This window comes from Cylindrospermopsis curvispora GIHE-G1 (assembly GCF_014489415.1).
Taxonomy (GTDB): Bacteria; Cyanobacteriota; Cyanobacteriia; order Cyanobacteriales; family Nostocaceae; genus Raphidiopsis; species Raphidiopsis curvispora_A.
The window spans coordinates 1,326,447-1,441,789 of sequence record NZ_CP060822.1; the positions used below are offsets into that span (position 1 = coordinate 1,326,447).

Genomic DNA, 115,343 nt, shown 5'->3' on the forward strand with positions numbered 1-115,343 from the left:
TGGTCGCAATTACTTTATCATTCATGCACCGCGACAAGTAGGCAAAACCACCGCTATGATAGCCCTCGCTCAAGAATTGACTGATAGTGGTCAATACACCGCCGTCATGCTATCCGTGGAAGTAGGATCAGGGTTTTCCCATAATCCCCAGCAAGCGGAGCAGGTTATTTTGGAAGAATGGAAACAGGCGATCAAATTTTACTTACCCAAAGAACTGCAACCGTCCTATTGGCCAGAGCGTGGAGCAGACTCAGGAATAGGCAAAACTTTAAGTGAGTGGTCTGGCCAATCTCCAAGACCTCTTGTAATCTTTTTAGATGAAATAGATTCCCTAACAGATGAAGCTTTAATCTTTATTTTAAGACAATTACGTTCGGGTTTTCCCCGTCGTCCCCAGGGGTTTCCCCATTCGGTGGGGTTAATTGGTATGCGGGATGTGCGGGACTATAAGGTTAAATCTGGTGGAAGTGAAAGACTTAATACCTCCAGTCCTTTCAATATCAAGGCTGAGTCTTTAACCCTCAGTAATTTTACTTTATCAGAAGTAGAAGAACTTTACTTACAACATACGCAGGCTACGGGACAGGTGTTTACCATAGAAGCGATCCACCAGGCATTTTATTTGACCGATGGACAACCGTGGTTAGTCAACGCCCTAGCTCGTCAAGCTACCCAGGTTTTGGTGAAAGACATTACCCAACCCATTACTGCTGAAGTCATTAACCGAGCCAAAGAAATTCTCATTCAGCGCCAGGATACCCATTTAGATAGCTTAGCAGAAAGATTACGGGAAGAGCGGGTCAAAACCATTATTGAACCAATTTTAGCAGGTGAAGATTTACCTGATGTACCCCAGGATGATATTCGTTATGTCCTGGATTTAGGACTGTGTCGAGACCGGGGACAGGGTTTGGAAATTGCCAATCCAATTTATCGGGAAGTTCTACCCTTGGTGTTAAGTTACACAACCAGAGCTTCCATTGGAGTTATTGAACCTCGTTGGTTAAATGAACAGGGGGAGCTATTACCCGATGAATTATTGGAAGCATTTCTGGAGTTTTGGCGACAACATGGGGAACCACTACTCAAAAGTGCGCCCTACCATGAGATTGCTCCCCATTTGGTATTAATGGCATTTTTACATCGAGTAGTAAATGGTGGGGGTACGTTAGAACGGGAATATGCCATTGGTTCTGGAAGAATGGATATTTGTTTACGCTACGGCAAGGTAGTGATGGGCATAGAGTTAAAGGTGCGGAGAGAAAAGTTGGATCCCTTAACCAAGGGTTTGACCCAACTGGATAAATACTTGGGTGGGCTAGGATTGGATACAGGTTGGTTAGTGATTTTTGATCGCCGTGCGGGATTACCACCCATGGGCGAGAGAATTAGTACGGAAGAGGTCATTAGTCCGGGGGGACGCACTATTACCGTTATTCGCAGTTAGTCGCGAAGCACTGGGTATGCGTCGCCATTGTTATTTAAATCATTAATTTTGGGTTTCATACTTCAACCCAACCTACGTTCATCTTATATTTAATTCCACCCACCTACTTAGGTTCTAGAATAAAGTTGTTAAGGTTATTTTTTCAAAACCTCCACCATGGCTAAACACTTTAACACTGCTGGACCATGTAAAGCTAACATCCACTATATGCTCTCCCCCACCGCTCGCCTACCGGAGTTAAAAGCGCTAATTGATGGAGAAAATTACTTTATCATTCATGCGCCGCGACAAGTAGGCAAGACCACCGCTATGATAGCTCTAGCTCAAGAATTGACTGATAGTGGTCAATACACCGCCGTCATGCTCTCTGTGGAAGTAGGATCAGGGTTTTCCCATAATCCCCAGCAAGCGGAGCAGGTTATTTTGGAAGAATGGAAACAGGCGATCAAATTTTACTTACCCAAAGAACTGCAACCGTCCTATTGGCCAGAGCGTGGAGCAGACTCAGGAATAGGCAAAATTTTAGGTGAGTGGTCTGGCCAATCTCCAAGACCTCTTGTAATCTTTTTAGATGAAATAGATTCCCTAACAGATGAAGCTTTAATCTTTATTTTAAGACAATTACGTTCAGGTTTTCCCCGTCGTCCCCAGGGGTTTCCCCATTCGGTAGGGTTGATTGGTATGCGGGATGTGCGGGACTATAAGGTTAAATCCGGTGGAAGTGAAAGACTTAATACTTCCAGTCCTTTCAATATCAAGGCTGAGTCTTTAACCCTCAGTAATTTTACTTTATCAGAAGTAGAAGAACTTTACTTACAACATACGCAAGCTACAGGACAGGTGTTTACCCCGGAAGCGATCCACCAGGCATTTTATTTGACCGATGGACAACCGTGGTTAGTCAACGCCCTAGCTCGTCAAGCTACTCAGGTTTTAGTGAAAGATATCACCCAACCCATTACTGGTGAAGTGATTAACCAGGCTAAGGAAATTCTGATTCGACGCCAGGATACCCATTTAGATAGCTTGGCAGAAAGATTACGGGAAGATAGGGTCAGGGACATTATTCAACCTATGTTAGCTGGTGAAGACTTAGCTGATACGCCAGAAGATAACTTACGATACGTGTTAGATCTGGGTTTATGCCGTCGCGATCGCGGGGGTGGACTGGAAATTGCTAACCCTATTTATCGAGAGATTTTACCTAAAGCTTTAGCCTCCGTGGCGATCGCCTCTTTAACTTCGGTGGAACCCAACTGGTTAAACCCTGATGGCACACTCAACCCTCAAATCCTATTAGACTCTTTTTTGGAATTTTGGCGACAACATGGGGAACCACTGCTCAAAAGTGCGCCCTACCATGAGATTGCTCCCCATTTGGTATTAATGGCATTTTTGCATCGGGTAGTGAATGGTGGTGGTACGTTAGAACGAGAATATGCCATTGGTTCTGGAAGGATGGATATTTGTTTACGCTATGGCAAAGTAGTGATGGGCATAGAGTTAAAGGTGCGGAAGGAAAAGTTAGATCCGTTAACCAAGGGTTTAACCCAACTGGATAAATACCTGGATGGGTTAGGATTAGATACAGGTTGGTTAGTGATTTTTGATCGCCGTGCGGGGTTACCACCCATGGGAGAGAGAATTAGTACGGAGGAAGCTACTAGTCCGGGGGGACGAACCATTACCGTCATTCGCAGTTAGGGCGATTGCCATTGTTGTTTAAATAATTAATGTTGGATCTTCCCCCCATATCTAGGGACAGGGGCTAGATCGCCCCATTTATGCTTATCTACCAAAAACAGTGCTGAGAGAACGAGCTATATTTTGTGGTTGCATAGCATCTATTGCTGCAGTTGGTTCATAACCACAATGCACCATACAATCGGCACATTTAGGATTACCACTGGCGTGCCCATACTTACTCCAGTCGGTCTGGTCTAGCAACTCTTGGAAAGTTTGATAATAACCCTCGTTTAATAGGTAACAGGGTTTTTGCCATCCCAAAACACTATAACTGGGACTACCCCAAGGAGTACATTCATAATCCTTCTCACCAATGAGAAAATCCAAAAACAGGGGGTTGTGATTGAAGTTCCAATTTTTCTTTCCTGATTGATAGGGGGCGAGAATTTCTCGGAATAATGCTCTAGTTTGTTCCCTTTGTAAAAAGTGATCTTGGTCTGGAGCCCATTCATAACTGTAACCAGGTGAAATCATCATCCCATCAACTTTCAAAGTTTCCAGAAAATCAAAAAACCCTTGCATTTCCTCCACATTACAACCAGTGAAAATGGTGGTGTTGGTTGTGACACGAAAACCCTGGGATTTAGCAGCACGAATTGCCGCTACAGCAACATCAAACACTCCTTTTCTATCCACACAGTGATCATGCCACTCTTTCATTCCATCTAGATGAACACTAAAGGTAAGATAGGGAGATGGTTTAAACTTATGCAGACTCTTTTCTAAAAGCAGTCCGTTTGTACATAAGTAAACGTATTTTTTACGATCTACTAAACCCTGGACAATTTGATCAATTTGTGGGTGTAATAGGGGTTCTCCTCCCGGAATGGAAACTACTGGTGCACCACATTCTTCCACTGCTGCAAAACACTGGTCTGGTGACAAGTTTTGTTTAAGAACTTCCGTGGGATGCTGGATTTTTCCACACCCTGAGCAGGCTAAGTTACAACGAAACAGTGGTTCTAACATCAAAACTAAAGGGAAGCGTTTTTTTCCTGATAGACGTTGTTTGAATAGGTACTTCCCAATATCCATCGCTTGTTGCAGATTAATTGCCATACGAAACCCCTCTAGTATTTTACATAACCATTAGACACAAACCAACGGACAGCATCTTGGAGCGCTACCTGAACAGAAGACTGGGGTAGTCCCAAGATGCGCATGGACTTGGAAGCATTATAATACATTGGTTGCTGTGCCATGCGAACTCCGTCTATAGGAACTGTGGGGGTTTTTCCCAAAGGTGCCAAAACCCTCTCTTCTATCCAAGCTACACTTAATGGGATAAAAGATGGTAGGGACAATTGTGGTGCTTTGATTCCTGTAATTTCTGATAGTATGTCTAGCAGTTCTTTTAAACTCAGATTTTCATTCCCTAAAATATAGCGATCGCCTGTTTTTCCCTTTTCTAGAGCTAGTAAATGTCCTTGAGCTACATCTCGCACATCAATAAAGTTTAAACCCGTATTTACGTAGGCTGGCATTTGCTGGCGCAAAAATCTGAGAATAATATCTCCTGTGGGTGTGGGTTTAATATCTAAAGGACCTATAGGACTGCTAGGATTGACTATTACTATGTCTTGACCTTCTTGAACAGCTGTTTTTGCCACCTGCTCTGCTAGAAATTTGGACTTTTTATAATCTCCTACTAGTTTGTTTAAGGGACTTTGGTGGGTCTCATCTACAATTTGTCCTGACTTTCCCACTCCTATAGCTGCTACAGAGCTGGTATAAACTGTCCGTTCAATTCCCGCTTTTTGAGCTGATCTTAAAATATTGCGTGTCCCTTCCACATTATGATGATATAATAGCTGGCGGTCTTTTTGCCACAGGGAATAATGAGCTGCTAGGTGAAACAGGTAATCACAACCCCGCATTTGCTCCCAGATTCCTGGGTCATTCAGATCCCCTGTCACTACCTCTATTTCTAAACCCTTTACGTTTGCTAGATTGCTATTTTTACGCACTAGTGCTGTTACTTTATATCCCGATTGCAGTAAACATCTAACTACGTGAGCACCTACAAAACCCGTACCACCAGTGACAAAAGCCCGCATATTATCCCCCCGTCGTAAATTTTGTATCTCTAGTTTAGATGTTAAATCTTAGGGATCCTCAGGAAAAACCCATTTGGGTGGTTCCATCATCTTTTTCCGCAGTCTCTCCTCAGCTATTTCTAACATTTTCTCGAGGGGAGTATCCTCAATGAATTTTGTTGTTGCTGCTCTATACTCAGTATGGGGACATTTGTCTCCTAGTATACAGCCATTAACACAGGCTTCGGCGCAATTAATTGTTGGTTCCATAGTTAGTTTTTATGACAAATTTATTATCTCATGCTGAGACGATCGCCGCTATAGCTACTGCTGTTGTTCCCCAACAGGGTAGTGTGGGTATTGTACGGGTTTCTGGTGACCGAGCAATGGCGATCGCCCACACTCTATTTTACACTCCAGGGAAACAGATTTGGGAAAGTCACCGGATTTTGTATGGGTTTGTCCGTCAACCTCAAACCAAACAGGTTGTAGATGAAGCTTTATTACTGATTATGAAAGCACCTCGGTCTTTCACCAGGGAAGACGTGGTGGAATTTCATTGTCATGGGGGAATCATACCAGTACAACAGGTATTACAGCTGTGTTTAGAACATGGTGCAAGATTAGCCCAACCGGGAGAATTTAGCTTAAGAGCTTTTTTAAATGGTAGATTGGATTTAACCCAAGCTGAAAGCATAGCTGATTTGGTGGGTGCTAAATCTCCCCAAGCAGCACAAACAGCACTAGCGGGTTTGCAGGGGAAATTGGCTCAACCGATTAGATCCCTACGGAATCAGTGCTTAGACATTTTAGCAGAGATAGAAGCCAGAATTGACTTTGAGGAGGACTTACCTCCCCTAGACCAGGAAAGAATAATTACTCAAATTAATCAAATTAGTGTGGAAATTGTTAGATTATTGAGCACTAAAGAGAAAGGTGAATTATTAAGAAGCGGTTTAAAAGTTGCTATTGTTGGTCGTCCCAATGTGGGAAAATCTAGTTTGTTAAATGCTTGGAGTCAATGCGATCGCGCTATAGTGACTGATTTACCGGGTACCACCCGGGATATAGTAGAGTCCCAGTTAGTGGTGGGGGGAATACCCATTCAAGTTTTGGATACTGCGGGAATTAGGGAAACAGTAGATCAGGTGGAAAAAATTGGGGTTGAGCGTTCCCGTCAAGCTGCTAACAGTGCGGATTTAGTATTATTGACCATTGATGCTACAGCAGGTTGGCAAAGTGGAGATGAAGAAATTTATCAACAAGTAAAACACCGTCCATTGATCCTAGTTATCAACAAAATTGATCTAGTGGAAGATTTAGGGGGTATATGTAGTCCAAACATAGAGAAAGCGGTGAAAACTGCTGCTGCTCAAAACCGAGGAATTGAAGATTTAGAGCAAGCGATTCTAGAAGTAGTACAAACTCAAAAGATTGTAGCTGGGGATCTAGACCTAGCTATTAATCAAAGACAAGCAGCAGCTCTAATACAAGCCCAAATGGATCTAGCACAAGTGCAAAAGACAATTGTAGACCAATTACCCCTGGATTTTTGGACCATTGATTTAAGAGGAGCAATTCACGCACTGGGAGAAATTACCGGAGAAGAAGTAACCGAATCATTATTGGACCGCATCTTTAGTAGGTTCTGTATTGGGAAATAGAGGATAAGGAGAGTTTTTATCCCAATCAGCATTATCTAACTTAGCACCCTGTAAATTAGCTTGGCGTAAATTTGTATAAAATAGCATAGTGCCCCGCAGATCTGCACCTTCTAAGTTCGCATCACTTAGGTCAGCATAGCTTAAATCGCATCCGCGCAAATTAGCCCTACTTAGATTGGCACTGCTCAAATCGGCATAACTTAAATCAGAACCCTTTAAATCCAGATTATGCAAATCAGCTTCCCTTAGTTGTGCATTTTGGAAATATCTGATTCCCCCCGTGTAACTTTTCACCAGTTCGTCAGGACTATTGATTGGACGTGGAGTACTTACTTCGGACATATAAAAGCCTCACATTTATAACTTTATGAAGATTTTGGTTTAATTTATTAATTTTTGCGGATGTTTCCTCACAAGTTCCTCAAATTTTCCCAGTAGTCTTAAGGTAAATCAAAAATCAATCAGGAGAATTTAGAATTTCTGATTGTTGACTACCTTATAATCGCAATTTTATCACATTCAGGAAAACTTAGGGGGTGCAAAATGTATCAACACTTAGAAATACCGGTAGGCGATTCAAATCTCTCTATGTCCTGCATACGGAATCACTCATGTACACCATCAGATGTTAAAACATTTAATTCAGTTGACTTTGGATCAAAAATAGTCACCGGTAATTGTTTTCCCACAGATAAAACACAAACAACTGCTAATATATAATTTTCCCTCCTTAGGATGAAACAAAATGGATCTTTTAATTTACCAATACATCTAATTGCATTATATATTCCATGAATGCCAGAACTTCTCAAATATTGGGTCACATTCACTCACTAGAAACCTGTGGTACAGTGGATGGGCCAGGTATAAGATTTGTCATTTTCACCCAAGGCTGCCTATTAAGATGTTTGTATTGTCACAATCCTGACACCCGTGACATGAAAACAGGAAAAGAAATAACTGTAGGAGAACTAGTCACAGAAATAGAAAAATATAGGTCCTACATGAAATTTACTGGTGGGGGAGTTACCATTAGTGGTGGTGAACCCTTATTACAACCGGAATTTGTCCGAGAGGTTTTTCGTCAGTGTCAAAAATTAAACATTCATACTGCCTTAGATACTTCTGGATTTCCCGATTTAACCACCTCCAAGTCCGTACTAGAATTTGTAGACCTAGTTTTATTAGACATCAAGTCTTTTGATCCTAACACCTATCTTCATGTTACGGGAGTTTCCATCGAACCAACCTTGAGATTTGCGGAATATTTACAAGAGATTAATAAGCCAACATGGATAAGATTTGTTCTAGTTCCCCATGTGACAGATGGTCATGAAAACGTCCGTCAACTAGCAAAGTATGTATCCCAACTAACCAATGTGGAAAAAGTAGAAATTTTACCTTTTCACAAATTAGGTGAATACAAATGGCATGAACTAGGATATCACTATGAACTGGGGAATACTATTCCTCCTAGTCTGGAAGAAATAGAGAAAGTCAAAGATATTTTCAAGCACTATGGAGTTAAAGTGGAATGAATCGGATTTTTAAAAACAAATCAAGGAACTGACACCCATTTTTCCATACCTAAGTTGACAACCTATATAGCTCATAAATTTACTAAAGTTACCACCATGTATACAACTCAAAAAACTACAAACCCAGTCAAAACTTCAGAAGATCTACAAATTCTCATTCAAGAGGTTAAAACAGCTCAAGCCAAATATGCCGAATATAGCCAAGAACAGGTAGATCACATTTTTAAACAAGCTGCTCGTGCTGCTAATGCGGGGAGAATACCCCTGGCCAAAATGGCAGTAGAAGAGACAGGAATGGGGGTTGTAGAAGATAAAGTAATTAAGAACCACTTTGCCTCCGAATATATCTACAACAAATACAAAAATGAAAAAACCTGTGGCATTATCGAAGATGATAAACAGTTTGGAATTCAGCGAATTGCCGAACCTGTGGGCATATTAGCAGGGATTGTACCCACTACCAACCCCACCTCAACTGCTATTTTTAAAGCCTTACTGGCTCTTAAAACCCGTAATGGGATAATCTTTTCACCCCATCCTCGTGCCAAAAAATGCACAATTGAAGCGGCCAAAATAGTTCTGGATGCTGCAGTAGCAGCTGGAGCTCCTGCAGGAATTATTGGATGGATTGATGAACCAACAGTAGCATTATCACAACAGTTAATGCAGCATCCCCAGATAAATTTAATTCTGGCCACTGGTGGACCTGCAATGGTGCGTGCAGCTTATTCTTCAGGTCATGCTTCCTTGGGTGTGGGTTCCGGTAATACCCCAGCGGTAATTGATGAAACTGCCCATATTAAAATGGCGGTCTCTTCAATTTTGATTAGCAAGACTTTTGACAATGGCATGATTTGTGCTAGCGAGCAATCCGTAATAGTTTTAGATGATGTTTACGAAGATGTGCGACAAGAATTTTTCAGCCGTGGTGCTTACTTCTTAAATGACCTAGAAAAGCAAAAAATTAGAGATTTAATTTTCATTAACGGTCGGTTAAATCCAGAAATAGTTGGTCAATCTGTAGCCAAATTGGCTCAAATGTCTGGACTAGATATAGCTAAAGAAGCTAAGGTTCTAATTACAGAAGTAGATGAAGTGGGCACCCAGGAACCATTATCTTATGAGAAACTTTCCCCCATTTTAGCTATGTACCGAGCCAAAAATTTTCTGGAAGCTGTAACTATAGCTGAAAAATTAATTGAGTTCGCTGGACTGGGACACACCTCTGTCCTTTATACAGCACCAGAAAGACGAGATAGAATTACAGAATTTGAAAATACCCTGCGCACTAGTCGAGTGTTAGTTAATACACCTTCATCCCAGGGTGCAATTGGTGACTTATATAACTTTCGTCTTGATCCCTCCCTTACTTTGGGTTGTGGTAGTTGGGGAAACAATTCCGTTAGTGATAATGTGGGTCCCCGTCACCTGATCAACATCAAAACTGTAACGGAAAGACGGGAGAATATGTTATGGTTTCGGGTTCCTCCAAAAGTATATTTCAAATATGGCTGTTTACCAGTTGCACTAGGGGACTTAAGAGGGAAAAGTCGGGCTTTGATTATTACAGATCAACCATTATTTGAATTGGGCATCGCAACTAAAGTCACCAGTGTACTGGAAGAAATTGGCATTAAAACCCAGGTGTTTTATGATGTGGAACCTGATCCATCTTTAACTACGATTCATAAAGGACTAGGTCAAACTAATGGTTTTCAACCAGATGTAATTATTGCAGTTGGTGGTGGTTCCCCAATGGATGCAGCTAAGGTGATCTGGTTAATGTATGAACATCCAGAAACGGAATTTGATGGTTTAGCGATGCGGTTTATGGATATTCGCAAACGAGTCTATGAACTACCCAGTTTGGGACAAAAAGCCATATTTGTCGCCATTCCGACCACATCAGGAACCGGTTCAGAAGTGACACCGTTTGCAGTGGTGACGGATGATCGGACGGGAATCAAATATCCTTTAGCTGATTATGCGCTAACACCTAATATGGCAATTGTGGATCCGGAATTAGTGCTCAATATGCCTAAATCACTAACAGCTTATGGTGGAATTGACGCGCTGACCCATGCCCTTGAATCCTATGTTTCTATCTGCGCTTCTGAATACACTAAGGGATTGGCTTTAGAAGCAATTCGACTACTGTTTAAATACTTACCATTTGCTTATAAAAATGGAGGTAAAGATACTAAAGCTAGAGAAAAAGTTCATTATGCAGCTACAATAGCTGGCATGTCGTTTGCAAATGCTTTTTTGGGCATATGTCATTCCCTTGCCCATCAACTAGGTGCCCGGTTCCATGTTCCCCATGGGTTGGCTAATGCTTTGATGATTTCCCATGTGATTCGCTACAATGCAACCGATGCACCTTTTAAACAGGCTATTTTTCCCCAATATGAATATCCAAATGCCAAGTGGCGCTATGCCAAAATTGCAGACCACTTACATTTGGGAGGTGCTACGGAAGATGAGAAGGTAGATCTATTAATTGCTGCTGTGGAAAAACTGAAACAGGATGTGGAGATTCCAGCAACTATTAAGGATGTGATTAAAACCGATGAAAAAACTTTCTACGAGAAATTAGAAATAATGGCTGAGCAAGCATTTGATGATCAATGTACAGGTGCTAATCCCCGTTATCCACTGATTAGTGATTTACAGGATTTGTATATCAAGGCCTATTGGGGAAATTTGGGTCAATAAATAAAGAAGGGAAATGGGGAATATGTGAGAATTGAATTAGATGACATTGGAGGTAATTATGATAGCAAATGTAGAACATTCAACGCAAAATATATCCGACAGTAATTTACATCCACAGTGGCAAGATTTTTGTGGTGGTAACTGGAATGAACAAATTAATGTTCGGGATTTTATTCAATGTAATTATCAACCCTATACGGGAGATGATAGCTTTTTAACTGCTCCAACTGAACGCACTCAGAAATTATGGACTATGGTCTGTGATTTGATGAAATTAGAGCGAGAAAAAGGAATCTTAGATGCTGATACTAAAGTGCCATCAAATATTGTTTCTCATGCTCCCGGTTATATTGATTCTCATCTAGAGCAGATTGTGGGGTTACAAACGGAAAAACCCCTAAAACGAGCTATTATGCCTTTTGGTGGTATTCGGGTGGTAAAAAACTCCTTAGAATCCTACGGTTATCACCTTGATGCTCAAACGGAAGAAACATTCACAAAATATCGTAAAACCCATAATGATGGTGTTTTTGACGGTTACACCCAAGAAATGAAATTGGCTAGACATTCTGGGATTATTACTGGATTACCAGATGCTTATGGGAGAGGAAGAATTATTGGTGATTATCGTCGGGTAGCATTGTATGGAGTTGATCGGTTAATTCTGGATAAAAAAGAACAGTTAGCCTCATTAGAATCAGATGATATGCTAGAGTCTACAATTAGACTACATGAGGAACTTGTTGAGCAAATTCGAGCCTTAACAGAATTGAAAGTTATGGCTAATAGCCACGGATTTGATATTAGTTTACCTGCTGCTAGTGCTAAGGAAGCTGTACAGTGGACATACTTTGCTTATTTGGGTGCTGTTAAAGAACAAAATGGTGCAGCTATGTCCTTGGGTAGGGTTTCTACATTCCTAGATATCTACTTTCAGCGCGATTTAAAAAATGGGATTCTGACAGAATCTGAAGCTCAGGAAATCATCGATCATTTTGTAATTAAACTGCGGATGGTAAGGTTTTTAAGAACGCCTGAATATAATCAATTATTCTCCGGTGATCCCACCTGGGTGACAGAATGTATTGGTGGAATGGGTGAAGATGGTAGGACTCTGGTGACAAAAACTAGTTTCCGATTTCTCCACACCTTATCTAATTTAGGCACTGCACCAGAACCAAATTTAACTATCTTGTGGTCACAGGATTTGCCGATTAACTTTAAACATTTTTGCACCAAAGTATCTATCAATAGTAGTTCCATTCAGTACGAAAATGATGATCTCATGCGCCCAGAATATGGGGATGATTATGGCATTGCTTGTTGTGTTTCTGCCATGAGAATTGGTAAACAAATGCAATTTTTTGGAGCCCGTGCCAACTTAGCAAAGGCTTTATTATATGCTATCAATGGTGGTAAAGATGAAAAAACTGGGCAGTTAATTGTTGCAGGTTTTGATGCTATTACTTCAGAATATTTAGATTACTCAGAAGTAGTAGCTAAGTTTGACAAAATCATGGACTGGTTAGCTAGGTTATATGTAAATACCCTCAATGTCATTCACTATATGCACGATAAATACTGTTATGAACGTTTGGAAATGGCGTTACATGATCGTGATGTTTATCGAACCTTGGCTTGTGGAATTGCTGGCTTATCCGTAGTAGTAGATTCCCTTTCAGCAATTAAATATGCCAAAGTCAAGGTAATTCGAGATGAAAAAGGCTTGGCAATAGATTATGCTATTGAGGGGAATTATCCTCAGTTTGGTAATAATGACCATCAAGTTGACGAAATAGCTGTCAATCTTGTTCGCAGTTTTATGGATAAACTGCGTCAACAAAAAACCTATCGTCAAGCAGTACCAACCCAATCAATTTTGACCATTACCTCCAATGTGGTTTATGGCAAAATAACTGGTAACACCCCTGATGGGAGAAAAGCTGGCGAACCTTTTGCTCCCGGAGCAAATCCCCTACATGGTAGAGATACAAAAGGAGCGATCGCATCTTTAGAATCGGTAGCCAAACTTCCTTATCAACATGCTCAAGATGGAATTTCTTACACATTTTCCATTGTTCCTGATGCTTTAGGCAAAAATTCCCAAGACAAAATTAATAATCTTTGTGGAATGTTGGATGCTTATTTCTACAATGGTGGTCATCACATCAATGTCAACGTTCTTGACCAAGACATACTTGTTGATGCTATGGAACATCCAGAAAAATATCCTCAACTGACAATTCGCGTTTCTGGATATGCTGTAAATTTCATTAAGTTAACTCGGGAACAGCAATTAGATGTGATTAAACGGACATTCCACAAAAGCATTTAACATCCAACAATTCTGATAAAAAAGGTAAAAACTATGGGAACCGCAATAGTCATTGGTTATGGTAACGAATTATTTGGTGATGACGGAATAGGACCACTAATAGCCAAAGTGATACAAAGGTGGCGTTTACCATGCGTCCAATCACTTGCGGTTCACCAGTTAACACCTGAACTAGCTGAACCCATAGCTAATTCTCGATTAGCAATTTTTGTAGACACTTGTATTAATTCCCTGTATAATCAGGTTCAGGTACAATCACTATTGCCATCACCGCTGAATTCCACTCACACCCATAGCAGTGATCCACAATCTCTACTAACTTTATCTCAATTTCTCTATGGTAATTGTCCTTCCGCGTGGTTAGTCATAGTCCCAGGGGAAAAATTTCAATTGGGTGACCCTATTTCACCCCTGGGAAAAAAGGCCATAGGGATCGCCCTCAATAAAATCACTCAAAAACTAGACAAATTGGTTCATTGATTGAGGTGAATACATGTTAAAAAACAAGGAGCAGTCATGGAAGCATCTATCCCCTTGAGATTAGATAAAGCATCTGATATATTGCGCACAGAGAAAACCAGTGCACTAGATGGGATCTTTGCACCCCAAACCGTAGCAGTTATTGGTGCAAGTGAAAAACCTGGGAGCGTGGGTAGAACCTTGTTATGGAATTTAATTACCAATCCCTTCAATGGTACAGTTTTCCCCATTAATCCCCATCGTCATAGTGTACTGGGTATAAAAGCCTATCCAACAATTTCTGATATTTCCGAAAAAATTGACCTAGCTGTAATTGCTACTCCTGCACCCACAGTGCCAAAAATTATTGCCGACTGTGTGCAAGCAGGAATCAAAGGAGCAATTATTATTTCTGCTGGTTTTAAGGAAGCAGGTGAAAAAGGAATTGCTTTAGAGAAAGAAATATTATCTGTAGCACAGGGAGGAAAGATCAGAATTATTGGACCAAACTGTTTAGGAATGATGAATCCCATTTCTGGTTTAAACGCTACCTTTGCTAGTAAAATGGCCCAACCAGGGAGTGTGGGTTTTCTGAGTCAAAGTGGTGCATTATGTACATCAATTTTGGACTGGAGTTTACAGGAAAATGTAGGTTTTAGCGCCTTTGTTTCCCTAGGTTCAATGTTAGATATTAGTTGGGGAGACTTAATTTATTATCTAGGAGACGATCCCCACACTAAAAGTATAGTTATTTATATGGAATCAATTGGTAATGCTCGTTCTTTTTTATCAGCAGCACGGGAAGTAGCATTAACCAAACCAATTATAGTAATTAAAGCAGGTCGTACAGCAGCAGCAGCAAAAGCAGCAGCTTCCCATACGGGGTCATTAGCAGGAAGTGATGCGGTTTTAGATGCAGCATTCAAAAGATGTGGAGTATTAAGGGTTAATAGTATTTCTGATTTATTTGATATGTCAGAAGTATTAGCAAAACAACCTTATCCTCAAGGTCCTAGATTAACCATTCTCACCAATGCGGGTGGACCGGGAGTATTAGCGACGGACTCATTGATAGAAAGTGGGGGAGAACTAGCAGCAATTTCTCCCCAAACTATGGAAAATTTAAATCATATATTACCTCCCCAATGGAGTCATAATAACCCCATAGATATTTTGGGAGATGCGGATCCACAACGTTATACAAAAGCCTTAGAAATTGCCAGTAAGGATACCAATAGTGATGGTTTATTAGTAATTTTGACTCCTCAAGCTATGACTGATCCCACCAAGATTGCTGAGGAATTAAAGCCCTATTCTCAAATGCAGGACAAACCTATTTTAGCCAGTTGGATGGGTGGAGAGGATATTGCAGAAGGGCAAAAAATTCTCAACCTTGAGGGTATTCCCACATATTCCTATCCTGATACTGCTGCTAGGATATTTAGTTATATGTGGCGCTATAGTTATAACTTAAAGGGGATTTATGAAACTCCCGTATTACCCGCATTGGAATGTGATAGTAATACTCGCAACTGTGGTTTAGTGACAACTATTATTACAGAAGCTAGAAAGGCGGGAAGAACAATTTTAACTGAATTTGAATCCAAGGAAATTTTAGCAGCTTATGGCATTCCAGTAGTGGGAGGAACCATTGCCAAAAGTGCACAAGAAGCGATAGAATGGGCGGAAAAAATTGGCTATCCTGTAGTATTAAAATTGTATTCCCATACAATTACCCATAAAACGGATGTGGGGGGAGTTCAGTTAAATTTAAGAAATGCTGAATCAGTAAAAAAAGCCTATCATTTTATAGAAACCTCAGTTTTAGAAAAAGCTAGACCAGAGGATTTTTTAGGTGTAACCGTACAACCCATGGTCAAAACTAATGGGTATGAATTAATTATTGGTAGTAGTCTGGATCCCCAATTTGGTCCAGTATTATTATTTGGCACCGGAGGACAATTGGTAGAAGTCTTTCAAGATAGTTCTATTGCTCTACCACCCCTAAATACCACCCTAGCACGTCGGATGATGGAGCAGACTAAAATTTATCAAGCTTTAAGGGGGGTCAGGGGTAGACAAAGTATTGATATGCAAGCTTTAGAGGAACTGTTAGTAGTCTTTAGTCATTTGGTAGTAGAACAACCGTGGATTAAAGAAATAGATATTAATCCTTTATTAGCAATTCCCCCCACACCCGATCATCCAGGTGGTTTAATCGCATTAGATGGCAGAATAGTATTACATCCAGCTGAGATGGAAGAGCAGCAATTACCTAAATTAGCAATCCGTCCCTATCCCCATCAATATGTGTCTAATTGGAGATTGAAAAATGGTAGGGAGGTGATTATTCGTCCTATTCGTCCTGAGGATGAACCATTGATGGTCAAATTTCATCACACATTATCGGAAGAAACTATTTATTTTCGTTATTTTCATCTAATCAAATTAAGTCAAAGAGTTACCCATGAAAGACTGACCAGGATCTGTTTTATTGATTATGACCGGGAAATGGCCTTAATTGCTGAACAGGAAGACCCACATACTCAACAGAAGGAAATTTTAGCAGTAGGAAGATTAAGTAAATTACATGGTAGTAATAGTGCGGAATTTGCCATGCTGGTCACTGATGGTTACCAGCGCAACGGGTTAGGTACAGAAATTCTCACAAGGTTAATGGAAATAGCCAAGAATGAGAAAATATCTGTGATTTTTGCTGAGATCCTAGCAGAAAATATAGCCATGCAGAAGGTATGTCAAAACTTGGGTTTTGAGATTTTTCCAACTGAGGATGGAACCATCTTGAAAGCAGAAATCTATCTATAACTGGGTGGGTGGAATTAAATATAAGATGAACGTAGGTTGGGTTGAAGTATGAAACCCAACACCCGCATGGGTCTCGTTCCTCCACCCATCCTACAAATAATTGTGCCTCCCTAATTACTAAGATCTGACATCGAGGTTGGAAATTGAGGAGCTCGCTTTTGGGATTTATTTTGATTTACGGAACTAATCCCAGATTTAATAAAGTTCACAAATACTTGTTTAACTTTTTCATATTCCTCCAATTTTATTGGTTTAAATCCATGAGCAAATAATGAGTTATTCCTCACTTCTAGAGCATCGATAATTCTATTTGAATGTTCCATATATATTTTACCCATAGGATCGTTAAGTTCACTTAGAAGTTCATAACTACTCCGTAAACCTATCTGGATTTTCCCCTTGGTTAGAGAACGTTTTTCCGAATATTTGTCCCGTAAATTTTCCGGTATTTTCTCAATATTAACCTCTTCTGTTTTTAGATCATATTCTTTTAATAAACGAATTTGAGCCAATAATTCCAAAGCACGATAAAGCCTACCTACAGCATCATCATAACGTTCTTGTTTGGCACGCCTTTCTGCATTTAATATTAAATCTTCAACTATTTCATAACCGTGTCCCTCAGTGGTATTAGTAGCATCATATTTATCATCTATTTGTTTTCTGCTCCTAATTACTCGCTTGAGAAATATAACTAGATCTTTGATTACAGGATTTTTCATTTGAGGTTCTAGTAAATTTAATGCTTCTCTATGTTCAAATTTATCCCATTTATCTAAACCTAAGCAACTAGTATGTAAAAGTCTAATTTCGTACTTCTTGTCAGTTGGTAACTCCCAGGATATTAGTAGTCGGTTTACTTCAGCAATAATAGCTGGGTAGTTATATTGATCCAATAAAATTGGTAAAAATTTCTTAATAGTCTGATCTGCAACTATAGGTCCTATACTAGTTTTTTGTGTACCTTCACCTCGTTCAACTCTATTAATGTTTGTGCGAAGAGCTGTGGTTACGTACAGTTCAAGTTCATAGTAAATAGATGCTATTGCTAGACCTATGGACATAGATTTAGTACCACCTGTATAATCGGCTTTTATTACAGTATTTGAGATATTCTTCTTCAAATTCTGAACATATAATGCCACCTCACGATAGCATTCTTGTAGGTTATCAGGATCTTTTATGACAATTAGATCCCTATCCGGTTGAAATTTGTCACCTAATTCTAGTTGCGTCGGAATATTTGGTAGTCTTTGCGAATTTTCTAGAATTTTTACCTGGCTACCTACTACTTGAGATTTACTATCTTCAGAACAAATAAAAACTACTCTGTCAGGTTTCAGCATCTTAATAGCCGTAACAATAGGTTGATGAGATCCACCGACTGTAACTAATAAAATTTCTGTCTGCATTGCATTTTCACCTTAAGTATCGAAAGTTAAATCTCTAATAAATCCCGCAATTATTCGGATTTATAAGTCTTCATAGTATATCTTATATTACAAATGTGTTTCTAATGTCAAGTTTATTTTACACCGAATAAGTACCAGAAAAGGCTTTGATTAAAACATCATAAATATAGTTTAGCTACCAAGGGATAGCACAAGGTAAATAGTCAACCCCCATGGGGAAAAAAATCGGTGCGCGGGTACATAACCTGAAGACTGTCCGTGGGGGAGACCGGGAATCAATTCCCTTACCCGACAGCTCAAGTCGGTTAAAACCGACTAGTTTTGTCATGTTGTAGATTGGGTTGAGAAAATCCAATCTACAAAACTGAAAAAAATTTCTACCCAAATCTAAACTTGGGTAGGTTTAGGTAAGTTTATAACAGCAGTCTGTCACTATGGACTTACACTTGCAAATCAGGTTTAGATAGTTGTTTGATTTTTGTTAAATAATGATGAATTTGAGGATGGGTTGGGTCAATACCCAAATCAATAGCTTTTGCTACGATCACTGCATCTTCCCAATTTTCTTGATCAGCCAAAGCAATTAAAGCTGTAACAGAAGCACGTCCACCTGCGCCACAGTGAAAATATATTGGAGTTGGCAGATCAACTATCTCTGTCAGTAAGTGATCTATCTTCTCTCCATTAGACGAATTAGATTCTAAAGGTAAGTTGACATACTCCAGACTGTTGCTTTTCGATAGTTCTTGTTCATTGCTTAGAGACCCTGTTTCATCAGGCGATCGCAAATTTACAATAGATTTAACTCCCTGACGAGCAAGCTGGGCTAAATCCTCTGGTGAAGGTTGTGCCCCCACCCAAAATTTTTCACTAATTTGCCGAAAATTACTCATTAAACCACTAAAAGTTGATAGAGTTTTCGATTTTTTATTGTAGCATCGCTGAACAATGGCCGATCCCCCGTCAATCTTCTATCCCATTGATCAAGCTAAAACGTATTGCTAATTACTACTTCCTCATATGGCAATTGACCACCACGGGATTGAGCTGGTTTGATCGTAATCATCATTGTAATAACTCGATTTACTTTTGTAAACTACAGTAAGTTGTGAAAGGATTTGACTAATCTTGTCTCAAGGGGTGCAACTATTCCCGTTTATGGCAATATTTAAGGGGAGCGATCGCATGGTTACATTGACATATTGGGGATAAAATGTCAATATATAGAAAGTCGGTTAAACCCGCCCTGGGATGCTTCATCTCTCGCTTATAAAGATAATAATTTTGCAATTTCCTACTTCTCCGTAAGTTAACTACTATTCTATGAATTATCAAACAGTTAAAGAACAATTACAAGCGTTAATTGAATCACTACGTGAGTCACTGACTAAACAGAACGGTGGTCAGCCCATGGGTGCCCCAATTACTAATATAAAGATAGAGGAGAATCAAGCATTCCGAATGGAGGAGTTGACGGTTGAACTAGAAAGACTGAATCCCAATCCTCAACCCCTGCGCAATGCTATTAATCTACTTAATGGAGCTTGGAAGTTAGAATACTCCACAGCTAGGGAAATTAGGGTTTTAGATTCTCTCCCCCTGGGACTACAGGTAGGTCAGGTATTTCAGGTGATTAACGTAGCACAAGCAGAATTTTTCAATCTTGCTAAGGTGAAACACCCATGGAAAATTGTCTCTGGTGGTGTTAAGGTAACAGCTAGATTTGAAGCAGATTTGGATAACTCTGGTTTACCTAATCAACGTATCAATGTCTATTTTGATAAACGTTATTTAGCCATTGATGAAATTTTGGGTATTAGCACTCCCATGCTCAACCCATTGAACGTTGCACCCGCTAATAATCCTAAAGGAAGAGTTCCCAGTCTGGATATTACTTACCTGGATGAAAATTTCCGAATTGGTAGGGGAGGTGATCAAGGTCTATTTATTTTACAAAAGACCAATGATATCCAGAATATCAATTTTTGACCTGTTGTCAAGCAAGATCTTGTAATTTCCTTTGCAGTTTTTCCCAGGTCATACCCACCAAATTGGGTACTACAATGTGGGCACTCCCTACCCTTTCCGGTGATCCTATTCCTACTACCCACATACCCGCAGCTAGGGCTGCGTCTATACCTAATGCTGCATCTTCAAATACTACACATTGTCGCGGAATAACTCCTAATTGTTGAGCTGCAAATAGAAACAAATCAGGTGCTGGTTTTGGTTTGCTTACATTATAACCATCTGTAATAGAATCGATTTCTTCCCCAATTCCTAGTTTCTCTACAAGTAATCGAGCATTTTTGCTAGAGGAACCTAAAGCTATTTTTAAACCCACCCGACGTAGATCATCTATTAGGTATTTGACTCCCGGGAGTAAGTTGTCAGGGGTAATATTTTGTATGAGTTGAATATAATATCTATTTCTGCGATCCATCATCTCCCTTAATTGTAATTCTGAATATTGGCGATCGCCTATTATGGAAATTAAAAAATCCCAATCGGAGATTCCTAGCAGACTTTCATGAATTTCCCGGTTAAAAGGTATTTTTTCCCCATTGGCTAATTTTTGCCAAGACTGGTAGTGATATTCATAGGTGTCTATCAACACTCCATCCAAATCAAAAATAATCCCCCCTATGGGACGAGATTTTTTTTGAGTAACTATTCCTGAGTGTAAATCAAAACTATGCCATTTACCATGCCAGTATAATTTAAACTGTAATCTTGTCCAACCTGGGGGTAAATGGGGATAAGCGACGGGTTGATCATCGATAAATTGAATACCTCCAAAACCAAAAACTACAGCTTGCCAAACAGCACCTGCGCTAGCGCCATGAATACCATCTATGGTATTTCCCATAACTTCTTCTAAACCTAACATTGCTGTTTGCATAAACCTTTGATATACTTGATTGGGTTTAGCCAAGTCCTCTGCTAAAACATGGTAGCGATAATTTAGTAGATTACGAGCTATGATTGGTTGGGTAAAGATCAGAAATGGCAAGATAAAAATTTCTGTGTCCCAAAAAACATGACTGTGATGGAAAAAAGTGGAAATGGTTTTAGCTGGTATGCTGACTTTATCATCGTAACGAGAAACAGCAATTAGCATTTGAAAAAGATTATAACGGACAGCAAAAGCTGCTTTACTATCCCCCTCAATCAAAATATCACTTTGTTGCCAAATTTGATTCCATTCTTGTTGATTAGCATTACGTAGGGTAACGTAGTCTGGAAGATAATAGAGTTTAGACTTTGCAGCTAATAGTGGATCTGGAACATCTCTTGAGGTAAATAGGGTGATAATCTTCTCAATGGTGATGGTCTGATTTGGTGAGCACCTAAAAGTTGCACTAATACTGGGATAACTAGGAGCACCATTGACTTGCGAATGGCCCTCTACTCCCAAAAGACTAATTTTTCCCGCTATTCCTATATCAAGTCGACTTTGACGATTACGACTGTGTAACCAGAATCCCTGGTCTAGCTTTCCTTGCTCTAGTCCTTCCCAATGATTAAATCCCCTGTTTTCTGGATACCCATTAATCCCACTTTGCAATTCAATTCTACCATAAAAGTCTAAGAAAGTTAAAATGCAACGTTGACACAGTACATGCTGATCTGCCATGCTAGCAAATCTTTCAAAATAGATATCTATAGTCTTACCACTGGGACTGCGCCATTGCAAAGAACGACTCAGAATTCCGTGACGCAAATCAAGTTCCCGATTGTACTGTAGTATTTTACCTTGATCTAGACCAAAGCGATCGCCCTCAATTGTAATTACTAATGGTAGACAATCTGGACAGTTAGCCATTTCTGTGTGAACCGGATCATAAAACTCATGAATAAAGGTAGCAGGTGAAGCACGGGGATAACCTTCTTCAAAACTACCTCGTGTCCCTAAGTACCCATTACCAATAGTGAAAATAGTTTCTCTAGTATGTAGTTGTTCTGGTCTAAAATTAGTTTCAATTAAAATCCAATCTGTGTAGATAAAATCTTGATTTTTTTCCATTTTTTAGTCAAAAACTGCTTTTTTAGGATCATTATATTCAGGAGCAATAAAATTCAAATAGTGAACGTTTTTGCCAACAAAATCACTGATATGCTGAATATATAGAAGCTTTCTATTTAAGTGGGGAGGCACAATTATTTGTAGGATGGGTTAGCGGTAGGTAACCCATGCGGGTGTTGGGTTTCATACTTCAACCCAACCTACGTTGATCTTATATTTAATTCCGCTCACCCACTTACATTGAGTCAATGTAAATAAATTATTAAAGTAATTGCATCTGACTCAAGTATGAAAATATTACTTCCTCAAATAATTCTTGAAGTATAAGCTTGAGGATTGTGACTTTTGATATAATTTGCCAGAGTGGCTAAAAAAAACCAAAAAACATAGTATTCTACATATCATCACAATTGTTTTCCTATTAAATCAAGACTTCTCTTGGATGGCTAAATCTTTCAGGTAAAAATTTAGATCCCATATCCGACCAAAATAATATCAGGGCTATTATGAACTACTCAACTTCCTCCACTAGTAATTTCGAAATTCCGATTACCCCAGAAGAACTCAATCACATACTTACTGCTATTTCCAATGGTAGATATTCTTGGGCTTGTGTCCTTATTTTAAGATCTATGGGTTACAATCCGCTTCACTATATACCTCAGCGTACCTATAGTCGAATCGCTAAAGAAAACAACCCAGTGGTCAGCACAGCTATTCCCACCCCACAAGAAGCATTGGAGACAATCAATAGTCATTCTTAACAATCTCCGGTAAAAACCTATGAAATCTTTTGGTGCGAAACCCGTATAGAATCCATTTAGGCTATCGCACTGATTTTACATTAAATTACTCTCTATCCTCACAAGTTCCTCAACTTTTTCCCATATCCTAAAAGGGAGTCTGGGAATATTAATGCCTGCACAGTATTATCTATATCTATTAATCACGTATGTTTACTAGTGTTTACTAAAGTCAATAATCAATTAGGTTAGGGAATTATGCCCAAAAATAAAGGTAAAAATCAAATCCACGCCATAATAGATGGTAACGAAGCAGTTGCTAGAGTTACTTATCCACTAAATGAGGTGATTGCCATCTATCCAATTACACCATCTTCACCCATGGCCGAATCCTCCGATGGATGGATGAGTGATAACCGACCAAATGTTTGGGGGGTTGTGCCCACGGTAGTACAGTTACAAAGTGAAGGTGGTGTTGCGGGTGCAGTACATGGAGCTTTACAAACCGGTTCCCTGACCACCACATTTACCGCTTCCCAGGGATTAATGTTAATGATCCCCAATATGTATAAAATTGCTGGTGAACTTACCTCCACAGTATTCCACGTCGCAGCGCGATCGCTCGCAGCGCAAGCACTATCAATTTTTGGAGATCATAGCGATGTCATGGCCACCAGAAGCACTGGTTTTGCCATGTTATGTGCAGCATCAGTGCAAGAAGCACAGGATTTGGCAGTGATTTCTACCCGCACTAGTTTAGAGTCTCGCATACCATTTCTACACTTTTTTGATGGTTTTCGTACTTCCCATGAGGTAAATAAAATAGAAATCCTCACCAATGAGGAGTTAAAAAGTTTCATTCCCATAGAGTTAGTTATAGCCCACCGTAAAAGAGCTTTAACACCTGATAATCCAGTATTAAGGGGAACTGCCCAAAATCCTGATGTTTACTTTCAAGCAAGGGAAACAGTGAATCCATTTTACTTAGCTTGTCCCGACATTACCCAAAGAGTAATGGATGAGTTTGGTCAAATGACAGGTCGTCAATATCAACTGTTTGAATACCATGGAGATCCACAAGCTGAGAGAATAATTGTCCTTATGGGTTCAGGTTGTGAAACAGTCCATGAAACAGTGGACTATCTCAATCAACAGGGAGAAAAAGTGGGTGTGGTTAAAGTAAGACTATATAGACCTTTTGACACCCAGAGGTTTATTGATGCTCTACCAGAAACCACCCTAAGTATGGCAGTTTTAGATAGAACTAAGGAACCGGGAGCAATTGGTGAACCTCTATATATAGATGTTATTACAGCATTAAGGGAAGCTAAACTCCATAAAATTCAGGTGGTAGGTGGTAGATATGGGTTATCATCAAAAGAATTTACACCTGCTATGGTAAAAGCTGTTTTTGACCATTTACTTCCTACAGTCAATGATTCAAGTCAGAATATATCCACTAATACATATCCTAAGAACCATTTTACAGTTGGTATCAGGGATGATGTGACCCATAGTAGTTTAGGATATGATCCTGAATTTAACATTGAAGCGGATAGTATTGTGAGAGCCATATTCTATGGTTTGGGTGCTGATGGTACAGTTGGTGCTAACAAAAACTCAATTAAAATTATTGGCGAGGAAACTGACAATTATGCCCAGGGCTACTTCGTCTATGATTCTAAAAAATCTGGATCAGTTACCGTTTCTCATTTACGATTTGGTTCTCAACCAATTCGTGCCACTTATTTAATTACCAAAGCTAATTTCCTAGCCTGTCATCAATGGGAATTTGTGGAAAAATTCCCCCTATTGAAAGACCTGGTTCCCGGTGGGACATTTCTCCTCAATTCACCATATAACCCAGAAGAAGTATGGGATAAATTACCCACCTCTTTACAAGCAGAAATTATCAATAAACAAATCAAATTCTATGTAATTAATGCCTACAAAGTTGCCAGAGAATCAGGTATGGGTGGATATATTAACACCGTCATGCAGGTCTGTTTCTTTGGTGTTTCTGGTGTTTTACCTAGGGAAGAAGCCATAGAAAAGATTAAAAAATCTATTCGCAAAACCTACGGTAAAAAGGGTGAAGAAATTGTGGCCATGAATATCCAAGCGGTGGATAAAACCCTAGACAATTTACACCAAATTACCCCAAAAGCAAAAACAGCATTAACCACCTCCCCCTTACAATCACCCATACCCGAGCACGCACCCATATTCGTTAAAGATGTGCTAAGCAAAATGATAGCTCGAGAAGGGGATGATTTACCAGTTAGTTGTTTACCTGTAGATGGTACATATCCCACGGGAACATCAAAATGGGAAAAACGCAACATTGCCGAGGAAATACCAGTTTGGGATCCCCAAGTTTGTATTCAATGTGGTAAATGTGTCATGGTCTGTCCTCATGGCGTAATTCGGAGTAAGGTTTATCAACCCGAACAACTAGTAAATGCACCTCCTACTTTCAAAACCGCCAATGCTAAAGAACACCATTGGCATGAATTGAAATTTACCATTCAGGTTGCAGCAGAAGACTGTACAGGTTGTGCTTTGTGCGTTGATGTGTGTCCAGCCAAAAATAAAGCCCAACCTAAGAAAAAAGCCATTAATATGGCACAGCAAAGACCATTAAGAGAACAGGAACGGGAAAATTGGGATTTCTTCTTGAATTTACCCAATCCAGACCGTAGGGACTTGAATTTGCATCATATTAATCAACAACAAATGCAAGAACCCCTATTTGAGTTCTCAGGTGCTTGTGCAGGATGTGGTGAAACACCTTATATTAAATTAGTGAGTCAATTATTTGGCGATCGCATGGTTGTGGCTAATGCGACGGGTTGTTCATCTATCTATGGTGGTAATTTACCCACCACACCTTGGACAAAAAACTCCGAGGGAAGAGGTCCAGCTTGGTCGAATAGTCTATTTGAAGATAATGCGGAATTTGGTCTAGGTTTTCGGGTTTCCATAAATAAACAACAGGAAACAGCAGCTTATTTACTGCAACAATTAGCATCCCATATAGGGGAAAATTTAGTTAGTGAAATTCTCAACTGTGAACAAAAAACCGAAGCGGATATTTACGAACAAAGAGAACGGGTGTCAGTTCTCAAACAAAGACTGGAGGAACTAGGGGAATCTGAAATCAGCAACCAGATCAAAAATCTCCAATCCCTAGCTGACTACCTGGTGAAAAAGAGTGTGTGGATTATTGGAGGTGACGGTTGGGCCTATGATATTGGTTACGGTGGATTAGATCATGTTATTGCTAGTGGAACTAATGTAAATATTTTAGTATTAGACACAGAAGTTTATTCTAATACTGGTGGACAAATGTCCAAATCTACCCCCAAAGGTGCAGTAGCTAAATTTGCTGCGGGAGGTAAAGCAGCAGCTAAAAAAGATCTAGGTTTAATGGCCATGAACTATGGTAATGTTTACGTTGCTAGTGTGGCCATGGGAGCAAGAGATGAACACACATTAAGGGCATTTTTAGAAGCAGAAGCTTACGATGGACCGTCCCTAATTATTGCCTACAGTCATTGTATTGCTCATGGTATTAATATGAGTACAGCCATGCAAAATCAAAAAGTTGCTGTGGATTCAGGAAGATGGTTATTATATCGTTATCATCCTGACCGATTGCTACAGGGATTAAACCCCCTACAGCTGGATTCTCGCCACCCCAGAATACCTGTGGAAAATTCCATGTATATGGAAAATAGGTTCAAAATGCTCACCAAAATTAACCCTGGACGAGCTAAGGATTTACTCCAATCCGCTCAAGAGGATGTGAATACTCGCTGGCAAATGTATCAGTATTTAGCTGCTAGAAAATTCTCAGAACAACAAGAATAACACATACCCATTATGAACCTGACTACCAACTATCTAGGAATGGAATTAAAATCACCCCTTGTACCTTCTGCTTCTCCTCTTTCTCAAGAGGTGGATAACATCAAATTGATGGAAGATGCGGGTGCGGGTGCTGTGGTCATGCACTCACTGTTTGAAGAACAGTTGACTTTGGAAAAATATGAACTCCATCATCATCTTACCTATGGAACGGAAAGTTTTGCAGAAGCATTGACCTATTTTCCTGAACCAGCAGATTTTCGCGTTGGACCACAAGAATATTTAGAACATATTCGCACAGCTAAGGAGCAAGTCAATATTCCCATCATTGCCAGTTTAAACGGTTTCTCTCCTGGTGGGTGGACAGAATATGGCCAACTGATGGAGCAAGCAGGAGCATCTGCACTGGAATTAAATATCTACTATGTTCCTACCAATCCAGATTTAACCAGTGCGGAAGTAGAACAGAATTATATTGATATTCTCCAGTCAGTCAAAAAATCGGTGACAATTCCCGTTTCCGTCAAACTCAGTCCCTATTTTACTAATACTGCTAATATGGCAAAACGTTTAGACCGTGCTGGAGCTGATGGACTGGTCTTATTTAATCGGTTTTATCAACCCGACATTAATTTAGAAACCCTAGAGGTTGAACCCCAGGTTCTTTTAAGTACGCCCCAAGCCATGCGGTTACCCCTGCGCTGGATAGGGATCCTCTATGGTCATATTCACGGTAGTCTTGCTGCAACTAGTGGTATTCACAATGCTCAGGATATCATTAAAATGCTTATGGTTGGTGCAAGTACAACCATGCTCTGCTCTGTAATTTTGCGAAATGGAATTAATTATCTTAAATCATTACAGCAGGATGTAATTAAATGGATGGAAACCCACGAATACGAATCCGTTAGACAAATGCAAGGTACCATGAGTCAGCTCAACTGTCCCGATCCTACCGCTTTTGAAAGGGCTCAATATATGAAAGTTTTGCAAAGTTATCAACCGGAATCGGAAAAAAAAGATACAAATCTCAACGCAGATAGGTTAGTTGGTCACAGATAATAGGTCACTGGTATTAAGAAATTTAAGGTAGTTGGTAATATGAAACGCATTGGCATCCTCACAAGTGGTGGAGACTGTCCGGGGTTAAATTGTGTGATTCGCGCAGTCGTAAGTCATGCCATACTAACGTATAATTGGGAGGTGGTTGGCATTCCTTATGCTACCCAAGGGTTACAGCAAAGACAAACTATCCCCTTAAGTATACATGGTTGGAATTTACGGGGAATAGATCCTTTATTGAATATGGGGGGGACAATTTTAGGTAGTATCAACGAGGGAGATACCCTTGCTGCTGCTGGGGAAATTTTGTCCGGTTATGAAGCTTTGGGTTTGGATGCTCTAATTGCTGTAGGTGGAGATGGGAGTTTAAAAATCATCCATGAATTAGCTACTATGGGAAATTGGCATTTAGTTGGTATTCCTAAAACTATTGATAATGATGTGGCTTTGACCGAACGTTCTATAGGTTTTGACACAGCAGTTAATACTATTGTGGATGCCATTAACCGTCTCACATTTACTGCTGCTAGTCATGATAGGGTAATGATTGTAGAGGTTATGGGACGCACTGCTGGTCATTTAGCTCTCCATTCTGGGATTGCTGGTGGTGCGGATGTAATCTTAATTCCGGAAATACCATATACCATTCAGGGTATTTGTGACCATTTGAAGGAACTTCGAGATACTTGGAAAAGGAAATTTGCCATTGTGGTGGTTGCTGAAGGTGCTACACTCTGTTCAGAAGATTTAAATAATGGTCATAGGGTGACTGTGGAGAATATACCAGATGCTAACATTGGATCTGCCAAATGTGGTCGTGGTCAATATGTTGCAGCACAAATTTCCAATTTTGCCCATGGTTTCGATACCAGGGTTTCTGTACTAGGTCATATTCAAAGGGGTGGTATTCCCTCAGCTCTAGACCGTCTGGTTGCTACCGCTTTTGGTAAAACCGCAGTGGATTTAGTTGCTCAAGGGAAAAATCATCAAATGTTGGCCTGGCAAAATGGCAAAGTTACAAGTATTCCCATCGAAAGTTCTTTGAATCAAAGTCCTCAGCTTGTAGATCCAAAATCAGATTTGGTAGAGATTGCTCATGCTTTAGGTATATATGTAGGACTTACTGAAAAAATGACTAAGGTTTTAGTTTAGGAAATTCATGGGGGAGGAATCTCCCCTAATCACCATGCTCATACTACTTAACAAATCGCTGGCACTATAGGGTTTTAGCAAAACTCCTTGTATTTTCATGTTAGCAGATTTTGGAATTGCTTCTATAGTGGATATTCCACTGCAAGCAATTATCTTCACCAATGGATTAATTTTTTTCATGGCTTGAATAGTAGCGATGCCATCTATCTTGGGCATCATTATGTCCATTAAAACTACACTGATATCTTGTTTATATTGACCATAAATGGCGATCGCCTCCATACCATTACTAGCAGTGAGGGTGTCATAATTGTGGGTTTCTAAAATCATCCTAGTCACATCCCGAATTTGTGGTTCATCATCCACTATTAAAATCAATTCCCCTCTTCCTATTTCTGTGGGCAATTCTTGTGGAAGGGGGGGGTGTGGAGCTTCTATGGATGGTAGAAACACTTCAAATTTACTTCCTTGTCCCTGTTGGGTATAAAATTGCAGGTGACCATTATGCTTTTGAATAATTCTAGAGACTATGGATAAACCTATGCCAGATCCCACACCATTTTGTTTAGTGGTAAAAAATGGTTCAAAAATCTTATCTGCTACTGCTTGTGACATTCCTATTCCCGTATCAATGATGGTAATGAGAATATAGTGTCCCTCTTGTAATTTTTCATTTATCAAATTATCCCGATCAATAAAAGTATTTTCCGCTGCTATAGTTAGCACTCCTCCCGATGGCATAGCATTGAGAGCATTAACCACTAAATTTATCATTATCTGATACAATTCGGTACTATCTCCAAACACGGTGGCCAGATTATTAGCTATTTTAGTTTTCAACTTAATAGACTTAGGAAAAGTGTGTTTAGCAAGGTTAACAATTTCTAAAATTAGGTGTTTAATTTGCACAATTGTCCATTCATTACTTGCTCCCCTGGCAAAAGAGAAAACTTGTTTAACCAAGGAAGAAGCTCGTGTGGCATTGTCCTCAATCATGGTCAACAATTGGGGATGGGTAATATGGTCTTGCAGAGATTTACGTTTGAGCAGTTGAGCTGAGCCTAAAATAGGTGTCAATATATTATTTAAATCGTGGGCAATACCACAAGCTAAAGTGCCAATGCTTTCTAGTCTCTGGGTACGTAAAAATTGCTCTTCTAGTTGTTTTTTATCTGTGATGTCTGTATCCACAATCAAAATAGATTTTGGTTGCCCATCTCCATCAAACATGAGTGTCCAACGACTCTCAACTGTCACCTCTTCTCCGGATTTCTTGTATTTGTGTAATACTCCTTGCCAACTTCCCGATCTAACCACAGCTTTTAGAGCAATTACTTCTTGTTTCATCGCTGTTTTTTGAGAAAATAAATCCCTCAGATGTTTGCCTATGGCTTCCTCTTTAGTCCAACCATATATCCTGCGCGCTCCCTGATTCCAAAATAATATCTCAGTCTGAAAATCTCTCACAAAAATAGCATCAGTGGCAATATCTAGTAGAGCTGCTTGTTCATAGAGTTTTTGTTCTTTTTGTTTGTAGGCGGATATATCTTGCACTGTGCCAATCATGCGGGTAGCTTCCCCTTTTTCGTTACAGAAAACCTGTGCCGTGCTAGTTAACCAGTGTAAACTACCATCGGGCCAAATAGCACGAAATTCAATGGTAAATCCGCTTTTTTTATCCAGGGCTATCGTTAATTTATTACTTAAAACTTCTGCGTCTTCTGGATGAATTAACTTGAGTAAATCTTCATAACAGGATGGAGATATAGTACCTCTTGGCAGTCCGTACATTGGCCCAACACTTTCAGACCACATATAGTCCTTAGTGATTAAGTTACAATCCCATATACCCATTTTGGCAACTTCTAGGGCTAAGGTCAGTCTCGTTTCACTTTCTCGTAGTGCTATTTCTGTTTTTTGATGTTGTCTGATTTCTGCTTGCAAGGTTTGATTCAGTTGCACCAATTCTTCTGTACGTTTTGCTACTCTCTGTTCCAAATCCTCCGCTGCTCTGGTCAACACTTCCTCGGCTTTTTTGCGATCGCTAATATTGTTAATTAACCAGATCCAACTATGTTCTTTTTTATGGGGATCGTATATGCCAACTATTTTCACACTAGCTGGAAAAAGTTTTCCTTTTCTTGGTTGCAGGTAAATTTCTTGCTCTAGTGATTCTTGTTGTGGTTGAAAATCTGCTATTTGGCAAGTGAATTGCTGACGATATTTTGGAGCAATAAAGACTATGATTGGTTTACCTATTAGGTATTGTTTTTCTACGGAAAGTAAGGTTGATGCGGTTCGGTTGGCATTTTTAATTATGCCCACTTTGTCAGTTACCAAGTAACAATAGGGTGTAAGTTCAAATAATTGATGATAGCGGTTTCTTTCCAATTCAGCTAACTCATGGGCAATTACTAATTGTTGATTTTGTTGTCTGAGTTCTTCTTCTATAATTTGTAATTCTTCTATGGTTTGCTGGAATTCTTCTTGAATATTGACTTGCTCTGTTAATCTCTGGATACCATTGGCATCTTTTCCAGGATCCAGTTGTTTCCACAACACACGTTGTCTGATAATTCCTACAACTTTACCCTGATCATCTATTACTGGTAAATGATCTATTTCATTCCTGCTAAAGGTTGATACTAAAGTTCCAATATTTAGTACATTTGATATATTTGACAGTTTGAGTGTGGTGACTGGTTGGGTCATCACTTCTACAATTTTCGTTTCAGCAAGATTCCTACCACTAGCAACTACTCTGGCCAAATCTGTTAAAGTGAATATTCCTAACAACTTTTTGTCTGTTTCGATTAAAACGTAGCTAGTTACCTCCTGTTTCGTGTTACTCTCTGAATCCCAATTTCCAGACTGAGGAAATTGGGATCCAGGATGTCCATGGTTCCGTTTCTGGTTCATTAAAACAATTGCGTCTAATACGGAAGTGTCAGGACTGACCCATAAGGGCTGAGGATCGATAACCTGATACACATCTAAATCCGTATCCCTGGTAGAATCTAAACTTATCTGCTCAATTCGCTGGTCCTGGGAAAAATCGGGAGGTGGATACATTGGGAGATAAGAACAAAGGAAGGAGGATGTTTTTTTCCCAGATATCCCTAAATTCTGGAGAAATTTAGGGATCTGGATTCACCGATACTTTTTTGCTAAATAGTGCTAACAAATACATAAGTTGAGATTTTCTCCCAACCAACTGGACTCCTTAGAGGTCACTTAAAGTCGGGATTCTCACTTGATCATTCTGTTTCTATAGTGTAGCACAAGTTGGCAAGTTATTCACAAGCTAATTACCTTCTGCTGATGCAATCTCTAACATGGTTTTAATTACAGAATCAGGGTTAAGACTGATAGAATCAATGCCCAACTCCACCAAAAACCTGGCAAACTCTGGATAGTCGCTGGGAGCTTGACCACAAATACCAATTTTTCGATTACACTCCTTAGCAGTGGCGATCGCTTTTCTAATGGTACGTTTTACTGCTTCATTACGTTCATCAAACAAATGGGCAACCAACTCAGAATCCCTATCTAGTCCCAGAGTTAACTGAGTCAGGTCGTTAGACCCAATGGAAAAACCATCAAAAACTTGACTATATTCATCCGCGAGCATCACATTACTGGGTAGTTCGCACATCACATAGACTTCTAAACCATTCTCTCCACGAACCAAACCATGTTTTGCCATTTCTTCCAACACCCGTCTTCCCTCTTGGGGGGTGCGACAGAAGGGAACCATGAGTATTACATTGGTTAGACCCATATTATCTCGCACTCGCTTCATGGCCTCACATTCCAGTGCGAAACCTTCCCGGTAACGGGGATCGTAGTACCGGGAAGCACCACGCCACCCAATCATGGGGTTTTCTTCCTTGGGTTCAAATTGTCTACCACCTAAAAGATTAGCATACTCATTGCTCTTGAAGTCAGATAACCTAACTATTACCGGTTTAGGGTAGAATGCAGCAGCAATTGTGCCAATACCTGCGGCCAATTTGGTAATGAAAAATTCCGCTTTGTTCTCATATTGGGCAGTTAATTCCCCTATCTTATGTTTGGTCAGTTCATCTTCTAGTTCGTCAAAGTGTAACAGTGCTAATGGATGAGCTTTGATGTGGTTAGCAATAATAAATTCCATCCTAGCTAAACCCACCCCATCATTGGGAATAGCAGTTAAACCCAAAGCTTCCTCTGGGTTACCCACATTCATCATAATTTTGGTGCGGGTACGAGGTAAATTATCCAAAGGTAATTCTTGGATGGCAAAGTTTAATAATCCTGCGTAGACCTTACCTGTTTCACCTTCAGCACAACTGATGGTAATTTCCTGTCCAGTTTTCAAAACTGTTGTCGCATTTCCACAACCAACTATAGCTGGAATGCCCATTTCCCTGGCGATAATTGCCGCATGACAGGTTCTACCACCGGAATTGGTCACGATGGCACTGGCCTTCTTCATAATCGGTTCCCAATCCGGATCAGTACGATTAGTGACTAACACTTCTCCGGATTGAAACATTCCAATCTGATGAACGTCAAGAATTACTCTAGCTTGACCCTGACCAATCATTTCCCCCACACTACGTCCTGTTAATAAGACATCACCCCTTTCTTGTAATTGGTAACTTCTAAGAACAGTTTTAGATTTTTGTGATTGTACGGTTTCAGGTCTCGCTTGCACGATAAATAGTTCTCCCGTAATGCCATCTTTTGCCCATTCTATGTCCATGGGTGTTGTAGTACCACGCACCTGGGAATAATGGTCTTCAATAATGCAGGCCCAATTTCCTAATTGTAATATTTCATCGTCGTTCAAAGCAAATTTATTCCTCTGTGCTGCAGATACGGAAACGTTTTTGGTGAGTTTGGTTCCACCTAAATCGTAGACCATTTTAATTTCTTTGCTTCCCAAACGTTTTTGCAGAATGGGTTTATACCCCTGTTTTAAGGTGGGTTTAAATACTAAGTATTCATCTGGATTAACAGCACCTTGCACCACATTCTCACCTAGTCCATAAGCTGCAGTAATTAAAGCTGCGTCTTTGAAACCGGTCTCCGTATCAATGGAGAACATCACTCCAGAACTTGCTAGATCTGAACGTACCATTTTTTGCACCCCTACTGATAGAGCAACCTCAAAGTGGTCAAACCCCTTCAGTTGTCTATAAGAAACTGCTCGATCCGTAAAGATGGAGGCAAAACATCTATGGCAAGCATCCAAAACACCTTTAATTCCATGAACATTTAGGTAGGTTTCTTGTTGACCTGCAAAACTAGCATCAGGTAAATCCTCAGCGGTTGCGCTAGAACGTACTGCAACATCAAGATTAGCACCATATTCTTGACACAGGGTCTGATAGGAACGGGCGATCGCCTCTTGTAATTCTACGGGGAATGGGGTTTCTAGCATCAGGGATCTAGCTTGTTTACCACATTGGTGTAAATTTTCAACATCATCTACATCCAAATTAGCAAAAATGCTTCTGAGTTTAGTTTCGAGTCCTGCAGTCGCGATAAAATATCTGTAAGCATAAGCGGTAGTGGCAAATCCCGTGGGAACTTTCACCCCTTGTTTAGTTAACTGTTGGATCATTTCCCCTAGGGAAGCATTTTTACCCCCCACAAAAGGAATATCCGCAATGCCAACGGTATTAAATGGAAGAACTAATGCTCTTTCTTTATTCAGTTGAGTAGTTTCTTGATTGGTTTGGATTTGTTGCATCATGATCTTGATTCCCTAGAAAACTACGAATATGTCAATTTAGCAGTGTTGATTTAGTGCTTCTGCGTTTTTATCTTGACAATTTCTTTTATACAAAAAAAACTTGAGGAACTTTTAAGCTTCTCCGGTCTAAAGACATGGAGATTTCTGAAGAGTCCATAAACGAACTTTCTGAGGCTGGCTTAAACAGCCTCTACTGATTCCGCTAAGATCAATTCCTAGCATCACCGCTACTTTTTTCAAAATATTAGCAGCACCATTACAGTCCGCATTAATTTTGAACCCATCAGAAGTTTGATATACTCCGCGACTAACTCGTTTCCCGCTTGCTTCCCACCCTTCGGGTTTTTCACCGAATTTAGGTATATTGTCGCAATCAAAAAACGATGATTGAGAAGTGTATGATTCTTCTGTTTCAATAAAATCTATTCCGTATTGTTTACATAATTGAGCAATACGGTCTTTTAATCTTGCTGTGGGAATTTGGACAAACTTCTGATTGTTTTTAGACCCCAAATCAATACTATCTTTTTGTCCTTTATTCCATCCAAAAACAATAGCACCAATCTTATTTTCAATACAGTGGTTAACGACTATTCTTGCAGCTTTGTTAACTGCATCACGCATTTGTCGGTTTCTTTTTTCGGTAATAGCAGCTAATCTGTTAGACCAAAAACCCTGGGGTTTATCACTTTTAAGTTTAGCTACTGATTTGTTGTACCACTGATTTAAACTTTTTAAATGAAGTCCATCAACAATAAATGATGTTCCCAGATTAGAAACACAAGTTAACCAGTTATTTAACCCGTGGTCAATCCCTAAAACATTATTTCTATCAACATCAGATTTTATTTCATCTACCTGATAGACAAATTCTGCATAAAATTGTCTATTTCTAGGTAAAATACGTACTTCTCTGATTGATTTGAAGTCAAGGTTAGATGGCATTGGTAGACAAAAAGAATCTATCCCAAACCATGCCTTAACTTTTGTTCCCAAAGGAAACCTAATCATCCCATCAATTAACTTTAATGACCTGCCCGTAAAAGTAGCTACAGTCATAACACTTTTACAGTAATTAGGTAATTTTGGTTTTTGGGAAACTTCGCCCTTTTTTGCAGCTTTTACTAGCTCAATGTACGATTTAAAGGATTCAGCTACACTGGTTAGTATTTGTTGAGAAGTATCAGAATACAATGCCTGATAATGAACGTTTTTCTGATAAGTTCCTAGTTGTTTATGCAAATCTGCTCTACTAGGAATATAACCAGTTTTAAAGTACATCTGCCTAGAATAGTAAACGCCACAATTTGTCAGCTTTTTAGCTTCTGTGCAGAGGTACTCCAATATGGCTGTTATTGATTTATCGGACTTGATAAGAACTTGTTGGCATCCGTACATTGTTCGACCTTCAATGTTTGTTGATTTCAAAAGTATAGTTGAGATATGATTTACTTGTCAATAGCAGCCACAAAACAATATGAAGACAACACTGGAATACAGAATAGGAAATCACTCAAAAGGTAATGCAGTAGTGCATCTTGTGTAGATACCTAAACGCCTTCGACAGATAATTTACGAACTAGCCAAAGAAAAAGACTGGGATATCCTCGCTCTTGAGGTTGCTCCAGACCATGTTCATTTATTTGTAGAACATCAACCATGCTATAAATCAAGTGGTTAAAGCTTTTAAAGGACGGTCATCTTGCTTGTTAAGACGAAAATTTCCTGAATTACTTAAACTTCCTAGCCTATGGACTAATAGTTATTTTTATTCCACTGCTGGACAGGTTTCAGCAGATGTTATTAAAAGGTATATTGAAGATCCGCATCACGGTTCAATATCAAGGCGAATAAATTCGCTGTTGGCACTTCCTGTCTAAAGCCAAGTGGCTTCCGTGCCGGCGATTTTCTTGTGAGGAAAAAATTTATCTCAATTATCTCAACTTTGAGAACCGGTCATAATTAAAACCACTCCCTCTATTTTTTTATCAATCAGAGGGGTTAGACCTACATAACACTCAATAATTTTACCTCGACGATTGGTAGATTCTACGCGCACTTCTTGGAAATCTGTCTTCCCCGAGAGAATATCTAAAATGGGCGCTCGCAATTCCTCTACGGGTAAACTAATATCCAGACTAAATAGAGATTTATTGATTACCTCATCATAACGCAGTCCCCATAAGTCTTCTACCAATTCGTTCCAGTTTAAAATGCTAAAGTTTTTGTCAATAACTACTATGCCTTTTTGTAAACTCTTGAAAATGCAATTGATAAAAACATTGTTTCGGTTCAGTTCTAAAGTACGTTCGCTTAATTCTTGATTAATAGTTTGCAGCTCCTCATTGGCAGAATGCAATTCTTCATTCATAGTCTCTAGTTCTTGATTAGTGGACTGTAATTCCTCATTAGTAGTTTCCAGCTCTTCATTGGTAGATTGCAGTTCCTCATTGGTCGTTTCTAATTCTTCATTAGTAGATTGCAGTTCCTCATTGGTCGTTTCTAATTCTTGACGAGAACGTTGTAATGCTTCCTGTAGCTCCACATAACGGGTAACGTCATTAAAAGCAATGCTCACTCCTAATAGACTCAAATCATCCTCTTGTAAGGGTGTAATTAACACATCAAAATACTGTTGTTCCGAATTGGGAACATAGCGTTCTATACTGTTTAAAGTAATGGGACGACGCTCATTATATGCTCGCTCAATTAAAGAACGCAATTCTATGGGACGATAGGAAAGCTCCAACTCATAAAACTGACGCTCTAAATCCATTTTTGACAAGCCAAATAAATTGCGAGCTGCTTCATTAATAATGATTAATAAACCATTGATATCAATCACTATTTCTGCTACGGGTGCTGACTCAAAAGCTAAATCTCGCAGACGAATGTTTTGAGATAACTGACGACTGGATTCGTCATCTACCGAGTTGGCCATAACTAGCAGGCGATCGCGTATATTTGTTGATGATAACTTAGTAAATAATCTATTTTTTATGTCTACAGGCATAAATAAACTAGAATACATTAACAACATTTCTGCTTTTCCTAAAAACAGATAACCAGTATCATTCAAGGCGAAATGAAACCTAGCCATAATACGACCCTGAATCTCAGAGTTAAAATACATTAACGTATTACGACATACTAATAGGTCTAGGCGAGAAATAGGAGCATCAATAAATAAATTGTGCCTGCCAAAAATCACAGAACGGCGTAAATCCTGACGGAAAATATAATTACTTCCCGTTAAATCAAAATACTTATCACGGAATTTTCTAGGTACGGATTCAACACTTTTAACAGGGAATAATGCCTGTCGAGCCTGATTAAGAGCTTCTTCATCTATATCTGTAGCATAAATTTTTACTCGCTGACGAAAATCTTCTGCACCCAGATTTTCAGCCATCAGTATAGCTAGGGTATAAGCTTCTTCCCCGGAAGCACAACCAGCACACCATATACGAATTTGTTCATTCTTTTTTTTGCTTTTAATAATATTAGGGATCACTTGATTTCCCAAGTAATCCCAAGCTGAAACGTCCCGAAAAAAATCAGTTACATTGATTAAAATGGTATTAAACAGATTATTAAATTCTTCTGGATCAACTTCCAGATAGTCCATATAGTCTATAAAATTATCTATATTTAGTGCTTGAATGCGTTTAGTTACTCTCCGGACTAAGGTAGATCGTTTATAACCGGTAAAGTCAAAACCTCGGTTTTGTCTAATGTAAGTGAGCAACCTTTCAAAACAAGGATCTTTTTGTTCAAGATTCATTTCTCAAAAATCACTGAAGGTTCGTTACTAATGGATTTTAGCAGTTGTATGGCTGCAGAGGTACGAGATAAACCAAGAAGCCTACTCATCAACTTTATCCATAGTGCTTTGGCTAAAGCTATATTATGGCAAGAATTGTCTCAAATTTAAAGCCCTCCTGATAGGATGCTGACTTAATTGACAATTATTGGCATGCAAAATATCTGGAACATTGGTTTCATGGTAAAGATATTCAAAAAGCTATGCAACGCCAGAAATCCAAATACATTAGTCTAGACAATTTTTTTGATTGGGCGTTGAATTACCTTGATATTAATCCGTACCCGATTTGATTGAATTACGCAATAGAATTAGCTCTCTTTAACCAGTATTTTCCCTGTGGTTAATACTGGTTAAAAAACCGGTGTAACTAAAGCAACTTCATGGTTTTGGTAATTACCTGTAAACTTTCTTCAAACAAAGCTTCACGACCCCAACGTTGCACTTGTTGACTTAATAAGAACTCTGGTTTTTGTTCTGCAAGGGAATTAACCTGTTGAAACAATCCAGCACTTTGGGCTCCACCCTGAGTTTCCATTCTCATACATCCGCCAGTTTCCGTGCAAATCACTGTACCACAATTAGCTTCAGGATTAGAAGAACTCAATCGTAGAGCAATTAAATCACCTATGATTTCACCAATATCAGCAACTGGAACACCCGCCAACTCAGCTGCTATTTGTCTTTGATCCTTAGATACAAAAACAATATTGGTAATGTCATAGTCCCCCGATTCCTTCTGATAAGAAACCGGTTCCCATTCTAAACGACTGGCTAACCAACCCAAAAATAATAAGGCTTGAGCGGGATTGCCCTTTTCATAATCAATATTCACCCGATCAACTTGCCTTAAAGCTGCCCTACGTTGAGGCGCATCATAAGCTTCAGCGGTTAGTTCCTGCCATGCAGAAAGTCTCCGCCAATTTAAGTCAGCCAGTGGTACACCCGTATCTGCCAAATCCTGTAGAGTCAATAAATCCTTTTCGGGAGAATTAAAGTTACAGGAATCAACAATTACATTATTACAAACTGCTGCTAATCTCTTAAATAGGGGGTTTTGGGAGTCAGGAGTAGCTTTCCACCATAAAAATTTGGGCAATCCGCCAATTAATAAGGCTGGGATCATACCACCAATTCGTTCCAGCGCTGTGGTAGTTCCCGTGAGGGTGATATATTCACAACAAACCAGGGTGCTGGAACTTTGTTTTTGAATTGGACAATAAGCAGAAACCTGTGCTTTTACCCCTTCATCTTCCCCTGCGATGGGACATAAAGTAATAATTCGACAAGGGTTACGCAAGGCGATTTCATCAGCAATGGTGGGACTGGTAGGACTGTGAGTATAACCCATGGCCGCACCATGACTGTCTCCGTGTTCTCCACTATGCTGAAGTTTGAAATATTCTTCCCGTAATACAGTAATGGTTTCTGGTGTGGGAATACCAGTTTCCAACAGTCCGTGTTTTTTCTGAACCTCTCGAATAGAAGTTTTGGTGTGAGGTCCCAAAATACCATCAATCGGACCAGTATAAAAACCAGTTGCTGCCAATAGATATTGGGTTTCTTCTGGCTCATACACCACTAGAGTAAACGTGGTAGCACGGATAGCTGCTGGTAAAGTTCCATTTTCACCCTGAATACCGTAACTTTGCCAAATCTGAGCCAGTTCATTTTCAATATCCGTCACGGAAATGTCTTTAGGTGCTTGCAGGGAATAAATTGTAGAAGTTTCAGTTACCATATTTTTGCACTTGTCTGTTTGGATTTGCGATTCTATAGTCTGCGCCAACGACGACCATCTTGATTAATCAGTAATTCCGCTTCTGCTGGTTCCCAAGTACCTGCTTCGTATTGAGGCACAGTGTCAGGATCCGATGGTAAATCCCATACGGAAAGCGCAGGTGTTACTACACGCCAAGCTGCCTCCACTTCATCTGAACGAGTAAATAGGGTTTGATCCCCCATCATACAGTCTAAAAAGAGTCGGTCATAAGCATCTGATGTGGCTTCTATACCAAAAGAACCGTAAGTGAAATCCATATCCACAGAACGAGTGCGGAAATCTCCACCGGGCATTTTTACGTCAAAACGTAGGGAAATACCCTCATTGGGTTGGATCCGCATGGTTAAAATATTAGCATTTGCTTGTAAGGCCGCAGAAGGGAACATTCTGGAAGGAACTTCCCGAAAATGAATAGAAATTTCACTCACTTTTTTGGGCATCCTTTTACCAGTTCGCAGGTAAAAAGGTACTCCTTGCCATCTCCAGTTATCCACCACAAATTTCATGGCTACGTAAGTAGGTGTTGTTGACTTAGGATCCACCCCCGGTTCTTCCCGATAACCAGCAACTGGTTGTCCTTTCATCCACCCCCCACTATATTGTCCCCGAATAGCAGAACGGGATAAGTTATTCACATCAGCCAATCTAGTAGCTTGTAATACCTTTACTTTTTCCGTACGAATACTATCTGCATCCATGGAATTAGGCGCTTCCATAGCTGTCAAACAATAAAGCTGCATCAGGTGATTTTGCAGCATATCCCGTAAGGCTCCAGAGTTTTCGTAGTATCCTGCCCGATCTTCCACACCTACGGTTTCAGCAACGGTGATTTGCACATGATCCACAAATTGCCTATTCCACAGGGGTTCAAAGATAGCATTGGCAAATCGGAACACTAGCAAATTTTGAACGGTTTCTTTGCCCAAATAGTGGTCGATACGGTAGACCTGGTTCTCTTTACAAACCTTTTGTACTACTTGGTTCAGGCTTTGTGCTGATGCTAAATCTCTACCAAAGGGTTTTTCAATGACTAAACGGTGTTTGTATGGGTCTTCTAACATTCCCGCTCCCCCCAATTGCTTAATTGCTTCTGGGAAAAAATTGGGAGCAACCGAAAGGTAAAACATCCGATTCCCCCTTGTTCCCCGTTGGGGGTCAAGTTCGGCAAGGAAATTTTTCAGTTTTTGATAACTTTCTGGGTTGTCTATATCACCTGCACAGTAGAATAAACCTTGACAAAAGTCCTGCCAAAGCTCTCCTAATTCGACTTTAGGATGGGCTTCTCGCATACCTTTTTCCATCTGTTCCCGAAAATAGTTATGACTCCAGTCGCGACGGGCCACACCCACAATGGTGGTTTCTGGGGGAATGCGTCTTTCTCGACGGAGTTTGAACAGAGCAGGAACGAGTTTACGCCAGGTTAAATCACCGGAAGCACCAAAAATCACAATAATTTGGGGTTCTGCCATCCCCTGTTGTTGTAACCCAACGCGCAAGGGATTTTCTAACAAACTGACCATAGGGGTTTGAGGGTTGAGATTTTTAATTTGACATCAGGTAATGCTTAATGTAATGGTTACACCAACCAGATTTCCTGGCCGTACCCTTCCATTAACAATACCTATACTGGTGACAATATCTTGATTTTCTCTTTTAAAGAGTTCATGCGGGACTGGAATAGTTTTAGGTCCCTATCAACTTTCATAGTTTCTAGGTTAGGACTTGGCAACTTTCTCTGCTAAATCCTTGCCTAAAAATGACTCCACTTTGGCTACATCCTCTTTACTACCTATAATTAGCGGTGTTCGTTGGTGTAATTTGGTTGGCACTAAGTCTAAAATGTCTATTTTTCCATTACTAGCACGACCTCCCGCTTGTTCTATGAGAAATGCTAAGGGTGCATTTTCATATAATAATCTTAACTTACCTTCTGGTTTTTGTAATGTCCCAGGATACAGAAATACACCACCTTGTACTAGTATCCGATGAATATCACTAACCATAGCCCCACTATAACGTGCTGTGTAGCCTTCCGTGCGGTGAACGTAGCGAATATATTCCCTAAATGGTTCTTCCCACTGCCAAAAGTTTCCTTCGTTTACACTATATACCGGACCATGTTGGGGAATTTTTACTTTTTCTTCTGTGAGAATAAACTCTCCTAAACTGGGATCTAAAGTGAAAAAATGTACCCCTTTGCCTATGCTATATACCAACATAGTACTGGGTCCGTATAGTATATATCCAGCTGCTAGTTGTTTTCTACCATGGTTTAAGAGGTCTTTTGCTTCACCGTCTAAATCTGTTCCTTCTTGTTGTCGAATGGAAAAAATTGAACCTAAGCTCAAGTTGATGTCGGTGTTAGATGAACCATCAATGGGATCATACAATAGGGTATAACGTCCAATTGGACAGTTTTCTGGAATATAATAGGGTTTTTCCATTTCCTCGGAAGCAAGACGGCAAACTAGTCCACTTTGCTTGAAGACGGATATGAATACTTCGTTGGCATAAATATCCATCTTTTTGACGGTTTCACCCTGGATATTGGTTTCTCCCGTAAAACCCAAAACATCTTCCATTAGACCTGCACGGGTGAATCTACGGGCGATTAGTTTACCCGCTAAAGCAATGCGATTCATTAGGGCACTTAAGTCTTGGGCCTGGGAGTCAAAGCTTTCCATCTGTTGCAAAACATGACGAGACAGGGTTGTACAATCTCTGTCCAAGGTTTTATCTGTGGATGGTTCTGGGTTTGCTTTCATTTGTGTCATTTCCTATAGCCTGCTTGGGAGTATTGTTTGATCGCAATCTTCTTGTTTTGATGATCTCTCTTCCAATTCCATTCTTTTGGTTTTGATGCGCTACCTTTAACTCTCATTATAGTTTATGGCTCTGGCCACCTGCAAGGGGACCGTACCTAAAACCTCTGTCCACCACTCACTATTAGTTGGCTTGCAGGTTTCTCTAACCAGTCAATTGTATCTTACTTTAAAGTATAAAAAGTATAAAATATGCTTGTTATTTCAGAAGAATTTAATGCTGCTCCCTTTGTCCAAAATTGTCTACTTATGGACAATTTTGGACAACTTTTTAGAGGGGGAATTATCCGCTCTATAGGATCTACCCAAAGCTAGTCAGACCTTTATCTGGGTAGAAATTTCCTTTCAGCTTTTAGCCCCAGTTTTGATCCCAGTGCCATTTTTGCCTGCTACATCCTCCGGTAGTTCCACGCCAAAAACACGAGCAAAAGCCTTTTCTACTTTATAACCAGAATCAATAGACTCTAAAGGATCTTTACGTAGACGATGACGTAAGCACAACGTAATGACTCGACGAATATCTTCAACTGTAACTTCTGTCCGTATTTCAAATGCAGTTAAAGCCTTAGCTGCACGATTAGTTACAATGTCACCTCTTAATCCATCCACATCTAACTGTGAACAAACCTCGGAAATTTTGACTCGCAGGTCATAATCAATATTCACCCTTGGTAACAGTTCCTGTGCACTGACAATTTGCTTCTGTAATGACTCTTGCTGAAATTGATAATTGTCTAAAAACTGAGCCGGATTTTGATCAAATTCTGAGCGTTGTTCCACAATTTGCACCCGCAAAGCAGGTTCTTTGACAGTGTGAATTTCTGCGTGCATGCCAAACCGGTCAAGTAGCTGGGGACGCAGTTCCCCTTCTTCTGGGTTTCCCGAACCAACCAATACAAATCGTGCTGGATGACGAATGGAAATACCTTCCCGTTCCACCGTATTCCAACCACTAGCAGCAGAATCAAGCAATACATCAACCAAATGGTCATCTAGTAGGTTGACTTCATCCACATACAGAATACCTCTATTAGCTTTAGCTAATAAACCCGGTTCAAAAGCTTTCACACCTTCGGACAAGGCTTTTTCAATGTCAATGGTGCCACAAACCCGGTCTTCTGTTGCACCCAGTGGTAGATCCACCATTTGCACCTTTTTATGAGCAATGGCAATTTCTAAGCCTTGGGCTACTTGTTGACGCACTTCATCACTCATTAAATCTGGATCACTAGGATCACTGTTAAAGGGATCATTAGCCACTACAGGAATCTCTGGCAATAAATCCGCTAAAGCCCGAATTGTGGTAGATTTACCAGTACCGCGATCGCCCATAATCATTACGCCACCGATTTTAGGGTCAATTACATTTAGCAACAGGGCTAGTTTCATTTCTTCCTGACCAACAATGGCTGTGAATGGGAAGACTACGCGGCGTGTACTTGTCTTAGATTGAGCAGTTGAAGTCACTAAAAATTACCTTAACAATATTTTTTTCGATTACAACTCCCTATTTTGCCATGTTTAGAGGCGATTGAGATCTTTATTGACAACTCCCCTGTCTAAAGACGCAGGGGATTCACAACAAACCTAAGAAAGGTGCGATTCCGAGTATTAAATTTTTCTTAATTTATGGATCTGTAGTTTCCTATCTACGGTATTTTGACTATGTCAATTGACACTATCTGGGAGAACCCGTTATGAGGTACGCTGCTTTCTGGCCAAGATTTTTGGCCTGGCTTATTGATTCCATAATACTATCAATTATAGGATCGTTGTTGGGATTTGTTCTGGGCAAAAAAGCTGGTGCTATTGCGATTGTTGTTAGTATAGTAGCGAACTGGCTGTACTTTGCAATCTTCGAGAGTTCTGACAAGCAAGCAACTTTAGGAAAGCAGGCTTTAGGTATAGTTGTGACCGATATGAACGGCGAGCCAATTTCCTTTGCTAGAGCGACTGGCAGGTATTTTGCTAAATTTCTCTCAGGACTGGTTCTTCTGATAGGCTATATAATGGCAGCCTTCACGGAGAAAAAACAGGCCCTACATGATATGCTTGCTGGCACTTTGGTAATTAAACCATAATACCAGGATTAATGGGTAAAAATTCTAGCTCGCCTCCGCATTCTTATGGGTGCTAATCCCCTACCATAATATTGAGCCTCCCTGGTTTTGGAAACCGGGGAGGCGCCTTATTCGCTTTTACTCGTCTTCAGCAAAAATGAAGCGATATAACTCACTAGAGTCAGGTTCAGGACTCTCCTGGGCAAAACGGACTGCATCCTCAATTAAACTCTGTATTTTCTTCTCAATCTGTTTTAAATCTGATTCTACCGCTAAATTATGCTCCACTAAATAGGCACCTAACTTTTTAATGGGATCGCGAGAAAACCAAAATTCTTTTTCTTCTTTACTACGCAACTCATCAGGATCAGCTAGGGAGTGACCACGGAAACGATAGGTAAGGGCCTCAATTAAAGTTGGTCCCTCCCCTGCACGGGCTCTAGCTACTGCTTCTTGGGCAACTTGACGCACTGCTAAAACATCCATGCCATCTACTTCTACTCCTACCATGTTAAACACACTGGCTTTTTTGTAAATTTCTGGATCCGAAGTTGCCCGTTCGTGCGCCATACCAATTGCCCACTTGTTATTTTCTACCACAAACAGAATTGGCAGTTTCCACAGTGCTGCCATATTTAGGGTCTCGAAAAATTGACCGTTGTTTGCAGCTCCATCACCAAAGAAACAAGCGGTTACTTGATCCGCTTTTTGATCTCCTAACACTTCTCGACGGTATTTACTTTGAAAGGCTGCTCCTGATGCTACCGGAATACCTTCCGCCACAAAAGCATAACCACCCAGTAACCGATGCTCAGCAGAAAACATGTGCATGGAACCACCACGCCCTTTGCTACATCCTGTGGCCTTGCCAAACAATTCTGCCATTACTTCCCTAGCTGGCACACCTGCACTCAAAGCATGGACGTGATCACGATAGGTACTGGAAACAAAGTCCTCACCAGGACGCATTGCACCCCTGATTATACCACTGGAAACTGCTTCCTGTCCATTATATAAATGGACAAACCCAAACATTTTTCCCCGATAGTACATTTCTGCGCATTTATCTTCAAAATAGCGTCCTAGTACCATGTCCTCGTATAGTCCCAGCCCATCTTCTTTAGTGATTTGGACTGTAGCGGTGTCAAATTTGGGTAACGTGCGTTCTTGAACCATTATTGTAAATTGTTCCTATCGTAAAAGATAATCTGCTATAAAACAGATGGTTGGTGAATTTTCCACTGACTCCTATTATATTGGCTGTATTACAGGAAAACTAACTAATAAATCACAAGAACATCACTTATGCAATTACTAGCTGGAGATATAGGTGGTACTGGAACTCGACTCAGATTAGTGGAGTTTTCCCCATCCCTGGGTTTACGCACCTTATATGAGGACAATTATCGTAGTGGAGATTTTGATGATTTAGTACCAATTGTAATTCGCTTTTTAGAGGCGGGACAAACTGCTACAGGAACCATATTTGCCCCAGAAAGGGCCTGTTTTGCGATCGCAGGTCCTGTGGTAAACAATAAGGTGAAGTTAACTAATCTCTCCTGGTTTTTGGAGGGGGAAAGACTGGCACAGGAACTGAATATACCCACAGTGTCTCTGATTAATGATTTTGCAGCTGTGGGTTATGGCATTTTAGGTTTACAAAGCCAGGATTTAATTACGCTACAAGATGTCCCACCCCAACCCGGTGCACCAATAGGAGTAATTGGAGCGGGGACAGGTTTAGGAGAAGCATTTTTAATTCAACAAGGTGAAAATTATCAGGTTTTTGCCACAGAGGGTGGTCATGGAGACTTTGCTCCCAGGAATGAATTAGAATTTAGACTATTACAATATATTCTCAATAAGTATGGGATTGCTCGCTCCTCCATAGAAAGGGTGGTTTCCGGGTTAGGGATAATTTCCATTTACCAGTTCCTCAGAGATACAACCCAAGAAGCGGAAAACCCAGAAATCGCTCAAGTTGTCACAAACTGGGAAAACGGTCAGGGAGGATCTGATCCAGGAGCTGCTATTGGCACTGCAGCGCTCAATAACAGCGATCGCCTGTCCATAGAAACAATGAGAATATTTGTCAGTTGTTATGGTGCGGAAGCCCACAATTTTGCTTTAAAACTATTACCCTATGGAGGATTATATATTGCTGGTGGTATAGCTCCTAGGAATTTACCTCTGATGCAAAATGGCAACTTCCTGAAAAATTTTGTTGAGGGGGGTACTATGACCTCCCTACTCCAAAATATCCCAGTACACATAATTGTCAACGAACAGGTGGGACTAATAGGTGCTGCTTTGTTTGCATCCAGACTTTGAGGTTATGGTTTTTCGGGATGGAAGCCAAGGAACTACCGCTGAAGTAGATTCCTTCTCAACCAACCCTGTATGCAGGTTTTATTAATGTTGGGAACCAGTATGTACCGTCTTAACCCACTTGAGGTGTTTAGGACGCAGTGACACCCTAGCCGTAGTGCTACTCATAACCACTAACCAGTGCAACATATAAATGCTGCCACGAATAGTTTGTAAAAGTAGCGTAAAGTAATTAGAGTTTTTCTGATCTTGTCGAGTGCGCTTTAAACCAGAGAACATGCCAATAAAAGACATAGTTACAGATAAACCGGTAATGGGCGCTAATATAGGGGGACGATGGCGAATCAGAGACATAAGTAAATCCGGTACTGCTGCTGTGGGTATAATATACATAATCAGCATAAAAATCAGTAAATCAAGGGTTTTACCTGCTCTCATGCGACCCTTGAGGATGAGATCCCAGTAATCTAAATAACGCTGGTATCCACCCTCAGCCCAACGACTGCGTTGATGCCAAAGGGCCACTACATTGGTCACACCTTCTTCCAGTACAGGTGGATAGAACATACATTCTATATCCCAACCAGTTAGATTTAAGCGAATAGTTAAATCCAAATCATCAGTGATAGTTTCCTCATTCCACCCACCACAGCTATTGAGAGCTTCCCGACGCACAAACTGACCATTACCCCGCAATTCACCCAAGCCACCAATAGCAGTGCGTTGTTGTTGGAACCAGGTATCAACAGCCATTTCCGCCATTTGTCCCTTAGTCCAAAAATTTTCCTTAGCATTGGCGATCGCCTTTCTCACTTGTACAGCACCGACCTTTTCTCGTTGAAAAGTAGGTATAACCTGTACCAATAAGTCCGAATTAACTTGAGCATCAGCATCAAACACGGCAATAATTTCACCCTTAGTCATGGGTAAAACCTGATTTAACGCCCCAGATTTTCCACCGGTAGCATTAGCATCTCGGCGAAAGACATTGAGTTGTTTATAATCTTGCTGTAGTTGTGCTAGTATCTCAGAAGTTTTGTCTGTGCTATGGTCATCAATAATCCAGACCTCATATTCGCCATGGGGATATTCCAGACTACAAAGATTGTGCACCAATCTAGCAATAACTGACTGTTCGTTTTTAGCTGAGACTAAGACCGATACAGAGGGTAAATCTCCTTGTATGTGCTTATGGTGGTGGCGGGGTCTGACAAAAATAATTCTGAGAGCATGAACACCCAAGATGGTGGTGAGGCCCAGAATAAAAACAAAACCCCAGGAAACTAAATGTAAAGCAATAGTTCCCCCCCAAACCATAGTTAGGACCAAGATGGCCTTAGGTCTGCGTCCTTGAAAGCGGGATGAAGAGCAAATATCCTTAATCCCATTTTTGGATTTCCCCTGGGCTGAAAGGTCAGATAGCAGGGAGTCTAGACCATCAGAATTTGCTGTATATGAGTCCTGATCTGTCCAGGAATTCGCTGGCATAGTTATTTTGCTCGCAACACCGTTATTTATGTTAAGTTTACCAATTACTGGAAGAATTAGGGGAGTGGTTGAAATTTTCAGCAAAAATGTGTATAGTGTTAGTTTACACTGAAAAAATGTGGCACCCATCCAGAGTTTGCATCATGATCAACAAATTAGTCAACACCAACATTAAGAGTTCCCACGTTTTACCAACCCCCAGTCAAGTTAAAGAAAAACTACCTTTAACCAAATCCGCTGAGCACACGATTTTACAGTATAGAGAAGAACTAGAGAATATTTTAGATTTTCAAGACAGCAGAAAATTCATTGTAGTTGGCCCCTGTTCTATTCATGATCCACAAGCTGCTATAGAATATGCAGAAAAGTTAAAACTCCTAGCACATAAAGTCCATGATAAGTTGCTATTAATCATGCGGGTTTACTTTGAAAAGCCCAGAACTACTGTTGGATGGAAGGGACTAATTAACGACCCAGACATGGATGATTCCTTCAAAGTAGAAAAGGGAATTTTAATTGCCCGTAGTTTGCTATTAAAACTAGCAGAATTAGGACTACCCACAGCAACGGAAGCATTAGATCCAATTATTCCCCAATATATTAGCGAACTAGTGAGTTGGTCAGCAATTGGAGCAAGAACAACAGAATCACAGACCCACCGAGAAATGGCCAGTGGTCTTTCCATGCCAGTAGGTTTTAAAAATGGCACAGACGGCAATATTAATGTGGCCTTGAATGCTCTCAAATCTGCCCAGAGCACTCACCATTTTTTAGGCATTAATCAAAAAGGACAGGTCAGTGTATTTGAAACCCGAGGCAATTCCCATGGTCATGTAATTTTGCGAGGGGGCACTAAACCCAACTATGATCCACATAATGTGAGATTGGTAGAAGAGCAGTTGAAAACAGCAGGTTTACCATCAAGAATCGTTATTGATTGTAGTCATGGTAATACCAATAAAGACTATAGATTGCAATCTCGGGTCTTAGAAAGTGCTATTGGGCAAATAGTTGATGGTAATACCTCTATTGTGGGTATGATGCTGGAATCAAATTTATATGAAGGTAATCAGCCAATCAATGGTAACCGGGAGGGGTTAAAGTATGGTGTCTCTGTAACTGACCAATGTATTAGTTGGGAGGAAACGGAAAAAATTATTTTAGCTGCTCATGCTCAACTGGGGAGAGGTTAACAAATCCTACAGTCCTTAAAGCACTAAAAGTTTTTAATTACCAAAAATATCCCCAAGAATATGCGATTCTGCATAATAATATTGCGATCGCCTATCTTGCTATACCTATATCATCACAGGGAGGAAATAAACATGATAGACCTGTTCAACGATCCGGGAGTTAGAGTATTTATATCTAGCCTAAATACGGATATCAATTGGGCAACAATCTCTACTTGGTTAGTGATTGCTGTCATTTTATCTATGGTTGGTGGTGCCCTGGGGGGAATGATGATTGCAGGTAAAGATTTAGGTTTTAAATTCGCAGCCATAATTGGCAGTTTGTTCGCACCTGCTGGGGTAATTCCCACTTTGATATTAGGATTACTACTATTAAACTTTCTGGGTAATTATTAGGAGTAAATATGTTAGAATTAGGTTGGTTTTCGCTCAAACTATTGTGCAAAGGTAAATTATTTCGCGATCCCCTATATTTTACTCGTCAAACTATCATTGCTTCCAGTTTCGGTGTGGTATTATTAGTGCTATTAGCACAGACTTCAATTCCCCTATGTATTCCTATTACCATTAGCAGTTTAACTACTGGTATGATAATGCCTTTTCTGTTGAAAGATTTCCGGATGAAATGATTTCTGGGGGGATAATAATTCCCCCGGGTAACCCTAAGTTTCCATTTCGGTGTAGGTTTGAACGCTGCTTCTTTCTCTCCACAGGGTTAAAAGGGTACTGGCAATAAAAATGCTGGAATACACACCCGCCCCAAAACCAATAATCAAGGCTAGGGAAAAATACTTCAACGTTTCCCCACCAAATATAAAAATAGCCACCAATGATAACATGGTAGTTAGGGTGGTATTTATTGATCTAGTTAAGGTTTGATCTACTGCATCATCCACAATCTTATCAATGGGTATGTGGGGACTGTTTTTGAGGTTTTCCCTAATCCGGTCATAAATTACAACCGTATCGTTAACAGAAAATCCCGTAATTGTCAGCAATGCTACGATAAATAAACTATCTACTTCTATACCAAAAACTAAACCAAAAATGGAAAATATACCCACTGTAATCAAAATATCATGCAAGAGGGCAATTATGGCAAAAACTGCATAGTCCCATTGAAATCTCAAAGCTAGGTAAATTGTAATCCCAATAAAAGAAACTATTAAAGCAATAATTCCAGACCTGAACAGTTCTCCACCTAGGGTTGGACCCACATCGTCAATTTGGTTTTTTTGTGGGTCAAAAACACCAACTTTTTGGCTCAGGGCACTTTGTAATCTAAGGCGCTGATCCGTATCTAAGTTTTTTGTTCTAATGGTGATGCCATTTTGCTCACCATTGTCGGAAATCAGCTGTATGCTACTTTCCCCTAAATCCTGCTCTTTGGCAACTTCCCGCACCACGTTAATATCTATGGGTCGATCGCAGTTATTAGGTTGTTTACAATCCCTCACTAGTTGTAATCTGGTACCACCAATGAAATCTAATCCAGGACGTAAAGGAGCTTTAATAGTGGGTGTTTGCCAAGAAATCACCATGGATATAATTCCACTGATAATAATCACTAATGAAACAACCCACCAGATATTTCGCCACTTGTTAACATGTAATCTCATTTGACTATCTCGGTTCTATCTGCTAATTTAGGAACATACAACGCTAACTTCCGCCAAGCTGGAAAGGATATAGCTAAAAACATAAGAGTGCGACTACAGGTAATGGCGGTAAACATGCTAACCGCAACTCCTAATGCTAAAGTGAGGGCAAATCCTTTTACCAATCCAGAACCCAACCAAAATAGTGCTGCGCAGGCAATCCAGGTGGTAACATTACTATCTAAAATGCTGGAAAATGCCCGGTAAAAACCAGATTCCACAGACCTATATAGAGTTTTACCAGCTCTTAACTCCTCTCGGGTACGCTCAAAAATTAGTACATTAGCATCTACCGCCATACCAATACTCAGGATAAAACCTGCTATACCCGGTAGGGTAAGGGTGACTCCTAATAGACAAAATGTGGCCCAGGTTAAGATGGCGTAGATGATTAGGGAAATATCCGCAATCAATCCCGGTAATCTGTAGTATGAAACCATAAATACTAAAACCAGGGTTAAACCTCCAATACCAGCATAGATACTACTCTGAATACTATCTTGACCTAGGGTAGCACCTACTGTCCTTCTTTCGGCAATTTCCACCGGTACGGGTAAGGCTCCTCCCCTTAATTGTACACCTAGATTATTTGCTTCTTCCGCTTGAAACCTTCCCGTAATAATTGCTGATCCACCAGTGATACCAGTGGCTGCAAACTCTGCCCCTACAGTAGGAGAGCTAATTAACTCATTGTCTAAAAAAATACCAATTCCCCGTCCAGTCCCTGCCAATTGTTTGGTCAACTCGGCAAATAGGGCCCCACCTTCATTGTCAAAGCGCAGGGCCACGTTCCAATTGTTTCCTTGGGTAGGCTCTCCATAAGCATCTTTCAGGTATTTACCTGTTAGGGGTGGATCCGTGCTGGCAAATAACTCCGCGATCGCCTGATAGTTTTTCTTTAATTCCGCTTGATTTGCAGCAATGGCATTTTCATCTTTTCCCTTTCTTAAAGTCTCTTGTTTACTTTTTATATCCACTTGAGATACTCTTAAACTCTGTAATAAAGTTTCCGTATCTGGCTTTTGTAGACGAAACTCTAGTTGTGCTGTACCACCAAGTACCTTTTCCGCTTGTTGTGGGTCATTTACCCCGGGTAACTGGACCAGAATCTTATCTTTGCCCACGGTTTGAATGATCGGTTCAGAAACTCCTAAACCATTAATTCTCCCTTCTACAACCTTTTTAACTGCTTCCAGCTCCCTCTCTGTAATTTCTTTGATTTGCTCTGTTGGTTTCACCTGAATTGTTAACTGAGAACCCCCTTGCAGGTCTAATCCCAAGGGCACGGGAATTTTAACAATCACTACTATTGCTGCAATAAGTAAAATTACGATTAAGGCTAATACGGATTTGTATTTTTGCATAGGGATCTAAAATTAATTCACACTCATAAAAAAGGTAAGTAAGATTGAGTATCTTTGGTATTTACTGATACTCAATCTCAGCGGTTTATAACCGAAAGTTTAAGCTATTAAACCCGCAAAGCGACCATTTTTTCCACTGCTTCCACTACCTGTTCTGGTTGGACAATGGTTAACCTTTCTAGGTTACCGTTGTAAGGTGTGGGAATATCTTGGGAGGACAGACGCAATACAGGTGCATCTAGTTCATCAAACAATCTGTCATTGATAGAGGCGGTTAATTCTGCTCCAATTCCTCCTGTTCTCATACACTCTTCCACCACTATCACCCGGTGAGTTTTGCGAATTGATGCACCAATGGTGTCAAAGTCAAGAGGCTTCAAGGAAATTAAATCAATAACTTCTGGGTCATATCCCTGTTTTTCCAAAGTTTTCACTGCTTGCATTACATGATAACGCATCCGTGAATATGTGAGAATAGTTACATCTTTTCCTTTACGAACTATCTCCGCTTTATCTAGGGGGAGGATGTATTCTTCCCTAGGCAAATCTTCTTTTAAGTTGTAAAGCAAAACGTGTTCAAAAAATAACACTGGATTATCATCCCGGATTGCTGCTTTTAATAGACCCTTAGCGTTATAGGGTGTGGAGCAGGCAACAATTTTTAAGCCTGGAACTGCTTGGAAGTAGGCTTCCAGTCTTTGGGAGTGTTCTGCTCCTAGTTGTCTACCCACGCCACCTGGACCACGAATAACCATGGGGATTTTAAAGTTACCACCGGATGTATACCGTAACATTCCCGCATTGTTGGAAATTTGGTTGAATGCTAGGAGCAAAAAGCCCATGTTCATACCTTCGATTATAGGTCTTAATCCCGTCATGGCTGCACCTACAGCTAATCCGGTAAAGCTATTTTCAGCGATGGGGGTATCCAAGACTCGCAGATCACCATACTTTTTACACAGGTCTTTGGTAACTTTATAGGAACCGCCGTAGTGTCCCACGTCCTCGCCTAGTACAAACACGCTAGGATCGCGGGACATTTCTTCGTCAATTGCTTCCCGCAGAGCGTTGAAAAATAGTGTTTCTGCCATTAGACCTTTATCAAAATTTATTCCTTTCAAATTCTATCGCGCCTACGTCTATAATAACGTCGGCGATTGCACTATTGATTTGTAATCATGGTCAATCTCGCATTGTATCGTCAATCTATCAATTTGTCAATCGGTCTGAGGTTGGTTGGCGTTCAATTGCCAGTTGAATCAATTGGTCAACCAGTTGGGGAAAGCTAATCCCTGTATTTGCCCAAAGTTGGGGATACATACTTGTGGATGTAAATCCTGGTAAGGTGTTAATTTCGTTGATTAATATTTGTCCGGTGGACTCCACGTAGAAGAAATCTACCCTGGCTAAACCAGCAGCATCAACTGCTGCAAAGGCTTTTAGGGACATTTCTTGAATTTGTTCAACTACTGTTTGTGGTAGGGGTGCGGGTATTAACAGGTCAGCTTTTCCCTGGGTATATTTGGTTTCATAATCGTAAAAGTCACTATTAAAAGTGATTTCACCAACTACAGAAGCTTGGGGATGGTCATTACCCAAAACTGCGCATTCTACTTCTCTAGCAACTACTCCAGCTTCAACTATAATCCTTCTATCATAGGTAGCAGCATTATCTAGGGCAGTTTCTAGTTCTTGACGGGAGCGTACTTTAGCAATACCTACGGATGAACCTAGGTTAGCTGGTTTAACAAAGCAAGGATAACCCAATGTGGTCTCAATTTGGTCGCACAGTTTAGGAAACACACAGGGATTTGACCAAACTTGTGATCTGGTAACGGTTTGGTATTGGACTTGGGGTAGCCCCGCTTGGGCAAAAGCTGTTTTCATGGCAATTTTATCCATTCCCATGGCTGACCCCAAAACTCCAGACCCGACAAAAGGTACTTGCATTAAGGTGAGTAACCCCTGAATGGTTCCATCCTCTCCATTAGGTCCATGGAGTATGGGAAACCACAGATCAATTTGGGGAGATTTCTGAGGAAATTGCCATAAATTGACCGTGGTAAGGGTATTTTCTTGGGCTGAACCCGATTCTAAGACTTTTCTAGCTATTTCCTCCCCTTGCCATACCCCGTCCTTTTGAATGTAAAATGGATACACCTCATATTTTTGGCTATTCTCTCCCGTAGTCAAGGCCTTGGCAATTGCTCCTGCTGAAACTATGGAAACTTCATGTTCTCCAGAACGTCCACCAAATAATAACCCCACCCTCAGTTTTGACATTTTCTTTTCCTCAAGAATCTCTCAACGTGATAGATTAACATATTGATTTGTTAATTTTTTCTCGCCAGTGTTAATCCATCTGCTATGGGGACTAGACTTAGGGTGATTCTTGAATCTTGGTGTACTTTTTGATTAAATGCACGAATTTTGCTGGTTTGGTTGTCTTGTATTTCTGGATCTGCTACTCTTCCTGACCAAAGCACATTATCCACCGCAATTAATCCACCAGGTCTAACTAGTTCTAGCGATCGCTCGTAATAATTTTCATAGTTCGCCTTATCTGCATCTATAAAGGCAAAATCAAAGGTTCCTCCTTCCCCTGCTGCTAATAGTTTATCTAGAGTTTCTAATGCTGGAGCTAGTTGTAGGTCAATTTTATCTGCTACTCCCGCCTTTTGCCAGTATATTCGAGCCATACTAGTGTACTCTTCACTGATATCACAGGCAATGATTTTGCCATCATCAGGTAAAGACAAAGCCACTACTAGGGAACTGTAACCTGTGAATACCCCTATATCTAAGGTTTTTTTTGCTCCTAAGATTTTAATTAGCAGTGCCATAAATTGTCCCTGCTCTGGGGAGATCTGCATCATGGACATTGGCAGCTTGGCAGTTTCTCGACGTAATTCGCTGAGAATATCCAGTTCGCGCAGGGAGTTTCTCAGGAGATAATTATATATATCCGTTCCTAAACCCAAGGTTTGATTTGTCATGGTATGGTATAAGGGTGATTTTTAGCCATTATATCTTCTGCGCACTGGGAGCAGAGCTGAATATGTTGAGAGATGTTGCGGTCATGCAAAAAGTTGATCTTCGTTCCCAGGTTTGAACTTATAATCTGTAAAGATAATCTAAAAAATGTTCTTGGAGAACCAGGTGTTATTATGTGATATCATCAGCGGTTTGTATTTAAGGGGGTAAAGATGAGTCGTCCAATTATTCTTGGTATTGTCGGTGATAGCGCTGCAGGAAAAACTACCCTCACTAGGGGTATAGCCCAGGTGCTAGGACCAGAAAATGTAACTCTCATCTGCACTGATGATTATCACCGGTATGACCGTCAGCAAAGGGCAGAAATTGGCATTACTGCTCTTCATCCAGACTGTAATTATCTGGACATTATGCAACAACACCTGGCTCTTCTGCGCACAGGACAGTCTATACTCAAACCGGTCTATAGTCATAAAACAGGAACCTTTGAACCACCTCAATACATTAAACCGAATAAGTTTGTCATTATTGAAGGGTTACTGGGCTATTCTACCCGTGCTGCACGTGACGCTTATGATGTCAAAGTCTATCTAGCTCCTCCAGAATCTCTACGAGCTGATTGGAAGATCAAAAGAGATACCCAAAAGCGGGGTTATACCCAAGAACAAGTGTTAGCAGAATTAGAAAAGCGGGAACCAGATTCGGAGCAGTTTATTCGTCCTCAACGTCAATGGTCTGACATTGTAGTTACCTTCTATCCCCCCAATGACAATGAAACGGAAAATGGTGGACATCTTAATGTGCGGTTAATCTTGCGCCCTACTATTCCCCATCCTGATTTTACTCAAATTCTTCATCCAGATAATGACGACTCAGAATCACCCGTGCGTTTGGGACTGGATAGGGATATGGGTAAACCAGTTGATGTGTTAGAAGTTGATGGACACGCCACTTTAGAACAGGTTAATAAAATAGAGCATGTTATGTGTAATGATATGCCATATCTTAAAAATGTGTGCGATCGCGAAATTAATCCTGAACTGGGTAAGATTGCTGGCACAACTGGGGAAACTTTGCAAAGTTATCCATTGGCAATAACACAATTGATAGTTACCTATCACATGTTGAAGGCGACCCAAGGGCATTCTTAAAGGAAGGAGCGAGGGTGTGATGAGACAAAAAGCCATACCAATTATCTAAGCCTGCACCAGTGGTAGCAGAAACTTGATAAACCCGAATGTGGGGATTAACCTTTTTCGCATAGTCAATACATTTTTCCACATCAAACTGTACATAGGGCAATAAATCTATTTTAGTCAGGATCATAACATCACTGAGACGAAAGATGTGGGGGTATTTCATGGGTTTATCTTCCCCTTCTGTAACTGAGAGAATGACAACCTTAGTCTGCTCCCCCAGGTCAAATAATGCGGGACAGACTAAATTGCCCACATTCTCTATCATCAATACAGAATCCAAGGGAGGTTGAAGTTCCTGTATTCCCCTTTCTATCATAGCTGCATCTAAATGACAACCTGTACCCGTATTTATTTGTATTACCTTGCAACCTGTGGATTGGATTTTTTGTGCATCGTTAGTGGTTTCCTGATCTCCTTCGATTACACTAATATTTAACTTGTGTTTTAAGTCATTAATTGTGCGAGTTAACAGAGTGGTTTTACCTGCACCTGGAGAACTCATCAGGTTTAGAGCTAGGATATTTCGCCCTTTAAACCACCCTCTATTTTGAGCAGCTATTAAATTATTTTTGCCTAAAATTTCCTGTTCTAGTGATATGGTTGTATGGTGAATTTTAGCATGAATATTTGCTGGAGATTGGTCATGTTGGTGAGCATGTTCAATTAGAGTTCCATCAGCTAGGGTATGGGTATGATAATCTCCATTGGGGGAATGGGGACTCATATTGGTAATTTTGGTTTCTTGATTGCCATCACATCCGCAGGTTACACACATAATTCCTCCACTTCTATTTCCCTAATTTTTAATTCTTCACCTGTAATTAAATCCAATCCTACACTACCACATTGACAGATTCCAAAAGGTTTATCTACCGTAAATGTGACCCCACATTGTTGACATCTGGCCATTCCAGGGACTTCTATAATTTCTAATTTTGCTCCTTCAACTATTGTACCCTGGGCACAGATATCGAAACAGAATTCTATAGCATCTGGCATTATGGCAGATAATTTACCTATTTCCAACGTCACCCGCTTAACCCGATGGTTGTGGGCATTTTCCTTAACTATGGCAATTATGTTACGAGTTATTCCTAATTCGTGCATATTTTATCCCAATATATCCCGAAGACTATTAGATTAACATATTCTCGGTAGCTGCTCTCCCACCAACATATCCACCATTCTTTCTGCACCAAAAACAGTTTTTAAAAAAACTATTCCAGGTAGTTGCTCAACTACTTGTCCAATAATTGCTGCTTGTTTTCCCAAGGGATGATCTTGCATGGTGGATAATACCAGTTCTGCTTGCTCCTGGGGAACAACAACCACTATTTTACCTTCGTTAGCTAAATACAATGGATCTAAACCAAGTATTTCACACATTCCACTCACCTCCTCTCTAATAGGAATGGTCTGTTCATTGATTTTTATCCCTAGATTTGCTGTTTGGGCAAATTCGTTTAATACGGTCGCTAAACCTCCCCTAGTTACATCTCTCATAGCATGAATATGAGGACAGACCTTGATAATTTCACCTACCAGTTCATGCAATGGTTGACTGTCGCTTTCTATATCTGTTTCTAATTCTAATTCTCCTCTAGCTATTAAAATTGCCGCACCATGATTCCCTATTTCTCCATTAATAATTACCATATCCCCCGGTTGAATATGGCGAGGTGAAATTTTAATTCCCTGGGGTATTATCCCTATCCCAGCAGTGTTAATAAATAATTTATCCGCACAACCACGATGCACTACCTTGGTGTCTCCTGTAACTATTTGCACTCCCGCTTTTTGAGCAGCATGTTGCATACTCCCCACTACTTTTCTTAATGTTTCTAATGGCAATCCCTCTTCTAAGATCATGCTACAACTTAAATATAGGGGTTTAGCACCCCCAACTGCCAGATCATTAATTGTGCCATTAACAGCTAAATCACCAATATTGCCACCGGGAAAAAACAAGGGATCTACCACGTAAGAATCGGTGGTAAATGCTAATCTATCTCCCAGTTTTCCCAGGGTTGATAAATCAAAACTTGCCTGATCTTCTAATTGTGATAAAATCTCATTATGGAAATTTTTCACAAATACATCATGAATTAAATCGCTCATGGCTTTACCACCACTACCATGGGATAGGTTAATATGGCTATCTTTAACTTGATGGGAGCGACGACCTACCTGTGCTATTTTTTGAAATAGGGGATTTTGATTTTTCTGATTTTTATCTATTGCCATACAATTGCTATATAAGAGCTGATAATCTGCCATATTTATAATATGCTGCACAAGCACCTTCAGAGGAAACCATACAAGTTCCTATGGGTGTTTCTGGTGTGCAAGCTGTGCCAAATACTTTACATTCCCAAGGTTTTAAAACTCCTTTAAGAATTTCTCCACATTGACAGGCTTTATGATCGGGCACTTTCAAATTGGGAATAGTAAATTTGGCTTCTGCATCAAATTGAGCATATTCGGGACGTATTTTCAAACCAGAATTAGGAATTTCTCCCAACCCCCGCCATTCAAATTTCTCGCGAACTGTAAAAACCTGATTCATGGCTTGAATGGCATTTTGATTTCCCCCTTTCTCAACTAACCGATTATATTGGTTTTCTACTTCACACCGATTTTCTTCTATTTGTTTTAATAACATCCATATAGATTGGAAAATATCCAATGGTTCAAATCCAGAAATGACAATCGGTTTATGATATCTTTCGGGAATAAACTCATATGGATCTGTTCCAATAACCATGCTTACATGACCTGGACCAACAAAACCATCTAGTTGTAAATCTGGATTTGCTAATAATGCTTCCAATGCTGGTATAACTAATACATGATTGGAAAATAAACTAAAGTTTCTAATGTTTTCTGCTGCTGCTTGTAATATGGTAAATGCAGTGCTAGGAGCAGTGGTTTCAAATCCTAAACCAAAAAATACTATCTCTTTTTCAGGGTTTTCCTTGGCAATCTTTAAACTATCCAGAGGAGAATAGACCATTCTAATATCTGCTCCCTCAGCTTTTGCTTGTAACAAGCTGGTTTTAGACCCTGGAACCCTCATAGCATCCCCAAAAGTAGTGAAAATAATCTGCTGGTTTTGGCAAAGGGCGATCGCATCATCTATTCTACCTTTTGGCATGACACATACCGGACATCCAGGTCCATGAATTAGTTCAATGTTATCTGGTAATATTTCCTCAATGCCATATTTAAAAATTCCATGGGTGTGTCCACCACATACTTCCATTATTTTGAGGTGTTTGTTTTTGTGGGAATTTCTTGAGATTTGAAGACTCAGTTGTGCAATTTCTTTTTGTAAACCTTGAGCTTTTTCGGGGTTACGGAATTCATCTACATATTTCATAATTTTACCAAGGTGTTATAAATTGCTCCTTTGCAGGTCTTTGGTATCACCATTGTTAGCAATTTCCTGTAAAAGGGCTAAGGTTTCTGCTGCTTCCTGTTCATTAATTCTGTTCATAGCAAAACCCACATGAACTAACACCCAATCTCCCAGACATTTTTCGGGTGGGTGTTCCTCATCAACAATACATGCTATATTGATTTGACGCTTAACTCCTCCAACCTTAACTATTGCTAGTTTATGTTCTGGATTGCTGATTTCTATTATTTGTCCAGGTATTCCTAAACACATATCTCTTTCTCGACCTAATTAGAGTTTACTAGAGTTTAACATACATCTTTGGAAAGAAAATGTGGCGTTGCACAATAATTGAGCTTCAATTATCTGATATCTAACGCTCTAGCTACGAATCACTGTAATGGTTCTTCCCTCTGGACTAATGGCCTGTTCCATACTAATCCTCTCACCCATGGGTGGTAATCCCGGACGGTGATCAAAAATTACTAACCAACCTCTATCTAATCCTAACCCACCCAGATATTTATCCAATTGGGTCAAACCCTTCGTTAACGGATCCGATTTTCCCCCCCAAACCTTTAACTCTATGCCCATCACTACCTTGCCATAGCGTAAACAAATATCCATTCTTCCAGAACCAACGGCATATTCCCGTTCTAAAGTGCCACCACCATTCACTACCCGATGTAAAAACGCCATCAAAACTAAATGGGGAGCAATTTCATGATAAGGCGCACTTTTGAGTAATGGTTCCCCATGTTGTCGCCAAAACTCTAGGAAAGCATTTAAGAGTTTGTCAGGATTTAAAGTATTATCAGTATTTAACCAAGTAGGTTGAATCTGGGGTAGACTATCCTGACTACCCTGGGACAAAACACGAGGAATCACCTCCTGGTAAATGGGATTGGCAATGGTTAGTCCTCCCAAGGGACTGCGCTTTACTAAACCTAAATCTAGCAAGAAACGGCGATCATCCTCTGGGGTATCTGGTAAGTCCGATCCAGCTAACATGGGTTGAATAATGGCTTTGACCCGATCTTCCCGTAAGCGCTCTGCCAAACTATCCAAATGGGTATCCTGGCGCTGAATCAGAACTTCTTTGGCTTGGTTAATTACTTCAGCGGTAATGGGTTGAGTAATATCTTTCACTAACACCTGAGTGGCTTGACGAGCTAGGGCGTTTACTAACCATGGTTGCCCATCGGTTAAATAAAATGTTTGTTTAATTGCTTCCGGGGTAAAAATTTGTCCTGTAGCTTGCGTATGTTGTAAGTAAAGTTCTTCCACCTCTGACAGAGTGAAATTACTTAAAGTCAAGGATTCCGCTTTGATATTGAAAGGACTTGACGTATTCAGTCGTTCACTTCCACCAGATTTAACCTTATAGTCCCGCACATCCCGCATACCAATTAACCCCACCGAATGGGGAAATCCCCGAGGACGACGGGGAAAACCTGAGCGTAATTGTCTTAAAATTAGGATTAAAGCTTCATCTGTTAGGGAATCGATTTCATCTAAAAAGATTACAAGAGGTCTTGGAGATTGTGCGGACCACTCACTTAAAGTTTTGCCTATTCCTGAGTCTGTTTCACGCTCTGGCCAATAGGATGGTTGTAGTTCTTTGGGTAAATAAAATTTGATTGCCTGTTTCCATTCTTCTAAAATAACCTGCTCCGCTTGCTGGGGATTATGGGAGAATACTGATCCCACTTCAACGGAAAGCATAACTGAGGTATATTTTCCACTATCAGTCAATTCTCGTGCTAAGGCTATCATAGCTGTAGTTTTGCCGACTTGTCGCGGCGCGTGAATTATAAAGTAGTTTTCTCCGTCAATTAGTGCTTTCAAATCCGGTAGTCGAGCTGTGGGAGAGAGCATATAGTGGATTTCGGATTTACAGGGTCCAGCAGTATTAAAGTATTTAGGCATAATTGTGAGCTATAATTTAGATTGATTCTTGGGTCGGAACGCTTAGTTAGGCATTTTGCCCACATCTAGCTGCAACAATCATAGCTTGTCCCAGAGATATTCCTCCATCATTTGGAGGTACTTTACTGTGAGTAAGAACTTCCATGCCCATATTTTGCAGTAATTTAGTTGTTTGCTGTAAAAGAATTCGGTTTTGAAATACTCCCCCGGTTAGTGCTACTTGATTGGTTTTATATTCTTGACTCAATTGTTTAACTGTTTCTATAATCAAATGGGCTAGAGTTAGGTGAAACTTGGCAGCTATTTCCCCTATTGCAACTTGTTGGTTTATATCTTCTAAGATTCCTTTCCACATGGGAGCTGTGTTTATATAGTACATTCCATTGAATTTTTCAATATTTTGATGTGATGGATAACTGGATATATCATTTAGTATTTCAGGACTGATGCTGGACTCCATTTCTATAGCTGCTTGTGCTTCGTAGGTACATTCTTCCCGACAAATCCCAATTGCTGCTGCTACCGCATCAAATAACCTACCTACAGATGATACAAGGGGTGAGTTAATATTTTTTTCCACCATTTGATCTAGCAATTTCAAAGGATGTTTTTGTAGAAACCGCACAATTTCTAGAGAGGGGTATTGCTCTTGAACCTCTTGCCAATTTAAAGCACTATTGAGGTGAGCATAAGTATTTCTCCAGGGTTGGTAAATAGACTGTTTCCCTCCTATCATAGGTACTGGTTTAAAGGTAGCCAGTCTTTGGCAATTAGAGTAATCAGCCAGGAAAAATTCTCCTCCCCAGAAATTACCATCTTCTCCATATCCTAAACCATCAAAAGCTACACCTAATACTGGCTGGCTATTTAAAGGTATTTTGTTTTCCCCTAGACAAGCTGCAATGTGAGCATGATGATGTGGAATTTCATAAAGTTGAATTTCATTACTGACTGCTAATTGTCTACCTAGTTTTGATGATAAATATTCCGGATGTTTATCAATGGCAATAATTGCTGGTTTATGGGCGAATAAATTGAGATATAAATTTAGGGTTTCTTGATAGGTAGCAAAAGCGGAGGCATTTTCTAAATCTCCTAAATGTTGTGATAAAATAGCCTCACCTGCTCTCAATAAACAAAAGGTGTTTTTCAATTCTCCACCCATGGCTAAAATAGGTGGCGTCTTTTCAAAACCTTGTGGTAAAATAATCGGTGCTGGTGCATATCCCCTAGCGCGTCTGAGAATTTGGATTTTTTGATTAACTACTCTCACTACTGAATCATCTAGTCGGTTAATAATATCTCGGTTATGTAATAAGAAATAATCAGCTATTGAACCTAACCTTTTTTTGGCATTTGAATTATCAATACATTGAGGTTCATCGGCAATATTACCGCTGGTGAGAACTATGGGAACATTCATTCTCCTGAGAATTAAATGATGTAGAGGGGTATAGGGTAACATGAAACCCAGAGTGTTTTGACCAGGTGCGATCGCCCTAGCTATGGGCTTCCCAATTTGGGATTTTACTGAGTTATGTGGCAAGTTATTTTGGGGATTAATTTTTAATAAAACAATTGGTGCAGCAGGACTAGTTAATAAATCTTTTTCTAAATCAGAAATCTGACAATATTGAGATATTATATTGATATCTCTAGCCATTAAAGCAAAAGGTTTATGATAACGTTTTTTTCGCTGTCGTAGTTTTTCAACCACAGTTTCCTGGGTAGCATCACAAGCTAAATGGAAACCACCTAAACCCTTAATAGCAACAATTTCACCTTTTTGTAATAAGGTACAAACTGCATCAACCTCATCTAACATAGAAAACATATCCCCAGTGATAGGTTGACCATCAGCACGTTCTAACCATGCACGGGGACCACAGTGAAAACAAGCTACAGGTTGAGCGTGAAAACGTCTATTATTTACATCTTCATATTCCCGGTTACACTCTCCACACATAGGAAAATCTACCATGCTAGTATTATTTCTATCGTAGGGAATGGCCTGCATAATACTTAACCGTGGTCCACAATGGGTACAGTTAGTAAAGGGATAGCGAAAATAACGACTAAAGGGATCAAAAATTTCCTTTTGACATTCAGAACAGGTTGCAGCATCGGGAACAATTTCCGTTTTCACTGGTGTTTCCATACTGGGAGCAATGATAAATTCTGTGAGTTCATCAGCACGGAAATCATTAGACCCACACAGTGGACTCCTGATTAGTTCATGAATTTGAGCTAGGGGTGGACACTGGTCATACAGTTGCTGCACAAAAGCAGTTATTTTTTCCTCACTCCCCACAATCCGGATTAAAACTCCATCCCCATCATTACATACATCTCCTTTTAAACCAGCATTTTTAGCCAAGCGGTAAACCGTGGGACGAAAACCTACACCCTGAACAGTACCCCTAACTCTTATTTGCTCTGTTCTCATGTTTTTACTGCAAAAGCATATTCATATTATATTCTAATAGGGTTGGTGGAATATTTGAGGGGAGGTTAGAAAATGCGATCGCCTTTATGAATGGGGTTGTCGATCCGAATATCAAATATTGATGGTTGAAAGAAGACCTTATATGGGCACACAGATTTCTATGATGAAAATATATCATTGTCAAGTCAAGTAGTCAACCCCCCAATGGAAAATTTTCTGGCGCGTAATAAGTACCCAGGCAAATTTAATTTTACATATTCATTGAAGAAATAATTTCTGTAAGGGTTATCTGTTAGGTCTTTTCAGTTATCAGTTCCCTCCCTGAACTGCGAAATTTATTTTGCACGACCACTTACATAGAGTTCGTGGAATATTAGGAGGGGTAAAAAATGCGATCGCTCTTATGAATGGGGTTGTCGATCCGAATATCAAATATTGATGGTTGAAAGAAGACCTTATATGGGCACACATACTCCCATGATGAAAATATATCATTGTCAAGTCAAGTAGTCAACTCCCCAATGGAAAATTTTTGGCGCGTAATACATATATAGGTTTGGTGGAATATTTGAGGGGAGGTTAGAAAATGCGATCGCTCTTATGAATGAGGTTGTCTATCCGAATATCAAATATTGGTGGTTGAAAAAAGACCTTATATGGGCACACAGATTTCCATGATGAAAATATATCATTGTCAAGTCAAGTAGTCAACCCCCCAATGGAAAATTTTCTGGCGCGTAATACGTAGGGTTCGTGGAATATTAGGAGCGGTAAAAAATGCGATCGCCTTTATGAATGGGGTTGTCGATCCGAATATCAAATATTGATGGTTGAAAGAAGACCTTATATGGGCACACATATTCCTATGATGAAAATATATCATTGTCAAGTCAAGTAGTCAACCCCCCAATGGAAAATTTTCTGGCGCGTAATAAGTACCCAGGCAAATTTAATTTTACATATTCATTGAAGAAATAATTTCTGTAAGGGTTATCTGTTAGGTCTTTTCAGTTATCAGTTCCCTCCCTGAACTGCGAAATTTATTTTGCACGACCACTTACATAGAGTTCGTGGAATATTAGGAGGGGTAAAAAATGCGATCGCCTTTATGAATGGGGTTGTCGATCCGAATATCAAATATTGATGGTTGAAAGAAGACCTTATATGGGCACACATATTCCTATGATGAAAATATATCATTGTCAAGTCAAGTAGTCAACCCCCCAATGGAAAATTTTCTGGCGCGTAATACATAGAGTTCGTGGAATATTAGGAGGGGTAAAAAATGCGATCGCTCTTATGAATGGAGTTGTCGATCCGAATATCAAATATTGGTGGTTGAAAAAAGACCTTATATGGGCACACAGATTCCCATGATGAAAATATATCATTGTCAAGTCAAGTAGTCAACCCCCCAATGGAAAATTTTCTGGCGCGTAATACATAGGGTTCGTGGAATATTAGGAGGGGTAAAAAATGCGATCGCTCTTATGAATGGAGTTGTCGATCCGAATATCAAATATTGGTGGTTGAAAAAAGACCTTATATGGGCACACAGATTCCCATGATGAAAATATATCATTGTCAAGTCAAGTAGTCAACCCCCCAATGGAAAATTTTCTGGCGCGTAATACATAGGGTTGATGGAATATTCGGAGGGGGGACTAAAAAATGCGATCGCCTTTATGAATGAGGTTGTCTATCCGAATATCAAATATTGGTGGTTGAAAAAAGACCTTATATGGGCACACAGATTCCCATGATGAAAATATATCATTGTCAAGTCAAGCAGTCAACCCCCCAATGGAAAATTTTCTGGCGCGTAATACATAGGGTTCGTGGAATATTAGGAGCGGTAAAAAATGCGATCGCTCTTATGAATAGGGTTGTCGATCCGAATATCAAATATTGATGGTTGAAAAAAGACCTTATATGGGCACACAGATTCCCATGATGAAAATATATCATTGTCAAGTCAAGTAGTCAACCCCCCAATGGAAAATTTTCTGGCGCGTAATACATAGAGTTCGTGGAATATTAGGAGGGGTAAAAAATGCGATCGCCTTTATGAATGAGGTTGTCTATCCGAATATCAAATATTGATGGTTGAAAAAAGACCTTATATGGGCACACAGATTCCCATGGTGAAAATATATCATTGTCAAGTCAAGTAGTCAACCCCCACAATGGAAAATTTTTGGCGCGTAATACATATATAAGGTTGGTGGAATATTTGAGGGGGGGTTAGAAAATGCGATCGCTCTTATGAATGGGGTTGTCTATCCGAATATCAAATATTGGTGGTTGAAAAAAGACCTTGTATGGGCACACAGATTTCCATGATGAAAATATATCATTGTCAAGTCAAGTAGTCAACCCCCCAATGAAAAATTTTCTGGCGCATAATACAGGGTTGGTGGAATATTTGAGGGGAGGTTAGAAAATGCGATCGCTCTTATGAATGAGGTTGTCTATCCGAATATCAAATATTGGTGGTTGAAAAAAGACCTTATATGGGCAAACAGACTCCCATGATGAAAATATATCATTGTCAAGTCAAGTAGTCAACCCCCCAATGGAAAATTTTCTGGCGCGTAATACATAGGGTTCGTGGAATATTTGAGGGGAGGTTAAAAAATGCGATCGCCCTTATGAACTGGTTGTCTATCCGAATATCAAATACTGGTGGAATATTTGGAGGGGGGACTAAAAAATGCGATCGCTCTTATGAACTGGTTGTCCATCCGGGAATATGAGATGTTGATGGAATATTCGGAGGGGGGATTAAAAAATGCGATCGCCTTTATGAATGAGGTTGTCTATCCGAATATCAAATATTGGTGGTTGAAAAAAGACCTTATATGGGCGCACAGATTCCCACGATGAAAATATATCATTGTCAAGTCAAGTAGTCAACCCCCCAATGAAAAATTTTCTGGCGCATAATACAGGGTTGGTGGAATATTTGAGGGGAGGTTAGAAAATGCAATCGCTCTTATGAATGGGGTTGTCTATCCGAATATCAAATATTGGTGGTTGAAAAAAGACCTTGTATGGGCACACAGATTCCCACGATGAAAATATATCATTGTCAAGTCAAGTAGTCAACCCCCCAATGGAAAATTTTCTGGCGCGTAATACATATATAGGGTTGATGGAATATTCGGAGGGGGGACTAAAAAATGCGATCGCTCTTATGAATGGGGTTGTCGATCCGAATATCAAATATTGGTGGTTGAAAAAAGACCTTATATGGGCACACAGATTTCCATGATGAAAATATATCATTGTCAAGTCAAGTAGTCAACTCCCCAATGGAAAATTTTTGGCGCGTAATACATATATAGGTTTGGTGGAATATTTGAGGGGAGGTTAGAAAATGCGATCGCTCTTATGAATGAGGTTGTCTATCCGAATATCAAATATTGGTGGTTAAAAAAAGACCTTATATGGGCACACAGATTCCCACTATGAAAATATATCATTGTCAAGTCAACTAGTCAACCCCCCAATGAAAAATTTTCTGGCGCGTAATACATATACAGGGTTGGTGGAATATTTGAGGGGAGGTTAGAAAATGCGATCGCTCTTATGAACGGGATTGTCTATCCGGGAATATGAGATGTTGGTGGAATATTCGGAGGGGGGACTAAAAAATGCGATCGCTCTTATGAACTGGTTGTCTATCCAGGAATATGAGATGTTGATGGAATATTCGGAGGGGGGATTAAAAAATGCGATCGCCTTTATGAATGGGGTTGTCTATCCGAATATCAAATATTGGTGGTTGAAAAAAGACCTTATATGGGCACACAGATTCCCATGGTGAAAATATATCATTGTCAAGTCAAGTAGTCAACCCCCCAATGGAAAATTTTCTGGCGCGTAATACATAGGGTTCGTGGAATATTAGGAGGGGTAAAAAATGCGATCGCCTTTATGAATGGGGTTGTCTATCCGAATATCAAATATTAGTGGTTGAAAAAAGACCTTATATGGGCACACAGGTTTCCATGATGAAAATATATCATTGTCAAGTCAAGTAGTCAACCCCCCAATGGAAAATTTTCTGGCGCGTAATACGTAGGGTTCGTGGAATATTCGGAGGGGTAAAAAATGCGATCGCCTTTATGAATGGGGTTGTCTATCCGAATATCAAATATTGGTGGTTGAAAAAAGACCTTATATGGGCACACAGATTTCCATGATGAAAATATATCATTGTCAAGTCAAGTAGTCAACCCCCCAATGGAAAATTTTCTGGCGCGTAATACGTAGGGTTCGTGGAATATTAGGAGGGGTAAAAAATGCGATCGCCTTTATGAACTGGTTGTCTATCCGAATATCAAATATTGGTGGTTAAAAAAAGACCTTATATGGGCACACAGATTCCCATTATGAAAATATATCATTGTCAAGTCAAGTAGTCAACTCCCCAATGGAAAATTTTTGGCGCGTAATACATATATAGGTTTGGTGGAATATTTGGAGGGGGGACTAAAAAATGCGATCGCTCTTATGAATGAGGTTGTCTATCCGAATATCAAATATTGGTGGTTGAAAAAAGACCTTATATGGGCAAACAGACTCCCATGATGAAAATATATCATTGTCAAGTCAAGTAGTCAACCCCCCAATGGAAAATTTTCTGGCGCGTAATACATATATAGGGTTGATGGAATATTTGAGGGGAGGTTAAAAAATGCGATCGCCCTTATGAACTGGTTGTCTATCCGAATATCAAATACTGGTGGAATATTTGGAGGGGGGACTAAAAAATGCGATCGCTCTTATGAACTGGTTGTCCATCCGGGAATATGAGATGTTGATGGAATATTCGGAGGGGGGATTAAAAAGTGCGATCGCTCTTATGAATGAGGTTGTCTATCCGAATATCAAATATTGGTGGTTGAAAAAAGACCTTGTATGGGCACACAGATTCCCATGATGAAAATATATCATTGTCAAGTCAAGTAGTCAACCCCCCAATGGAAAATTTTCTGGCGCGTAATACATAGGGTTCGTGGAATATTAGGAGGGGTAAAAAATGCGATCGCCTTTATGAATGGGGTTGTCTATCCGAATATCAAATATTGGTGGTTGAAAAAAGACCTTATATGGGCACACAGATTCCCATCATGAAAATATATCATTGTCAAGTCAAGTAGTCAACCCCCCAATGGAAAATTTTCTGGCGCGTAATACATATATAGGTTTGGTGGAATATTAGGAGGGGTAAAAAATGCGATCGCCTTTATGAACTGGTTGTCTATCCGAATATCAAATATTGGTGGTTAAAAAAAGACCTTATATGGGCACACAGATTCCCATTATGAAAATATATCATTGTCAAGTCAAGTAGTCAACCCCCCAATGGAAAATTTTCTGGCGCGTAATACATATTAGGGTTCGTGGAATATTCGGAGGTGGGGTTTAGAAAATGCGATCGCCTTTATGAATGAGGTTGTCTATCCGAATATCAAATATTGGTGGTTGAAAAAAGACCTTGTATGGGCACACAGATTCCCAGTATTAAAATATATCATTGTCAAGTCAAGTAGTCAACCCCCCAATGAAAAATTTTCTGGCGCATAATACAGGGTTGGTGGAATATTTGAGGGGAGGTTAGAAAATGCAATCGCTCTTATGAATGGGGTTGTCTATCCGAATATCAAATATTGGTGGTTGAAAAAAGACCTTGTATGGGCACACAGATTCCCATTATGAAAATATATCATTGTCAAGTCAAGTAGTCAACCCCCCAATGGAAAATTTTCTGGCGCGTAATACATATATAGGGTTGATGGAATATTCGGAGGGGGGACTAAAAAATGCGATCGCTCTTATGAATGGGGTTGTCTATCCGAATATCAAATATTGGTGGTTGAAAAAAGACCTTATATGGGCACACAGATTTCCATGATGAAAATATATCATTGTGAAGTCAAGTAGTCAACCCCCCCAATGGAAAATTTTTGGAGACTAATATATATGTAGGGTTGGTGGAATATTCGGAGGGGGGACTAAAAAATGCGATCGCTCTTATGAATGGGGTTGTCTATCCGAATATCAAATATTGGTGGTTGAAAAAAGACCTTGTATGGGCACACAGATTCCCATTATGAAAATATATCATTGTCAAGTCAAGTAGTCAACCCCCCAATGAAAAATTTTCTGGCGCATAATACAGGGTTGGTGGAATATTTGAGGGGAGGTTAGAAAATGCGATCGCTCTTATGAATGAGGTTGTCTATCCGAATATCAAATATTGGTGGTTGAAAAAAGACCTTGTATGGGCACACAGATTCCCATCATGAAAATATATCATTGTCAAGTCAAGTAGTCAACCCCCCAATGAAAAATTTTCTGGCGCATAATACAGGGTTGGTGGAATATTTGGAGGGGGGACTAAAAAATGCGATCGCTCTTATGAACTGGTTGTCCATCCGGGAATATGAGATGTTGATGGAATATTCGGAGGGGGGATTAAAAAATGCGATCGCCCTTATGAACTGGTTGTCTATCCAGGAATATGAGATGTTGATGGAATATTCGGAGGGGGGATTAAAAAATGCGATCGCCCTTATGAACTGGTTGTCTATCCAGGAATATGAGATGTTAATGGAATATTTGAGGGGAGGTTAGAAAATGCGATCGCTCTTATGAATGGGGTTGTCTATCCGAATATCAAATATTGGTGGTTGAAAAAAGACCTTATATGGGCACACAGATTCCTATGATGAAAATATATCATTGTCAAGTCAAGTAGTCAACCCCCACAATGGAAAATTTTTGGCGCGTAATACATATATAAGGTTGGTGGAATATTTGAGGGGGGGTTAGAAAATGCGATCGCTCTTATGAATGGAGTTGTCGATCCGAATATCAAATATTGGTGGTTGAAAAAAGACCTTATATGGGCGCACAGATTCCCATGATGAAAATATATCATTGTCAAGTCAAGTAGTCAACCCCCCAATGGAAAATTTTCTGGCGCGTAATACATAGGGTTCGTGGAATATTAGGAGGGGTAAAAAATGCGATCGCCTTTATGAATGAGGTTGTCGATCCGAATATCAAATATTGGTGGTTGAAAAAAGACCTTATATGGGCGCACAGATTCCCACGATGAAAATATATCATTGTCAAGTCAAGTAGTCAACTCCCCAATGGAAAATTTTTGGCGCGTAATACATATATAGGTTTGGTGGAATATTTGAGGGGAGGTTAGAAAATGCGATCGCTCTTATGAATGAGGTTGTCTATCCGAATATCAAATATTGGTGGTTAAAAAAAGACCTTATATGGGCACACAGATTCCCACTATGAAAATATATCATTGTCAAGTCAACTAGTCAACCCCCCAATGAAAAATTTTCTGGCGCGTAATACATATACAGGGTTGGTGGAATATTTGAGGGGAGGTTAGAAAATGCGATCGCTCTTATGAACGGGATTGTCTATCCGGGAATATGAGATGTTGGTGGAATATTCGGAGGGGGGACTAAAAAATGCGATCGCCTTTATGAACGGGGTTGTCGATCCGAATATCAAATATTGGTGATTGAAAAAAGACCTTATATGGGCACACAGATTTCGATTATGAAAATATATCATTGTCAAGTCAAGTAGTCAACTCCCCAATGGAAAATTTTTGGAGACTAATATATATGTAGGGTTGGTGGAATATTCGGAGGGGGGACTAAAAAATGCGATCGCTCTTATGAATGGGGTTGTCTATCCGAATATCAAATATTGGTGGTTGAAAAAAGACCTTATATGGGCACACAGATTTCCATGATGAAAATATATCATTGTGAAGTCAAGTAGTCAACCCCCCCAATGGAAAATTTTTGGAGACTAATATATATGTAGGGTTGGTGGAATATTCGGAGGGGGGACTAAAAAATGCGATCGCTCTTATGAATGGGGTTGTCTATCCGAATATCAAATATTGGTGGTTGAAAAAAGACCTTGTATGGGCACACAGATTCCCATTATGAAAATATATCATTGTCAAGTCAAGTAGTCAACCCCCCAATGAAAAATTTTCTGGCGCATAATACAGGGTTGGTGGAATATTTGAGGGGAGGTTAGAAAATGCGATCGCTCTTATGAATGAGGTTGTCTATCCGAATATCAAATATTGGTGGTTGAAAAAAGACCTTGTATGGGCACACAGATTCCCATCATGAAAATATATCATTGTCAAGTCAAGTAGTCAACCCCCCAATGAAAAATTTTCTGGCGCATAATACAGGGTTGGTGGAATATTTGGAGGGGGGACTAAAAAATGCGATCGCTCTTATGAACTGGTTGTCCATCCGGGAATATGAGATGTTGATGGAATATTCGGAGGGGGGATTAAAAAATGCGATCGCCCTTATGAACTGGTTGTCTATCCAGGAATATGAGATGTTGATGGAATATTCGGAGGGGGGATTAAAAAATGCGATCGCCCTTATGAACTGGTTGTCTATCCAGGAATATGAGATGTTAATGGAATATTTGAGGGGAGGTTAGAAAATGCGATCGCCTTTATGAACGGGGTTGTCGATCCGAATATCAAATATTGGTGGTTGAAAAAAGACCTTATATGGGCACACAGATATCCATGATGAAAATATATCATTGTCAAGTCAACTAGTCAACCCCCCAATGGAAAATTTTTAGAGACTAATACATATACAGGGTTGGTGGAATATTTGAGGGGAGGTGAAAAGACCACATTAAGTAGGGAGGCGCAATTATTTGTAGGATGGGTCGGGTAACGAGACCCATGGGGGCGTTGGGTTTCATACTTCAACCCAACCTACGTTCATCTAAGATTTAATTCCACCCACCCACTTAGATAGCGTCGAGGAGGAATAATAATGGCTTAATGCCAAACGTAGATAAGTACAAATAGAATAATCCAAATAACATCCACAAAGTGCCAAAACAAAGAGGTTGAGTTTACCCCAAAGTGACCATTATCATAATTACCGGGAAGAAAAGAGCGCATGAGAATTATCAACTGCAATAGAATACCTGTGAGAACGTGTAAACCGTGAAATCCCGTTAATAAATAAAACATGCCACCGAATGTACCGGAAGTAAAGCCAAATTCTAGTTGACTCCACTCCACATATTGACCATATAAGAAATAGGTACCCATAGCCATTGTGGCTAATAAGTATAATCGAAATCCAGCTAAATCATGTTTTTGTAAACGTCTTTCAGCCAAATAAATTACAAAACTACTAGAAACCAGAATTATTGTGTTAATTGTGGGAGTTACTATTTCCAGTCCTTCTACCCCATCAGGAAGCCAATTGGAATTGGTAGTTTTATAGACGATATAACCAGCAAAAAAACTCAGAAATATGACACTTTCCGATAGTAGAAAAACAATAAAACCAAACATTTTACTGCCTTCTTCATCATGACCATGTTGAGATTGAATAGGATTGTTGAGCGAGCTTTCCATGATAGTTCTCCTTAGATAATGATAATGGAAATAGTTTTTTTCAAGAAAAGAAAGAGGCGTTTTCGCCCCTTCTAGGTGAGGTAATATTTACTCAACCATGCTAGAATTCTCCAGATTAGCAGTTAATGGTTCCGACTTACCATAACCGTATGGTTCACTAATAATGATAGGAATTTCTTCAAAATTTTCTACCGATGGAGGTGAAGAAATTAGCCATTCTAAACCTATAGCTCGCCAGGGATTAGGTGGAGCTTTCTCACCGTCTAACCAAGAAACTAAAATGTTGAAAATAAATGGTAAAGTGGACATTCCTAACAGAAATGCTCCCAGACTAGCCAAAATATTCCAAAATGTGTACTCTGGTGCGTAGGAAGCAACTCTTCTTAACATCCCCTGCAAACCCAGAGGATGCATAGGTAAAAAGTTTAAATTTGTGCCAATAAATGCCAACCAAAAATGCACCCTTCCCCAACCCTCATTAAACATTCTTCCAGTCATTTTGGGGAACCAATGATAAATAGCAGCATACATTCCCATGGTTACTGTTCCATAGAGTACATAATGGAAATGTCCCACTACAAAATAGGTATTATTCACATGAACATCGATGGGAACGGAGGAGAGCATAATCCCGGTAATTCCAGCAAAAACAAACATGATTAAACCACCCAGCGCAAACAACATAGGAGTGGTTAATTTAATTTTGCCTCCCCAAATCGTTCCCACCCAAGCAAATACCTTAATTCCCGTAGGAACGGAGACAAACATAGTAGTCAGCATGAATAATAACCGCATCCAACCAGGAGTTCCACTCACATACATGTGGTGTACCCAAACAATAGCGCTGACTACCGCAATCAACATGGAAGAAATAGCTACTACCTTATATCCAAATAATGGCTTGCGGGAATAAACTGGAAAGATTTCTGAGAAAATGCCAAATATTGGGAGAATAATCACATAAACTGCAGGATGGGAGTAAAACCAGAAATAATGTTGAAACATGACTGGATTACCACCATTAATAGGATTAAAAAATCCCGTTCCCACTGTTAAATCAAACAATAACATTACTGCTCCAGCTGTTAAAGCAGGGAGTCCAAATAATTGAATAATTTGAGCACTAAAAACTGCCCAAACAAACAAAGGCATTTTAAAAAACCCCATTCCTGGGGCACGCATTTTGACAATGGTGGTGACAAAGTTCACTGCGCCCATAATTGAGGAAACACCAGAAATAGCTACAGCTAATAACCAAAGAACTTGACCATTAATTAAGTTCCCAGTAGGATTTTGTAAACTGACTGGGGGATAAGCCCACCAACCAGCTTGAGCAGGTCCACCGGGAACTGCAAAGCTGGACATGAGTAAAATTCCCACCACAGGAACCATCCAGAAAGCAGCTGCATTTAGACGGGGAAATGCCATATCCCTCGCACCAATCATGATGGGTACGAGATAGTTTGCTAGACCTACAAGGGAGGGAAATGTCCATAGGAACAGCATCACTGTTCCGTGCATGGTAAACATCCCATTATAAACCGTGCGATCTATTAAATCAGATTCGGGAGTAACTAGTTCTCCCCGCAAAATCATGGCGAAAATTCCACCTACAAGAAAGAAAATAAAGGAGGTTACTAGATATTGAATACCTATGACTTTATGGTCTGTACTAAAGGTGAAATATGTTTTCCAGTGAGTTGGTGTTGGGTGGTGATTTGATTCACTACCAAAATTAAGTGATATGTTAGTCATGATTTTAGATGTTACATTTTACAGATTGGATATTAGCTGAACTTAAAGATGACTATCACCCACAAAATTGACCACTGGAGGTGGAGCAGGTGGAACGGTTTTCCAACCCAGTTGGATATTTTGATTGTGGGTCTGAGCATATTCTGTAGCTGCTTGATTGGGAGCAGCAATGGGACTTTGACTAGCTGCTTTCTTTAACCAGTTTTCATAATCTTCTGGTGCTTGGACTATTACTTTTGCTTCCATAGTCGCAAAGTAAGTACCACTATATTGGGAGTCGGTAAGACTATATTTGCCAATGAGAGTTGGGGTAAATTCAAAGTCTATAGTTTTACCCGGGACAATGTCTTGTTTAAGTCGAAACGCTGGAATGTAAAAACCATGGAGTACATCTTCTGATTGTAGTGCTAAATGTACACGTTGATTACTGGGTAAATGTAATTCTGTACTGGTAATCCCCTGTTGAGGATAGCTAAATATCCAGGCCCATTGTTTAGCAACTACATCTATTCTTTCTAAAGGTTCACCTAGACTTGTTGCTGTCGGTTCTTGCTCTTTTTTCCCCAAACTAAGTTGGATAGGAAGAGGATTATGTAAGTGCAATAAGTGATCAGGTCCTTGGATTCCTATGGTTTCATACACTTGATAACTATAGGTTGCTATCCATAGGACTAACATGATGGGAATGGCAGTCCAAATAATTTCTAGGGTGATGTTTCCTTCAATATGTGGACCATCCGTAAAGTCATAGATTCTAGCTCTATGAAACAGGACAGAATATAAAATAGCTGCTGTAACTCCTAGAAAAATAAAGGCTCCTATAGTTACTAAAAAACTGAATAGATTATCTATAAAATGTGACTCAGCTGCAGCTTGCGGTGGTAACCAAGAATAGGATTGTTTACCAATGAAGATGCTCAGGAAGGTGATGACCAATCCTACGGTCATCACGAGAAAAATATTCACAATTAACCGGGTATTCATAGTTATGTCTGGGTGAATTTGCTAAGAGAAAATGGGCAAGTACATGGGGAATCAGAATGGGAGTTAATTAGTATTTTGCTACTTAATTATTTGCCCAACACACTGTTGACATCTTTCCCCATTCTCAACAAATTGTCTGCCGTATTATGTACACCAAATTCTGCTGCTAATTGGGCTCCTAGAGTTCCATGTGCATACATAATTACCATGATCAAAACTCCGGCAAAAATATAACTCCAACCTACCTGCATATCGGCATCTTTATAGGTTATATAACGTTGCCATCCTCTCCAAAAGGTCATTCCCACCATTAAGGCTAATAAGAAAACACCACCTACACCATGCCACATCATGGTTTCCATAGCTTGCATTCCCCAAGAACTCTTGAGGTTCACTGGTGGAGTAGCTAATAACATTTCATAAAAACCCGCAGCAACTGTAAAAAATGTAATTACAGATGAAGCTACCATGTTGTACCAACCAACTTCAAATAATTGGGCTCGGTTGACAGTTAAACCCAGAGATTTAAACAAAAAGTGGTCTATGGGAAATAGAACAGCTACTAAATCGAAAATCACTCCAATGATAAACAGTCCTAAGGTTAGGTGAACTAGATTTGGATGAATAGGGATTGTGTAGGGTAATCCGTTGGCTCCCATTTGAGCACTTACTTGATCAATTAGTTCTGAATTCATTTCAAGATTCCATCCTTTACTGCTTCCACAACTGGTACTGTATGAATGCCATAAACCCATACCAGTTCATCACCTAGATATACTTGAAAACCTACTAGTATGGTGACCAGTAATCCCACAGCTAAATAGTGCACTGGCAATTTTTGTGGATTACGCGCACGCAGTACATAACGCCAAGCTGTAATTGCAGCTAAAATTCCTGACAGTGACCAACCAATTAGGGTATGGTAGTTTAAAACTGATTTCACAATATTGTAGGGTTTGGCTAAACCAGCTTCAAACTGACCGAAAATAATGGCTATGAAAATAGAAACTGTAGCTACAAACAAGTTCCAAAATCCCACTTCATAAAATCTGGTTTTTCCTGTGAAAAAGCCAACTGCATCACAAAAAAATGCAAATAATATCATGGCAATTACAAAGTGAACCACAATCGGATGGAGCGGATCTGGATAGGGTAAATTGTGGTCGTTCAATGAGGTTAAGTACTCAAACATTAATTTCTCCTCTTTATTAGATGCTCCTTCAATCAAGTCCAGTATTTACAGCTGGCACCAATTTTCGCTGAGCTATATTCATCAGTCACTACCAGATTTTCATATTCTTGTGCTTTTATTCTGTTCATCTAGTGTTACTTTTAGATTGATTGGCTAGTGATTTTTCAGCATTTTGTGGTTACAAGTCATGATTATTAGACACCTTTGCATTGTGTAACTTTTTGTCCTGTAATTTTTTAAAAATACCTTGATTCAGAACGCTCAGGATAGGTTTAATGACTAAAAATGACTGCTGGATAAGCGTTCTGGCTTACCTAGTTTAAGTGGGTGGGTGGAATTAAATATAAGATGAATTTAGGTTGGGTTGAAGTATGAAACCCAACGCCCGCACGGGTTACCCTACCCCTAACCCATCCTACAAATAATTCTGCCCCCCTACTTAACTTATAACTCGGTCAAAACTAAACCTTTGACACAATGGTAGATACCAAGAAGCCATGATATTCAACTTCACTTGATGTAGCTATTATGAAATACAAAGAAAATATTTTGATGTCTAGTATTTTACATTTAAGAATTATTGCTTTGTTTGGTAAAGTATAGTTTTGGTAGCTTCGAACCTAATGCTGGGAATAGGATTGGGTAGGTCTCCCTAACACATCAAGCAAAAAGGTCTATACTCGCAAAATTGCTAAAAATGTACATTCCCAAACCAGTCGCGGTTGAGCGTAGCACAACAAGTTTTTTCGCGTTTTTTCTAATTCTTGAATAATCTGTGGTTTATGTGTTTTTTGCCAATAATACTGTTGTAAGTATTCAATTAACCATAGCTGTCCTTCCGTATCTAGTTCCCGATCAATTCTTTTACCCAATTCCAAGGCGTGTAAGTATGAGGTGGGCAATTTTTTTACTTCCTGGAGTAATTCACTATTAATGCTTTGTAGTTGTTGGTGAGCCAAAATAGCACTTCCTGGACTCCCAGCAGCTAAGTTTAAGATTTCTGGGTGTTGTAAAATGTCTAGATTTCCTGTTCTGGTTAACACCTGAGTTAAACTACTACTGTCTAACCTATAAAAGGGAATTTTTTGGCACCGGGACACCAATGTGGGTAGGATGGACTCGGGACTGGGTGCAATTAAAATTAAAGTTGCTCTTCCTGGTTCCTCTAAAGTTTTTAGCAGAGCATTAGCAGCAGACTCAGCCATAGCCTCCGCTTGCTCTATTACTACCACGCTACGCACAGACTCTAAGGGAGGACGGGATAAAAATTGAGAGATTTCCCTAATTTGCTCCAATCTAATTACCGGTGGTGCTTTACGCTTAACCTTCTTTTCTGCTGCTTGTGCTGCGGTTAGTCTTTCTCCTTGATATTGATAGGTGGGTTCTACCCAGAATAAGTCTGGGTGATTTCTTTGACTAACACGGTTTTTTAAAACAGACAATTGTTCACCATCTCTAGAACCAGCAAACAGTAGTTGGATAAAACACGTTGCTGCTAAACTTCTCCCTACCCCATCCGTCCCCGCAAATAAGTAAGCTGGTGCAATGCGGTTTTGTTTAACGGATGCAGTTAATAGTTCTATGGCTTGTTGCTGTCCTATCAGTTCTTCAAACATGATAACGGATTGGTGTCTAAGCAGTGGTGTTCACCAACGATTTTACAAACAAATTGTCAATTATAATTTTCCTGATGTTTTCCTGGACTAATTCCCGTTCTCCATTGCCATCCACCCGAATCATCTTCGATGGATGGTTTTTAGCTATTTCATTATATCCCTTTTGCACACGATGGTGAAATTCTATTGTTTCTTGCTCCATTCTATCTAGTTCTGCTTGACCACGTTTACGACTCAGTCCTATCTCTACATCTATATCTAACCAAATGGTTAGGTCACTTTCTAAACCTCCAGTAGCAATCTGATTAAGTTGATCAATTATATTCATATTCAATCCCCTGCCATATCCCTGATAAGCAACAGTGGAATTTGTATAGCGATCGCACAGAATATATTTCCCAGTTGCTAAATTTGGTTTAATAATACTGCTAACATGTTGTGAGCGGTCTGCTGTATATAATAGCAGCTCTGCCATTTCGTCCAGTGGTTGGTGGTAGGATGTTTCCAGCAACAACTTTCTTAAATTTTGTCCCAGGTGTGTTCCCCCTGGTTCGCGAGTTAGCAAAAAAGAGATTCCTAGGGTTTGTAACCACTGTGCCAACATTTGCATTTGAGTGGTTTTACCTGATCCTTCCACTCCCTCAAAGACAATTAATTTACCTATCATACTTATAATATTTGTGGTCTGAAAACGACCACATTATATATCTAGGAAGAATACTTAGGAAAGGGTCGGACCACCGCCTTGGTAGTGGGTTTATGTATATCATAATGAAAAAGGCCTGGTTGTTCACCAAGCCTGTATATATACCAAGTGTTTACCATGCTTATTAATTTACATTGATAAAAATATAATCTCATCTTCCTAAAGTATAGCTTTAGCCAAAATGCTATAGACGGGGTCTATAGCTAAAAGTGAGTTGGCTATATGTTGAAAAATTAAGTTTGTAAACTTCCATTGGATAGATGAAATAGCAGAAAATAGGGTCTAGACTTAGCGATATATGGTAAACACCTGGTATATATAAGAGGCTTGGATTGTATTCAAGCCTTTTTCATAGATTTTTATTACTCGGATGGTGTTGGGTTTTCTTATTAAACTCAACGCTAAAATCATCATGGTCCTCAATATCTTCACAAGAAAATCGCCGAAAGGCACGGAAGCCACTTGGCTTTAGACAGGAAGTGCCAACGGCGAGTTTATTCGCCTTGATATTTAACCGTGATGCGGATCTTCAATATACCTTTTAATAACATCTGCTGAAACCTGTCCAGCAGTGGAATAAAAATAACTATTAGTCCATAGGCTAGGAAGTTTAAGTAATTCAGGAAATTTTCGTCTTAACAAGCAAGATGACCGTCCTTTGATGGGTTCAAAATTAATGCGGACTGTAATGGTGCTGCTAATATTTTGAAAAAAGTAGCGGTGATGCTAGGAATTGATCTTAGCGGAATCAGTAGAGGCTGTTTAAGCCAGCCTCAGAAAGTTCGTTTATGGACTCTTCAGAAATCTCCGTGTCTTTAGACCGGAGAAGCTTAATACTCTGATAATAGGATTGGAAACCGGATGTTTGGAGAAATCCTATGGGAAATTGGGAACCAATATCTGTGGGAAACTGGGAACCAATATCTGTGGGAAATTGGGAACCAAGATCAAAGGGAAATAAATTTATAGGAAAGGGGAAAGGAGAAGGTGAGGGTGGAAGAGGTTGATTGGGTTGTGGAGGTTTGGTGCTATTTTCCGCTGTGCTAACAATAATTTCTCGCACTTGACTTTCTGTTAAATTGGGGTTGGCACTTAACATTAATGCGATCGCTCCAGCAACATGGGGAGTAGCCATAGAAGTACCAGTATAATTGGCATATTTATTGTTAGGAACTGTGGAGTAAATATCCTCACCGGGAGCGGTGACATATTTAATTTCTTGGGAACCAGAACGGTTGGAAAAATTAGTGGTTTTATTATTTATATCTACTGCGCCCACTGCAAGTCCTGAATTATACGCATAACGAGCAGGATAAGATGGTATAGAATTGCCGTCATTCCCAGCAGCCATAACTACGATTACATTCTTACTAGCAGCATATTCAAGAGCTGATTTTAAACCATCACTACCAGAACCTCCTCCTAAACTCATATTAATAATGCGAGCACCATTATCAGTAGCGTAACGGATACCTTGGATGATACTGGTATAAGATCCCGAACCTTTTTCATCTAAAACTTTCACGGGCATAATTTGAGAATTATAGGCAATACCAGTTACACCAATACCATTATTTTCACCTGCAATAGTCCCAGAAACATGAGTTCCATGACCATTATCGTCGAGAACATTATTGTTATTACTTTGAAAATTCCACCCTCTAATATCGTCAATATAACCATTGCCATCATCATCTATACCATTCCCTGCAATTTCTTTGGGATTGAACCAAATATTATCATTTAAATCTTGGTGATTATAGTCTACTCCAGTGTCTAAAACAGCAACAATAATTCCCTGACCTGTATAACCATTTTGCCAAGCTGTAGGAGCATTAATCATATCCGCACCCCAATTGTTTCCTCCTATTTGAGGTGCTTTAGGATAGGGAGTTTGACCTACTGCCATACTCACTGCGTTCCCCGCATTTATTAATCCATATCCATTATTAGTACTATAGTTGTTTGTGGTAACACTTTCTTGACTTTCTTGCTCTAATATGAGATGGCTATGGCCTGCTGAAATTACAGAGGTTTCTAAAGGAGTTTGTAATTGTGGAATTACCAACTTTTCATCTTGCATATTAAGTTGACTGTCACTAAAACTGGTTGCCGTAACATCTAATCTCATGGATTTTTTATCCTCAATAATTGGACCTTGCTAAATAAAACCAAAAGCCAGATAAATCAAAGTTTTGAGGTTTATCAAAAAGAAGATAGGTGCCAATTTTTAAAAAGGGGTGTGATAAAAATTCCATGTTTTAACTAAGGTAAATCAACAAGGTTTGGAGACAAGATATTGTCCTTTTATTGAAAACTTTAAATTGTTAATCTTGGTTAAAGACTACCAAAGTTTTATGAAGATAAAAAGCCAGATAGGCTACTAATCAAGAAATTGTTAAGTTAATATGACACTGGCAATATTGTATTGATTATTGCTTTATGATATATTTTTATTATTCTTAATATGTATATGATTACATGAACCAAGTAATTTGGATTGCTAGACATGCTAACAGACTTGACTTTGTCAACCCTGACTGGTTTCTGACAGCAGAAAAGCGTTATGATCCCCCTTTATCAGATGATGGTATAATTCAGGCACAGCAACTGGCAAAACGGTTAAAAGGGGAAAGAATAAAGCATATTTTTGCCTCTCCTTTTTTGCGGACCGTACAAACGGCCAATGCAGTAGCGGAAATCTTGGATTTAGATATCAAATTGGAGACAGGACTCAGTGAGTGGTTAAATCCAGAGTGGATGACAGAAGAACCAGAAAAACTGTCAACTTTGGAACTGGTCAAATTATTTCCCAGAATAGATAGGAGTTATACACCTCGGATTGCTGCAAAATACCCTGAAACCCATGAACAGGTGAGATATCGTTCAGGACAGACTGCCAGGTGTTTGGCAGCGGAATTTTGGCCTCATGATATCTTGTTAGTCGCACATGGAGCTTCTGTGTTGGGTGCTGCTATGGGGTTTGTGGGAGATCTGGCCAAAACTGAAGTGAAGGCTAAATTATGCTCCTTGGTTAAATTAGTGCATCGGGAATCACAATGGTTCTTGGAACTCAAGGGAGATACTTCCCATTTGGAAGAAATACCCGGACTGCAACCAGAATACTCCAGCTTATGGCAACGACCAACGTCATAGCCCAAAAGGGATTCTAAACTACTTGGGCGAGCCCCTCTAGTAACTTCTCTCTATCATGTTTAAATGTTGACCTTCAATTATAGGCTTTTGGCAATGGATGCGCGATCGCTCATGTTTATTTGTTAATCATAACAAAAGTTATTTATTCGACAATTTTTGAGCGATCGCTCTGCCCACTGGGGTTGGCTGTGCTAACTTTAAGATAAGCTTGCCCAAATCCCACAGAGAGCACATTCTTTCGTTTGGTGTGTTTTGCAGTTGGTTTTATGCTATATTGCAGTTGTGTTGTTTTATCAACTACTACATAATTTGACCGAATCTTTGAACTAACATAAACATATAACTGAATTCCCCCTTATGACTCCCCTAATTAATCAAGCTTTGAGTCTGGTCTACACTCAGCTTTCTTATTTTTCTGAGTCCAGCAACTATTACCAGGTACTGTCTACTGCTTTTGGCAATAACTATGACCGTGACATTGCGGAAAAGTTAAAGTTACATTGGCAACAGGTTAATTTTACGCAAATTCCTCAGATTGAGATTCTGGATGGTGGCATTCTTGGTAGTGCTTATGGGGCTTATGCACGAGAGACAAATAAGATTTACTTATCAAGGAATTTTGTTACTAATAATACTGCGGAAGTTATTGGTCGGGTGATTTTGGAGGAAGTTGGGCATTTTGTTGATGGTCAGCTTAATGTTGAGGATAGTGAGGGAGATGAGGGGGCGATTTTTGCTGAGTTGGTGGTAGGTAATAGTTTGGATGATCAGGCTTTACGGAAACTCAGGACTGAGAGCGATTTTGGTATCATTACTCTCAATGGTCAGCAGGTTGATGTTGAATTGTTCAACATTCCTACCCTTACTGGTGTTGGAGCAGGTTCTGTAGCCTGGGCGGATTACGACAAGGATGGAGATCAGGATTTCCTGTTAACTGGTGTATCATCACAAAATGTTCTAATAACCAAACTATATAAAAACACAGGTAATGGGTTTATAGAAGATACTAATGTTTCCCTTCCCGGTGTTAGCGAAGGTTATGTAGCCTGGGCGGATTACGACAAGGATGGAGATCAGGATTTCCTACTAACTGGTTTTTCATTAGGTGGTTCAATAGCCAAACTGTATGAAAACACGGGTAATGGGTTTAAAGAGGATACTAATGTTTCCCTTCCCGGTGTTGGATTTAGTTCAGTAGCCTGGGCGGATTACGACAAGGATGGAGATCAGGATTTTCTACTAACTGGTTTTTCATTAGAGACATCTTCGAAAATAGCCAAACTGTATGAAAACACGGGTAATGGGTTTGAAGAGGATACTAATGTTTCCCTTCCCGGTGTTACCGGAGGTTCTGTAGCTTGGGCGGATTACGACGGGGATGGGGATCAGGATTTCCTGTTAACTGGTTCTTCATCATCAGGTGATATTGCCAAACTATATAAAAACACAGGTAATGGGTTTGAAGATACTAACGTTTCCCTTCCCGGTGTTGGATTTAGTTCAGTAGCTTGGGCGGATTACGACGGGGATGAGGATCAGGATTTCCTGTTAACTGGTTTGTCATCATCAGGTGATATTGCCAAACTGTATAAAAACACAGGTAATGGGTTTGAAGATACTAACGTCTCTCTTCCCGGCGTTAGATTTAGTTCAGTAGCTTGGGCGGATTACGACAAGGATGGAGCTCAGGATTTCCTCTTAACTGGTTCTTCATCATCAGGTGATATTGCCAAACTATATAAAAACACAGGTAATGGGTTTGAAGAGGATACTAACGTCTCTCTTCCCGGCGTTAGATTTAGTTCAGTAGCATGGGCGGATTACGACAAGGATGGAGCTCAGGATTTCCTCTTAACTGGCCTGGATGCTTCAAAACCCATAACTCTATTGGTATCTCGGAGAATCAATGATGTGACCCTAGCTGTTTCTCCTACCACGGTCACAGCTGTTTCTCCTACCACGGTCACAGAAGATGGAAATAATAACCTAGTCTACACCTTCACCCGCACTGGAGTTATTAGTAATGCCCTAACCGTTAACTATACCATTGGAGGTACAGCAACTAATGGTACTGACTACAATAATGTTGGCACAAGCGTCACCTTTGCTGCTGGGTCGTCCACCGCTACAGTTACAGTTGACCCAACCGCTGACACCACGGTAGAAAGTGATGAAACAGTCATTTTAACCCTAGCTAGTGGTACTGGTTACACCATTGGAACCACAAGTGGAGTCACAGGAACCATTACTAATGATGATACTCAGGTCACCCTAGCTGTTTCTCCTACCAGTGTTGCGGAAGATGGCAATAATAACCTAGTCTACACCTTTACCCGCACTGGAGTTATTAGTAATGCCCTAACAGTTAATTACACTATTGGAGGCACAGCAACTAATGGTACTGACTACAATAATGTTGGCACAAGCGTCACCTTTGCTGCTGGGTCGTCCACCGCTACAGTTACAGTTGACCCAACTGATGACACCACGGTAGAAAGTGATGAAACAGTCATTTTAACCCTAGCTAGTGGTACTGGTTACACCATTGGAACCACAAGTGGAGTCACAGGAACCATTACTAATGATGATACTCAGGTCACCCTAGCTGTTTCTCCTACCACGGTCACAGAAGATGGCAATAATAACCTAGTCTATACCTTTACCCGCACTGGAGTTATTAGTAATGCCCTAACAGTTAATTACACTATTGGAGGCACAGCAACTAATGGTACTGACTACAATAATGGTACTGACTACAATAATGTTGGCACAAGCGTCACCTTTGCTGCTGGGTCGTCCACCGCTACAGTTACAGTTGACCCAACCGATGACACCACAGCAGAAGCAGATGAAACAGTCATCTTCACCCTAGCTAATGGTACTGGTTACACCATTGAAACCACAAGTGAAGTCAAAGGAACCATTGTCGATGATGATACCGCTGGAACCTATTATAGTTCGGTCTTATGGTTCGACTATGACAACGACTTTAGTAAAGAGGAATTTCTCCTAACGGGTTATACTCTGAATATAGGAAGCATTTCTCAAGTTCACAAATATAATAACCAACAATCTTATAAAGCTGAACCTTTTGGCGAAAAAGGTCTTTTCGCAGGATCGGTGGCATTATCATCAGATAGAAATTACCTACTTCTCACAGGTGCAACTAAATTTGACACAACTAAATTTGGCAACCGATCTGCATCAGAACCGACTTCTAAACTTTATAAAAAGACAGGTAGTGGGTTTAAGGAGGATACTAACGTTTCCCTTCCCGGTGTGTATTACAGTTCTGTAGCTTGGGCTGATTATGACCAAGACGGAGACCAAGATTTCCTACTAACTGGTTTGTCATCATCAGATGTTCCAACAGCCAAGCTTTATAAAAACACAGGTAGTGGTTTTGAAGAAGATGAAAATATTTCCCTTCCCGGTGTGTATTATAGTTCTGTAGCTTGGTCTAATGATGGAAAATATCTACTTTTGACTGGTGAGTCAGTATCGGGTCCAATTTCCAAAGTTTATGAAAACAAATTTGTGGGTAACACTAGACGACTGGTTGCAGTTGATATTAGTAATTTTCCAAATGTAAAAAATGGTTCAGTAGCCTGGGGAGACCAATATTTCCTAATAACCGGTTTGTCATCAAATAATAGTCCAATTTCCAAAGTTTATAAAAACACAGGTAATGGTTTTGAAGAGAAGACACCAAAAGACCTTCCCGGTGTTAGAGATAGTTCTGTAGCCTGGGCTGATTATGACAAGGATGGAGACCAAGATTTCGTGCTAACTGGTTTTGGGGAAACGGGTCCGATTTCTAAACTGTATAAAAACACAAATGGTAAGTTTGAAGATGATGCTATCCTTTCTATTCCTGGAGTTTACTACAGTTCCGTGAACTGGAATAAAAATGGGGACTTGGTGTTAACTGGTCTATCAAGTTTGGGTCCAATTACTAAAGTGTACAAAAACATATATGGTAGCAATACCAAAGGCTTTACTGAAACAATACCTGAACCAAAACCAAATAGTAAACCAGATGTTACATTGTCTCTCTCACAACGTACGGTAAAAGAAGGGGAAGACCTTACTTTTACTTTTACTTTTACCAGAAGAGGAGACATAACACAAGAGTTAAAAGTGACCTATAGAATAGGTGGAACAGCAGGAAAAGATGATTATGACATTGTCTCTAATCAGAGTAGTAGTATAACTATTCCAGCGAACCAACAAATAAAGGAAATTCAAATTAAGACAAAACCCGATGTCCTGGTTGAGGGTCTTGAAACTTTAGAATTGAGTTTGGAAACAAGCAATGACTATACTGTTGGCACAACCAACCCTGTTCAAGGATTTATTCAAGATACGAACGTTTCTAGTAATCCCCCCACTCTTGATCCCAAGGCAATTACAGGCGAAAAATTAAAAACATACCCAGAGCAGCTTACACAAGGAGCAGATTTATCTAAACTAAGCTACCAATTTTTGGACTACAACTCTCCTACTGTCAGAGCAAAACTAGACAGCGCCCTAAATCTCACAAATTCCGTCTTCACCAACTTCTTGGGACTCTATGAAGTAGATGATCCTAACACCGGAGCTGTGAATGGTTTTTTCCCTGGAGACTCTGATTATGCGAAAGCTGCTCTGAGCAGAAGAGTAGGTTTTAGTATTAAAGCGGGGGGGTCGGCCACCAATATTACTACCAATGGTGTTTTTGCTAAAAACCCAACTCCAGAGGGAAATCCATCAACAATTAATGATGTTAGATACCTTGCTCCTTTCTTAATTGCTAACATTGGCAGTAGAGATGTTACTGACGAAATTGGAAAAATTATAGATCGCAGTAATAGCTCTGCTGAATATCAAGACAAATCTGTTGCCTACTTTAGCTTTGGCGCAGCAAATCCAGGTGGTATGAGTCAAATTAAGCACTTTGGTAACGGTATCTTTGGCTTTGAAGATTTACCCCTAAATGTCAGTGATAGAGACTTCAACGACACCGTGTTCTCCTTTGGTTAAGTTAACATAACTTAACAAGATTTTCTCCCCCAATTCTATAAAATATGCTACACTGTTACTGGGGGAGTATTTGCTTAGGGGAGAAACCTCACACGAGTGTCCACAAGAGTCCGTCATAGTTATTTTTGCCAGTTTTAATCAGTCATTGTTAATCCAGGATGTAAAAATCATGAAATTAAGATCACTCTGCACTGCTTTAGGAATCAGCGCCCTGACCCTAACTGCAACCGCAGTACCCACTTTTAGCCAGGATGTTGGTAATATTTCCGGTGACGTTACCTTCTCTTGCAAGGTATCCGCAGTGGATAGAAATGGTAGTCAAGCTCCCGCAACCGTGGCTTGGATTCCCCAACGGAAAAAGTATGTGTACATTATTAATTGGAAAAGTGAAGGTTTCAAACAATGGACCCCTCAGAAACGCTGCGAGGTGGTTTCTGGGAAGTTCCAGAAGTTTCAAGAGTCGGGTCAACTACAGTATTTGGCAACTGGTGTAAATAATGGTTCCTCTGTAATTTGCGCTGTGCAGTCACAAGAAGAACTTTGCAATAACAACAACCAATTGTTTACCTTGAGATCTAGTAGTGATTCTGCTCAAGTTCTAGACCGCATGGGTAATATCTTGGTTGGCGCAAGTTCTCAACCTATTGTGCAAAGTGCTAATAATCGCAAGTTCCTGAATATGTCTAGTTTCTTACAACAAGCACCTGATATGGGTCTTGAAAAGTAAGTATGTTTTGTTCCCAGGTTCACTCTGGGAACAAATTAATTGTTGATTGACGGTCGGATGTAATTCCCTAGGCGTATTTTTTCCTGTGTAATACTATGAAGCCTTACTTCACTATTATTTCTTCTTTGCTTTTACTATTCTCCCCTGGTCTGACTTTGGCTGGTCTAACACAAGTTCCTAGTCCTATAGATCAAAGTCAATCTGTGAACTGTAATCCAGAAAAGGAGGGGGAGGATGGTGCTTATTCTCCTCAACAACAAGAAGCTATCCTCCGTCAAATTACGGTTAAGGTAATTGGCGATAATAATGGGGGTTCGGGAACTCTTTTGGCTCGTCAAGGTAATAACTATCTGGTGGCTTCTAATTCCCATACTCTGGTGGGTGCTAATCTAAATAATATTCGTGTGGAAACAATTGATGGTCAGGTATATCCTGCTCAAATAATTCCTAATGTCAATTTTCAGGAAAATAATCTGGATTTAACTATCCTAAAATTTACTTCCAATAAAACCTATTGTTTGCCCAAAATCGCCAATAATGAGATTAATAAACAACTACCAATTATAGCTGCTGGTTATTCCGGTGGGGATAATTCTTTTATCTCCAAAGAGGGAATGGTGGAAAAAATTACTGAACTGGTTTTTAAAAAGGGCTATGAAATTGGTTACACCAGTGATATCGAACAGGGAATGAGTGGTGGTCCCATTATTAATAGGGATGGGGAATTAGTTGGTATTAATGCTATGGCTCCCTATCCAGTGTTAAATCATGCCTATGTATATGCAGATGGCAAACGTCCTACTTTTTCTGAGCTGCGAGAATTGCGTAAGCTAAGCTGGGGAATTACTCTGAAAACGGTTTTAGCTCAAATTGAACCGGAACTGATGGTTGCATATAGATTGCCCATACCCAGGATTAAACAGATTGTTCCCGAATCTAAATTAGTAGGTTGGTTACAAGAAGTAGAAGCAAAGGCTAAAAAAATTACTGTTAAAATTGACAGCAGCAGTGAATCTAATGGTTCAGGGGTAATTATTGCCAAAGAGGGGGATGTTTATACTGTTTTGACTGCTAACCATGTGGTTTGTGAAAGACAATTAGTTGCCCAACCCTGTGGAAATTTTAACTATAAGTTAATGACCCATGATGGTAATGTATATCCTATAGATAAAAGCACTATTCAATTTCAACCAGGGGTGGATTTAGCAGTAGTTAAATTTAACAGTCGAGAAAATTATCCCGTAGCTACCCTAGCCAATTATAACCCCACCACTGATGATTATGTGTTTACCACAGGTTACCCTAAATTAAAGGAAAAATCCGATTGGCGTTTTAGTTTGGGTCAGGTTTACAGTAAGGAAAGAGGACTATTAACTACTACTAGTCAGCTAGATTTACCTAACAGTAGTGCGGGTGGATTAAACAGTGTGACCCAGAGTGCTGCTTCTTTGGCTGGAGGATATGAGTTGGTTTATACTACTATCACCTTCGGTGGTATGAGTGGGGGGCCAGTGTTAGATTCCCAGGGAAGGGTGATTGGTATTCACGGCAAATCTGAGGGGGAACACGCATACGATGCAATAACTGGTGATAGTGGTACTAGTGATGGAAATAAGGTGCAAATAGGTAATAGTCTGGGTATTCCTACTAGTACGTTTTTGGCTGTGGCTAGTCGGATAAATGTTCAGCCCCAAATTTTAGAAACTACTCCCCCTCCACAATTGACTGCTACGGAGGTGGAATCTATTAGAAATGCAATCCTATCTGTGGATGTAACTAAGACTAATACCAGCGCTAGTCAATGGTTAGAACGGGGAAATCAACTGTGGCGCTTACGTCGTTATAATGACTCTATACAGGCTTTTGAACAGGCAATTGAGCAAAAACCTGATTTTGTTTATCTTGGCTATTATGGTAAGGGTCTAGGACATTATGGCAATAAACAGTATGAAGAGGCGATAACTGCTTTTAAACAAGTTCTGGAAAGTAGACCAGATTTTGTCCCAGCCCGGTTTTATTTGAGTGTAATTTATCGAGAATTGAAGCAACTAGATTTGGCTTTAACAGAAGTTGATCAAGCAATTAAGTTACAACCTAATGACTCTCGTCTGTATAATCAAAAGTTCTTGATTCTCATGGATGCTAAAAGATATGCTCAAGCAGAAGAATCAATAACTAAAGCTATTGAAATCAATCCTATTGCTCCTTTTTACAATAATCGCGGGGTTGTTTACAGTCGTAATAAAAAGTGGGAGTTAGCTCTGGTTGACTTTAAGAGGGCTTTAGAAGGTAATCCCCAATATGCTCACGCCTATGCCAATGGCGCATTTGTCTACTACAACAAGGGTATATGGAATTCAGTTATATCCAGCTACACCAAAGCTATAGAGATTGACCCCCAATACCCACTATACTATAACAATAGGGGAGTTGCTTACTACAACAATGAACAGTGGCAATTGGCTTTGAATGACTTTAGCAAGGTGGTTACCTTAGAACCTCGTTATGCACGAGGCTATAAGCATCTTGGGGAGGTGTATGCTCAATTTGGTGATATCCAAAAAGCACGGGAAAACTTGCAGCAAGCAGCAAGACTATTTCAAGACCAAAGGAGGAATGCTGACTATAGGGAAACCGTCAGTATTCTTCAAGGATTTTAGTCCTGAATATACCATAATCCCAAAAACTATTTTCCAAACCCAATCAACCAAATTACTAACCCAGACCATGAAAAATTCCCTGTATCTACCCATGATATTAGCTACTCTGTGTGTAGCTACCCCTGCTTGGGGAGAAGAGATATGTGACCACCATACCCAAGATAGCAATGCTCAGGGGAAACAAGTCTCAGGAAAAGCAGCTGACTTGATTATTACCCAGTCCCCAGGGGTGCAACCTGATGGTTCTAGTTTGGCTCAAACTAATGAATCCTCTACACAGGAGATTAGGTTAGATCAGGATGCTGTAATTGACCCTTCTCAAAGTTATAGGTTACCTGTAAATAATTATTGGTATGTAAGTGGTAGTTCAGGACTGTTTAGCTCTCAAAGTGATATTCCCATCAAGGTGACCAGAAACATAACTGGTCAAGTACCAGGAGACCTCAGTTTAGTTTCTCCCTTTCGATTTAATGTAGCGGGAGGTTACCAGTGGAAACTTTTTCGAACTGAACTGGAATTGGGTTACACCTCTACTGTTATCAATGGTATTAAATACAAGGTTAATAATAGTTCTCAACCTTTGGAGGGCAATATAGATAGGGTAACAGTCCTTCTCAATGGCTACTATGATGTCTTTACCGGTTCCAGATTACGTCCTTACCTTGGTGCTGGTGTGGGTGTTGGTTTCAATGGGGGTAATATCAAACAACCTCAATCCGGTGATTCATTTACCGTAAGTGGTACTTCCCTATCCTATCAGTTGAAATTGGGAGTTCAATATGAAATTGCCAAGAAACGCAGTGTTTTTGTAGATGTCAAATACCTGAATGTTGGTGGTTATAATAGTAAACCAAATGTTAATGACGTATCTGACATTGAACTGGGATCTGCCAATTCCTATGGACTGAGCATTGGTTATAAGCAAGGTTTCTAGTTGATGTCATATTTAAAAACGCAATTTCCCTAATGATAAAACAAAACAGTGTTATTATCTCCGTTGCAATATCAATAGCTCTCACTGCAACAACAGCCATAAGGACAAGGTCACAAACTATAGAAGAGACTTTAAAAGCAACCACGGTTCAAGTCAATATATATGGTAGTGGTACTAATTTACCAGGCGGATCTGGTGTCATTATTGATAAAAAGGGTGACACTTACACCGTGCTCACGGCCAATCATGTTGTGTGTGAAGACATATCTACAACACAGGTTAATTGCGCTAGGGACTTACGTTATACAATTGGCACTTACACTGGACAAGAATATCCGGTCAATATTAAAACCCGTCGGATATTTCAACAGCATAGAACTAAAGACCCGGATTTAGCTACGGTGACTTTTGAAGCTAAGGAAGATTACCCAGTTGCTCAGTTAGGTAATTCCGATGAGGTGCAAATTGGCACGGATATTATTGTCACCGGGTTTCCTAGTATTTTTGGCAAGCGGGGAACTGGGAGAAACTATACTGCTACCGTGGGAAAGGTGGTCAGTAAAAATCCTGACGCATTGGAGGGTTACAGTTTAGTGTACAATGCTAACACGTTTATTGGCAACAGTGGTGGTCCGGTATTTGATAGTAATGGTCAGGTGATTGCTATTCATGGACTAGCAGATGCAACAGGATCAGGGGAAAACCCCTCCCCAATAAAAACTGGGTTCAATGCGGGAATTCCCATCAATACCTTTTTGTCCCTGCAATTGGGAGCTGATGGTGAACCCCTTATATGTAATCTAAAGCAAAACACTGAGCAAGTGTACTCAGAAAACCAATTACAAACCATGATCAATCAAATTACTGTGAAGGTAATTGGTAATCAAAACAGTGGTTCGGGAACAATTGTCGGCAAAAATCAAGACCGCTATCTACTATTAACTAATTCCCATGTTTTGTCAGGCTTAGATATAAGTAAGTTAAGAGTCCGCACCCATGATGCTAAGGTATATCCTGCTAAAGCATTAAATATTTTTAATCGTCTGGACTTAGCAGTACTGGAATTTACTTCTAAGCGACCTTACTGTACACCCAAGAGAGTTAGTCCTCGCAATCCTGCTAAAAGTGCAGGAATTTTGGCAGCTGGATATCCTAATTTGCGCGATAAAATAGTATTTAGACCTGGAGAAGTGGAAGAAATTATTTCTCAACCTAGTTTTAAAGATGGTTATGAAATTGGTTACACCAGTGAAATCGACCAGGGTATGAGTGGTGGACCCATTCTCAATTTTCGCGGACATCTTATAGGTATTAACGGAAGAAGTTCCTATCCCATTAGCAATTGGTATGTTTACACTAATGGAGACCGTCCCACAGACCGAGAAATTGAGCAGTTTAGAAAATTGAGTTGGGGTTTACCCATAAGGGTTTTTCTGTCCACAGCTGAACCTCAAATGATTGCAGATTACAATTTATCTTTGTCGCTTGGCAATTAAGTGGTCGTGCAAAATAAATTTCGCAGTTCAGGGAGGGTTGGCTGCTGTTCGACAATTTCTGGACATAGCTAGACATTCCTTGTTTAATTTGGTCGGTTTGACCAGTCCTTAGTAATGTGTTCCTCGACAATGAAAAACAGGCTTGTCATGGTAGTTCAGAGGGCTTTCTAAGATGTCTCGCCTTTTGTTGAAGTTACCGACAGAGCTACAAACTGGAGTTAATTTGTAGGTGTCATGACCTGTCTTTCGTAGCCAACCTTACCTGATGGTAGGTAACTCTTTTTTATGGCGGAGTCATGCACGCTCACCCCACCTACCCAGATATTAACAATCTGGGTAGGTTTGGGTAGACATTAATGAGCGGAACTGATATTCGCAATCTCCCAAAGGGAGTGCTTTGCAATCGCATTTATGTCCCGTGGGTGTGTTGGGCTTTCTCAACCCAACCTATAATATGACAAGGTTAGTCGGGTTTAACCGACTTGAGCTTTGAGACCGGGAATTGATTGTCTCCCCCACGGACAGTCTCCAGGTATGGATTAATTCAAACAATCACGGATGATTGGCGATCTCCCATAGGGAGTGCTTTCAGTACTCCAGTTTTTAAAAACCGCCAAGGGTATTCTGGTGCAGGTAATAGTTTATTCGAGTGCAGTAATATCAATACCCTTAGCTTTTAATTGTGATAGCAAGGTTTGATACTTTATTTGTTCCTGCTCTTTGAGAAGTCTTTCACGTTCTGCACGTTGAGTTTCCTGCTCTTTAAGAAACCTTTCATGTTCCACACGTTGAGTTTCCTGCTCTTTGAGAAGTCTTTCACGTTCCGCACGTTGAGTTTCCTGCTCTTTGAGAAGTCTTTCACGTTCCGCACGTTGAGTTTCCTGCTCTTTAAGCAGTCTTTCATGTTCTGCACGTTGAGTTTCCTGCTCTTTGAGAAATCTTTCTTGTTCTTTAAGCAATTTTTCACGTTCTGCACGTTGAGTTTCCTGCTCTTTGAGAAATCTTTCCTGCTCTTTAAGCAGTCTTTCATGTTCCGCACGTTGAGTTTCCTGCTCTTTGAGAAATCTTTCTTGTTCTGCATAATTACTCAATTCTACAGGACTAAGAAACCTACTCCCATCCGGATAATAGATGACTAATTCATCTTGGGTCATGTCAAATCTTATTTTCAATCTTGGACTAGTCCAAGTAGTAAAATTCTCAATTTCTTTAAATGAATTATTTTCCTTAATGGATACTTTTAGACTAATCCTATCTGGGTCATATACATAATACTCCTCCACTCCATATTTCAGATAAAAGAGCTTTTTTTTATCCATTTCATCCTGAGTATTACCGGGAGATAAAATTTCAAAAACCACCTGGGGAGGAATATTATCCTCCTCCCACTGTCGATAAGACCCCCGATATCCCTTGGGTCTACCAAACACTACCATGGTGTCAGGAGCCAGTTTAATTTTGTTACTACCCTTCACTGGATACCAAAATAAGTCCCCAGCCACAAACACATCCGCATTAGACTTAAATAGTATTTCTAAATTTTCCTTAATTTTGACAATCCATGTAAATTGTCTAGTGTTATCCGCCATAGGTTTGTTATCACTTTCTGGGTAGACAATTTCAGACGTCTCCACACCCTGATTAATCTCAGATTTTATCACCCCCAGTTGAGTTTTTGGTGGAATTTGCCTCACCATGTCTATACCTCCCATTCACTTTGGTACTGACTCTATCGGTTTAATTTAATATAACATGGTTTGTCTAGGGGTGTTGAGTTTAATCAACCCAACTTACAATATGACAAAACTAATCGGTTTAAAACCAACTTTCGCTTTGAGACCGGGAATTGATTGTCTCCCCCACGGACAGTCTCCAGGTGTGGATTAATTCAAACAATCACGGGTAATTGGCGATCTCCCATAGGGAGTGCTTTTATTACTCTAGTTTTTAAAAACCCCCAAGGGTATTCGAGTGCAGGTAATAGTTTATTCGAGTGCAGTAATATCAATACCCTTAGCTTTTAATTGCGCTAGTAAAGTTTGATACTTTATTTGTTCCTGCTCTTTGAGAAGTCTTTCACGTTCTGCACGTTGAGTTTCCTGCTCTTTAAGAAACCTTTCATGTTCCACACGTTGAGTTTCCTGCTCTTTGAGAAGTCTTTCACGTTCCGCACGTTGAGTTTCCTGCTCTTTGAGAAGTCTTTCACGTTCCGCACGTTGAGTTTCCTGCTCTTTAAGCAGTCTTTCATGTTCTGCACGTTGAGTTTCCTGCTCTTTGAGAAATCTTTCTTGTTCTTTAAGCAATTTTTCACGTTCTGCACGTTGAGTTTCCTGCTCTTTGAGAAATCTTTCTTGTTCTGCATAATTACTCAATTCTACAGGACTAAGAAACCTACTCCCATCCGGATAATAGATGACTAATTCATCTTGGGTCATGTCAAATCTTATTTTCAATCTTGGACTAGTCCAAGTAGTAAAATTCTCAATTTCTTTAAATGAATTATTTTCCTTAATGGATACTTTTAGACTAATCCCATCTGGGTCATACACATAATACTCCTCCACTCCATATTTCAGATAAAAGAGCTTTTTTTTATCCATTTCATCTTGAGTATTACCGGGAGATAAAATTTCAAAAACCACCTGGGGAGGAATATTATCCTCCTCCCACTGTCGATAAGACCCCCGATATCCCTTGGGTCTCCCAAACACTACCATGGTGTCAGGAGCCAGTTTAATTTTGTTACTACCCTTCACTGGATACCAAAATAAGTCCCCAGCCACAAACACATCCGCATTAGACTTAAATAGTATTTCTAAATTTTCCTTAATTTTGACAATCCATGTAAATTGTCTAGTGTTATCCGCCATAGGTTTGTTATCACTTTCTGGGTAGACAATTTCAGACGTCTCCACACCCTGATTAATCTCAGATTTTATCACCCCCAGTTGAGTTTTTGGTGGAATTTGCCTCACCATGTCTATACCTCCCATTCACTTTGGTACTGACTCTATCGGTTTAATTTAATATAACATGGTTTGTCTAGGGGTGTTGAGTTTAATCAACCCAACTTACAATATGACAAAACTAATCGGTTTAAAACCAACTTTCGCTTTGAGACCGGGAATTGATTGTCTCCCCCACGGACAGTCTCCAGGTGTGGATTAATTCAAACAATCACGGGTAATTGGCGATCTCCCATAGGGAGTGCTTTTATTACTCTAGTTTTTAAAAACCCCCAAGGGTATTCGAGTGCAGGTAATAGTTTATTCGAGTGCAGTAATATCAATACCCTTAGCTTTTAATTGCGCTAGTAAAGTTTGATACTTTATTTGTTCCTGCTCTTTGAGAAGTCTTTCACGTTCTGCACGTTGAGTTTCCTGCTCTTTAAGAAACCTTTCATGTTCCACACGTTGAGTTTCCTGCTCTTTGAGAAGTCTTTCACGTTCCGCACGTTGAGTTTCCTGCTCTTTGAGAAGTCTTTCACGTTCCGCACGTTGAGTTTCCTGCTCTTTAAGCAGTCTTTCATGTTCTGCACGTTGAGTTTCCTGCTCTTTGAGAAATCTTTCTTGTTCTTTAAGCAATTTTTCACGTTCTGCACGTTGAGTTTCCTGCTCTTTGAGAAATCTTTCTTGTTCTGCATAATTACTCAATTCTACAGGACTAAGAAACCTACTCCCATCCGGATAATAGATGACTAATTCATCTTGGGTCATGTCAAATCTTATTTTCAATCTTGGACTAGTCCAAGTAGTAAAATTCTCAATTTCTTTAAATGAATTATTTTCCTTAATGGATACTTTTAGACTAATCCCATCTGGGTCATACACATAATACTCCTCCACTCCATATTTCAGATAAAAGAGCTTTTTTTTATCCATTTCATCTTGAGTATTACCGGGAGATAAAATTTCAAAAACCACCTGGGGAGGAATATTATCCTCCTCCCACTGTCGATAAGACCCCCGATATCCCTTGGGTCTCCCAAACACTACCATGGTGTCAGGAGCCAGTTTAATTTTGTTACTACCCTTCACTGGATACCAAAATAAGTCCCCAGCCACAAACACATCCGCATTAGACTTAAATAGTATTTCTAAATTTTCCTTAATTTTGACAATCCATGTAAATTGTCTAGTGTTATCCGCCATAGGTTTGTTATCACTTTCTGGGTAGACAATTTCAGACGTCTCCACACCCTGATTAATCTCAGATTTTATCACCCCCAGTTGAGTTTTTGGTGGAATTTGCCTCACCATGTCTATACCTCCCATTCACTTTGGTACTGACTCTATCGGTTTAATTTAATATAACATGGTTTGTCTAGGGGTGTTGAGTTTAATCAACCCAACTTACAATATGACAAAACTAATCGGTTTAAAACCAACTTTCGCTTTGAGACCGGGAATTGATTGTCTCCCCCACGGACAGTCTCCAGGTATGGATTAATTCAAACAATCACGGATGATTGGCGATCTCCCATAGGGAGTGCTTTTAGTACTCCAGTTTTTAAAAACCCCCAAGGGTATTCTGGTGCAGGTAATAGTTTATTCGAGTGCAGTAATATCAATACCCTTAGCTTTTAATTGTGATAGCAAGGTTTGATACTTTATTTGTTCCTGCTCTTTGAGAAGTCTTTCACGTTCCGCACGTTGAGTTTCCTGCTCTTTAAGCAGTCTTTCACGTTCCGCACGTTGAGTTTCCTGCTCTTTGAGAAGTCTTTCACGTTCCGCACGTTGAGTTTCCTGCTCTTTGAGAAATCTTTCTTGTTCTTTAAGCAGTTTTTCACGTTCTGCACGTTGAGTTTCCTGCTCTTTGAGAAGTCTTTCACGTTCTGCACGTTGAGTTTCCTGCTCTTTGAGAAGTCTTTCACGTTCTGCACGTTGAGTTTCCTGCTCTTTGAGAAATCTTTCTTGTTCTGCATAATTACTCAATTCTACAGGACTAAGAAACCTACTCCCATCCGGATAATAGATGACTAATTCATCTTGGGTCATGTCAAATCTTATTTTCAATCTTGGACTGGTCCAAGTAGTAAAATTCTCAATTTCTTTAAATGAATTATTTTCCTTAATGGATACTTGTAGAATAATCCTATCTGGGTCATATACATAATACTCCTCCACTCCATATTTCAGATAAAAGAGCTTTTTTTTATCCATTTCATCTTGAGTATTACCGGGAGATAAAATTTCAAAAACCACCTGGGGAGGAATATTATCCTCCTCCCACTGTCGATAAGACCCCCGATATCCCTTGGGTCTACCAAACACCACCATGGTGTCAGGAGCCAGTTTAATTTTGTTACTACCCTTCACTGGATACCAAAATAAGTCCCCAGCCACAAACACATCCGCATTAGACTTAAATAGTATTTCTAAATTTTCCTTAATTTTGACAATCCATGTAAATTGTCTAGTGTTATCCGCCATAGGTTTGTTATCACTTTCTGGGTAGACAATTTCAGACGTCTCCACACCCTGATTAATCTCAGATTTTATCACCCCCAGTTGAGTTTTTGGTGGAATTTGCCTCACCATGTCTATACCTCCCATTCACTTTGGTACTGACTCTATCGGTTTAATTTAATATAACATGGTTTGTCTAGGGGTGTTGAGTTTAATCAACCCAACTTACAATATGACAAAACTAATCGGTTTAAAACCAACTTTCGCTTTGAGACCGGGAATTGATTGTCTCCCCCACGGACAGTCTCCAGGTATGGATTAATTCAAACAATCACGGATGATTGGTGATCTCCCATAGGGAGTGCTTTTAGTACTCCAGTTTTTAAAAACCCCCAAGGGTATTCTGGTGCAGGTAATAGTTTATTCGAGTGCAGTAATATCAATACCCTTAGCTTTTAATTGTGATAGCAAGGTTTGATACTTTATTTGTTCCTGCTCTTTGAGAAGTCTTTCACGTTCCGCACGTTGAGTTTCCTGCTCTTTGAGAAATCTTTCTTGTTCTTTAAGCAGTTTTTCACGTTCTGCACGTTGAGTTTCCTGCTCTTTGAGAAGTCTTTCACGTTCTGCACGTTGAGTTTCCTGCTCTTTGAGAAGTCTTTCACGTTCTGCACGTTGAGTTTCCTGCTCTTTGAGAAATCTTTCTTGTTCTGCATAATTACTCAATTCTACAGGACTAAGAAACCTACTCCCATCCGGATAATAGATGACTAATTCATCTTGGGTCATGTCAAATCTTATTTTCAATCTTGGACTAGTCCAAGTAGTAAAATTCTCAATTTCTTTAAATGAATTATTTTCCTTAATGGATACTTTTAGACTAATCCTATCTGGGTCATATACATAATACTCCTCCACTCCATATTTCAGATAAAAGATCTTTTTTTTATCCATTTCATCTTGAGTATTACCGGGAGATAAAATTTCAAAAACCACCTGGGGAGGAATATTATCCTCCTCCCATTGTCGATAAGACCCCCGATATCCCTTGGGTCTACCAAACACCACCATGGTGTCAGGAGCCAGTTTAATTTTGTTACTACCCTTCACTGGATACCAAAATAAGTCCCCAGCCACAAACACATCCGCATTAGACTTAAATAGTATTTCTAAATTTTCCTTAATTTTGACAATCCATGTAAATTGTCTAGTGTTATCCGCCATAGGTTTGTTATCACTTTCTGGGTAGACAATTTCAGACGTCTCCACACCCTGATTAATCTCAGATTTTATCACCCCCAGTTGAGTTTTTGGTGGAATTTGCCTCACCATGTCTATACCTCCCATTCACTTTGGTACTGACTCTATCGGTTTAATTTAATATAACATGGTTTGTCTAGGGGTGTTGAGTTTAATCAACCCAACTTACAATATGACAAAACTAATCGGTTTAAAACCGACTTTCGCTTTGAGACCGGGAATTGATTGTCTCCCCCACGGACAGTCTCCAGGTATGGATTAATTCAAACAATCACGGGTAATTGGCGATCTCCCATAGGGAGTGCTTTTAGTACTCCAGTTTTTAAAAACCCCCAAGGGTATTCTGGTGCAGGTAATAGTTTATTCGAGTGCAGTAATATCAATACCCTTAGCTTTTAATTGTGATAGCAAGGTTTGATACTTTATTTGTTCCTGCTCTTTGAGAAGTCTTTCACGTTCCGCACGTTGAGTTTCCTGCTCTTTAAGCAATTTTTCACGTTCTGCACGTTGAGTTTCCTGCTCTTTGAGAAATCTTTCTTGTTCTGCATAATTACTCAATTCTACAGGACTAAGAAACCTACTCCCATCCGGATAATAGATGACTAATTCATCTTGGGTCATGTCAAATCTTATTTTCAATCTTGGACTAGTCCAAGTAGTAAAATTCTCAATTTCTTTAAATGAATTATTTTCCTTAATGGATACTTTTAGACTAATCCCATCTGGGTCATACACATAATACTCCTCCACTCCATATTTCAGATAAAAGAGCTTTTTTTTATCCATTTCATCTTGAGTATTACCGGGAGATAAAATTTCAAAAACCACCTGGGGAGGAATATTATCCTCCTCCCACTGTCGATAAGACCCCCGATATCCCTTGGGTCTCCCAAGCACTACCATGGTGTCAGGAGCCAGTTTAATTTTGTTACTACCCTTCACTGGATACCAAAATAAGTCCCCAGCCACAAACACATCCGCATTAGACTTAAATAGTATTTCTAAATTTTCCTTAATTTTGACAATCCATGTAAATTGTCTAGTGTTATCCGCCATAGGTTTGTTATCACTTTCTGGGTAGACAATTTCAGACGTCTCCACACCCTGATTAATCTCAGATTTTATCACCCCCAGTTGAGTTTTTGGTGGAATTTGCCTCACCATGTCTATACCTCCCATTCACTTTGGTACTGACTCTATCGGTTTAATTTAATATAACATGGTTTGTCTAGGGGTGTTGAGTTTAATCAACCCAACTTACAATATGACAAAACTAATCGGTTTAAAACCGACTTTCGCTTTGAGACCGGGAATTGATTGTCTCCCCCACGGACAGTCTCCAGGTATGGATTAATTCAAACAATCACGGATGATTGGCGATCTCCCATAGGGAGTGCTTTTAGTACTCCAGTTTTTAAAAACCCCCAAGGGTATTCTGGTGCAGGTAATAGTTTATTCGAGTGCAGTAATATCAATACCCTTAGCTTTTAATTGTGATAGCAAGGTTTGATACTTTATTTGTTCCTGCTCTTTGAGAAGTCTTTCACGTTCCGCACGTTGAGTTTCCTGCTCTTTAAGCAGTCTTTCACGTTCCGCACGTTGAGTTTCCTGCTCTTTAAGCAGTCTTTCATGTTCTGCACGTTGAGTTTCCTGCTCTTTGAGAAATCTTTCTTGTTCTTTAAGCAGTTTTTCACGTTCTGCACGTTGAGTTTCCTGCTCTTTGAGAAGTCTTTCACGTTCTGCACGTTGAGTTTCCTGCTCTTTGAGAAATCTTTCTTGTTCTTTAAGCAATTTTTCACGTTCTGCACGTTGAGTTTCCTGCTCTTTGAGAAATCTTTCTTGTTCTGCATAATTACTCAATTCTACAGGACTAAGAAACCTACTCCCATCCGGATAATAGATGACTAATTCATCTTGGGTCGTGTCAAATCTTATTTTCAATCTTGGACTAGTCCAAGTAGTAAAATTCTCAATTTCTTTAAATGAATTATTTTCCTTAATGGATACTTGTAGAATAATCCTATCTGGGTCATATACATAATACTCCTCCACTCCATATTTCAGATAAAAGAGCTTTTTTTTATCCATTTCATCCTGAGTATTACCGGGAGATAAAATTTCAAAAACCACCTGGGGAGGAATATTATCCTCCTCCCACTGTCGATAAGACCCCCGATATCCCTTGGGTCTACCAAACACTACCATGGTGTCAGGAGCCAGTTTAATTTTGTTACTACCCTTCACTGGATACCAAAATAAGTCCCCAGCCACAAACACATCCGCATTAGACTTAAATAGTATTTCTAAATTTTCCTTAATTTTGACAATCCATGTAAATTGTCTAGTGTTATCCGCCATAGGTTTGTTATCACTTTCTGGGTAGACAATTTCAGACGTCTCCACACCCTGATTAATCTCAGATTTTATCACCCCCAGTTGAGTTTTTGGTGGAATTTGCCTCACCATGTCTATACCTCCCATTCACTTTGGTACTGACTCTATCGGTTTAATTTAATATAACATGGTTTGTCTAGGGGTGTTGAGTTTAATCAACCCAACTTACAATATGACAAAACTAATCGGTTTAAAACCAACTTTCGCTTTGAGACCGGGAATTGATTGTCTCCCCCACGGACAGTCTCCAGGTATGGATTAATTCAAACAATCACGGGTAATTGGCGATCTCCCATAGGGAGTGCTTTTAGTACTCCAGTTTTTAAAAACCCCCAAGGGTATTCTGGTGCAGGTAATAGTTTATTCGAGTGCAGTAATATCAATACCCTTAGCTTTTAATTGTGATAGCAAGGTTTGATACTTTATTTGTTCCTGCTCTTTGAGAAGTCTTTCACGTTCCGCACGTTGAGTTTCCTGCTCTTTAAGCAGTCTTTCACGTTCCGCACGTTGAGTTTCCTGCTCTTTAAGCAGTCTTTCATGTTCTGCACGTTGAGTTTCCTGCTCTTTGAGAAATCTTTCTTGTTCTTTAAGCAGTTTTTCACGTTCTGCACGTTGAGTTTCCTGCTCTTTGAGAAATCTTTCTTGTTCTGCATAATTACTCAATTCTACAGGACTAAGAAACCTACTCCCATCCGGATAATAGATGACTAATTCATCTTGGGTCATGTCAAATCTTATTTTCAATCTTGGACTAGTCCAAGTAGTAAAATTCTCAATTTCTTTAAATGAATTATTTTCCTTAATGGATACTTTTAGACTAATCCTATCTGGGTCATATACATAATACTCCTCCACTCCATATTTCAGATAAAAGAGCTTTTTTTTATCCATTTCATCTTGAGTATTACCGGGAGATAAAATTTCAAAAACCACCTGGGGAGGAATATTATCCTCCTCCCACTGTCGATAAGACCCCCGATATCCCTTGGGTCTACCAAACACCACCATGGTGTCAGGAGCCAGTTTAATTTTGTTACTACCCTTCACTGGATACCAAAATAAGTCCCCAGCCACAAACACATCCGCATTAGACTTAAATAGTATTTCTAAATTTTCCTTAATTTTGACAATCCATGTAAATTGTCTAGTGTTATCCGCCATAGGTTTGTTATCACTTTCTGGGTAGACAATTTCAGACGTCTCCACACCCTGATTAATCTCAGATTTTATCACCCCCAGTTGAGTTTTTGGTGGAATTTGCCTCACCATGTCTATACCTCCCATTCACTTTGGTACTGACTCTATCGGTTTAATTTAATATAACATGGTTTGTCTAGGGGTGTTGAGTTTAATCAACCCAACTTACAATATGACAAAACTAATCGGTTTAAAACCAACTTTCGCTTTGAGACCGGGAATTGATTGTCTCCCCCACGGACAGTCTCCAGGTATGGATTAATTCAAACAATCACGGATGATTGGCGATCTCCCATAGGGAGTGCTTTTAGTACTCCAGTTTTTAAAAACCCCCAAGGGTATTCTGGTGCAGGTAATAGTTTATTCGAGTGCAGTAATATCAATACCCTTAGCTTTTAATTGTGATAGCAAGGTTTGATACTTTATTTGTTCCTGCTCTTTGAGAAGTCTTTCACGTTCCGCACGTTGAGTTTCCTGCTCTTTAAGCAGTCTTTCACGTTCTGCACGTTGAGTTTCCTGCTCTTTGAGAAGTCTTTCACGTTCTGCACGTTGAGTTTCCTGCTCTTTGAGAAATCTTTCTTGTTCTTTAAGCAGTTTTTTTTCACGTTCTGCACGTTGAGTTTCCTGCTCTTTGAGAAATCTTTCTTGTTCTGCATAATTACTCAATTCTACAGGACTAAGAAACCTACTCCCATCCGGATAATAGATGACTAATTCATCTTGGGTCATGTCAAATCTTATTTTCAATCTTGGACTAGTCCAAGTAGTAAAATTCTCAATTTCTTTAAATGAATTATTTTCCTTAATGGATACTTTTAGACTAATCCTATCTGGGTCATATACATAATACTCCTCCACTCCATATTTCAGATAAAAGAGCTTTTTTTTATCCATTTCATCTTGAGTATTACCGGGAGATAAAATTTCAAAAACCACCTGGGGAGGAATATTATCCTCCTCCCACTGTCGATAAGACCCCCGATATCCCTTGGGTCTACCAAACACTACCATGGTGTCAGGAGCCAGTTTAATTTTGTTACTACCCTTCACTGGATACCAAAATAAGTCCCCAGCCACAAACACATCCGCATTAGACTTAAATAGTATTTCTAAATTTTCCTTAATTTTGACAATCCATGTAAATTGTCTAGTGTTATCCGCCATAGGTTTGTTATCACTTTCTGGGTAGACAATTTCAGACGTCTCCACACCCTGATTAATCTCAGATTTTATCACCCCCAGTTGAGTTTTTGGTGGAATTTGCCTCACCATGTCTATACCTCCCATTCACTTTGGTACTGACTCTATCGGTTTAATTTAATATAACATGGTTTGTCTAGGGGTGTTGAGTTTAATCAACCCAACTTACAATATGACAAAACTAATCGGTTTAAAACCAACTTTCGCTTTGAGACCGGGAATTGATTGTCTCCCCCACGGACAGTCTCCAGGTATGGATTAATTCAAACAATCACGGATGATTGGCGATCTCCCATAGGGAGTGCTTTTAGTACTCCAGTTTTTAAAAACCCCCAAGGGTATTCCGGTGCAGGTAATAGTTTATTCGAGTGCAGTAATATCAATACCCTTAGCTTTTAATTGTGATAGCAAGGTTTGATACTTTATTTGTTCCTGCTCTTTGAGAAGTCTTTCACGTTCCGCACGTTGAGTTTCCTGCTCTTTAAGCAGTCTTTCACGTTCTGCACGTTGAGTTTCCTGCTCTTTGAGAAGTCTTTCACGTTCTGCACGTTGAGTTTCCTGCTCTTTGAGAAATCTTTCTTGTTCTTTAAGCAGTTTTTCACGTTCTGCACGTTGAGTTTCCTGCTCTTTGAGAAGTCTTTCACGTTCTGCACGTTGAGTTTCCTGCTCTTTGAGAAATCTTTCTTGTTCTGCATAATTACTCAATTCTACAGGACTAAGAAACCTACTCCCATCCGGATAATAGATGACTAATTCATCTTGGGTCATGTCAAATCTTATTTTCAATCTTGGACTAGTCCAAGTAGTAAAATTCTCAATTTCTTTAAATGAATTATTTTCCTTAATGGATACTTTTAGACTAATCCTATCTGGGTCATATACATAATACTCCTCCACTCCATATTTCAGATAAAAGAGCTTTTTTTTATCCATTTCATCTTGAGTATTACCGGGAGATAAAATTTCAAAAACCACCTGGGGAGGAATATTATCCTCCTCCCACTGTCGATAAGACCCCCGATATCCCTTGGGTCTACCAAACACCACCATGGTGTCAGGAGCCAGTTTAATTTTGTTACTACCCTTCACTGGATACCAAAATAAGTCCCCAGCCACAAACACATCCGCATTAGACTTAAATAGTATTTCTAAATTTTCCTTAATTTTGACAATCCATGTAAATTGTCTAGTGTTATCCGCCATAGGTTTGTTATCACTTTCTGGGTAGACAATTTCAGACGTCTCCACACCCTGATTAATCTCAGATTTTATCACCCCCAGTTGAGTTTTTGGTGGAATTTGCCTCACCATGTCTATACCTCCCATTCACTTTGGTACTGACTCTATCGGTTTAATTTAATATAACATGGTTTGTCTAGGGGTGTTGAGTTTAATCAACCCAACTTACAATATGACAAAACTAATCGGTTTAAAACCAACTTTCGCTTTGAGACCGGGAATTGATTGTCTCCCCCACGGACAGTCTCCAGGTATGGATTAATTCAAACAATCACGGGTAATTGGCGATCTCCCATAGGGAGTGCTTTTAGTACTCCAGTTTTTAAAAACCCCCAAGGGTATTCTGGTGCAGGTAATAGTTTATTCGAGTGCAGTAATATCAATACCCTTAGCTTTTAATTGTGATAGCAAGGTTTGATACTTTATTTGTTCCTGCTCTTTGAGAAGTCTTTCACGTTCCGCACGTTGAGTTTCCTGCTCTTTAAGCAGTCTTTCATGTTCTGCACGTTGAGTTTCCTGCTCTTTAAGAAGTCTTTCACGTTCCGCACGTTGAGTTTCCTGCTCTTTAAGCAGTTTTTCACGTTCTGCACGTTGAGTTTCCTGCTCTTTAAGCAGTCTTTCATGTTCTGCACGTTGAGTTTCCTGCTCTTTGAGAAATCTTTCTTGTTCTGCATAATTACTCAATTCTACAGGACTAAGAAACCTACTCCCATCCGGATAATAGATGACTAATTCATCTTGGGTCATGTCAAATCTTATTTTCAATCTTGGACTGGTCCAAGTAGTAAAATTCTCAATTTCTTTAAATGAATTATTTTCCTTAATGGATACTTGTAGAATAATCCTATCTGGGTCATATACATAATACTCCTCCACTCCATATTTCAGATAAAAGAGCTTTTTTTTATCCATTTCATCTTGAGTATTACCGGGAGATAAAATTTCAAAAACCACCTGGGGAGGAATATTATCCTCCTCCCACTGTCGATAAGACCCCCGATATCCCTTGGGTCTACCAAACACCACCATGGTGTCAGGAGCCAGTTTAATTTTGTTACTACCCTTCACTGGATACCAAAATAAGTCCCCAGCCACAAACACATCCGCATTAGACTTAAATAGTATTTCTAAATTTTCCTTAATTTTGACAATCCATGTAAATTGTCTAGTGTTATCCGCCATAGGTTTGTTATCACTTTCTGGGTAGACAATTTCAGACGTCTCCACACCCTGATTAATCTCAGATTTTATCACCCCCAGTTGAGTTTTTGGTGGAATTTGCCTCACCATGTCTATACCTCCCATTCACTTTGGTACTGACTCAATCGGTTTAATTTAATATAACATGGTTTGTCTAGGGGTGTTGAGTTTAATCAACCCAACTTACAATATGACAAAACTAATCGGTTTAAAACCGACTTTCGCTTTGAGACCGGGAATTGATTGTCTCCCCCACGGACAGTCTCCAGGTATGGATTAATTCAAACAATCACGGGTAATTGGCGATCTCCCATAGGGAGTGCTTTTAGTACTCCAGTTTTTAAAAACCCCCAAGGGTATTCTGGTGCAGGTAATAGTTTATTCGAGTGCAGTAATATCAATACCCTTAGCTTTTAATTGTGATAGCAAGGTTTGATACTTTATTTGTTCCTGCTCTTTGAGAAGTCTTTCACGTTCCGCACGTTGAGTTTCCTGCTCTTTGAGAAATCTTTCTTGTTCTTTAAGCAGTTTTTCACGTTCTGCACGTTGAGTTTCCTGCTCTTTGAGAAGTCTTTCATGTTCTGCACGTTGAGTTTCCTGCTCTTTGAGAAATCTTTCTTGTTCTTTAAGCAATTTTTCACGTTCTGCACGTTGAGTTTCCTGCTCTTTGAGAAATCTTTCTTGTTCTGCATAATTACTCAATTCTACAGGACTAAGAAACCTACTCCCATCCGGATAATAGATGACTAATTCATCTTGGGTCATGTCAAATCTTATTTTCAATCTTGGACTGGTCCAAGTAGTAAAATTCTCAATTTCTTTAAATGAATTATTTTCCTTAATGGATACTTGTAGAATAATCCTATCTGGGTCATATACATAATACTCCTCCACTCCATATTTCAGATAAAAGAGCTTTTTTTTATCCATTTCATCTTGAGTATTACCGGGAGATAAAATTTCAAAAACCACCTGGGGAGGAATATTATCCTCCTCCCACTGTCGATAAGACCCCCGATATCCCTTGGGTCTACCAAACACCACCATGGTGTCAGGAGCCAGTTTAATTTTGTTACTACCCTTCACTGGATACCAAAATAAGTCCCCAGCCACAAACACATCCGCATTAGACTTAAATAGTATTTCTAAATTTTCCTTAATTTTGACAATCCATGTAAATTGTCTAGTGTTATCCGCCATAGGTTTGTTATCACTTTCTGGGTAGACAATTTCAGACGTCTCCACACCCTGATTAATCTCAGATTTTATCACCCCCAGTTGAGTTTTTGGTGGAATTTGCCTCACCATGTCTATACCTCCCATTCACTTTGGTACTGACTCTATCGGTTTAATTTAATATAACATGGTTTGTCTAGGGGTGTTGAGTTTAATCAACCCAACTCACAATATGACAAAACTAATCGGTTTAAAACCAACTTTCGCTTTGAGACCGGGAATTGATTGTCTCCCCCACGGACAGTCTCCAGGTATGGATTAATTCAAACAATCACGGGTAATTGGCGATCTCCCATAGGGAGTGCTTTCAGTACTCCAGTTTTTAAAAACCCCCAAGGGTATTCTGGTGCAGGTAATAGTTTATTCGAGTGCAGTAATATCAATACCCTTAGCTTTTAATTGTGATAGCAAGGTTTGATACTTTATTTGTTCCTGCTCTTTGAGAAGTCTTTCACGTTCCGCACGTTGAGTTTCCTGCTCTTTGAGAAATCTTTCTTGTTCTTTAAGCAGTTTTTCATGTTCTGCACGTTGAGTTTCCTGCTCTTTAAGCAGTCTTTCATGTTCCGCACGTTGAGTTTCCTGCTCTTTAAGCAGTCTTTCACGTTCCGCACGTTGAGTTTCCTGCTCTTTAAGCAATTTTTCACGTTCCGCACGTTGAGTTTCCTGCTCTTTGAGAAATCTTTCTTGTTCTGCATAATTACTCAATTCTACAGGACTAAGAAACCTACTCCCATCCGGATAATAGATAACTAATTCATCTTGGGTCGTGTCAAATCTTATTTTCAATCTTGGACTAGTCCAAGTAGTAAAATTCTCAATTTCTTTAAATGAATTATTTTCCTTAATGGATACTTTTAGAATAATCCTATCTGGGTCATATACATAATACTCCTCCACTCCATATTTCAGATAAAAGAGCTTTTTTTTATCCATTTCATCTTGAGTATTACCGGGAGATAAAATTTCAAAAACCACCTGGGGAGGAATATTATCCTCCTCCCACTGTCGATAAGACCCCCGATATCCCTTGGGTCTACCAAACACCACCATGGTGTCAGGAGCCAGTTTAATTTTGTTACTACCCTTCACTGGATACCAAAATAAGTCCCCAGCCACAAACACATCCGCATTAGACTTAAATAGTATTTCTAAATTTTCCTTAATTTTGACAATCCATGTAAATTGTCTAGTGTTATCCGCCATAGGTTTGTTATCACTTTCTGGGTAGACAATTTCAGACGTCTCCACACCCTGATTAATCTCAGATTTTATCACCCCCAGTTGAGTTTTTGGTGGAATTTGCCTCACCATGTCTATACCTCCCATTCACTTTGGTACTGACTCTATCGGTTTAATTTAATATAACATGGTTTGTCTAGGGGTGTTGAGTTTAATCAACCCAACTCACAATATGACAAAACTAATCGGTTTAAAACCAACTTTCGCTTTGAGACCGGGAATTGATTGTCTCCCCCACGGACAGTCTCCAGGTATGGATTAATTCAAACAATCACGGGTAATTGGCGATCTCCCATAGGGAGTGCTTTCAGTACTCCAGTTTTTAAAAACCGCCAAGGGTATTCTGGTGCAGGTAATAGTTTATTCGAGTGCAGTAATATCAATACCCTTAGCTTTTAATTGTGATAGCAAGGTTTGATACTTTATTTGTTCCTGCTCTTTGAGAAGTCTTTCACGTTCCGCACGTTGAGTTTCCTGCTCTTTGAGAAATCTTTCTTGTTCTTTAAGCAGTTTTTCATGTTCTGCACGTTGAGTTTCCTGCTCTTTAAGCAGTCTTTCATGTTCCGCACGTTGAGTTTCCTGCTCTTTAAGCAGTCTTTCACGTTCCGCACGTTGAGTTTCCTGCTCTTTAAGCAATTTTTCACGTTCCGCACGTTGAGTTTCCTGCTCTTTGAGAAATCTTTCTTGTTCTGCATAATTACTCAATTCTACAGGACTAAGAAACCTACTCCCATCCGGATAATAGATAACTAATTCATCTTGGGTCGTGTCAAATCTTATTTTCAATCTTGGACTAGTCCAAGTAGTAAAATTCTCAATTTCTTTAAATGAATTATTTTCCTTAATGGATACTTTTAGAATAATCCTATCTGGGTCATATACATAATACTCCTCCACTCCATATTTCAGATAAAAGAGCTTTTTTTTATCCATTTCATCTTGAGTATTACCGGGAGATAAAATTTCAAAAACCACCTGGGGAGGAATATTATCCTCCTCCCACTGTCGATAAGACCCCCGATATCCCTTGGGTCTACCAAACACCACCATGGTGTCAGGAGCCAGTTTAATTTTGTTACTACCCTTCACTGGATACCAAAATAAGTCCCCAGCCACAAACACATCCGCATTAGACTTAAATAGTATTTCTAAATTTTCCTTAATTTTGACAATCCATGTAAATTGTCTAGTGTTATCCGCCATAGGTTTGTTATCACTTTCTGGGTAGACAATTTCAGACGTCTCCACACCCTGATTAATCTCAGATTTTATCACCCCCAGTTGAGTTTTTGGTGGAATTTGCCTCACCATGTCTATACCTCCCATTCACTTTGGTACTGACTCTATCGGTTTAATTTAATATAACATGGTTTGTCTAGGGGTGTTGAGTTTAATCAACCCAACTTACAATATGACAAAACTAATCGGTTTAAAACCGACTTTCGCTTTGAGACCGGGAATTGATTGTCTCCCCCACGGACAGTCTCCAGGTATGGATTAATTCAAACAATCACGGGTAATTGGCGATCGCTCATAGGGAGTGCTTCGCAATCGCATTTATGTCTCGTGGGTGTGTTGGGCTTTCTCAACCCAACCTATAATATGACAAGACTAGTCGGGTTTAACCGACTTTCGCTTTGAGACCGGGAATTGATTCCCGGTCTCCCCCACAGACAGTCTCTCTACAAGTTACTGAGTACCTCTTTCACCACTGCTAGGGTTTGGTCTATGTCCTCTTCTGTATGAGCTAAAGAAGTGAAGCCAGCTTCAAATTGGGAAGGAGCTAGATAAATACCACGTTCCAACATGGCCCGATAAAACCTACCAAATTTAGCTGTGTCTGATTTTTTGGCATCCTCATAATTATGCACGGGACCTGATGTGAAAAATAGACCAAACATGGCGCTGATACTACCACCACACACACTGTGTCCCGCTTCCTTGGCAATTGTTAGCATTCCATTGACTAATTTCTGGGTGATTCTCTCTAAATAATCGTAGGTTCCCGGTTTCTGTAATAGTTCTAATGTTTTAATTCCAGCAGTCATAGCTAGAGGATTTCCAGACAGGGTTCCTGCTTGATAGACTGGACCTGCTGGAGCAATCATGGACATAATTTCTCGACGACCTCCATAAGCTCCTACAGGTAATCCCCCACCTATCACTTTCCCTAGGGTGGTTAAATCAGGGGTAATGCCAAATTTTGCCTGGGCACCACCATAAGCAATTCGGAACCCGGTCATTACTTCGTCAAATACTAGTAATGCTCCATTTTCTTGGGTAATTTCTCTTAACCCTTCTAAAAACCCCGCGTCGGGAGCAATAAACCCAGCATTCCCTACTACTGGTTCTAAAATTACTCCAGCTATTTCTCCTGGGTTTTGTTGAAATAGTGCTTTGACCGCTTCTAAATCATTAAAAGGGGCTGTTAATGTACCTTTAGTGGCAGATTTTGGCACTCCTGGTGAATCTGGTAACCCTAGGGTGGCTACTCCTGAACCTGCTTTGACTAAAAACATGTCCGCATGGCCATGGTAACATCCTTCAAATTTGATGATTTTTTCCCTATTGGTGTAAGCTCGCATTAGTCTCAGCACTGCCATGCAAGCTTCTGTGCCAGAATTAACGAATCTTACCATTTCAATACTGGGCACAGCATCAATTACCATTTCTGCTAAGATATTTTCTAGCACACAGGGAGCGCCAAAACTTGTACCTTTCTCTAGGGCTTCGTGCAGGGCAGTAATTACTTCTGGATTGGCGTGTCCACAAATGGCTGGACCCCATGTGCCTACATAGTCAATGTATTTATTACCATCCACATCCCAAATATGAGCACCTTTAACCCTATCAAATACTATTGGTTGCCCACCAACTGATTTAAAGGCGCGTACGGGTGAGCTAACTCCTCCTGGCATTAAATTTTGAGCTGCTGCAAAGATTTCTTGGGATTTTGTGGTTTTAATAGTGGTGTTTATCAAGGTGATCTCCTATAGAGAGTAATTAATTTCAGGTTCTATGAAAGAATAGGATAAGTTTATCCTATTGTTTTATCCCATATTTTGATATGGTTTGATTATTGAGATGATTCTTAAATAAAGTCCCTCGCACATTATGCTATCCCCCCAATCTCTATCTTTAGAATCCTCTATCCCGGTGGAAAAAATTCGCTATGACCAACATGGTCTCGTACCGGCAATTATCCAAGACTATCTTGACGGTACTGTGTTAATGATGGCTTGGATGAACCAGGAATCTTTACAACGAACTTTAACTACGGGAGAAACCTGGTTTTGGAGTCGTTCCCGTCAAGAATTTTGGCACAAGGGCGCTACTTCTGGTCATATTCAAAGGGTGAAAACTGCTCGCTATGATTGTGATAGTGATGCTCTATTATTTACTGTGGAACAGATCGGTGATATCGCTTGTCATACCGGGGAACGTAGTTGTTTTCATCAGCTGGATGACGCCAAAATTATTCCCCCTCCCCCAGATTCCCTATCCCAGCTTTTTCACGTGATATGCGATCGCCGGGATTATCCTACTGAAGGTTCTTACACCTGTAAGTTATTAGCAGGGGGCGATAATAAAATTTTAAAGAAGATAGGTGAAGAAAGTGCGGAGGTAGTCATGGCTTTTAAAGATAATGACCCAGATGCGATCGCTGGTGAAGTTGCGGACTTGTTTTATCATACTCTTGTGGCTTTGGCCCATCACCAAGTAGATTTAAGATTAGTTTATCGCAAGCTACAAGAGCGGAGGAAGTAGGGGGAGATAATTTACAATGAGTCAAAAACGAATTTTAGTCACGGGTGCCAGTGGTTGTATTGGTCACTACATTAGTGAAACACTAATAGAAAACACCAATCATCAGCTCTATTTGCTGGTGAGGAATCCTAGCAAGCTACAAGTTAATACTGATATGCGTCCAGGTGTGACCATATTACAGGGCGACATGGGGGAAATTAGTAGTTTTGCCAATTTACTCAAAACCATT

87 protein-coding genes and 2 pseudogenes (2 of these 89 cut by a window edge) are annotated in these 115,343 nt (G+C 39.8%); 36 read left to right on the forward strand and 53 right to left on the reverse strand.

Annotation, left to right across the window (positions count from 1 at the left end; genetic code table 11):
* Both IAR63_RS06195 and IAR63_RS06200 read left to right on the forward strand, forming a co-directional pair.
* Window positions 1–1,447 carry the 3' portion of an AAA-like domain-containing protein gene (locus tag IAR63_RS06195; protein ID WP_187706969.1) on the forward strand. The gene continues 98 nt to the left of window position 1, outside the view, so the window shows 1,447 of its 1,545 coding nt (coding positions 99–1,545); the start codon falls outside the window, past its left edge; it ends in the stop codon at window positions 1,445–1,447.
* A 156-nt stretch (window positions 1,448–1,603) separates the two neighbouring features.
* Window positions 1,604–3,151 (forward strand): ATP-binding protein, encoded by a 1,548-nt coding sequence (locus IAR63_RS06200; RefSeq protein WP_187706970.1) that lies wholly within the window; start codon window positions 1,604–1,606, stop codon window positions 3,149–3,151.
* Between the two features lie 84 nt (window positions 3,152–3,235).
* On the opposite strand, the gene hpnH is transcribed toward IAR63_RS06200, so the two are convergent.
* The 3 genes from hpnH to IAR63_RS06215 are packed head-to-tail and all read right to left on the reverse strand — an operon-like array spanning window position 3,236 to window position 5,499.
* Window positions 3,236–4,252, reverse strand: coding sequence for an adenosyl-hopene transferase HpnH (gene hpnH, locus IAR63_RS06205; protein WP_187706971.1), 1,017 nt, complete (start codon window positions 4,250–4,252; stop codon window positions 3,236–3,238).
* Between the two features lie 11 nt (window positions 4,253–4,263).
* On the reverse strand, window positions 4,264–5,250 hold the full coding sequence (hpnA, locus tag IAR63_RS06210) for a hopanoid-associated sugar epimerase (RefSeq protein WP_187706972.1): 987 nt from the start codon (window positions 5,248–5,250) through the stop codon (window positions 4,264–4,266).
* A gap of 48 nt (window positions 5,251–5,298) precedes the next feature.
* Window positions 5,299–5,499: a hypothetical protein gene (locus IAR63_RS06215; RefSeq protein ID WP_006278683.1), complete on the reverse strand. Its 201-nt coding sequence runs from the start codon at window positions 5,497–5,499 to the stop codon at window positions 5,299–5,301.
* An 11-nt stretch (window positions 5,500–5,510) separates the two neighbouring features.
* On the opposite strand from IAR63_RS06215, the gene mnmE reads away from it, so the two are divergent.
* Complete coding sequence (gene mnmE / locus IAR63_RS06220; RefSeq protein WP_187706973.1) at window positions 5,511–6,893, forward strand: tRNA uridine-5-carboxymethylaminomethyl(34) synthesis GTPase MnmE; 1,383 nt, start codon at window positions 5,511–5,513, stop codon at window positions 6,891–6,893.
* Here the strand turns inward: mnmE and IAR63_RS06225 are convergent.
* The gene (locus IAR63_RS06225) at window positions 6,852–7,235 is read right to left on the reverse strand and encodes an Alr5209 family pentapeptide repeat protein (protein ID WP_187706974.1); all 384 of its coding nucleotides are present in this window, start codon (window positions 7,233–7,235) and stop codon (window positions 6,852–6,854) included. The genes mnmE and IAR63_RS06225 overlap by 42 nt on opposite strands.
* Before the next feature lie 449 nt (window positions 7,236–7,684).
* On the opposite strand from IAR63_RS06225, the gene pflA reads away from it, so the two are divergent.
* From pflA to IAR63_RS06250, 5 genes are all read left to right on the forward strand, one after another.
* Window positions 7,685–8,431 (forward strand): pyruvate formate-lyase-activating protein, encoded by a 747-nt coding sequence (pflA, locus tag IAR63_RS06230; protein ID WP_187706975.1) that lies wholly within the window; start codon window positions 7,685–7,687, stop codon window positions 8,429–8,431.
* A gap of 96 nt (window positions 8,432–8,527) precedes the next feature.
* Window positions 8,528–11,146: a bifunctional acetaldehyde-CoA/alcohol dehydrogenase gene (gene adhE, locus IAR63_RS06235; protein WP_187706976.1), complete on the forward strand. Its 2,619-nt coding sequence runs from the start codon at window positions 8,528–8,530 to the stop codon at window positions 11,144–11,146.
* A gap of 58 nt (window positions 11,147–11,204) precedes the next feature.
* Window positions 11,205–13,481 (forward strand): formate C-acetyltransferase, encoded by a 2,277-nt coding sequence (gene pflB, locus IAR63_RS06240; protein WP_187706977.1) that lies wholly within the window; start codon window positions 11,205–11,207, stop codon window positions 13,479–13,481.
* A 33-nt stretch (window positions 13,482–13,514) separates the two neighbouring features.
* Entirely contained in the window at window positions 13,515–13,961 is a 447-nt protein-coding gene (locus IAR63_RS06245) for a hydrogenase maturation protease (protein WP_096544141.1), read from the forward strand.
* Window positions 13,962–13,997: 36 nt separating this feature from the next.
* Window positions 13,998–16,766 (forward strand): bifunctional acetate--CoA ligase family protein/GNAT family N-acetyltransferase, encoded by a 2,769-nt coding sequence (locus tag IAR63_RS06250; RefSeq protein WP_187706978.1) that lies wholly within the window; start codon window positions 13,998–14,000, stop codon window positions 16,764–16,766.
* 110 nt (window positions 16,767–16,876) lie between these two features.
* Here the strand turns inward: IAR63_RS06250 and IAR63_RS06255 are convergent, their stop codons facing one another.
* Window positions 16,877–18,178, reverse strand: coding sequence for a TIGR02710 family CRISPR-associated CARF protein (locus tag IAR63_RS06255; protein ID WP_187706979.1), 1,302 nt, complete (start codon window positions 18,176–18,178; stop codon window positions 16,877–16,879).
* Window positions 18,179–18,618: 440 nt separating this feature from the next.
* Window positions 18,619–19,071, reverse strand: coding sequence for a protein tyrosine phosphatase family protein (locus IAR63_RS06260; protein ID WP_187706980.1), 453 nt, complete (start codon window positions 19,069–19,071; stop codon window positions 18,619–18,621).
* A gap of 430 nt (window positions 19,072–19,501) precedes the next feature.
* Here IAR63_RS06260 and IAR63_RS06265 point away from each other — a divergent pair, with 430 nt between their 5' ends.
* Window positions 19,502–20,167: a PAP/fibrillin family protein gene (locus IAR63_RS06265; protein ID WP_187706981.1), complete on the forward strand. Its 666-nt coding sequence runs from the start codon at window positions 19,502–19,504 to the stop codon at window positions 20,165–20,167.
* Between the two features lie 7 nt (window positions 20,168–20,174).
* On the opposite strand, the gene pgmB is transcribed toward IAR63_RS06265, so the two are convergent.
* Window positions 20,175–22,205: a beta-phosphoglucomutase gene (gene pgmB / locus IAR63_RS06270; RefSeq protein WP_187706982.1), complete on the reverse strand. Its 2,031-nt coding sequence runs from the start codon at window positions 22,203–22,205 to the stop codon at window positions 20,175–20,177.
* A gap of 506 nt (window positions 22,206–22,711) precedes the next feature.
* Here pgmB and IAR63_RS06275 point away from each other — a divergent pair.
* The 4 genes from IAR63_RS06275 (at window position 22,712) to IAR63_RS06290 (ending at window position 29,032) form a co-directional block, all read left to right on the forward strand.
* Window positions 22,712–22,969 carry a HetP family heterocyst commitment protein gene (locus IAR63_RS06275; protein WP_187706983.1) on the forward strand — a complete coding sequence of 86 codons (258 nt, stop codon included), beginning with the start codon at window positions 22,712–22,714 and terminating at the stop codon, window positions 22,967–22,969.
* A gap of 237 nt (window positions 22,970–23,206) precedes the next feature.
* Window positions 23,207–26,821: a pyruvate:ferredoxin (flavodoxin) oxidoreductase gene (gene nifJ / locus IAR63_RS06280; RefSeq protein WP_187706984.1), complete on the forward strand. Its 3,615-nt coding sequence runs from the start codon at window positions 23,207–23,209 to the stop codon at window positions 26,819–26,821.
* 12 nt (window positions 26,822–26,833) lie between these two features.
* On the forward strand, window positions 26,834–27,880 hold the full coding sequence (locus IAR63_RS06285; protein WP_187706985.1) for a dihydroorotate dehydrogenase-like protein: 1,047 nt from the start codon (window positions 26,834–26,836) through the stop codon (window positions 27,878–27,880).
* A gap of 39 nt (window positions 27,881–27,919) precedes the next feature.
* Window positions 27,920–29,032, forward strand: coding sequence for an ATP-dependent 6-phosphofructokinase (locus tag IAR63_RS06290; protein WP_187706986.1), 1,113 nt, complete (start codon window positions 27,920–27,922; stop codon window positions 29,030–29,032).
* On the opposite strand, the gene IAR63_RS06295 is transcribed toward IAR63_RS06290, so the two are convergent.
* From IAR63_RS06295 to IAR63_RS06305, 3 genes are all read right to left on the reverse strand, one after another.
* Entirely contained in the window at window positions 29,024–32,104 is a 3,081-nt protein-coding gene (locus IAR63_RS06295) for a PAS domain S-box protein (protein ID WP_187706987.1), read from the reverse strand. The genes IAR63_RS06290 and IAR63_RS06295 overlap by 9 nt on opposite strands.
* Before the next feature lie 232 nt (window positions 32,105–32,336).
* Complete coding sequence (gene ppsA, locus IAR63_RS06300; RefSeq protein ID WP_407927156.1) at window positions 32,337–34,772, reverse strand: phosphoenolpyruvate synthase; 2,436 nt, start codon at window positions 34,770–34,772, stop codon at window positions 32,337–32,339.
* Window positions 34,773–34,901: 129 nt separating this feature from the next.
* Complete coding sequence (locus IAR63_RS06305; RefSeq protein ID WP_187707382.1) at window positions 34,902–36,173, reverse strand: RNA-guided endonuclease InsQ/TnpB family protein; 1,272 nt, start codon at window positions 36,171–36,173, stop codon at window positions 34,902–34,904.
* 79 nt (window positions 36,174–36,252) lie between these two features.
* Here IAR63_RS06305 and tnpA point away from each other — a divergent pair.
* Window positions 36,253–36,655: pseudogene (tnpA, locus tag IAR63_RS06310) on the forward strand (IS200/IS605 family transposase).
* A 59-nt stretch (window positions 36,656–36,714) separates the two neighbouring features.
* Here tnpA and IAR63_RS06315 read toward each other — a convergent pair.
* From IAR63_RS06315 to fbp, 4 genes are all read right to left on the reverse strand, one after another.
* A complete protein-coding gene (locus tag IAR63_RS06315) occupies window positions 36,715–38,559 on the reverse strand; it encodes a CheR family methyltransferase (RefSeq protein WP_187706988.1) in 1,845 nt (614 codons plus the stop codon).
* 409 nt (window positions 38,560–38,968) lie between these two features.
* Window positions 38,969–40,339: a glucose-6-phosphate dehydrogenase assembly protein OpcA gene (gene opcA / locus IAR63_RS06320; RefSeq protein WP_187706989.1), complete on the reverse strand. Its 1,371-nt coding sequence runs from the start codon at window positions 40,337–40,339 to the stop codon at window positions 38,969–38,971.
* 32 nt (window positions 40,340–40,371) lie between these two features.
* The gene (zwf, locus tag IAR63_RS06325) at window positions 40,372–41,901 is read right to left on the reverse strand and encodes a glucose-6-phosphate dehydrogenase (protein ID WP_187706990.1); all 1,530 of its coding nucleotides are present in this window, start codon (window positions 41,899–41,901) and stop codon (window positions 40,372–40,374) included.
* Window positions 41,902–42,096: 195 nt separating this feature from the next.
* The gene (gene fbp / locus IAR63_RS06330; RefSeq protein ID WP_187707383.1) at window positions 42,097–43,146 is read right to left on the reverse strand and encodes a class 1 fructose-bisphosphatase; all 1,050 of its coding nucleotides are present in this window, start codon (window positions 43,144–43,146) and stop codon (window positions 42,097–42,099) included.
* Between the two features lie 249 nt (window positions 43,147–43,395).
* On the opposite strand from fbp, the gene IAR63_RS18635 reads away from it, so the two are divergent.
* Window positions 43,396–43,518 carry a hypothetical protein gene (locus IAR63_RS18635; RefSeq protein ID WP_268905687.1) on the forward strand — a complete coding sequence of 41 codons (123 nt, stop codon included), beginning with the start codon at window positions 43,396–43,398 and terminating at the stop codon, window positions 43,516–43,518.
* A gap of 30 nt (window positions 43,519–43,548) precedes the next feature.
* Here IAR63_RS18635 and bchI read toward each other — a convergent pair whose 3' ends face one another.
* On the reverse strand, window positions 43,549–44,670 hold the full coding sequence (bchI, locus tag IAR63_RS06335; RefSeq protein ID WP_187706991.1) for a magnesium chelatase ATPase subunit I: 1,122 nt from the start codon (window positions 44,668–44,670) through the stop codon (window positions 43,549–43,551).
* A gap of 230 nt (window positions 44,671–44,900) precedes the next feature.
* Here bchI and IAR63_RS06340 point away from each other — a divergent pair, with 230 nt between their 5' ends.
* Complete coding sequence (locus IAR63_RS06340) at window positions 44,901–45,284, forward strand: RDD family protein (RefSeq protein WP_187706992.1); 384 nt, start codon at window positions 44,901–44,903, stop codon at window positions 45,282–45,284.
* Window positions 45,285–45,401: 117 nt separating this feature from the next.
* Here IAR63_RS06340 and pdhA read toward each other — a convergent pair whose 3' ends face one another.
* Window positions 45,402–46,439, reverse strand: a complete 1,038-nt coding sequence (gene pdhA / locus IAR63_RS06345; RefSeq protein ID WP_187706993.1) for a pyruvate dehydrogenase (acetyl-transferring) E1 component subunit alpha — start codon at window positions 46,437–46,439, stop codon at window positions 45,402–45,404.
* Window positions 46,440–46,568: 129 nt separating this feature from the next.
* Between pdhA and IAR63_RS06350 the strand changes: the two genes are divergently transcribed.
* A complete protein-coding gene (locus IAR63_RS06350) occupies window positions 46,569–47,594 on the forward strand; it encodes a glucokinase (protein ID WP_187706994.1) in 1,026 nt (341 codons plus the stop codon).
* A gap of 81 nt (window positions 47,595–47,675) precedes the next feature.
* Here IAR63_RS06350 and IAR63_RS06355 read toward each other — a convergent pair whose 3' ends face one another.
* Complete coding sequence (locus tag IAR63_RS06355) at window positions 47,676–49,079, reverse strand: glycosyltransferase family 2 protein (protein ID WP_096546892.1); 1,404 nt, start codon at window positions 49,077–49,079, stop codon at window positions 47,676–47,678.
* A gap of 143 nt (window positions 49,080–49,222) precedes the next feature.
* Between IAR63_RS06355 and IAR63_RS06360 the strand changes: the two genes are divergently transcribed.
* From IAR63_RS06360 to IAR63_RS06370, 3 genes are all read left to right on the forward strand, one after another.
* A complete protein-coding gene (locus IAR63_RS06360; protein ID WP_096547759.1) occupies window positions 49,223–50,272 on the forward strand; it encodes a 3-deoxy-7-phosphoheptulonate synthase in 1,050 nt (349 codons plus the stop codon).
* A gap of 132 nt (window positions 50,273–50,404) precedes the next feature.
* A complete protein-coding gene (locus tag IAR63_RS06365) occupies window positions 50,405–50,668 on the forward strand; it encodes an asr0689 family protein (protein ID WP_187706995.1) in 264 nt (87 codons plus the stop codon).
* A gap of 8 nt (window positions 50,669–50,676) precedes the next feature.
* Window positions 50,677–50,901 carry a hypothetical protein gene (locus IAR63_RS06370; protein ID WP_187706996.1) on the forward strand — a complete coding sequence of 75 codons (225 nt, stop codon included), beginning with the start codon at window positions 50,677–50,679 and terminating at the stop codon, window positions 50,899–50,901.
* A 33-nt stretch (window positions 50,902–50,934) separates the two neighbouring features.
* Here IAR63_RS06370 and secF read toward each other — a convergent pair whose 3' ends face one another.
* The 5 genes from secF to IAR63_RS06395 all read right to left on the reverse strand — a co-directional run bounded on the left by secF (window position 50,935) and on the right by IAR63_RS06395 (window position 56,290).
* Window positions 50,935–51,891, reverse strand: a complete 957-nt coding sequence (gene secF, locus IAR63_RS06375; RefSeq protein WP_187706997.1) for a protein translocase subunit SecF — start codon at window positions 51,889–51,891, stop codon at window positions 50,935–50,937.
* Window positions 51,888–53,294 (reverse strand): protein translocase subunit SecD, encoded by a 1,407-nt coding sequence (secD, locus tag IAR63_RS06380; RefSeq protein ID WP_096546900.1) that lies wholly within the window; start codon window positions 53,292–53,294, stop codon window positions 51,888–51,890. Before secD ends, secF begins: the two co-directional genes overlap by 4 nt.
* 107 nt (window positions 53,295–53,401) lie before the next feature.
* Entirely contained in the window at window positions 53,402–54,385 is a 984-nt protein-coding gene (locus tag IAR63_RS06385) for an alpha-ketoacid dehydrogenase subunit beta (protein WP_006276827.1), read from the reverse strand.
* Window positions 54,386–54,503: 118 nt separating this feature from the next.
* Complete coding sequence (locus IAR63_RS06390) at window positions 54,504–55,577, reverse strand: D-alanine--D-alanine ligase family protein (RefSeq protein ID WP_187706998.1); 1,074 nt, start codon at window positions 55,575–55,577, stop codon at window positions 54,504–54,506.
* A gap of 50 nt (window positions 55,578–55,627) precedes the next feature.
* Window positions 55,628–56,290, reverse strand: a complete 663-nt coding sequence (locus IAR63_RS06395) for a class I SAM-dependent methyltransferase (RefSeq protein WP_187706999.1) — start codon at window positions 56,288–56,290, stop codon at window positions 55,628–55,630.
* A gap of 210 nt (window positions 56,291–56,500) precedes the next feature.
* On the opposite strand from IAR63_RS06395, the gene IAR63_RS06400 reads away from it, so the two are divergent.
* Window positions 56,501–57,439, forward strand: a complete 939-nt coding sequence (locus IAR63_RS06400; protein ID WP_187707000.1) for a phosphoribulokinase — start codon at window positions 56,501–56,503, stop codon at window positions 57,437–57,439.
* On the opposite strand, the gene hypB is transcribed toward IAR63_RS06400, so the two are convergent.
* The 7 genes from hypB to hypF form a co-directional block, all read right to left on the reverse strand.
* Window positions 57,399–58,262, reverse strand: coding sequence for a hydrogenase nickel incorporation protein HypB (gene hypB, locus IAR63_RS06405; protein WP_187707001.1), 864 nt, complete (start codon window positions 58,260–58,262; stop codon window positions 57,399–57,401). The two genes, IAR63_RS06400 and hypB, sit on opposite strands and share 41 nt — an antisense overlap.
* Entirely contained in the window at window positions 58,253–58,594 is a 342-nt protein-coding gene (gene hypA / locus IAR63_RS06410) for a hydrogenase maturation nickel metallochaperone HypA (RefSeq protein ID WP_187707002.1), read from the reverse strand. The genes hypB and hypA overlap by 10 nt, the downstream gene beginning before the upstream one ends.
* A gap of 33 nt (window positions 58,595–58,627) precedes the next feature.
* Entirely contained in the window at window positions 58,628–59,731 is a 1,104-nt protein-coding gene (hypE, locus tag IAR63_RS06415; RefSeq protein WP_187707384.1) for a hydrogenase expression/formation protein HypE, read from the reverse strand.
* A gap of 7 nt (window positions 59,732–59,738) precedes the next feature.
* Window positions 59,739–60,866, reverse strand: a complete 1,128-nt coding sequence (gene hypD / locus IAR63_RS06420; protein ID WP_187707003.1) for a hydrogenase formation protein HypD — start codon at window positions 60,864–60,866, stop codon at window positions 59,739–59,741.
* A gap of 15 nt (window positions 60,867–60,881) precedes the next feature.
* Window positions 60,882–61,157 (reverse strand): HypC/HybG/HupF family hydrogenase formation chaperone, encoded by a 276-nt coding sequence (locus IAR63_RS06425; protein ID WP_187707004.1) that lies wholly within the window; start codon window positions 61,155–61,157, stop codon window positions 60,882–60,884.
* 108 nt (window positions 61,158–61,265) lie between these two features.
* Window positions 61,266–62,813, reverse strand: coding sequence for an ATP-binding protein (locus IAR63_RS06430; RefSeq protein WP_187707005.1), 1,548 nt, complete (start codon window positions 62,811–62,813; stop codon window positions 61,266–61,268).
* A gap of 46 nt (window positions 62,814–62,859) precedes the next feature.
* Window positions 62,860–65,259, reverse strand: coding sequence for a carbamoyltransferase HypF (hypF, locus tag IAR63_RS06435; protein ID WP_187707006.1), 2,400 nt, complete (start codon window positions 65,257–65,259; stop codon window positions 62,860–62,862).
* A 2,685-nt stretch (window positions 65,260–67,944) separates the two neighbouring features.
* On the opposite strand from hypF, the gene IAR63_RS06440 reads away from it, so the two are divergent.
* From IAR63_RS06440 to IAR63_RS06470, 7 genes are all read left to right on the forward strand, one after another.
* Window positions 67,945–68,145 carry a hypothetical protein gene (locus tag IAR63_RS06440; protein WP_187707007.1) on the forward strand — a complete coding sequence of 67 codons (201 nt, stop codon included), beginning with the start codon at window positions 67,945–67,947 and terminating at the stop codon, window positions 68,143–68,145.
* A gap of 229 nt (window positions 68,146–68,374) precedes the next feature.
* Window positions 68,375–68,533: a hypothetical protein gene (locus tag IAR63_RS06445; RefSeq protein WP_187707008.1), complete on the forward strand. Its 159-nt coding sequence runs from the start codon at window positions 68,375–68,377 to the stop codon at window positions 68,531–68,533.
* A 348-nt stretch (window positions 68,534–68,881) separates the two neighbouring features.
* Window positions 68,882–69,088: a hypothetical protein gene (locus IAR63_RS06450; RefSeq protein ID WP_187707009.1), complete on the forward strand. Its 207-nt coding sequence runs from the start codon at window positions 68,882–68,884 to the stop codon at window positions 69,086–69,088.
* Window positions 69,089–70,009: 921 nt separating this feature from the next.
* Window positions 70,010–70,207, forward strand: coding sequence for a hypothetical protein (locus IAR63_RS06455; protein ID WP_187707010.1), 198 nt, complete (start codon window positions 70,010–70,012; stop codon window positions 70,205–70,207).
* Between the two features lie 816 nt (window positions 70,208–71,023).
* Window positions 71,024–71,182, forward strand: a complete 159-nt coding sequence (locus IAR63_RS06460) for a hypothetical protein (RefSeq protein ID WP_187707011.1) — start codon at window positions 71,024–71,026, stop codon at window positions 71,180–71,182.
* A gap of 431 nt (window positions 71,183–71,613) precedes the next feature.
* A complete protein-coding gene (locus IAR63_RS06465; RefSeq protein ID WP_187707012.1) occupies window positions 71,614–71,904 on the forward strand; it encodes a hypothetical protein in 291 nt (96 codons plus the stop codon).
* Between the two features lie 1,587 nt (window positions 71,905–73,491).
* Window positions 73,492–73,782: a hypothetical protein gene (locus IAR63_RS06470; RefSeq protein WP_187707012.1), complete on the forward strand. Its 291-nt coding sequence runs from the start codon at window positions 73,492–73,494 to the stop codon at window positions 73,780–73,782.
* A 355-nt stretch (window positions 73,783–74,137) separates the two neighbouring features.
* On the opposite strand, the gene IAR63_RS06475 is transcribed toward IAR63_RS06470, so the two are convergent.
* The 9 genes and pseudogenes from IAR63_RS06475 to IAR63_RS06515 all read right to left on the reverse strand — a co-directional run bounded on the left by IAR63_RS06475 (window position 74,138) and on the right by IAR63_RS06515 (window position 83,112).
* Window positions 74,138–74,728 carry a cytochrome c oxidase subunit 3 gene (locus IAR63_RS06475; protein ID WP_187707013.1) on the reverse strand — a complete coding sequence of 197 codons (591 nt, stop codon included), beginning with the start codon at window positions 74,726–74,728 and terminating at the stop codon, window positions 74,138–74,140.
* An 87-nt stretch (window positions 74,729–74,815) separates the two neighbouring features.
* Window positions 74,816–76,483, reverse strand: coding sequence for a cytochrome c oxidase subunit I (locus IAR63_RS06480; RefSeq protein WP_187707014.1), 1,668 nt, complete (start codon window positions 76,481–76,483; stop codon window positions 74,816–74,818).
* A gap of 42 nt (window positions 76,484–76,525) precedes the next feature.
* Entirely contained in the window at window positions 76,526–77,467 is a 942-nt protein-coding gene (locus tag IAR63_RS06485) for a cytochrome c oxidase subunit II (RefSeq protein WP_187707015.1), read from the reverse strand.
* An 86-nt stretch (window positions 77,468–77,553) separates the two neighbouring features.
* The gene (locus IAR63_RS06490; RefSeq protein ID WP_187707016.1) at window positions 77,554–78,162 is read right to left on the reverse strand and encodes a DUF2231 domain-containing protein; all 609 of its coding nucleotides are present in this window, start codon (window positions 78,160–78,162) and stop codon (window positions 77,554–77,556) included.
* Window positions 78,159–78,659: a DUF2231 domain-containing protein gene (locus IAR63_RS06495; RefSeq protein ID WP_006279045.1), complete on the reverse strand. Its 501-nt coding sequence runs from the start codon at window positions 78,657–78,659 to the stop codon at window positions 78,159–78,161. The genes IAR63_RS06490 and IAR63_RS06495 overlap by 4 nt, the downstream gene beginning before the upstream one ends.
* 674 nt (window positions 78,660–79,333) lie before the next feature.
* Complete coding sequence (holB, locus tag IAR63_RS06500; RefSeq protein ID WP_187707017.1) at window positions 79,334–80,275, reverse strand: DNA polymerase III subunit delta'; 942 nt, start codon at window positions 80,273–80,275, stop codon at window positions 79,334–79,336.
* A 16-nt stretch (window positions 80,276–80,291) separates the two neighbouring features.
* On the reverse strand, window positions 80,292–80,942 hold the full coding sequence (gene tmk / locus IAR63_RS06505; protein WP_187707018.1) for a dTMP kinase: 651 nt from the start codon (window positions 80,940–80,942) through the stop codon (window positions 80,292–80,294).
* A 549-nt stretch (window positions 80,943–81,491) separates the two neighbouring features.
* A pseudogene (locus IAR63_RS06510) lies at window positions 81,492–81,641 on the reverse strand (transposase); the annotation flags it as partial.
* 88 nt (window positions 81,642–81,729) lie between these two features.
* Window positions 81,730–83,112, reverse strand: coding sequence for a S8 family peptidase (locus tag IAR63_RS06515; RefSeq protein ID WP_235678366.1), 1,383 nt, complete (start codon window positions 83,110–83,112; stop codon window positions 81,730–81,732).
* A 350-nt stretch (window positions 83,113–83,462) separates the two neighbouring features.
* Here IAR63_RS06515 and IAR63_RS06520 point away from each other — a divergent pair, with 350 nt between their 5' ends.
* The 6 genes from IAR63_RS06520 to IAR63_RS06545 all read left to right on the forward strand — a co-directional run bounded on the left by IAR63_RS06520 (window position 83,463) and on the right by IAR63_RS06545 (window position 94,976).
* Complete coding sequence (locus IAR63_RS06520; protein WP_187707019.1) at window positions 83,463–84,137, forward strand: histidine phosphatase family protein; 675 nt, start codon at window positions 83,463–83,465, stop codon at window positions 84,135–84,137.
* Window positions 84,138–84,494: 357 nt separating this feature from the next.
* Entirely contained in the window at window positions 84,495–89,159 is a 4,665-nt protein-coding gene (locus tag IAR63_RS06525) for an FG-GAP-like repeat-containing protein (protein WP_187707020.1), read from the forward strand.
* 169 nt (window positions 89,160–89,328) lie between these two features.
* Window positions 89,329–89,886, forward strand: a complete 558-nt coding sequence (locus IAR63_RS06530; protein ID WP_006277083.1) for a COP23 domain-containing protein — start codon at window positions 89,329–89,331, stop codon at window positions 89,884–89,886.
* Between the two features lie 95 nt (window positions 89,887–89,981).
* Entirely contained in the window at window positions 89,982–92,546 is a 2,565-nt protein-coding gene (locus IAR63_RS06535; RefSeq protein WP_187707021.1) for a tetratricopeptide repeat-containing S1 family peptidase, read from the forward strand.
* A gap of 67 nt (window positions 92,547–92,613) precedes the next feature.
* Window positions 92,614–93,480, forward strand: a complete 867-nt coding sequence (locus tag IAR63_RS06540) for an outer membrane protein (RefSeq protein ID WP_181406999.1) — start codon at window positions 92,614–92,616, stop codon at window positions 93,478–93,480.
* Between the two features lie 32 nt (window positions 93,481–93,512).
* Entirely contained in the window at window positions 93,513–94,976 is a 1,464-nt protein-coding gene (locus tag IAR63_RS06545; protein WP_187707022.1) for a S1 family peptidase, read from the forward strand.
* A 641-nt stretch (window positions 94,977–95,617) separates the two neighbouring features.
* Here the strand turns inward: IAR63_RS06545 and IAR63_RS18700 are convergent.
* From IAR63_RS18700 to hemL, 15 genes are all read right to left on the reverse strand, one after another.
* Window positions 95,618–96,688 carry a Uma2 family endonuclease gene (locus IAR63_RS18700; protein WP_328701241.1) on the reverse strand — a complete coding sequence of 357 codons (1,071 nt, stop codon included), beginning with the start codon at window positions 96,686–96,688 and terminating at the stop codon, window positions 95,618–95,620.
* A gap of 273 nt (window positions 96,689–96,961) precedes the next feature.
* The gene (locus IAR63_RS06555) at window positions 96,962–97,969 is read right to left on the reverse strand and encodes a Uma2 family endonuclease (protein WP_235678367.1); all 1,008 of its coding nucleotides are present in this window, start codon (window positions 97,967–97,969) and stop codon (window positions 96,962–96,964) included.
* A gap of 273 nt (window positions 97,970–98,242) precedes the next feature.
* Window positions 98,243–99,250, reverse strand: coding sequence for a Uma2 family endonuclease (locus IAR63_RS06560; RefSeq protein ID WP_235678367.1), 1,008 nt, complete (start codon window positions 99,248–99,250; stop codon window positions 98,243–98,245).
* 273 nt (window positions 99,251–99,523) lie between these two features.
* Complete coding sequence (locus IAR63_RS06565) at window positions 99,524–100,531, reverse strand: Uma2 family endonuclease (protein ID WP_235678368.1); 1,008 nt, start codon at window positions 100,529–100,531, stop codon at window positions 99,524–99,526.
* A 273-nt stretch (window positions 100,532–100,804) separates the two neighbouring features.
* Window positions 100,805–101,728, reverse strand: a complete 924-nt coding sequence (locus IAR63_RS06570) for a Uma2 family endonuclease (protein ID WP_235678369.1) — start codon at window positions 101,726–101,728, stop codon at window positions 100,805–100,807.
* Between the two features lie 273 nt (window positions 101,729–102,001).
* On the reverse strand, window positions 102,002–102,805 hold the full coding sequence (locus IAR63_RS06575) for a Uma2 family endonuclease (RefSeq protein WP_187707389.1): 804 nt from the start codon (window positions 102,803–102,805) through the stop codon (window positions 102,002–102,004).
* 288 nt (window positions 102,806–103,093) lie between these two features.
* Window positions 103,094–104,122, reverse strand: coding sequence for a Uma2 family endonuclease (locus IAR63_RS06580; RefSeq protein WP_235678370.1), 1,029 nt, complete (start codon window positions 104,120–104,122; stop codon window positions 103,094–103,096).
* A 273-nt stretch (window positions 104,123–104,395) separates the two neighbouring features.
* Window positions 104,396–105,319: a Uma2 family endonuclease gene (locus IAR63_RS06585; RefSeq protein ID WP_407927152.1), complete on the reverse strand. Its 924-nt coding sequence runs from the start codon at window positions 105,317–105,319 to the stop codon at window positions 104,396–104,398.
* A gap of 273 nt (window positions 105,320–105,592) precedes the next feature.
* Window positions 105,593–106,504 (reverse strand): Uma2 family endonuclease, encoded by a 912-nt coding sequence (locus tag IAR63_RS06590; protein WP_187707392.1) that lies wholly within the window; start codon window positions 106,502–106,504, stop codon window positions 105,593–105,595.
* Between the two features lie 288 nt (window positions 106,505–106,792).
* Window positions 106,793–107,758 (reverse strand): Uma2 family endonuclease, encoded by a 966-nt coding sequence (locus IAR63_RS06595; RefSeq protein ID WP_235678371.1) that lies wholly within the window; start codon window positions 107,756–107,758, stop codon window positions 106,793–106,795.
* A 273-nt stretch (window positions 107,759–108,031) separates the two neighbouring features.
* Window positions 108,032–108,961, reverse strand: a complete 930-nt coding sequence (locus IAR63_RS06600) for a Uma2 family endonuclease (protein ID WP_187707394.1) — start codon at window positions 108,959–108,961, stop codon at window positions 108,032–108,034.
* Between the two features lie 288 nt (window positions 108,962–109,249).
* Entirely contained in the window at window positions 109,250–110,194 is a 945-nt protein-coding gene (locus IAR63_RS06605; RefSeq protein WP_235678373.1) for a Uma2 family endonuclease, read from the reverse strand.
* Window positions 110,195–110,467: 273 nt separating this feature from the next.
* Window positions 110,468–111,433: a Uma2 family endonuclease gene (locus IAR63_RS06610; protein ID WP_235678374.1), complete on the reverse strand. Its 966-nt coding sequence runs from the start codon at window positions 111,431–111,433 to the stop codon at window positions 110,468–110,470.
* A 273-nt stretch (window positions 111,434–111,706) separates the two neighbouring features.
* Complete coding sequence (locus IAR63_RS06615; RefSeq protein WP_235678374.1) at window positions 111,707–112,672, reverse strand: Uma2 family endonuclease; 966 nt, start codon at window positions 112,670–112,672, stop codon at window positions 111,707–111,709.
* A 356-nt stretch (window positions 112,673–113,028) separates the two neighbouring features.
* Window positions 113,029–114,327: a glutamate-1-semialdehyde 2,1-aminomutase gene (hemL, locus tag IAR63_RS06620; RefSeq protein ID WP_187707023.1), complete on the reverse strand. Its 1,299-nt coding sequence runs from the start codon at window positions 114,325–114,327 to the stop codon at window positions 113,029–113,031.
* Between the two features lie 133 nt (window positions 114,328–114,460).
* Here hemL and hisIE point away from each other — a divergent pair, with 133 nt between their 5' ends.
* Both hisIE and IAR63_RS06630 read left to right on the forward strand, forming a co-directional pair.
* Complete coding sequence (hisIE, locus tag IAR63_RS06625; RefSeq protein WP_187707024.1) at window positions 114,461–115,114, forward strand: bifunctional phosphoribosyl-AMP cyclohydrolase/phosphoribosyl-ATP diphosphatase HisIE; 654 nt, start codon at window positions 114,461–114,463, stop codon at window positions 115,112–115,114.
* 16 nt (window positions 115,115–115,130) lie between these two features.
* On the forward strand, window positions 115,131–115,343 hold the start of the coding sequence (locus tag IAR63_RS06630; protein ID WP_187707025.1) for an NAD-dependent epimerase/dehydratase family protein. It continues 741 nt past the right edge of the window; the window shows 213 of its 954 coding nt (coding positions 1–213); its start codon is at window positions 115,131–115,133; its stop codon lies beyond the right edge, outside the window.

Bases quoted from the DNA above. Each gene is read 5' to 3' on its own strand.
- IAR63_RS06200 (WP_187706970.1), top strand. From the start codon at position 1,604: ATGGCTAAACACTTTAACACTGCTGGACCATGTAAAGCTAACATCCAC.
- hpnH (WP_187706971.1), bottom strand. From the start codon at position 4,252: ATGGCAATTAATCTGCAACAAGCGATGGATATTGGGAAGTACCTATTC.
- hpnA (WP_187706972.1), bottom strand. From the start codon at position 5,250: ATGCGGGCTTTTGTCACTGGTGGTACGGGTTTTGTAGGTGCTCACGTA.
- IAR63_RS06215 (WP_006278683.1), bottom strand. From the start codon at position 5,499: ATGGAACCAACAATTAATTGCGCCGAAGCCTGTGTTAATGGCTGTATA.
- mnmE (WP_187706973.1), top strand. From the start codon at position 5,511: ATGACAAATTTATTATCTCATGCTGAGACGATCGCCGCTATAGCTACT.
- IAR63_RS06225 (WP_187706974.1), bottom strand. From the start codon at position 7,235: ATGTCCGAAGTAAGTACTCCACGTCCAATCAATAGTCCTGACGAACTG.
- pflA (WP_187706975.1), top strand. From the start codon at position 7,685: ATGAATGCCAGAACTTCTCAAATATTGGGTCACATTCACTCACTAGAA.
- adhE (WP_187706976.1), top strand. From the start codon at position 8,528: ATGTATACAACTCAAAAAACTACAAACCCAGTCAAAACTTCAGAAGAT.
- pflB (WP_187706977.1), top strand. From the start codon at position 11,205: ATGATAGCAAATGTAGAACATTCAACGCAAAATATATCCGACAGTAAT.
- IAR63_RS06245 (WP_096544141.1), top strand. From the start codon at position 13,515: ATGGGAACCGCAATAGTCATTGGTTATGGTAACGAATTATTTGGTGAT.
- IAR63_RS06250 (WP_187706978.1), top strand. From the start codon at position 13,998: ATGGAAGCATCTATCCCCTTGAGATTAGATAAAGCATCTGATATATTG.
- IAR63_RS06255 (WP_187706979.1), bottom strand. From the start codon at position 18,178: ATGCAGACAGAAATTTTATTAGTTACAGTCGGTGGATCTCATCAACCT.
- IAR63_RS06260 (WP_187706980.1), bottom strand. From the start codon at position 19,071: ATGAGTAATTTTCGGCAAATTAGTGAAAAATTTTGGGTGGGGGCACAA.
- IAR63_RS06265 (WP_187706981.1), top strand. From the start codon at position 19,502: ATGAATTATCAAACAGTTAAAGAACAATTACAAGCGTTAATTGAATCA.
- pgmB (WP_187706982.1), bottom strand. From the start codon at position 22,205: ATGGAAAAAAATCAAGATTTTATCTACACAGATTGGATTTTAATTGAA.
- IAR63_RS06275 (WP_187706983.1), top strand. From the start codon at position 22,712: ATGAACTACTCAACTTCCTCCACTAGTAATTTCGAAATTCCGATTACC.
- nifJ (WP_187706984.1), top strand. From the start codon at position 23,207: ATGCCCAAAAATAAAGGTAAAAATCAAATCCACGCCATAATAGATGGT.
- IAR63_RS06285 (WP_187706985.1), top strand. From the start codon at position 26,834: ATGAACCTGACTACCAACTATCTAGGAATGGAATTAAAATCACCCCTT.
- IAR63_RS06290 (WP_187706986.1), top strand. From the start codon at position 27,920: ATGAAACGCATTGGCATCCTCACAAGTGGTGGAGACTGTCCGGGGTTA.
- IAR63_RS06295 (WP_187706987.1), bottom strand. From the start codon at position 32,104: ATGTATCCACCTCCCGATTTTTCCCAGGACCAGCGAATTGAGCAGATA.
- ppsA (WP_407927156.1), bottom strand. From the start codon at position 34,772: ATGCAACAAATCCAAACCAATCAAGAAACTACTCAACTGAATAAAGAA.
- IAR63_RS06305 (WP_187707382.1), bottom strand. From the start codon at position 36,173: ATGTACGGATGCCAACAAGTTCTTATCAAGTCCGATAAATCAATAACA.
- IAR63_RS06315 (WP_187706988.1), bottom strand. From the start codon at position 38,559: ATGAATCTTGAACAAAAAGATCCTTGTTTTGAAAGGTTGCTCACTTAC.
- opcA (WP_187706989.1), bottom strand. From the start codon at position 40,339: ATGGTAACTGAAACTTCTACAATTTATTCCCTGCAAGCACCTAAAGAC.
- zwf (WP_187706990.1), bottom strand. From the start codon at position 41,901: ATGGTCAGTTTGTTAGAAAATCCCTTGCGCGTTGGGTTACAACAACAG.
- fbp (WP_187707383.1), bottom strand. From the start codon at position 43,146: ATGAAAGCAAACCCAGAACCATCCACAGATAAAACCTTGGACAGAGAT.
- IAR63_RS18635 (WP_268905687.1), top strand. From the start codon at position 43,396: ATGCTTGTTATTTCAGAAGAATTTAATGCTGCTCCCTTTGTCCAAAAT.
- IAR63_RS06340 (WP_187706992.1), top strand. From the start codon at position 44,901: ATGAGGTACGCTGCTTTCTGGCCAAGATTTTTGGCCTGGCTTATTGAT.
- pdhA (WP_187706993.1), bottom strand. From the start codon at position 46,439: ATGGTTCAAGAACGCACGTTACCCAAATTTGACACCGCTACAGTCCAA.
- IAR63_RS06350 (WP_187706994.1), top strand. From the start codon at position 46,569: ATGCAATTACTAGCTGGAGATATAGGTGGTACTGGAACTCGACTCAGA.
- IAR63_RS06355 (WP_096546892.1), bottom strand. From the start codon at position 49,079: ATGCCAGCGAATTCCTGGACAGATCAGGACTCATATACAGCAAATTCT.
- IAR63_RS06360 (WP_096547759.1), top strand. From the start codon at position 49,223: ATGATCAACAAATTAGTCAACACCAACATTAAGAGTTCCCACGTTTTA.
- IAR63_RS06365 (WP_187706995.1), top strand. From the start codon at position 50,405: ATGATAGACCTGTTCAACGATCCGGGAGTTAGAGTATTTATATCTAGC.
- IAR63_RS06370 (WP_187706996.1), top strand. From the start codon at position 50,677: ATGTTAGAATTAGGTTGGTTTTCGCTCAAACTATTGTGCAAAGGTAAA.
- secF (WP_187706997.1), bottom strand. From the start codon at position 51,891: ATGAGATTACATGTTAACAAGTGGCGAAATATCTGGTGGGTTGTTTCA.
- secD (WP_096546900.1), bottom strand. From the start codon at position 53,294: ATGCAAAAATACAAATCCGTATTAGCCTTAATCGTAATTTTACTTATT.
- IAR63_RS06385 (WP_006276827.1), bottom strand. From the start codon at position 54,385: ATGGCAGAAACACTATTTTTCAACGCTCTGCGGGAAGCAATTGACGAA.
- IAR63_RS06390 (WP_187706998.1), bottom strand. From the start codon at position 55,577: ATGTCAAAACTGAGGGTGGGGTTATTATTTGGTGGACGTTCTGGAGAA.
- IAR63_RS06395 (WP_187706999.1), bottom strand. From the start codon at position 56,290: ATGACAAATCAAACCTTGGGTTTAGGAACGGATATATATAATTATCTC.
- IAR63_RS06400 (WP_187707000.1), top strand. From the start codon at position 56,501: ATGAGTCGTCCAATTATTCTTGGTATTGTCGGTGATAGCGCTGCAGGA.
- hypB (WP_187707001.1), bottom strand. From the start codon at position 58,262: ATGTGTGTAACCTGCGGATGTGATGGCAATCAAGAAACCAAAATTACC.
- hypA (WP_187707002.1), bottom strand. From the start codon at position 58,594: ATGCACGAATTAGGAATAACTCGTAACATAATTGCCATAGTTAAGGAA.
- hypE (WP_187707384.1), bottom strand. From the start codon at position 59,731: ATGGCAATAGATAAAAATCAGAAAAATCAAAATCCCCTATTTCAAAAA.
- hypD (WP_187707003.1), bottom strand. From the start codon at position 60,866: ATGAAATATGTAGATGAATTCCGTAACCCCGAAAAAGCTCAAGGTTTA.
- IAR63_RS06425 (WP_187707004.1), bottom strand. From the start codon at position 61,157: ATGTGTTTAGGAATACCTGGACAAATAATAGAAATCAGCAATCCAGAA.
- IAR63_RS06430 (WP_187707005.1), bottom strand. From the start codon at position 62,813: ATGCCTAAATACTTTAATACTGCTGGACCCTGTAAATCCGAAATCCAC.
- hypF (WP_187707006.1), bottom strand. From the start codon at position 65,259: ATGAGAACAGAGCAAATAAGAGTTAGGGGTACTGTTCAGGGTGTAGGT.
- IAR63_RS06445 (WP_187707008.1), top strand. From the start codon at position 68,375: ATGGAAAATTTTCTGGCGCGTAATACATATATAGGGTTGATGGAATAT.
- IAR63_RS06450 (WP_187707009.1), top strand. From the start codon at position 68,882: ATGTTGGTGGAATATTCGGAGGGGGGACTAAAAAATGCGATCGCTCTT.
- IAR63_RS06460 (WP_187707011.1), top strand. From the start codon at position 71,024: ATGGAAAATTTTCTGGCGCGTAATACATATATAGGGTTGATGGAATAT.
- IAR63_RS06465 (WP_187707012.1), top strand. From the start codon at position 71,614: ATGAAAAATTTTCTGGCGCATAATACAGGGTTGGTGGAATATTTGGAG.
- IAR63_RS06470 (WP_187707012.1), top strand. From the start codon at position 73,492: ATGAAAAATTTTCTGGCGCATAATACAGGGTTGGTGGAATATTTGGAG.
- IAR63_RS06475 (WP_187707013.1), bottom strand. From the start codon at position 74,728: ATGGAAAGCTCGCTCAACAATCCTATTCAATCTCAACATGGTCATGAT.
- IAR63_RS06480 (WP_187707014.1), bottom strand. From the start codon at position 76,483: ATGACTAACATATCACTTAATTTTGGTAGTGAATCAAATCACCACCCA.
- IAR63_RS06485 (WP_187707015.1), bottom strand. From the start codon at position 77,467: ATGAATACCCGGTTAATTGTGAATATTTTTCTCGTGATGACCGTAGGA.
- IAR63_RS06490 (WP_187707016.1), bottom strand. From the start codon at position 78,162: ATGAATTCAGAACTAATTGATCAAGTAAGTGCTCAAATGGGAGCCAAC.
- IAR63_RS06495 (WP_006279045.1), bottom strand. From the start codon at position 78,659: ATGTTTGAGTACTTAACCTCATTGAACGACCACAATTTACCCTATCCA.
- holB (WP_187707017.1), bottom strand. From the start codon at position 80,275: ATGTTTGAAGAACTGATAGGACAGCAACAAGCCATAGAACTATTAACT.
- tmk (WP_187707018.1), bottom strand. From the start codon at position 80,942: ATGATAGGTAAATTAATTGTCTTTGAGGGAGTGGAAGGATCAGGTAAA.
- IAR63_RS06515 (WP_235678366.1), bottom strand. From the start codon at position 83,112: ATGAGATTAGATGTTACGGCAACCAGTTTTAGTGACAGTCAACTTAAT.
- IAR63_RS06520 (WP_187707019.1), top strand. From the start codon at position 83,463: ATGAACCAAGTAATTTGGATTGCTAGACATGCTAACAGACTTGACTTT.
- IAR63_RS06525 (WP_187707020.1), top strand. From the start codon at position 84,495: ATGACTCCCCTAATTAATCAAGCTTTGAGTCTGGTCTACACTCAGCTT.
- IAR63_RS06530 (WP_006277083.1), top strand. From the start codon at position 89,329: ATGAAATTAAGATCACTCTGCACTGCTTTAGGAATCAGCGCCCTGACC.
- IAR63_RS06535 (WP_187707021.1), top strand. From the start codon at position 89,982: ATGAAGCCTTACTTCACTATTATTTCTTCTTTGCTTTTACTATTCTCC.
- IAR63_RS06540 (WP_181406999.1), top strand. From the start codon at position 92,614: ATGAAAAATTCCCTGTATCTACCCATGATATTAGCTACTCTGTGTGTA.
- IAR63_RS06545 (WP_187707022.1), top strand. From the start codon at position 93,513: ATGATAAAACAAAACAGTGTTATTATCTCCGTTGCAATATCAATAGCT.
- IAR63_RS18700 (WP_328701241.1), bottom strand. From the start codon at position 96,688: ATGGGAGGTATAGACATGGTGAGGCAAATTCCACCAAAAACTCAACTG.
- IAR63_RS06555 (WP_235678367.1), bottom strand. From the start codon at position 97,969: ATGGGAGGTATAGACATGGTGAGGCAAATTCCACCAAAAACTCAACTG.
- IAR63_RS06560 (WP_235678367.1), bottom strand. From the start codon at position 99,250: ATGGGAGGTATAGACATGGTGAGGCAAATTCCACCAAAAACTCAACTG.
- IAR63_RS06565 (WP_235678368.1), bottom strand. From the start codon at position 100,531: ATGGGAGGTATAGACATGGTGAGGCAAATTCCACCAAAAACTCAACTG.
- IAR63_RS06570 (WP_235678369.1), bottom strand. From the start codon at position 101,728: ATGGGAGGTATAGACATGGTGAGGCAAATTCCACCAAAAACTCAACTG.
- IAR63_RS06575 (WP_187707389.1), bottom strand. From the start codon at position 102,805: ATGGTGAGGCAAATTCCACCAAAAACTCAACTGGGGGTGATAAAATCT.
- IAR63_RS06580 (WP_235678370.1), bottom strand. From the start codon at position 104,122: ATGGGAGGTATAGACATGGTGAGGCAAATTCCACCAAAAACTCAACTG.
- IAR63_RS06585 (WP_407927152.1), bottom strand. From the start codon at position 105,319: ATGGGAGGTATAGACATGGTGAGGCAAATTCCACCAAAAACTCAACTG.
- IAR63_RS06590 (WP_187707392.1), bottom strand. From the start codon at position 106,504: ATGGTGAGGCAAATTCCACCAAAAACTCAACTGGGGGTGATAAAATCT.
- IAR63_RS06595 (WP_235678371.1), bottom strand. From the start codon at position 107,758: ATGGGAGGTATAGACATGGTGAGGCAAATTCCACCAAAAACTCAACTG.
- IAR63_RS06600 (WP_187707394.1), bottom strand. From the start codon at position 108,961: ATGGTGAGGCAAATTCCACCAAAAACTCAACTGGGGGTGATAAAATCT.
- IAR63_RS06605 (WP_235678373.1), bottom strand. From the start codon at position 110,194: ATGGGAGGTATAGACATGGTGAGGCAAATTCCACCAAAAACTCAACTG.
- IAR63_RS06610 (WP_235678374.1), bottom strand. From the start codon at position 111,433: ATGGGAGGTATAGACATGGTGAGGCAAATTCCACCAAAAACTCAACTG.
- IAR63_RS06615 (WP_235678374.1), bottom strand. From the start codon at position 112,672: ATGGGAGGTATAGACATGGTGAGGCAAATTCCACCAAAAACTCAACTG.
- hisIE (WP_187707024.1), top strand. From the start codon at position 114,461: ATGCTATCCCCCCAATCTCTATCTTTAGAATCCTCTATCCCGGTGGAA.